Source organism: Mesorhizobium sp. WSM4871, from assembly GCF_055811295.1.
This window is the reverse complement of sequence record NZ_JBVVPU010000011.1, coordinates 1-114,755: the sequence shown is the minus strand read 5'-3', so window position 1 is coordinate 114,755 and position 114,755 is coordinate 1. Positions and strand designations below refer to the sequence as shown.

Here is a 114,755-nt window from a genome sequence, read left to right as displayed (position 1 = left end):
GCACCGGGGCGGTAAAGGTCCTTTTCTGCCGAAACGGCTGCTCGACATATTTCCAGGAGAAAGCAGCCAGCGCGACGCTTGCAACCGTCATCACAACGATCATCGACGGGTCGGGTTTTTGCAGTGAAAGATAGTGAGCGAACGAATTGATTGGCCAGTGAACGAGATACAGCGAATACGAGATGAGACCGATCCAGACCAGCGGCCGGGTTTCGAGTATGCGGGTAACGATCGTCGACGGGGTACCCTGGCCAGCGTAGATAAGCAGCGCTGTTCCAAGGCACGGATACAAGGCGTTGTAACCCGGGAACGGATCACTCTCCGAAATCGTCAGGAATCCGATGGCGAGTAAGCCAACCCCTGCCAGGCCGGCCAGTTCCATGCCAAGCCGGTTGCCCAGGGCCGGGGGCCGTTTCAGCATGAGCACGGCGCCCAGCATGAGTTCCCAGATTCGTGTCGGCAGCAGGTAGAAGCCCGCGGTCGGCGCCATCGATGTCGCCATGATCGCCAGCACGAAGCTGCCGAGAATGATCGGCAGGAGTATCGTCAGCCAGCGCTTCCCGAAATAGCGATAGATCAGGAACATAAGGATCGGAGCGAAGATGTAGTATTGCTCCTCGACCGAAAGCGACCAGGTATGCAGCATCGGTCGCAGTTGGGCATCGATGGAGAAGTAGTTCGTCGTTTTCCAGAAATAGATGTTCGACCAGAACGTCGAAGCCGCTATCACGCTGAGACTGAATTCATGCAGATCCGACGGCAGCAGAATGAACAGCGCCGCTATGCATGTGAGAAGCGTGACAAAGACCAGAGCCGGCAGAATGCGCCGGGCGCGACGCCAGTAGAAGCTGACGATCGAAAACTGGCCGCGTTCAAGGTCGTCCAGAAGGCTTCCGCTGATCAGGTAGCCGGAAATGACGAAGAAGATATCGACACCGGTAAAGCCGCCGGGAATTGCCGTGATTCCGAAGTGGAAGAGTACGACCGGCAGGACCGCAACGGCCCGCAGGCCATCGATATCGCGCCTGTACTTCATGTCCGCTCGCTGTGTTGGCTGATCACGGCGATACAGCGCAGTCCGTCCATAACCGGGCGATACGAGTGAGTCTGGCTGATCGACATCAACTGGGTACCCTCTGTCACCTGATTTTGCTGCACTGCAACATAGGTGTCAAGGTGGCGAGCAGGCAGTCATGCAAGCCGCCGTTCCGGCAGTCGTAAGCGGCCTGGATTCCGCGGCTGGCTTGATAGAGGGCCGACAAGTGCGTATTTCTGGGCTTGCACCGAATCGGCGCAACCTATTGTGGAGACGGGCCTTGTCCGCATTGAACCGTTTTCTCGGCGACACGCCGCTCCGGGTGCTCCTGAAGCTGCTGGTCGTGTCATTTCTCGTTGGCCTCGTCATGAACGCCTTCGGCTGGTCGCCGATGGATGTGCTCTACGGCATCCGGAAATTCTTCCTCGATCTGTGGAACCTGGGTTTCCACGCCGTCGACCGTTTCTTCGGCTATATCCTGCTGGGCGCGGCGATCGTCGTTCCGGCCTTCATCCTGCTCAGGATCGCCAACTATAAGAAATAGAGCATGATCCCGAACCAAAGGTCCGCGCAGCGAAAAGTGGAACCGGTTTTTGTTTCGCTGACCTGCGGTTCGGAAAGGATCATGCTCAAACGATAAGACTGTCAGGCGTAGCGCGAAGCCACCTCGAACAGGATGGCATGGCGCGCGGCGAGTGCCGCCACATCCGTCGCATAGCCACCGCCGATGACGCCGCACACCGGGATATCGAGCGTCCGGAAATGGCGGATCACCATGTCGTCGCGGGCGCGTAGGCCCTCGTTCGACAGCGACAGCCTGCCCAGCCGGTCCTCGGCATGGACATCGACCCCGGCATTGTAGAAGACAATGTCCCAGCGCGCGCTGGCGGACAATTCCGGCAGAAGGCTGTTCAGCCGTTCGAGATAGGCCGCATCGCCGGTGCCGTCGGGCAGGGCGACATCGAGGTGGGAGGCGATCTTGCGCACCGGGTAGTTGCGCTCGCCATGCATGGAAAAGGTGAATGCGCCGGGCTCGTCGCCCAGAATGTCGGCCGTGCCGTCGCCCTGATGCACGTCGAGATCGACGATCAGGATGTTTTGGGCGGCACCTTCGGCAAGCAGCACCAGCGAGGCGACCGCGACATCGTTGAAGGTGCAGAAGCCGGCGCCTTGCGCGCGCCGCGCGTGATGGCTGCCGCCGGCGGTGTTGCAGGCGATGCCGTTCAGCAATGCCAGCCGCGCGGCCAGCACCGTGCCGCCGGTTGCGAGTTGTGCCCTCAGCGAAACGCGCGGTCCGACCGGAAAACCGATCTCGCGCTCGATTTTTGCAGGCACTTCGCAGGCCAGCACCTGGTCGACATAGGCGGCGGCATGGGCAAGCTTCAGCCATGACCCCGGCGCTGCGTCCGGCACATTGAGCACGGCAGGCTCGGCCAGCCCACGCGCGCTCAGGGCTTCCATCAGCAGCGGATATTTGCTCATCGGGAACCGGTGATTGACGGCGAAGCCGGCATCATAGTCGGGGTGATGGACGATCTGCAGCGGCATGATGTAAGGCGGCCTGCGCCAGCTCTGGAATTCGGTTGGCCGCCGTTCGTTGGCGATTGCGCGGCATCGCGAAACTGGGGCACATCGGCTGTTCGATCAAGCCGCAATCAGCAAGGCAGCAATCCTTGGACAAGGGTGCCAACCAAGCCACCGTCAGGACCTTCGTCGTCACCAATCGCTCGGTGCTCGCTATCGCCGTGCCGATGACGCTTGCCTATCTGACAACGCCGCTGCTCGGCATCGTCGACACGGCGGTGATCGGCCAGTTCGGTGACGCCGCCCTTCTCGGTGGCCTGGCGGCGGGTGCGCTGATCTTCGATGTCGTCTTCACCACCTTCAATTTCCTGCGCTCCGGCACCACCGGCCTCGTTGCACAGGCTTTCGGGCGCGGTGATGAACTGGAAGAGCAGGCCGTGTTCTGGCGCGCCGTGCTGATTGCGATCGTCGCCGGCATCGTGCTTGCCGCGCTCGCGCCCTTGGTCGCCATGGCCGGGCAATGGTTCATGGCCGCCGACCCGCGCGTCAGCGAAGCGATGGCTGTCTACATCAGGATCAGATTGCTCGCCGCGCCCTTCTCGCTGATCAACTACGCCATCCTCGGCTATGTGCTGGGCCGCGGCGAGGGCGGGCTTGGACTGATGCTGCAACTGGTGCTCAACGGCATCAACATCGCGCTCTGCATTCTGCTTGGCCTGGAACTGGGCTGGGGCGTCGCCGGCGTTGCCTGGGCGACCGTCACCGGCGAATTCGTCGCCATGCTGCTTGGTCTCGCGATCGTCATCAGGCGCTTCCGCGCAGCCCCGGCTTTGCCGCGTCATCGCCTGCTCGACATGTCTGCCTTCCTGCGCATGCTGTCGCTCAACCGCGACATCATGATCCGCTCGTTCTCGCTGCTTGCTGCTTTCGCGCTGTTCACCCGCCAGGGCGCGCAATTTGGCACGGTGATGCTGGCCGCCAACGCCGTGCTGATGAATTTCTTCCTTATTGCCGGCTATTTCCTCGATGGTTTCGCCACGGCTGCCGAACAGCTCGCCGGCCGCGCCATCGGCGCTGGTGCCGCGACGCCCTTCCGCCAGGCCGTCAAGCTGACCCTGTTCTGGGGTTTTGGGCTGGCGGGCGCGGCGACGCTCGTGCTGCTGCTGGGTGGCGCCGATCTGGTCGCCCTGATCACGACTTCTGAGGACGTTCGCGCCGTTGCCGACATCTATCTGCCCTGGGCCGCCTTCACCGCGCTGAGCGGCGTGCTGGCGTTCCAGATGGACGGCGTCTTCATTGGCGCGACCTGGTCGCGCGACATGCGCAACATGATGCTGTTGTCCTTCCTCGTCTTCAGCGCCGCGCTGCTGACGCTGGCGCCGGCCTTCGGCAATCACGGCTTGTGGGCAGCGCTGCATGTCTTCCTGCTGGTACGCGGCTTCAGCCTGCTCGCCATTCTGCGGCTGCGGGTGCGGGCCGCGTTTTAGGCGGTGTCCTCGGCGCCATCGGATGCGCTTGCACTTCGGGTCGATTTCGTTACGTTTTCCAGCAGCCCGATCCACCAATTGTTCTGGGGGAAGCTTGTGCGAGGTTACCTGCCATATGTCCTGGGCGCGGCGCTGGGACTGCTCGTTGCGTTCACTGTTTCCGCAATTCTTGGCGTCGGCGGGACGCCCCAGTTGCTTCTTTTTGGATTGTTGCCTGCCATCCGCGGCGCCATCTGCGAGCGGACCGTCAGTCGCAATTGACACCAGGCTTTTTAGCGCAGTTTAGAGTTGCTTCGACGCCCAGAAGTCGAGCCGGCTGTCACGTAGATCGCGGATGGATTTGAGCCGCTCTTTTTCCACGAAACGGATCATTCCCGAAAGAATGCGGCCCGGCAGCGCAGGCCCGGCATAGATCATGCCGGTGTAGAGCTGGACGAGATCGGCGCCGGCCCGGATCTTTTCCAGTGCCGTCTCAGCGGTAGAGACACCGCCGACACCGATGATGGCGCGGTCCGGGCCAAGCAGTTTGCGCATCTTTGCCAGCACGATGGTCGAGCGCTCGAACAAGGGCTTTCCCGAGAGCCCGCCGGTCTCTCCGGCAACACCGGCGCTGCGCAGCGCCGGCCGCCAAATCGTGGTGTTGGAGACGATGACGCCGTCTATCTGCTTCTCCGTGACCTCGGCGGCAACGTCCTCCAGCTCGGCCCCGACCAGATCAGGCGCGATCTTGAGGAAGACGGGCGGCCGCACTGCTGCTGCCGAGCGCGCCGCGATGACGCGGGACAAAAGCTCGCCGAGCTGCTCGCGCGCTTGCATATTGCGCAGGCCAGGTGTGTTCGGCGAGGAGATGTTGACCGTCAGATAGCTGGCGTAAGGCGCAAACCTGGTGACGCCGCGCTCATAATCGCTGACGCGGTCGGCGCTGTCCTTGTTGGCGCCGATGTTGACGCCGACGATGCCGGCGCGACCCCTGCGGGCGGCAAGGCGTTTTTCGGCTGCCGCATGTCCCTCATTGTTGAAGCCCAGCCGGTTGATCACCGCTTCGTCCGCTGTCAGCCGGAAAATGCGCGGCTTCGGATTGCCCGCCTGTGGCAGCGGCGTGACGGTACCGACCTCGGCGAAGCCGAAACCGAGGCCGAGCAGCGCGTCCGGCACCTCGGCATTCTTGTCATAGCCGGCGGCCATGCCGAGCGGATTGGGAAAATCGATGCCGCAAAGGCTGATCTTCAGCCTGTCGTCGCGCACAGGGCGGCCGCCAACCGGCAGGCCGCATTTCAGCGCCGCGATCGAAAGCCCATGCGCGGCTTCCGGGTCGAATCCGAACAGCAGCTTCTGGCCGACGCGGTCGAACAGGCTCATTCGCCCTCCAGCGCCGGGAACTGGTGCAGGCCGTCGGCGCCGAGCGGCAATGGCTGCACCCTGACGACGGCCTTGAGGTCGAGCGGACCGTAGAGATGCGGGAACAGCGCGCCACCGCGCGAGACCTCGTACTTAAGCGCTTCACCCAGGCGCGACGCGTCGATGGCAATCAGCAGCAGCCCGGTCTGGCCGGCAAAGTGCTTTGCCGCCGTTTCCCTGGCCTGCCCGGCGCTGGAAAAATGTATGAAGCCGTCGACGACATCGACCGGCGCGCCGGTGAAGCTTCGGCTTCCTTCGGCCTCGCGCCAAAGCTCTTCAGGCACTATCTTGTAGATAATCTGAGACATGATTGCGCTATAGTCCGAACAGACCAGGCGGGGAAGGGCGCATCTTCCCCATTTCCGGCGCAAACATGTGATAGATTGCGCTGATTGGCCCATGGAGGACAACATGCGTCTGCAACACGTCTTGATCCCGGCAGCTCTCGTCTCGCTCGTCGCGGCATCGGCCTTTTCCGAGGAAACCGATCGCTACAAGCTGGAAAAGTCGGCCAATGGCTATGTCCGTATGGACACACAGACCGGCGCGATGTCGATCTGCGAGGAACGCACCGGCCAGCTCGTCTGCAAGCTGGCGGCCGACGAACGCGCCGCCTTCCAGGACGAAATCGACCGGCTGCAAGGCTCGGTGAAGGCGCTGGACGAGCGCGTGGCCAAGCTCGAGAATTCGCTGTCAGCCCGCCTCGAATCGCAGCTGCCCAGCGAGGAGGATTTCAACAAGACGATGAGCTATATGGAGCGCTTCCTGCGCGGCTTCATGGGCATCGTCAAGGATATGGACAAGGACAATGGCGACGACGGCGCCAAGCTCAATTCGCAAAAGACCTGAACGCAGTTAGTTCGGGGGAAAAGTCAGCGCGGGGTCTTTGCCGCTTGAAAACAGCTGACATCACCGCATAATTGTTCGACTGGTCCCGAAAAAGCGCAAAATCATCGATGGGATTGGGGGAGGAACATTTGCCGTCGGACTACACGTTCGTCATCGCCGACGATCATCCGCTGTTCCGCGGCGCCCTTCGGGAGGCGCTGGCCGGCATCGGCAATGTCGCGGCCATTCACGAGGCCGGCGATTTCGAAAGCGCCAAGGCGCTGGTCGTGGCCAATGAGGACGTCGATCTGGTGCTGCTCGACTTGTCGATGCCGGGTGCCAGCGGCCTTTCCGGCCTGATCTCGCTGCGCGGTATTCATCCGGCGGTGCCGTTGGTGGTGGTGTCGGCGCATGACGACCCGGTGACGATCCGCCGTGCGCTCGATCTCGGCGCCTCGGGCTTCATCTCCAAATCGGCCAGCATGGAGGAGATCCGCGGCGCCGTGCAGTCGGTGTTGGCCGGCGATATCGCGGCTCCCGTCGGCGTCGAACTCGGCGTCGAGCGCGATCCCGAAATCTCCGACCTGATCAAGCGCCTGCAGGCGCTGACTCCGCAGCAGACGCGCGTGCTCGGTATGCTGGCCGAAGGGCTGCTCAACAAGCAGATCGCCTACGTACTCGGCGTCTCGGAAGCAACGATCAAGGCGCATGTCTCGGCGATCCTGCAGAAGCTTGGCGTCGACAGCCGCACCCAGGCGGTGATCCAGCTCTCCAAGATCGGCAGCGACCCGCTGCAGGCGGCTGATTGACCGGCTAACTCTTACTCTGCCGCTGGCGCCAGCGGCCTGACCCTGGCCATCATCGAACGCAGCACCGCCGGTTTCAGCGGCTTGTTGACCACCGGCACGTCCAGTCTGGCGGCGGCGGCGCGAACCTCGCTGGAGCGGTCGGCGGTGACCAGCACAGCGGGCATGTCCGCGCCATGGATCGCGCGCAATCTCGCGACCACATCGAGGCCGGTCCTGCCGTCGAGATGATAGTCGGCAAGCACGATGTCGGGCCGCGGCAGCCCCGATCCCTCGAAATCCTCCGAGCCGGAAAAAAGCTCGACGTCGCAGCCCCAGCCTTCGAGCAGCAGCCGCATGCCATCGAGGATGCGGGCATCATTGTCGATGCAGAACACATGGAGCCCGGCAAGGGAAGCCGCGGCCCGGACTGGCGCCTTGGCCTCGACGGCGGGGCGCGGCGCCTCGACCTCCGCGACCGGCAGGATGACGGAAAAGCGCGTGCCCTTGCCCGGATTGGAGAAGATCCGGATCTCGAGGCGCAGAACGCGGGCGATGCGGTCGACGATCGAGAGGCCGAGACCAAGGCCTTCGGCCTCGCGCATGCCTTCGTCGAGCCGGGTGAATTCATGGAAGACCGTGTTCAATTTGTCGCCTGCGATGCCGATACCGGTATCGATCACCTGGATCTCGGCCAATTCGCCGCGCCGCCTGACGCCGACCAGTATGCGGCCATGGCGCGTATATTTGATGGCGTTGGACACCAGGTTCTGGATCAGGCGGCGCAACAGATTGCGGTCCGTCATCACGCCGAGCGACGACGGCATGATCGTCAGGCCGAGCTTTTTCTCCGCCGCCAGCGGCCGGAAGTCGTTGCCGATCTGGCGCAACATTCCGTCGAGGCTGAAGGCGGTATCGTCCGGCTTCATCGCACCGGCGTCGAGGCGGGAAATGTCGAGCACGGCGCCGAGGATGGTCTCGACCGATTCCAGCGAGGATTCGATGTTGACCGCGGCCTTGCCGGCCGCGCCTTTGCCGGCCTTTTCGATCAGAGACGAGCAATAAAGCCGGGCGGCGTTCAGGGGCTGCAGGATGTCGTGGCCGGCGGCGGCAAGAAAGCGCGTCTTGCCGAGATTGGCCTCTTCGGCCAGCATCTGCGCCTGCGCCAGTTCCTCGTTGACGCGGGTCAGTTCGGCGGTGCGGTCCTTGACACGCTGTTCGAGCGATTCATTGGCGCGCTTGAGCGCCAGATCCTGCTCGACGCGTCCGGAGATGTCGGCATAGGTGGCGACGATGCCGCCGTCGGGCATCGGATTGGAACGCAATTCGAGGATGCGTCCGCTGGTCTTCAGCTCCATCTGCCAGGGGCTGACGAAACTGGTCAGCCGGTTGAGCATCGCCACCCGCTGGTCCGCGGGGATGTCGCCGCGCTGGGCGAGGTGGTGCAATATGCGGTCGAGCGAGACGCCGACCTGGCCCATCTCGTCGGGCAGGTCGAACAGCGCCCGGTACTGGCGGTTCCAGCAGATCAGCCGGAAATCCCGGTCGAAGACGGTGATGCCCTGTTCCATCTGGTCGAGCGCTATCTGCAACAGGTCGCGATTGTGCTGCAGCGCTTCGGTGGCGTCGTCGAGCAGGCGGAAGGCGTCTTTGGATTCGCGGTCGTTGCGGCGCAAAAGCAGTGACAGGATCAACCGCGCCGACGACGAGCCGACCGCACTCGCCAACAGCTGCTCGGAGAAGCGGATGACGTCCATGCTCGCCTGCTCGTTGCCGTGCAGCGAGGTCCCACTGCTCTTTTCGAACGACTGGAAGGAGCGTTCGGTGCGTTCGACGCCGAGGTAGCGCGCGATGGTGTCCCTGAGATCGTTGACGGTGACGGTGGTGCGGAAGCGGCGCAGGCTGGGCATCGGGCCGGCATCGCGCGGCACGAAGATCGCCGCCTGGATGCGTTCCAGCGGCACCGACGCGCGCGACAGCGAGCCGAGCACGAAAAACAGCGTGTTGATCGACAGGCTCCACAAGACGCCGTGGTTCAGCGGCTCGGCGACGGTGCCGAACAGCGCCTGCGGCCGCAACGCTTCGAAACCGAGCAGGCCATGGACGACAATGCCGGTATCGGGTGCGACGAGCGATGGCAGCAGCAGCGTATAGAACCAGACGAGGATGCCGGCGACCATGCCGAGTGCGGCACCCCTGCCATTGGCGCCACGCCAGACCAGCCCGCCGATCAGCGCCGGCGCGAACTGCGCAATGGCCGCAAACGACATCAGGCCGATGGAAGAGAGCCGCGCGCTGTTGGTGCTCTCGCGGTAATAGAGGAAGGCGATGAACAGCATGATGAAGATCGCGCCGCGCCGCACATTGAGGATGAGCGTCGACCAGTCCTCGTTCTGCGAAGTCGTGGTTTTGAGCAGGCGGCGCACGAACAGCGGGATGACGAGGTCGTTGGAGATCATGATCGACAGCGCCACGCTTTCCACGATCACCATCGCGGTCGCCGCCGACAGGCCGCCTATGAAGGCTGCCATGGCCAGCACATCGTGGCCGTTGAGCAGCGGCAGCGACAACACGTAGAGATCGCTGCTGGTCCTCGTGCCGACCAGTGACAGGCCGGCCAGCGCGATCGGCAGCACGAACAGGTTGATCGCCACCAGATAAAGCGGAAACACCCATGTCGCGGTGCGCAGTTCGGCCTCGCTGCGGTTCTCGACGATGGTGACATAGAACTGGCGCGGCAGCATGATGATGGCGAAGCCGCTGAGGCCGGTCAGCACCAGCCAGGTGGCGAGCGAGGTGTTGTAGCTCATCGCGTGGCGCACCTGCTCGTTCTGCGCGAGCTTGTCGATCATATCGCCGGGGCCGCCAAAGATCAGGAAGGTCACCATCAGGCCGATCGCCAGGAAGGCGGCAAGCTTGACCACCGTTTCGACCGCAACCGCCAGCACCAGCCCGTCCTGATGCTCGGTGGCGTCGGCGTGGCGTGTGCCGAAAAGCACCGCAAACAGCGCCAAGAGCATGGCGACGACCAGCGAGATGTCGCTGACGAAGGGATCGAACGAGGGCGGCGACCCGGTATAGTGCTCGACCATCAGGCTGACCGAGCCGGAAATCGCCTTCAGTTGCAGCGCGATGTAAGGCACCGCGCCGATCGTTGCGATCAGCGTGGCGATCGCCGCGACCGCAAAGCTCTTGCCGTAGCGGGCGCCGAGGAAATCGGCGATCGAGGTGATCTTTTCGGTCTTGGCCAGCCTGACGATGCGTTGCAGCAGCGGAAAGCCGAACACGAAGACCAGCACCGGACCGGTATAGATGCCGAGGAATTCGAGGCCGCGTTCGGAGGAAAGGCCGACCGAGCCGAAAAACGTCCAGGATGTGCAATAGATCGCCAGGCTGAGCGCATAGATGAAGGGTCGGGCCCGGTCGGGCCTGGACATCGTCGAGCGCCGGTCGCCAAGGCTGGCGATGGCGAAGAGCAACGTCACATAGGCGATCGCGATGATGACGATGAACCAGCCCTGCACGGCTTGAGAATCCTCCCTCGCCGGTTTTCCTCCGGCCTATCGAGAGGCAATCACAGCTTGAGGGGCAAGTCCATCACCGCTTTCGGTGCATGGTATCTGCGGCTTCGGGCACAACCTGGCCGGTGGAAACCGGTCTTTTGCCTATGTTGCAACCGCAGGTTTTTGTTATGGTGCCCACAGGTCGGCGCCGGACGGATCGGGTGAAGGCGGCAGTTCGGCCGGTCATGGCAAGGAGGGTCGAATGCTGAAGGAATTCCAGGAATTCATTTCCAGGGGCAATGTGATGGACCTGGCGGTCGGCGTCATCATCGGCGCTGCTTTCGGCAAGATCGTCGATTCGCTGGTCAACGACATCATCATGCCGGTCATCGGCGCCATTTTGGGCGGTCTGGACTTCAACAACTATTTCTTCGGCCTCTCCTCTGCCGTCAACGCAACGTCGCTGGCTGATGCCAAGAAGCAGGGCGCCGTCTTCGCCTATGGCAGCTTCATCACCGTGGTGCTGAACTTCATCATCCTCGCCTTCATCATCTTCCTGATGGTCAAGGCGGTGAACAATCTGCGCAGGCAGCTGGAGAAGGAAAAACCAGCTACCCCGGCCGCGCCGCCGGCCGATGTCGCCCTGCTCACCGAAATTCGCGATCTGCTCGCCAGGAAATAGCGCCGCGCGGATTTCTGGACCAAAACCCTGGCTGCCCGCGGCCGGGGTTTTCTGTTTTCGGCTGCTGCAAAACACATTAGAGCGACGTGCATCCACTTGGATGCACAAAGTATGCTCTAACACTTGAATCCCCGCATCGTGCTTTCCGAAAATCGGTTCCGATTTTCGGGCCGATGCGTTAGCAGTCCAGAAGCGAAACCGGATCCATCCATGACCTTGATCGAGACCCTGCGCGCGGAAGCTCGCGCCGCGCCCGAAAGCGGCATCGTCGCCGTCATCAACTATGGCCGCCTGCGCGAGGGGATGATCCCGCTCTGGGCAGGCGAGGGTGATCTGCCGACGCCCGCATTCATTACCGATGCCGCGTCAAGGGCGCTGGCCGGAGGCGAGACATTCTACACTTGGCAAAAGGGCATCCCTGATCTCAGGCAGGCGCTTGCCCGCTATTATGCCAGGCATTTCGGCAAGACTTTCTCCGATGAAGAATTCATCGTCACCGGGTCCGGCATGCACGCCATCCAGCTGGCGCTCGACGCGCTCGCCGGCGCCGGCGACGAGGTCGTCTATCTGTCGCCGGCCTGGCCGAATTTCGAGGCTGCCGCGGCGATATCGGGCGCCGTTCCCGTCGCCGTTACGCTCGATCATTCCGGCAATGGCTGGTCTTGCGACGTCAAGAAAATCGCGGCGGCGATCACGCCACGCACAAAGGCGCTGTTCATCAACACGCCGTCCAACCCAACCGGCTGGACCGCCGATCATGAGACCTTGCGGGCGATCCTCGATCTCGCCCGCGCCAGGAACCTTTGGATCATCGCCGACGAGATCTATTCGCTGTTCCACTATGGTCACGGTCGTGCGCCGTCGTTCCTCGATATCGCCAGCGGGGAGGACCGCATCCTGTTCGTCAACAGTTTCTCCAAGAACTGGGCGATGACCGGCTGGCGCGTCGGCTGGATCAAGACGCATCCCGCGCTGCAGCAGGTGTTCGAGAACCTGATCCAGTATTCGACCTCCGGCGTCGCCCAGTTCATGCAGCGCGGCGCGGTCGCCGCCCTCGACGAGGGTGATGCCTTCATCGCCGAACAGGTCGAGCGGGCGCGGGCAGCGCGTGATCTGGTCTGCGACATCCTTGGTGCAACCGGCAAAGCCCGGTTCACCGTGCCGCAGGGCGCGTTCTATCTGTTCTTCACTGTCGACGGCATCACGGATTCACGTGCCGCTGCTTTCGACATCGTCGACAAGGCCAATGTCGGCCTGGCGCCCGGCACCGCCTTCGGCCCCGGTGGCGAAGCCTTCCTCAGGCTGTGCTTCCACCGCCGCCTCGATCAGCTCGAGGAGGCGGCGCACCGATTGGCAAGGTGGATGAAGACTGTCTGAGCTGCCTGAAGTTCGGGCAGGGTTTCTGGCGGGCCTCACCCGCCTGACTTGGGCACCAGCAAGGGGATGATGCGGTCGCTCTTGGCAACGGCCGGCCGGCCGGCCGAGGCATAGGGAATGCCGAGCGCGTCCCAGGTCTCGACCAACGCATCCTGCAGTTCCGCGATCAGCGCGTCGGAATGGAACGGCGTCGGCGTGATGCGCAGCCGCTCGGTGCCGCGCGGTACGGTCGGGTAGTTGATCGGCTGGATGTAGATGCCGTGGACACCAAGCAGGCGGTCGCTGGCCATCTTGCAGAGTTCGGCATCGCCGACCAGCACAGGCACGATGTGGGTGGGTGATTCCATCACAGGCAGGCCTGCGGCGGCAAGAATCTCCTTGGTCCGGGACGCCTGGCGCTGCTGCGCGTCACGCTCGGCCTGCGAGCGCTTCAGGTGCCGGATCGAGGTGGTGGCGGCGGCGGCGACAGCCGGCGGCAGCGCCGTGGTGAAGATGAAACCCGGTGCATAGGAGCGCACGGCATCGATCACAGCACTTGTGCCGGTGATATAGCCGCCGAGCGTGCCGAACGCCTTGGCGAGTGTCCCTTCGATGATGTCGATGCGGTCGGCCAGGCCTTCGCGCTCGGCGATGCCGCCGCCGCGCGGGCCGTACATGCCGACGGCATGGACCTCGTCGATATAGGTCATGGCATTGTAGCGCTCGGCGAGATCGACGATCTGCTCGATCGGCGCGATATCGCCATCCATCGAATAAACGCTTTCGAAGACGATCAGCTTGGCCCGTTCGCGACCGGCGGCCTGCAGCAGGCTTTCGAGATGCGCGACATCGTTGTGGCGGAAGATCTTCTTCTCCGCGCCCGAGCGCCGCACACCCTCGATCATCGAGGCGTGGTTCAGCTCGTCCGAAAGCACCAGGCAATTGGGCAGGAGCTTTGCGATGGTCGAGATCGACGCTTCGTTGGAGACGAAGCCGGAGGTGAACACCAGCGCGGCTTCCTTGTCGTGCAGGTCGGCAAGTTCCAGTTCGAGCGCGACCAGCGGATTGCTGGTGCCGGAAATGTTGCGGGTGCCGCCGGCGCCCGAACCCATCTTGCCGGCCGCGTTCTGGAATGCGGCGATGACATCGGGATGCTGGCCCATGCCGAGATAGTCGTTGGAACACCAGACGGTGATTTCCTGGGCGCGGCCGTTGGCGCGCCAGATGGCGCGGGGGAATTTCCCCACGATGCGCTCGAGGTCGGCGAAGACGCGATAGCGCCGCTCCGCATGGAGCTGGTCGATCGCTTCCTCGAAGAACCGCTGGTAGTTCATGTCGGCTTCCCAATTTTTGCGCGGGATCATAGTCACTGCCTCATTCGGCGTCCACCGGGCCTTTTTGGTCAAAATGCCACGCCCAAGCCTGTTCCTAACGACCATGGATCATGGCCTATTCCCTTGATGTGGATCAATTTTGTTTCGGTATCATGCCGCGGGCCGGAGCAACTGTTACCGACTTAACATTCAGGGTTTAGTGGCCATGCGGCAGGCTTTCCAGTAAGGCGCTTGTTGAGACAGTTTCCGATAAATCAGATGGTGTGAGGATACGGATGACGGTTTTGGTGACAGGCGGTGCCGGTTATATCGGCAGCCACATGGTCTGGGAGCTTCTGGATGCGGGCGAAAGCGTCGTCGTTCTCGACCGGCTTTCGACCGGTTTCGAATGGGCGGTGGCGCCCGAGGCGAAGCTGGTCGTCGGCGATGTCGCCGACAAGGAACTGGTCGGCTCCATCATCCGCGACAACCAGGTCGACGCGATCATCCATTTTGCCGGTTCGATCGTGGTTCCCGAATCGGTCGCCGACCCGCTTGGCTATTACGAGAACAACACCTGCAAGACGCGCACGCTGATCGAGACCGCGGTGCGCGAAGGCGTGCCCCATTTCATCTTTTCCTCGACCGCCGCCGTCTATGGCGGCGCCGGGCTGGAGCCCGTGCGCGAGGATGGCCGGCTGGCGCCGGAATCACCTTACGGCTTGTCCAAGCTGATGAGCGAATGGATGCTGCGCGACGCGGCGATCGCCTATGGCCTGCGCTATACGGCGCTGCGCTACTTCAATGTCGCAGGCGCCGATCCCAGGGGCCGCACCGGCCAGTCGACGCCGGGCGCCACGCACCTGATCAAGGTCGCCTGTGAGACGGCACTCGGCAAGCGCCCTTTCATGCAGGTGTTCGGCACCGACTATCCGACGCCGGACGGCACCTGCATGCGCGACTATATCCATGTCAGCGATCTGGCGGCGGCGCATCGGCTGGCGCTCGAGCGGCTGCGCGCCGGCGGCACCAGCCTCGTCGCCAATTGCGGCTACAGCCACGGCTATTCGGTGCTTGAAGTCATCGACAGCGTGCGGCGCGTTTTCGGCCATGATTTCGACGTGCGGATGGGCGAGCGCCGCCCCGGCGACGCAGCGGCTGTGGTCGCCAACTCGGAGTTGGCGCGCCGTGAACTCGGCTGGACGCCGCAGCGCGACGATCTCGACCTGATCGTCGCCGATGCGCTCGCCTGGGAACGCATCCTGACCGGCAAGAATTCGGCGCGGGCCTGATCCGCCGGTTCTCGGCGGTGGGCTCGAAAGCTCGCCGCGGACGCGCTATCAATGAACTTCGCGGCGGTGCGTGAAGGCGCTGCACCGCGTCGAGCCTTGGGGGATGGCATGAAGATCCTGGTGCTGGGGGCCGGCGTGGTCGGCACGGCGGCCGCCTATTATCTGGCCAGCGACGGCCACGACGTCACCGTCATCGAGCGCCATCAGGCGGCGGCGCGGGGGACCAGCCAATCGAATGCCGGGCTGGTATCGCCCGGCGACGCCACCGCCTGGGCTTCGCCTGCCGCGCTGAAGACGTTCCTGCGCGCGCTCTACAACCACGATCTCGGCATCAAGGTGCGGCTGCGCTTCGATCCCTATTTTTTCGCCTGGAGCCTGCGCTTCCTCAGGCAGTGCACGCAGGCGCGGCTGCGCGCAAACAGTCAGGTCAAGCTGCGCCTGGCGCTCTATTCCCGCGATTGCATCAACGCCATCTCTGCGGATACCGGTATTCATTATGACGAGCGCAAGAAGGGCATTCTCTATTTCTTCCGTTCGCAGCAGAGCCTCGATACCGGCACCGACAATTACCGCTATCTCGCCGAGCACGGCCTGCCGATCGAGATCGTCGGCCGCGACCGGCTGGTCGAGCTCGAACCCGGCCTTGCCGGAGCCAGGGAGAAGATCGCCGGCGGGGTCTATTCGCCGGTCGACCAGACCGGCGATTCCAGCCAGTTCACCCAGAATCTCGCTAATCATGCCGCCGAGAAACTCGGCGTGAAATTTCTCTACGACACGACGGTCGAAGGCCTCGACATCGAGGGCGACCGGGTGCAAGCGGTCATCACCTCGGCGGGCCCTGTCGCCTGCGATGCCGTGGTGATCTCGATGGGACCGGAAAGCGGCCTGCTCGGCCGCCGCTACGGCATCGACCTGCCGATCTATCCCGTGAAGGGCTACACCGCGACCGTCCCGCTGGACGACGAAAGCAAGGGACCGACCATGGGCGGCGCCGACGAGGACCAGTTGATCGCCTATTCCAGGCTCGGCAATCGTCTGAGGCTCGCCTCCACCGCCGAGTTCACCGGCTTCGACCGCACGCACAGACCGAGCGATTTCGCCGCCATGTTCAGGACCGGCGATGATCTGTTCCCAGGCGCCTTCGACGAGAAGAAGGCCGTGCTTTGGGCCGGCCTGCGGCCAATGATGCCGAACTCCGTGCCGGTCATCGGCCAGGCGCGCTACAAGAACCTCTATCTCGACACCGGCCACGGCCATGTCGGCTGGACCATGGCCTGCGGTTCGGGAAAGTTCCTGGCCGATATGGTCGCCGGCCGCAAGCCGGAGATCGATCCGCAAGGGCTGCTGTACAGGAACTAGGCAATGTCGGGACCGCAAGTCGCCATCGACCTTGGCCGCATCGAGCGCAACGCGCGCACGATCGTCGAGCGCTGCGCGCTGTCGGGCATCAAGGTCTTCGGCGTCACCAAGGGCACCTGCGGCATGCCGCAAGTGGCGCGCGCCATGCTGCGCGGAGGCGTCGCCGGCATCGCCGAATCGCGCTTCGAAAACATCCGAAGGCTGCGCGACAGCGGCATCAACGCGCCGATCATGCTGCTGCGCAGCCCGCCGATGGCGCGTGTCGAGGAGGTGGTGCGCACCGTCGACATCAGCCTGCAATCCGAGCTCGCCACCATCCGCGAGATATCGCGCATCGCCGAGCGCATGGGCCGGGTCCACGACATCATGCTGATGATCGACCTCGGCGACCTTAGGGAAGGCATCTGGCCGAACGATCTGGTGCCGACGGTCGAGCAGATCCTGGCGCTCAAGGGCGTGCGCATCGCCGGCATCGGCACCAATCTCGGCTGCTTCGGCGCCATCATGCCGACGGAGGAAAATCTCGGCCAGCTCGTCGCCCATGCCTACAAGACCGAGCGCCTGTCCGGCGCCAGGCTCGACTGGATCTCGGGCGGAGCTTCGTCGTCGCTGACATTGCTGCTTGAAGGCAGGCTGCCCGCCGGCATCAACAACCTGCGTGTCGGCGAGGCGATCCTGCAGGGCGGCGTCGAAACCTTTCGCGACACACCTTGGGACGAACTCGAGCCCGATGCTTGCCGGCTGACCAGCGACATCATCGAGGTCAAGCTGAAGCCATCGCGCCCGATCGGCCAGTCCGGCTACGACGCTTTCGGCAACCAGCCGGTGTTTCCCGACGAGGGCGACAGGCTGCGCGCCATCGCCAATATCGGCCGCGAGGACGTGCTGGTCGAGGGGCTGACGCCGATCGCCAAGGGCGTGCGCGTGCTCGGCGCTTCCAGCGACCATCTGCTGCTTGACGTGCATGACGCCGATCCGCCGCTCGCCGTTGGCGACCGCGTGGCCTTTCGCATGAGCTACGGCGCCATGCTGCTGGCGATGACCTCGGAATATGTCGAGAAGGCGCCGATGCACGATGTCGAGGATTTTTCCGACCGCAAGATGGTGTCGATATCGGCGGAGCCGGCGGCAGCCGGCATCCTCGCCCGGGAGGCGACCGGCGCCCGGCTGGAGGCGATGAATTTCGACGTCGTCGAACTGGCCGATGTCGAGCGGCCGCCGTCGGGTCTGATCCGGCTGACGGCTGGCAGTGATCGCCGCATAGCCCATAAGGCGCTGATGGCGACGGCGCGGGCGAGCCATTCGTTTGGTCTGATCTGGATCGATTCCATCGCGGCCCTGATGCCCGAGGACGAGGACGGCATCGATCTGCCGGAACGCTCGGTGCTGGCGCGCTCACTCGGACTCGATCACAAGCCCGGCGCACTGCAGCCGCAGTTGTCGCCGGAAAATGTCGTCATCGTCGGCCTGCGCCTTGCCGATCCGGCGGAAGTGCGGGTGCTGAAGGATTCTCGCGTTTCGGCCTTCACCATGACCGACATCGATGCCATGGGCATGCGCGACCTGATGCATGAGGCGATCCGCATCGCCACGTCAGGCACGCAGGGCTTCCATGTCAGCTATTCGCCTGATGTGACCGAATTCGCCGGCTGGGCGGCTGGGTCCGGCGGCCTCACCGTGCGCGAGACGCATCAGGCGATGGAAGCTATCGCGCTGTCCGGTAGGCTGCTGTCGATGGATGTATCCGGGCTGACGGCCGATCTCGAACCTCGGCTTGCCACGGAAATCGTCAACTTCGTCATGTCGGCCTTCGGCAAGCGAATCCTGTAGTTAACGCTCCTCGACTGCCGCGCGCCACGACCGCACATAATCCACCCAGGCTGGGTCGTCAGGCGGTTCGGTCCTTTCGCCCTTGCTCCCGACCGCGCCGTGATCCGAGGCCAGCAAGGCGGCGCCGATGCTGGTGCCGGTTGCAGCTTCCGATGCGATGACCGGTCGTGCCGTTGCCGCCGCGAGCATGCGGGTAAAGAGCCGGTTGCGGGCAAAGGGGCCCTCGACGATTGTCGGTCCACCGGCACCGATCAGGTCGAGGCAGGTCGCCGTCATCAGCGCGAGATAAAACGAGATGGCGGTGAAGCGCTGACCGCCGGTCATGTCTTCGGTGGCGAGCCACTGGGCGGTGTGACGCGGATAAGGCCCCGAGCCCTGCTGGGTCGACGGCAGCAGCAACGTCTTGCGTGCCAGCACGGCGGCGACATCGTCTTCGCTCCAGTCCTGCGGCTTGCCGTCGGTCAGCAGGGAGAACTCGCGCCCGCCCATGAAGCGGGCCGAAGGAACGGGATCGCCGAGCGCATTGACATTGACCAGCGTGTCGCACGCCGCATCGAGCACGACCTTGGCACCGCCGACCGCCATCGACACCACCCAGGTTCCGGTCGAGACGACCGAGAAGGGCGGTAGGTCGGCGATGAGATGCGGCAGCAGCGAGGCGTTGGAATCGTGCAGGCCGCAAAACACCGGCGTTTGCGGGTCGAGCCCGGTTTGCCTGGCGAGAGCGGGACGGATCGGGCCGAGGCGGTCTCTCGCCGGCCGCACCGGCGCCATCTGACGGCGCCAGTCCATCTTGTCGACCAGTGAAGAAAAATCGGCTTGCCAAGGGTTCCACAGATCGGTGTGGCAGCCGAGCGAGGTCACCTCGTTGGCGGCGACGCCGGTCAGCCGCAAGGCCCAGTATTGCGGGTACATCAGGATCGCGGCTCGGGCGAATTCGACCGGGAACAACTTCTGCTGCCAGAAGAGCTGCGCGCCGATGTTGAGGCCGGCCGGCAGGCGCGGCGTGCCCGTCTCGGCAAAGGGCGGACGCATCGCGTCATAATCTTGGGCGAGTGCGTCAGGACCGGCGAATTCATAATCGAGCACTGGCAGCGCCAAGCCACCTTCGGCGTCGACCAGCACCGCCGTCGCCCCATGCGTGGTGATCGATATGGCGTCGATGCGCTGCTCCTGGTGGATCGCTGCGAGGCTGTCGAGGATGAACGCCCAGAGGGCTTCGACATCATGATGCGGGTAAGGACCGTCAGCGGAAGCGGCATTGGCCACACGGCGCAGCGCCACTTCGCTTGATGTGGCGAGATCGACCAGCGCCACCTTGGCGTTGGTCTTGCCGATATCGATGACGGCGATGTGGCGAAGAGCAGTCATTCCATATGGAACATGGTTTCCAGCGGCACCGCCACCGGCTCGTTGTCGGCCTTGGTTTCCATGATATCAGCCATGTGCGCCCACCAGCGCTGCATCACCGGATGCTTCGGCAGATCGTCCATGCGATGACCATCGCTGCGCCACAGCACGCCGAAGAGAATGTTGGTATCTTCGTCGAGATGGATCGAATAATCGGAAACGCCGGCCTGTTTAAGTAGCTCGACAAGCGACGGCCAGATCTCGTCGTGGCGCTTCTTGTATTCGGCCTTCATGTCGGGATTGAGCTTCATCTTGAACGCGTATTTCTCAGCCATCAGCGTCCCCCGCGCAGCCGCCGCCAGAGGATCGGCAATGCGATGACGATGATCAGCAGCAGGCCGATGAAGATCGACATGACGATGCCGGGCACGTTGAGCAGCCCCAGGCCAAAAGTGACCAGCCCCATGATGAAGGCGGCAAGCACGACACCCAGTATGCTGCCGGCGCCGCCCAGAATGCTGACGCCGCCCAGCACCACCATGGTGATGGCTTCCAGCTCGTAGCCTTGCGCGATCGAAGGCCGCGTCGAGCCGAGCCGCGAGGTGATCAGCACCGAGGCGACGCCCGACATCAGCCCGGTCAGGCAAAACAGGATGAACTTGATGCGGTCGACGCGCACGCCGGAGAATTGCGCCGCGACCGGGTTGTTGCCGATGGCAAAGACGCGGCGGCCGAAGCTCGTCCGGTGCAGCACGAACCAGTAGATGATAGCGGCGACGGCGAACAACACCAGTTCGAACGACACCACCCACCAGACATAGCCCTGGCCGAAGAAGGCGAAGCTTGCGGGATAACCCTTGTAGGCCTGGTCGCCGAGAATGATGAAAGCAATGCCGCGAAACAGGCTCATCGTGCCGATGGTGACGACGATCGATGGCAGTCCGAGCCTTGTGACCAACAGGCCGTTGAAGGCGCCGCAGCCGAGCCCGACGAGGATGCCGATCGCCACCAGCACCGGCGTGCCGGCGCCAGCCTGCACCGCCATGCCCATCATGGTTGACGCCAGCGCGATGATGGCGGCGACCGACAGGTCGATCTCGCCGGAAATGATCAGCAGCGCCATGGCGAAGGCAATCAGCGCCTTTTCCGTGAAGTTGAAGGTCAAGTCAGACAACGACCACGGGTCGAGGAAATAGGGTGAGGCGAAGCTGTTGATGGCGAAAATCGCGATCGCGACCACGACCAGCAGCGCCTCCCACGAGAAGATCGCCGAAGAGAGCGGCTTGTCCAGCCGATCCGGTATGTGGCGCGGGGCAGGGGTGTCGGTCATGCCGTTTCGGCCTTCTTCAGGATGATACGGCCCTGCCGGCGTTCGCCGCGCGCATTGAGCACCACCGCCAGGATGATGGCACTGCCCGAGATCGCCATCTGCCAGAAGGGCGAGATGTTGATGACCGGCAGCGCATTGGAGATGATACCGAGGAACAGCGCGCCGAGCACCGCGCCGCCGACCGAGCCGATGCCGCCGGCAATCGAGATGCCGCCGATGACGCAGGCGGCGATGATGTTGAGCTCATAGCCGTTCGCGACCTCGACGGAAGCGATCACATAGCGCGAGATCCAGAGATAGCCGGCGAGCCCGCCGATCATGCCGGAGATGCAGAAGACGACGAACTTGGTGCGGCCGACATCGATGCCGGCATAGACCGACGCGGTCGGGTTGACGCCGATGGCGTAGATCGAGCGGCCGAGCGCCGTGCGCGTCATCAACAGGAAGAACAGCGCGATGACCAGCAGGGCGATCCATGACAGAACCGGAATGCCGAGGAAGGCTGCACGCTGAAAACCGATGAAATCAGGGCTCATCTGGTCGGCATTGACCCAGGCGCCGCCCGAGATGACGAAAGTCGCGCCGCGATAGATGGTGAGCGTGCCGAGCGTCACCACGATCGAGGGGATGTTCAGCCGCCACACCAGAAGCCCGTTGATGGCGCCGAGTACCAGCCCGACGAGCAGCGCGACGACGATCAGCAGCGGGATCGGGATGGCCGGAAGTGCTGCGTTCAGCATCGCCACCACCATGCCGGTGAAACAGAGGTTGGACGCCATCGACAGATCGATGGAGCGGGTCAGGATCACCGCCATCTGCCCCAGCGCCAGGATCATCAGGATCGAGGTGTCGTTGAACACCTGGCGCAGATTGGCCGGGTCGGCAAAACCCGGAAAGCGCGTCGAGATCAGCCCGATCAGCACGGCGATGGCCGCCAGCAGCCAGATTTCGCGATATTTGACGAGGGCCTTCATGCCGCGATCCCCGCAGCCGTCCTGACCAGCGTCTCGGCGTCGAGCTCCTTGTTGTCATAGACAGAGGCGATGCGGCCCTCGCGCATGACGACGACGCGGTCGGACATGCCGAGGATTTCGGGCAGTTCGGACGACACCATGATCACCGAAAGGCCTTGCGCGACAAGCTCGGCCATGAAGCCGTGCACGGCGGCCTTGGAGCCGATATCGATGCCCTTGGTCGGCTCGTCGAGGATGATCACTTTCGGTGCGGTCGCCAGCCATTTGGCGATGACGATCTTCTGCTGGTTGCCGCCCGACAGCGTGCCGACATCCTGGCTGAGCGAGGACGCACGCAGGTCGAGCCGCTCGGTGAAGGCGCGGGCCAGCGCGAACTCTTCCGCCAGCCGCAATATGCCCGATTTGGATGTGCGCGTGAGCGAGGGCAGCGAGACATTCTGGAAGATCGGCAAGCCGATCACCACGCCCTGCTTGCCGCGCTCCTCCGGTACATAGACGATGCCGGCCTCGATCGAATCCGCCGCCGATTTCGGTGCGATCGGTTTGCCTTCCAGCGTGATGGTGCCCTTGGCTGTACGAGTGATGCCCGATATCGCCTGCATCACCTCGCTGCGACCGGCGCCGACAAGGCCGTAAAAGCCGAGGATTTCGCCCCTGTGCAATTCGAAGCCGATGTCATCGAATTCGGTCGGATGCGACAGGCCGGAGACAGTCAGCACCGGCGCACCGATTGCTGCTTGGCGCTGCGGAAAGATGTGGTCGACGGAACGGCCGACCATCATGCGCACGATCTGGCTCTGGCCGGCATCCCTGATCAGGCCTTCGCCGATCATCTCGCCGTCGCGGAACACCGTGTAACGGTCGGCGATGCGATAGATCTCGTCGAACTTGTGGCTGATGAACAGGATCGCCTTGCCTTCGCTCTTGAGGAATTCGATCAGCAGGAAAAGTTCCTCGATCTCCTTCATCGACAGCGCTGCCGTCGGCTCGTCCATGATGACGATGCGGGCGTCGATCGACATGGCGCGGGCAACTGCCACGAGGTGCTTGTTGGCGATGCCGAGATCCTTCAGGCGCGTGTCGGCATCGATATGGCCGGCGCCCATCGTGTCCAGCATTTCCTTGGCGTTCTTGCGCATGGTGCGCCAGTCGATGGTCTTGAAGCGGGTGCGTGGTGCATGGCCGAGAAAGATGTTCTCGGCGACCGAAAGGTCGTCGAACAGCACGGTTTCCTGATGGATAGCGGTGATGCCATGGCCGAATGCGGCATGTGCGCTGGGCAAGGTCACGGCCTGCCCGTCGATGCTGATCGTGCCGGCGTCGGGCTGGTAGATGCCGGTCATGATCTTGACCAGCGTCGACTTGCCGGCGCCGTTCTCGCCGATCAGTGCGGTAACTTGTCCCGGATAAAGCGACAGGCTGACATCGTGCAGCGCGCGCACGCCGGGAAAGCTCTTGGAGATGCCGGACAGCGTCAGGCGTGGGGTGGAGGCCTGAGGCCTTTCCTTCACCGTGCCGTGCTGGGCTGTCGTGTCCATAATCGTATCAAGCCCTGAAACAAGGTCCGTTTAAAGCCGCGGCGGGATTTTGGTCCCGCCGCGCCAGTTCAGAAGGCGCCAGGATCAATAGATCTTGGAGAACTCTTCGATGTTCGACTTGTCGAACTTGAAGGGCGGAGCCATCGCGGCCGAGTTGGTGTCGTCGAGCGTGACCTTGCCGACGCGGCCGATCGACAGCGTCGCGCCCGGCTTGGCCTCTTCCTTCTTCACCGCCAGATCGTGGGCGAGGTAGACGGCCGAGTAGCCGAGATCGATCGGGTTCCACAGCGCCACCGCCTGCGAAGAGCCATTGTCGATGAACTTCTTGAACTCCGAGGGCAGCGCCAGGCCGGTGACGTTAACCTTGCCGATCAGGTTCTCGTCGGTCACTACCTGGGCGGCGGCAACGACGCCGACCGTGGTCGGTGCGATGATCGCCTTGAGGTTCGGGTAGGACTTCAACAGGCCCTTGGCTTCGTCCGTGCTCTTGGCCGAATCGTCATCGCCATAGACGGTGGCGACGAGATTGATCTTGGGGAACTTCTCCGGCAGGATTTTCTTGGCCGCGTCGATCCAGGCGTTCTGGTTGGTCGCGGTGGACGAGGCCGACAGGATGGCGACATCGCCGCCTTCCGGCAGATAGTCGGCGGCGAGCTTGATGATGGTCTCGCCGATCAGGCCGGTGTCGGACGGGTTGAGGTGAAGCTGGCGGCCTTCGGGTGCTACGCCCGAATCCCATGAAATCACGGTGATGCCGCGTTCCATCGCCTTCTTCAGTGCCGGCACCAGCGCATCGGCGTCATTGGCCGAGATGGCAATGGCGTTGACCTTCTGGGCGATCAGCGAATTGACCACTTCGATCTGCGCTTCGGCGGTTGCCTTGGTCGGGCCGGTGTAGATGATGTCGACATCGCCCAGTTCCTTGGCCGCCTCTTCGGCGCCCTTGTTGGCGGCGTCGAAGAAGCCGTTGCCGAGCGACTTCACCACCAGCGCGATCTTGACGTTCTCGGCATAGGCGGCATTCACGAACATGGCGGCCGAAAACGCCGCCGTAACCATCAATTTCCTAAGAAAGCTCATCGAATTTCCTCCCTTGAGCGTTTGCATTCCATCGTCGCTGCGGGTTGTCTCAGGCCTGCAGTGAAGATTCTTCCTTGTTGCTTGTGCGGGCGACGATCAGCGCCACCCCCGCGGTCTCCAGCATCTTGGCTTCGCGGTCCTCGATGCCGTCGTCGGTGATGACGGTGGCAATGCGCGTGAGACCACACAGGATCAGGCTCGACCGCTTGCGGAATTTCGAGGAATCGACCAGCACCACCAGTTCGTCGGCCTGGTCGATCAGCTTCTGCTCCGCCTGGATCAGGAGGGGATCGCCTTCCATCAAGCCGAGCGGTCCCAGCCCTTGCGCGCCCATGAACATGCGGCGCGCATAGAAATTGCGCGTCACGTCATTGTCGAAAGGCGACAGGATGATGTTCTGCTCGCGATAGATGGTGCCGCCCGACAGCATCACCGTGTTCTTCGAATGCTTGAGCAGATGCTCGGCGATCGGGAAGGAATTGGTGAAGATCGGCATGCGGCGGCCGGTCAGGAAATGCACCATCTGGAAGGTGGTTGTGCCGCCATTGATGATGATCGGCTCGCCGTCCTTGCAGAGTTCGACGGCTTCGCGTGCAATCGCCCGCTTCTGTGCGGCATTGAGAGTCTCGTTGACGGAAAAGGGCCGGCCGGCAAGGCCGATGAACTGCGGCGGCGAGATCGCTTCGGCGCCGCCACGCACGCGGCGCAGGCGCTTCTGGACGTGAAGCGCGGCGATGTCGCGCCGGATCGTCGCCTCGGAGGAGTCCGTCAGGTCGACCATTTCCTGCACCGTCACCACAGGCTTTTCCTGGACGGCGGACAGAATGATCCTGTGGCGCTCTTTCTCGTGCATGGTTCCTCCCTGCCCTATCATCTAGGCACCCAGAACGCGCAGTGTCAATCATTTCCGATCACATAATTTCATTGTGCAGCGCAATATGATCGATATTGATCGTTTGTGATTGACAACGCCATTGCTTCCGTGGACATTCGGCCAAAGCTGACCCGCTATGCGGTGGGGATCGACCGCATCGTTTTGCGCGTCTCACGGGAGGATATCCAATGCTCGACAAGCGCTCCGGCACGCGCCTCGCCAATCTGTGGGATGATGCGAAAGCCCTGGGGATGAGCGATCCGGAGTTGCTCGTCTATCGCTCCAACGTGCTCGGTTCAGACAAGCGCGTCACCAATTATGGCGGCGGCAACACCTCGTCCAAGATCTGGCAGAAGGATCCGCTGACCGGTGAGAGCGTGGAAGTGCTCTGGGTCAAGGGCTCGGGTGGCGACAGCGCCTCGATCAAGCTTGACGGCTTCGCCACGCTCTACATGGACAAGCTCAGGGCGCTGAAGGGCCTCTATCGCGGCCTCGACCATGAGGACGAGATGGTGGCCTATCTGCCGCACTGCACCTTCAACCTCAATCCGCGCGCGGCCTCGATCGACACGCCGCTGCACGCTTTCGTGCCAAAACCTTGCGTCGATCATATGCATCCCGACGCCATCATCGCCATTGCCGCTGCCGAGGATTCGCAGGCGCTGACCAAAGAGATCTTCGGCGACGCCATCGGCTGGCTGCCGTGGAAGCGGCCTGGCTTCGAACTCGGCCTGTGGCTGGAGAAGTTCTGCCTCGAAAACCCCGAGGCCAAGGGTGTCGTGCTGGCAAGCCATGGCCTGTTCACCTGGGGCGACACGCCGAAGGAGTGCTACGAGACGACGATCTCGGTGATCAACCAGGCGATTGCGTGGTTCGAGCGCCGGTCCGAAGGCGTCGCGATCTTCGGCGGCGAAGTTGTCAAATCGCTCGATGCCACGGCGCGTCGCACTGTCGCCGCCAAGTTGATGCCGAGGATCCGCGGCCTGATCTCGGAAAAGAGCCACAAACTCGGCCATTTCGACGATTCGCCCGCTGTGCTTGAATTCGTCAATTCCAGGGATCTGCGGCCGCTGGCTGCACTCGGCACCTCCTGCCCGGACCATTTCCTGCGCACCAAGATCCGGCCGCTGGTCATCGAGTTCGATCCGGCCAATCCAGATGTCGATGCCGTCATCGCGCGTCTTGCCGATGACGTGGCCGCCTATCGCCTCGGCTATCAGGCCTATTATGACAAGTGCAAGCATGCGGATTCGCCACCCGTGCGCGATCCCAATGCGGTGGTCTACCTGATGCCCGGCGTCGGCATGTTCACCTTTGCCGGCGACAAGGCGACGGCCCGCATATCGGGCGAATTCTATGTCAACGCCATCAACGTCATGCGCGGCGCCTCGACCGTGTCTTCCTATGTCGGCCTGCCCGATCAGGAGGCCTTCGACATCGAATACTGGCTGCTCGAGGAAGCAAAGCTGCAGCGGCTGCCGAGGCCGAAGGCACTGGCCGGCCAGATCGCGCTGGTCACCGGCGGCGCCGGCGGCATCGGCCGCGCCACCGCCAACCGGCTTCTGCGCGAAGGCGCCTGCGTTGTACTGGCCGACATCGACGAGACCGCGCTTGCCAGCGCCAATGACGAGCTTGCCAAGGCCTACGGCAAGGATTTCGTCCGGCCGGTGCTGATCAACGTCACCTCGGAGGACCAGGTCGTCTCGGGCTTTGCCGAGACTTCGGTCGAATTCGGTGGCATCGACATTCTGGTCTCCAATGCCGGCCTGGCCTCCGCGGCGCCGATCGAGGAGACGACGCTGGCGCTGTGGAACAAGAACATGGACATTTTGTCGACCGGCTATTTCCTGGTGTCGCGCGAAGCCTTCCGGCTGTTCCGCGCCCAGAAGATCGGCGGCAACATCGTCTTCGTCGCCTCCAAGAACGGCCTTGCCGCATCGCCCAACGCCGCCGCTTATTGCACGGCCAAGGCCGCCGAGATCCATCTGGCGCGGTGCCTGGCGCTGGAGGGCGCGGAAGCGCAGATAAGGGTCAATGTCGTCAATCCCGACGCCGTGCTGCGCGGCTCCAAGATCTGGACCGGCGAGTGGAAGGAACAGCGCGCCGCCGCCTACAAGATGTCGACCGACGATCTGGAGGAGCACTACCGTTCGCGTTCCATGCTGAAGCGCTCGGTATTCCCCGAGGACATCGCCGAGGCGATCTATTTCTTCGCCTCCGACATGTCGGCCAAGTCGACCGGCAACATCATCAATGTCGATGCGGGCAACGCCCAGAGCTTTACGCGATAGGCATTCCTTCTCCCCGTTCTACGGGGAGAAGGTGCCCGAAGGGCGGATGAGGGGCGGCGCCAGCCGAACGAATACCGGGAGGAATTGCAGTGTCCGAAACCATCATCTCCGCCGATGTCGTCGAGAAGGACAATGCGGCGCGCAAGGCCGACCTCGATCGTGACTACGCCTCGCTCGGTGAACGCCTCGACCGCCGCGGCGTCGCCATCGACGCCATCCGCGACAAGGTCGAGAAATTCGCGGTCGCCATCCCTTCCTGGGGCGTTGGCACGGGCGGTACCCGCTTTGCCCGCTTTCCCGGCGCCGGCGAGCCGCGCGACATCTTCGACAAGATCGAGGACTGCGCCGTGATCCAGCAATTGACGCGGGCAACCCCCACCGTCTCGCTGCACATCCCGTGGGACAAGGCCGATCCGAACCGGCTGAAGCAGGCGGCCTCCCGCTTCGGCCTCGGCTTCGACGCCATGAATTCCAACACCTTCTCCGATGCCAGGGACCAGCAGCTCTCCTACAAGTTCGGCTCGCTGTCGCATGCCGATGCCGCAACGCGCCGCCAGGCCGTCGAGCACAATCTCGAATGCATCGAGATCGGCAAGACGCTGGGCTCCAAGGCGCTGACGGTGTGGATCGGCGACGGCTCCAACTTTCCCGGCCAGGTCAACTTCGCCAAGGCGTTCGAGCGCTATCTCGATGCCATGCGCGAGATCTATGCGGGCCTACCGGACGACTGGAAGCTGTTCACCGAGCACAAGATGTACGAGCCGGCTTTCTATTCGACGGTCGTGCAGGACTGGGGCACCAACTACATGATCGCCGCCGAACTCGGCGACAAGGCATTCTGCCTGGTCGACCTCGGCCATCATGCGCCCAACGTCAACATCGAGATGATCGTGTCGCGGCTGATCCAGTTCAAGAAACTCGGCGGCTTCCATTTCAACGATTCCAAATATGGCGACGACGATCTCGACGCCGGCTCGATCGATCCTTACCGGCTGTTCCTGGTCTTCAACGAATTGGTCGACGCCGAGCTTTCTGGCGCCGAAGGTTTTGATCCGGCTCACATGCTCGATCAGAGCCACAACGTCACCGATCCGATCGAAAGCCTGATGCTGTCGGCGGTCGAGGTGCAGCGCGCCTATGCCCAGGCGCTGCTGGTCGACCGCAAAGCGCTGGAAGGATATCAGGACGCCAATGACGCGCTGATGGCGACGCAGGCGCTGAAAGTGGCCTACCGTACCGATGTCGAGCCGATCCTGGCCATGGCGCGGCTGAAGACAGGCGGTGCCATCGATCCGGTCGCCGCCTACCGGGCGGCCGGCTACCGCGCGAAGGTCGCGGCCGAACGGCCGGCGGTTGCGAGTGGCGGCGGTGGGATCGTTTGATGTCGGCCTGAAACAAAAAACCCGCCTGAGGCGGGTCGCGGCGCAAATCAGCACCATGGAGAAATTATTGCATAGTTGCCGGCACAAAGCAAGAACAAAATGGCTGGGAGAGCGCAACGCCGAGTGAGGTGCTGCCTACAGTTCGACGCAGCAGCGCCCGAAAGTCACGGCATGAACACAGTGCCTGCCGTGACATCCGCCGAAAAGTTCAACGATTGGTCCTCTCCATTTTCAGGCGAGCGGTTGGGGATAGCAATCTCTTCTCCCATTGGCGGTAGACTCGTCCCCTCCGACAGGGTCTTCTAGGCGAATCCCCACGCCCCGGAGTCCCGCCATGCATCTCACTCGCCGCACCCTGATCGCTGTCAGTCTTTCCCTCACCTTGGCCTTTGCACCAACGGTCGCGGCCTTCGCCGCCTCGCCGCAGCCGGCCAAGGGTGAGCACGGCATGGTCGTGACCGCCCAGCACCTGGCGTCGGAAATCGGCGTCGAGGTGCTGAAGAAGGGCGGCAACGCGGTCGATGCGGCAGTCGCCGTCGGCTATGCGCTGGCCGTGGTTTATCCCAACGCCGGCAATATTGGCGGTGGCGGCTTCATGACCGTCCGCCTGAAGGACGGCCGTTCGACCTTCCTCGATTTTCGCGAGCGGGCGCCGCTGGCCGCGACCAGGACCATGTATCTCGACAAGGACGGCAAGCCGGTGAAGGGCGCCAGCCTCAACGGCTATCTCGCGGTCGGCGTGCCGGGTTCCGTCGCCGGCTTTGAAATGGCGCGCGAGAAATACGGCACCTTGTCCAGGCAGGAACTGATGGCGCCAGCGATTGCCTATGCCAAAGACGGGTTCGTCCTCAGTCAGGGAGACGCCGCCTCTTTCCAGGGCGGCGCCGAACGATTGGCGAAGGATCCGGCGGCCGCAGCGATTTTCCTGAAGCCGGACGGCAAGCCCTATGCCATGGGCGAAAGGCTCATCCAGCCGGACCTTGCCGCCTCGCTCTCAGCCATTTCGCAGCAGGGACCTGACGCCTTCTATAAGGGCCAAATCGCCGACGCCATCGTCAAGGCGAGCGGCGCCAAGGGCGGCATCCTGGCCAAGGCCGACTTCGAGCAATATGCGGTGCGCGAACTCAAGCCGGTGACCTGCAACTACCGCGGCTACGAGATCATTTCCTCGCCGCCGCCGAGCTCGGGCGGCGTCATCATCTGCGAGATCCTCAACGTGCTGGAAGGCTATCCGCTGTCCTATCTCGGCGCCGGCTCGGCCGAGACGGTCCATGTCATGGTCGAGGCGATGCGCCATGCCTATGTCGACCGCAATTCGGCGCTCGGCGATCCCGATTTCGTCGACAACCCGGTCGCAAAACTGCTGGACAAGAACTACGCCAAGGACATCCGCGACAAGATCGATCCGTTCCGGGCCGGCGTATCGCAAGACCTGATGCCGAAAGGTTTTGGCGAGAGCAAGGAGACGACGCATTATTCGATCATCGATAATGACGGCAACGCCGTTGCGGTCACCTATACGCTGAACGGCTCCTTCGGCGCCGGCGTCGTTGCCGACGGCACCGGCATCCTGCTCAACAACGAGATGGACGATTTCACCCAAAAACCCGGTGTGCCCAACCTCTACGGGCTCGTCCAGGGCGAGGCCAACGCCATCCAGCCCAGGAAGACGCCGTTGTCGTCAATGAGCCCGACGGTGGTCGCCAAGGACGGCAAGCCGTTCATGGTCATCGGCAGCCCCGGCGGTTCGCGCATCATCACCATCACGCTGGAGGCGATCGTCAACGTCGTCGATCACGGCATGAACATCCAGGAAGCGGTCGACGCGCCGCGCATCCACCACCAGTGGCTGCCGGACACGGTCTATGTCGAACCCTTCGGACTGTCGCCGGATACCGAAAGACTGCTTGCCGGCATGGGTTATCATCTCGATATCAGCGATACGACCTGGGGCCAGGCGGCCGGCATTCTGGTCGGCGGCAAGAGCCTGGCGGAAATCGAAAAGGGCGGCGGCGCCCGCTACAACGGCGCCATCGACAGCCGCGCCGCGTCCGGCGAGGCCATAGGATACTGAATTTCTTGCAGCCGAATCAGAGGACCAGCGTCAGCGTGGACGCGACCAGCATCAGCGCCGCGATACCGACGAACAGGGCGTAGATGCGGGGCCGGTCGAGCAACAGCGCGTTGCCGGATATCCAGGCGGACGTTGCGCCGCCAAGTGCGAAAAGGAAGCCGTTGCGGTGGCCAAAGGCCATCGCCGCGGCCATCAGCCCGCCGATGATGAGGGCGCCGAATACGATGATGACGGCGACAGCGTACTTCTCGAAGTCGTTGCTGCCGACAGCCGGTCCCATTGTGTTCAACGTCGAAAACTCATCCGGGTCGAAGGGGTTGGTCGACCCATACTCGTCTTGGCCGGCAGGCTCTCGCATCATTCGCACTCCATATGGTGGCAACAAATCATCAAGCCTCGCCGAGCGCAACCGGGTCGCGCCGTGCTGAATGCGATCGGCACCGTCTTCAACACCTTCTGGCGGCGGCTTGCCACCGTTTTTTGATCCATGCTTCGATTGTCCCGTTACTCCAGGCGATTTGTCCCGCTGGAATCGCCGGTTTGAACTGCCGCAGAATGCAGTGCATTCGTGGAAGAAAAATGGTGCCAGAGGCGGATTTGAATCACCGCCGCCCCCATTTTCTCTGCATTAGCCATAGATAATACTTGACCTGCGTCATCTGTCGGCAGGGCGCGGGGTCAGCGACAGCGGGCGCAGCATGACGATCAGGCCGATGGATGGAAAGGCGGCGCCCTGGCGATATTGGCCGTGACAATTCGCAGGGTCGCACGAAAGCGGCCCGAAAGTTTGCGAGGTCGAACTTGCCGGCCGGGCCTACAGTCCTTCCGCGCCAAAAAGCCCGAAAAGCAGAATCCCATTCCCCAGCGCAAGCAGAATTCCAAATCGCTGGAGATGTCTGTTCTTCGGATCGGCTACGCGCGCCGACGTTCGACATCGGTACTCATTCGTCGACGGCAGCGGAACGTTCGTCACGGCATACAGAATTATCAGCACGCCAAGCCAGCTTAGAATAACCATCTGGACTCCCTCCAGATAAATACGCGGCAACTGAGCCAAACGTTTCGCGTGGGAAAAAATTTATCGGCACCACGCATATGGCAACTGACGACTCGCGACAGCCAGCGAAGTTTCGACGAAAGTCGTCGTATGGAAGACGCGATTGCCGTCAAGATTTGGGATTGGCTTTCCGCCACTCCTCGTATTCCCCGCGGGCATCGTCATGCAGCGGATAATAGCGTTGCAACGGCGCGCCCCCCATGAGCTTCGCTCGCGAGAACTCCTCCCAATCGTGATGTTTCTGTGATTCTTCGATCACCTTCGGGGCCATCGCGACGGGGAGCACCACCACCCCGTCGTCGTCGGCGACGATGATGTCGCCGGGAATTACCGTGACACCGCCGCAGGCAATCGGAACGTTGACGGCATTGGGATAGATGCTGGTCTGCACATGATAATTTGGCGTCCAGCCGCGCAGCCACAGGGGCAGATCGAGCTTTTCGACATTTGGCCGGTCGCGCATGCACCCGTCGATGACGATACCCGCGCCGCCCCTGCCCTTGAAATACGTCGACATCATATCGCCGAAGACGCCCGAGCTCATGTCGCCGCGCGCGTCGACCACGACCACATCGCCCTGTTGCGCGTGGTAGAGCACGTGCCGGTGCAGTTGCGTCTCCGGATCGGCGTATTCTCCCTCGGTGAAGAGGTCCGGCCGCTGCGGCAGGAACTGCAGCGTCAGCGCCGGCCCGACGATCGACTTGCCGTGGTTCTGCGCCACCGGACCGACCATGTGGGGATTGCGAAAGCCCATGTGGCCAAGCGTGCCGGCAACCGTCGCGGCGCCGATCTCCCTTAGTGCGTCGATCAGGTCTTTAGGTGGCCGCGTAATGTCGGGAGCATGTGTCATCGTGGACTCCGGTTGAAAAGGAACTACCAGTTCGTAACAGAACCGTCGCGGCGCTTGAGGTGAGGCGCTTCCCAAAAACGAAAACTCTCCGCCTGAACCGCCTCTTCGTTGACCTCGACGCCGAGCCCCGGCAGGTCGCTGACCGGATAATCGGGGCCGTCGAGCCGTGGCTGCACGGGGAAGAAGTCGGAATTGTCGAAGCCCAGCTTCCTTTCGGGCACCCTGGTCTCGAGCCAGGCGAAGTTCGGAACCGCGGCGGCGAGATGCACGGTCGCGGCCGTGCACACTGGACCAAGGGGATTGTGCGGCATCAGGTCGACATAGTGCGCCTCGCTCCAACCGGCGACTTTCATCGCCTCGGTGAACCCGCCGACATTGCAAATATCAAGCCGGTTGAACTGATGGATGCCACGCTCGATGTAGGGCAGGAACTGCCACTTGCTGGCGAATTCCTCGCCGATGGCAAAAGGAATGTCGGTCATCGTCCGCAGGGATTCGTAAGCCTCCGGCGTCTCGTCGCGTATCGGCTCCTCGAGGAAATCAAGCCCGCCGCGGCGAAGCTTGTTGCAGAAGCTTGCCGCCTCTGCCACCGACAGCCGGTGATGATAGTCGATGCCGAGGACGACGTCGTCGCCGAGCGCCTCGCGCGCCTTGTTCAGCATGTTCGCGGTGGCGCCGATCGACTCGCGCGGCTCGAAGATGTCCTTGCTGCTTTGCCCGACGGGGAAGAAGCGGATCGCCTGCCAACCCTGTGCGCGCAACTCGCGGGCTCGTTCGATGGCGGCATCGCCCTCGGCCTCGTCTCCGGTCGAGGCGAAGGTGGGGATGCGGTCGCGCTGCCTGCCGCCCAGCAGCTCATAGACCGGCACCCCCAGCGCCTTGCCCTTGATATCGTGCAGCGCGATGTCGATGGCGGAAATCGCCGCCTGCAGAACGCGCCCGCCTTCGAAATACTGGCTGCGATAGACCTCCTGCCAGATTCGCCCGATCTGCATCGGGTCGCGGCCGATGAGAAACTCGCGATAATGCTCGACCGCGCCGGACACGGCCTTCTCGCGGCCGCTCATGCCGCTCTCGCCCCAGCCGAAGATGCCCCGGTCGGTCTCGACCTTGACGAGCATCTGGTTGCGCGTTCCAACCCACACAGGGTAGGGCTTGATCGCGGTGATCTTCAGCTTCTCGGTCATCCAGCCACCGTTCCCACGAACCCGTCTTGTCTCAGTCTGCCTTGAGGGCCATTTCAGTCTCGCCGTCGAACAGGTGCGTACGCTCCTGGTCGAACTCGAGCCAGATCTGCTCGTCAGGTGCGACGGCGATGTTGGGGGACACGCTGATGTTGACGATGGCGCCGGAGAGGAACGCCTGCACGAAGGTAACGTCTCCGGTTGGTTCCACCGTATAGGCCTTGGCCGGAATGGCGCCGGGGACCGCGCTCTTGTGCAGCTTGATCGTCGAGTGTCGCGCACCGAGCACGACCTTCTTGGTCGTCGCTTTCTGGACCTTGCGCGCGTTGAGCTGCGACAGCTCGAGGACCCAGCCTTCCGCGCCGGTCAGCACGGTGCTGCCGTTTGCGGTCGATGCCTCCAGCGGAATGAGGCTCATCGCCGGGCTGCCGATGAAGCTGGCGACGAACATGTTCACCGGATGGGCAAAGACCTGCGCCGGGGAATCGTATTGCTGCAGGTAGCCGCCGTTCATCACCGCCATCTTGTCGGCCATGGTCACGGCTTCAAGCTGGTCGTGCGTCACATAGATGATCGTCGCCTTGAGATCCTGGTGGAAGCGCTTGATCTCCGAGCGCATCTGCACGCGCAGTTTGGCGTCGAGGTTGGAGAGCGGCTCGTCCATGAGGAAAACCGCCGGGTCTCGAACGAGGGCGCGGCCCAGGGCCACGCGCTGCTGCTGCCCGCCCGAAAGTTCGCGCGGCTTGCGCTCGAGCAGATGCGTCATGTCGAGCACCCGCGCCGCTTCCTTGACCTTCCTGTCGATCTCGTCCCTGGGCAGTTTGCGCATCTGCAACGGGAACGCCAGGTTCTTGTAGACCGATTTCTGCGGGTAGAGCGCGTAGTTCTGGAACACCATCGCGATGTCCCGGTCCTTGGGGTCGAGGTCGTTGACCAACCGTTCCCCGATAACGATATCGCCCGATGTGATCGGGCTCAGGCCCGCGACGAGATTGAGCGTGGTTGTCTTGCCGCAGCCTGAAGGACCGACGAGTGCAACGAACTCGCCGTCATTGACCGTCAGCGACACGTTGTTGACAGCTTTGAAGCTGCCATAGGTCTTGACGAGATCTTTGAGGACCACGTGGGCCATTGGCAACTCCCTAGAGCATGATGCCGAAAAGTGTGAAGCGGTTTTCGGACGACATCATGCTCTATCTCTCTGATTTAGAGCCGGATTCAGACTTCAGGTCGATTCGACCTGAAATCATCCGGCTCTAGTGCTTGACCGCGCCTTCTGTAAGGGCGCGTACGAAGTATCGTTGCAGGACGAGGAACAGCACCACGACGGGCACGCTCATCATGAAGCTGGCCGCCATCAGGCCCGGAAAGTCCGTCGTATTCTCCGAGAAGAAACGCTGGATGCCGACCGGCAGGGTCAACTGTTCGTTCTTGGAGAGGAAGGTGTAGGCGTAGATGTACTCGTTCCACGCGCCGATGAAGGAATAGATCGCTGTAGCGATGATCCCCGGCGTCGAAAGCGGCATCACGATCAAAATGAAGGCCTGAAACCGCGTTGCGCCATCGATGCGCGCCGCCTGCTCGAGCTGCACCGGGATGTTGTCGTAGAAGCCCTTGAGCAGCCAGATCGCCAGCGGCAGCCCGAAGGTGAGATAGGTGAGAACCAGCGAGCCATGCGTGTTTACCAGGCCGATCGCGCGCATCAGGATGAAGAGCGGCACGAGAAAGATCACTGCCGGGAACATGTTGCGCAGCAGCACGGCGAAGAACAGGAAGTTTCGGCCGGGGAAGCTGAAGCGCGAAAACGCATAGGCCGCGGGGACAGCCACGATCACCGAAAGGATCGTCGTGACGGTCGACACGAGAAGGCTGTTCCAGAAGAAGCGGAGGAAGTCCTGGCCGACGCTGTTTTGCGGATCGAGCAGCTTCTGGTAGCTGGCGAGGGTAGGCTCGTCCGGCCACCATTGCGGTGGGAATTGCGTCGCCGCAAACCCGGACTTGATCGAGGTGATCAGCATCCAGATCATCGGCAACGCGGTGTAAAGCAGCATGAACAGGAGAAAGACGCGTCCGGCCCATTGCCAGCCGTCGACGCTGCGGCGACGGGTCTGGCCTCGAGAGGCTGTCTCGGCAATCGTGCTCATGCGCTCCCCTCCTTCCGATCGTTGCCGCTGAGCGCACGGACGTAGAAGTAGCCCAACGTCATCAGGATGAGGAACAGGAGCACCGAATAGGCCGATGCGACGCCCCAGCGTTGCCGGCCGAAGGCGAGCTCATAAATGTGGGTTATCCAGATATGCGATGCGTTCGACGGTCCGCCTCCGGTCATGATCCAGGGGATGATGAAGGAATTGAAGTTGGCCACTGCGAGCAGCAGGATCGTCACCACGGAGACGTTGCGCAGGTGCGGGAAGGTGACGTGCCAGAAGCGCTGCCATGCATTGGCTCCGTCGACTCTCGCGGCGCGCAGCAACTGGTCGGGCACTGTCTGCAGGCCGGCCATCATCATGATCATGGCGAACGGGAACTCGCGCCAGATATTGACGACGATCAGGGAGGGCAGCACCGTGCTGACGTTGTCGATGAAATTCGGCGGCCGGTCGGCCAATCCGAGACCGACCAGCACCGCGCCGATGATCCCGAAGTCCGAATGGTAGATCCACTTCCAGATATAGGAAGCGGCGACCGCGCTGATGACCCAGGGAATGATCAGGATAGCGCGCAAGACACCACGGCCGATAAAGTCGCGGTGGAGCGCCAGCGCAGTGGCAAACCCCAGGACAAAGGCGATGAAAGTGGACCCCACTGTCCAGATCAGAGTGTTCCAGGTTACTTTCCAGAACACCGCGCTGGTGAGGATGGCCGTGTAGTTGTCGAAGCCGATGAAACTCTTGTCGCGGAGCTGCAGGCCGGGCGGCGTCTTGAAGAACGACAGCTCGACCGTGTAGTAGATCGGATAGGCGATGACGATGAGCATCACGACGATCGCAGGCAGCACGTACGCGTAGTCGGCGCGATGCTCCCAGATCTTCCGTAGCGCGCCGGACCAACCGGGTTGCAATCTTCGGCGAGCCTCGGCCTTGCCGGTCACGATAGTCACTGTGGCGTGCCCTTGTTGTTCGGAACGAACCGGCCGCGCTAACGGCGCAGCCGGTCAAGATCGCAGGTCAGATGTGGACTAGAGTCCGCCCATCAGGTCTTTCACCTTCTGGGCCGCGTCGTCCGCTGCCTGGTCGACGGTCATCGCTCCGGTCAGGGCATTCTGCAGCATGTCCGGGACAATGATGTTCATGATCTCTGGGGACTGCGGCAGCGCGGGGAACGGGATGCCGTATGGCAGCATCGAGGTCGTGACGTCGAGGAACTTGATGCTGTCCAGACGTTCCTTCATCCATTTGGTCTTGAAGCCGTTAAGATTGCCCGGGTTCGAGCCGGCGTACGCCATCTTCAGCGACCATTCAGGGCTCGTCCACATGCAGATGATCGCCTTTGCAGCCGGCTCGTCCACCTTGCCGCCCTCGACATATTCGGGCTTCAGGATGTGGATGTTCGAGCCGCCGAACACGACGGCGCGCTTGCCGTCGGGGCCTGTCGGAATGAGGCCGTAGCGCATGTTGTCGATGACGGTCTGCGCCTTCTCCTTGTCGGCGCCCGTCGCCTTCGCCTGCAGGTCGAGCATGACGTTGTAGTCGGACGGGTGCGAGATCATCATGCCGAGCTGGCCGGCGACGAACAGGGGCTGGTTATCGGCCTGCTGGTTGGTGAGCGCCGAAACCGGAACCGACTTGTCGCGAACATACATGTCATACGAGGCTTGCAGCGCCGCTTTGCTCTGCGGGCTATCGAGCTCGACCTGCTCATAGGTCGGGTTCGCCGTCGCTTCGTCGAAGACGCCGCCGCCATAGGCCCACAACTGCGGCATGAAGCGGTACGGCGTATTGCCGGCATTCTTGCGGGCCACGAGGCCGTAGCCGGCAATGCCGAGCTTGTCGTGGATCTGTTTGGAATACTTGATGACGTCGTCCCAGGTTGCCGGGGGCTTGTCCGGATCGAGCCCCGCACGCTTGAAGATGTCGGCGTTCCAGATGAACGCCATCGTCTCGTTGTTGGTCGGAATACCGTAGGTCACTCCGTCCCAGGTGACTGCCTTCATGGCGCCGGGCCAGAAATCCTCGGTCGAATACCCCACATCCTCGGGCTTGAGCGGCTGCAGATAACCCTTCGAGGCGAACTCGGTGCCACCGAGGATTTGCAGCCGGACCGCCATCGGCGCGGCATTGCCCAGAAGCGCCGTGCGGAATTTGTCGAGAAGATCGTTATAGGTGAGGGCTTGATCCTCGAGCTGGATGTTCGGGTACGTCTTGCGGAAGGTCTCGAAGAAATCCTTGTAGTACTCGCGCAGGAGGTCGGGGTCGCCCTCGAACACGCCCTGATACCAGAAAGTCAGTCGCCCCTTGTAGTCGAGCGGGGTGACCTTGGCGCAATCGGCCGCCGTGTCAAAATCCTGTGTGCCCGCGATGGAGCGCACATATTCCGGCGACCACTTGCTCAGGTCGACCGGCGCCGCACCCAGCGCCGGTGCGGACATCAACGAAGCCATTAAAGCAGTCGAGACAGTGCCGCGCAGGACGGCACCGCCGAGCGTAATCCTCGTCATAGGTATCCTCCAGGTTTCTCTCCCATGCCGCTCTGCATCGAGGCGAGCGGTTTTGCTCGTCGACCGCGGGACGCTTTCCATTCAATGTATCCCTTCGAGCACTTCGTACGTTTTCAGATCATAGTTTTCCTGTCAACGCGATAAATCGTACATTGTTTGTGGAAACCGTGCGTGGTATCGAACAAAGCGTGTATTAATTTGGGGAGCTGGCCTTGGCCGAAACGAGCGCTTTCAAAGCAGAGCCACCCGAGGGGATTGACCCCATCGGGGCCTCCAGCGAAGGCGCCTCGCTTTATGAGCTGATCAGGGAAGACATCATTGAGGGACGGCTCGCCGCCAACGAACGGCTTGTGGTCACCGATCTTGCCCGGCGTCATGGCACCTCGACCAACCCCGTGCGCGAGGCCCTGCAGCTGTTGCGCGGGGAGGGCTTTGTTACCTTTGTCGCCAATCGTGGGGCGCGTGTGCGACCCATAGATCAGGATTTTGTCCGGGACATCTACGAGATCGGCGTGCTGATCGAGCCAGCCCTGACGCGATGGTTTGTGAATATGGCTACCGGCGAGGACATCGCCGAACTCGAACGTCTCCAGGGCCTGATCGAAGAGAACAACTTCGCCGACATAGTCAGGCACAGTGAACTGGATACCGCCTTCCACACCGTGATGTACCAGCGCCACTACAACCGCCATGCCGCCGAGCTTTGGTGGAAGCATCGCGAAGTGCTGCGGGCCGTGAGCCGGCGGTTCAGTTTCACGCTCGCACGCCGCGCAGCGATCATGCGCGAGCACCGCGAACTCATCGCGCACGTAAAGGCGGGCAATGCCGACGAGGCAGCCGACCTTATCTCGCGCCATGTCGAGGGTTCCGGCCGGCACGTCCTCGAACAGATGCGCGCGCGCAACGCCGCTCGTGCCGGATAGCCAATCTGGAACATCGTTAGCCTGACCATTCAGAAGAGGTTGTTGAGATGAAAATCACGAGCATTCGGCCGTGGCTGATCAAGTCCGATGCTTCCTATTGGGGAGAGTATCTGTTCGTCGAAGTGACGACCGACGAGGGGGTGAGCGGCTGGGGAGAGATCACCACCACAACAAGGCTCGCCAACCGCGCTCTCTGCACGATCCTGCAGCAGATCGGTGTCGCCGTGACAGGCGAGGACCCAGCGCGTATCGAGCATCTCTGGCACAAGATTTTCCGCAGCTTCACCTACATGGGCAGCCGCGGCGCCGCCGTCGAATGCGTGAGCGCCATCGACATAGCCCTCTGGGACATCCGCGGCAAAGTCCTCGGCAAGCCGATTTACGAGCTGCTGGGCGGACCGGTACGCGATGAAATCGCGCTCTACACCCATCCCAACCAGCGCAAGTTTACCAGCAAGGAGGGCGTGATCGCCGAGATCAAGGATATCGTCGGGTCCGGACACACTGCGCTCAAGTTCGATCCTTTCCCCCACCAGGGCCAGACTGTCGACGGCCTGTCGCGCGAACAGCGGGACGGCTACCTCGACGGCAGCATGACCCGCAAGGACGAACGCGAAGCCGCCGAACTGACGGCGCTGATTCGCGAAACGGCGGGGCCCGACGTCGACATCCTCATCGATGCGCATGGCCGCTTCGACGTTCCCACCGCCATTCGCCTGTGTCGGAGCCTCGAGGAAGCCGGCCAGATCGACTGGTTTGAGGAGCCTTGCCCGCCGGAGAGCCTCAACGCCCTCAAGCAGGTGCGAGAAAAGGTCAGTGCCGCCATCTCGTGGGGCGAGCGCGGCCACACTAAATGGGATTTCGTGCCGGTACTCGAAAACAAGCTCGCCGACTACATCATGCCTGACGTCACCTGGACCGGCGGCATTACCGAGCTCAAGAAGATTTCCGCCTTATGCGAGGCCTATTACATCCCGGTCTCGCCGCATGACGCCGCGGGGCCGATCAACGTGGTTGCGGGAGCGCAGGTGATGATGACCGTTCCCAATTTCTACAAACTCGAAACGTCGGAGTGGAATCTGGGCAAATACGATCAGCTCATCGACAGACCGCTCGACGTTTCGAACGGCAGCCTCAAGCTGACGTCGAAGCCTGGTCTCGGCGTTGAGATGAATCGCGAGTACCTGCAAGCCCACGAGATCGAGCTGGGCTAGCAACGCTCTATGCCGGCCGAGCATGCTGGCGCCCAGCCCTGCCGACCAGAACGAGGATAAGTCATGCCAAAGATGAGTGGGGCCGACGAGACGCTCAATCGGGTGAACACGGACTCCAAACCGTCCGAACTTCGCATCACCGACATGCGGGTCGCCGAAATCGTCGGCGCGCCGTTCACCTCGGCGCTGCTCAAGATTTACACCAACCAGGGTATTGTCGGGCTTGGTGAGGTGCGCGACGGCGCCAGCGCCACCTACGCGCTGATGCTGAAAAGCCGGCTGCTCGGCGAGAACCCTTGCGACATCGATCGCCTGTTTCGCCGTATCAAGCAGTTCGGCGGGCACGGCCGGCAAGGCGGCGGCGTCTCTGCGGTGGAAATCGCATTGTGGGATCTCGCCGGCAAGGCCTATGGCGTGCCGATCTACCAGATGCTCGGCGGCAAGTTTCGCGACAAGGTGCGCGTCTATTGCGATACCGACGCCGAAAAACCGAGCGGCACCGAAACCGGAAAGCGCCTCAAGCAGCGCATGGACCGCGGTTTCACCTTCCTCAAGATGGATCTGGGTTTGATGCAGATCGCCCATGTCCCGGGCGCCGTGGCCGCGCCCGCCGGCGCGCTCGAAGGGTTTCACGCCAATCCACGCGGCCGTGGCGGCGCGCTCGAGGAACGCAAGGCGCGCAATCTCGCCTACGACGCGCAGAACGTGCAGCACCCGTTCACGGGCCTGCATTTCACCGAAAAGGGTATCGACCTGCTCGAGCAGTATATCCACGAGGTCCGCGAGGTGATCGGATACGAGATTCCGCTCGCCATCGACCATGTCGGCCACATCTCGCTGCAAGACGGCATACGCCTGTCGCGCCGCATCGAGAAATATGTTCCTGCCTGGCTCGAGGACGTGATCCCCTGGCAGTACACCGAGCAGTACCGGCAGTTGCAGCAGGCTACGTCCGTGCCCATCTGCACGGGTGAGGACATCTACCTCAAGGAAGGCTTCGAGCCGCTGCTCAAGAGCGGCGGCCTCTCCGTCATCCACCCGGACCTGCTCACCAGCGGCGGCATCCTCGAGACCAAGAAGATTGGCGACATGGCGCAGGACCATGGCGTCGCCATGGCGATCCATATGGCGGAAAGTCCAATCGCGGCAATGGCCGCGGCACATGTCGCCACCGCGACCGAAAACTTCATGGCGCTCGAATACCACTCCGCCGATGTCGACTGGTGGGACGATATCGTCACCGGCTTGCCCAAGCCGCTGGTGCAGGACGGCTTTATCGCTGTTCCGGACAAGCCGGGCCTGGGGATCGACGACGTCGTCGACGAGGTGATCTCGCGGCATCTGCAGCCGGGTGTCACGGGGATATGGCAATCCACCGAGCATTGGGACAATGAATATAGCTGGGACCGGACCTGGAGTTAGCTCAGACCTCCTTCCCTCATTCCCCCAGGCTCACGGGGCCAACGACCGACCATTCGTGTCGGCCTCTCCCAAGGGAGAGGCGAAGAAAGAAACGGACGAAACCATGATCTACGAACTGCGTATCTATGACTGCCTGCCGGGCAGGCTGCCGGCTTTGCTCAAGCGCTTTTCCGACCAAACGCTGGCCATCTGGGAGAGACATGGCATCCGCCAGGCCGGGTTTTTCACCACGGCGATCGGTGAAAACAGCAATCGCCTCACCTATTTCCTCGCCTGGGAATCGCTGGCCGAGCGTGAGGCGAAATGGGCGGCTTTCGTCACCGATCCGGCATGGCACAGGGCCCGGGACGAGTCTGAGCGCGACGGGCAGATCATTGCCAATATCAGCAGCCAGTTGCTCACGCCGACAGCCTTCTCGTCTGTGAAATAGGACTGCGCCATGAAGATCACCGACCTGCGCTGTGCCGTTATCGGCAAACACCCCATCGTCCGCATCGTTACCGACGAGGGTCTCTATGGCCTGGGCGAGGTCGAGTTCACCAAGACCTATCTCAAGCCCTTCGTGCTGCATTTCCGCGAGGCGCTGATCGGGGAGGATCCGACCGACGTCGAGCGGGTGATGCTGAAGATCCGCCAACGCGGCTCTTTCAAGCCCTATGGCGCGGCGGTCAGCGCCATCGAGCATGCGCTGTGGGACATTGCCGGCAAGGCGGCGGGCGTGCCGGCCTACAAGCTGCTCGGCGGCAAGGTGCGCGACAAGGTGCGCGTCTATAACGGCTCGATCCGCCAGAAACGCACGGGCGACCGGCCGGAGGACTACGCCGCCGACGTGAAATGGATGATGGAGCAGCCGCAGAACTTCTTCATGGTCAAGCAGGGAATCTCGTTCCACTCCAACATGAAGGACACCATCGAGGGCTTCCACTACGGCGTGACGCAGAAGAAGGCCGGCTATCACGGTGCGATGGATCAGGGCGTGATCAGCGAGCGCGGTTTCAATCACATGCTCGACTGCGTGGCCGCGATGAAGGAAGTGCTGGGCGACAAGGTCAGCCTGGCGCTCGACTGCGGCCCGGGCTGGATGCTGCCCGATGCGATCAAGTTCGCTCGCGCGGTCGAAAAGTACAATTTGATGTGGCTCGAGGACATGCTGACCGGCGACTATGTGCCGTGGGTCAATCCGCAGGCCTATCGGGAACTGACCACCTCCACCTCGACGCCGATCCATACCGGTGAGCAGATCTACCTGCGGCACAATTTCAAGGAACTGATCGAGACGCAGGCGGTGCGCGTCATCGGCCCCGATCCTGCCGATATCGGCGGCATCGCCGAGCTCAAATGGGTCGCCGAGCACGCCTATATGCACTCGATCCTGATGGCGCCGCACGGCACCGCGAACGGCCTGCTCGGCCTCGGCGCGCTGATCAATGTGTGCGCCACCTTGCCCGCCAATTACGTGGCGTTCGAGTATCCCAGCGCCTCGGACCCGTGGTGGAACGACATCGTCATTGGCCTGCCCAAGCAGGTGGTGAAGGATTCGATGATCGATCTGCTCGAAGCCCCCGGCCTCGGCCTCGACATCGACGCCCAAGGCGCCAGGAAGTATCTGCTGGAGGAGGACGCGGGGTTTTTCGACTGATAGGCATCGAGCGGGCTACCGATGCCGGCGCGCCGGACGCAAAGGCGATATTGCCGGCTTGCCGCACATGACTTCACTCGTCTATTTCGTCACTTTCCACGAAGACGTGGGTTTTCTGGCGCGGCCCCCAGTTCCGATCGGGTCAAGCGCATCGGCCTCACCCATTCGCGGCGCGCTTTTTCGGACAGTACCAATCCATGGCCAGGCCGATCGGGCGCATAGACATAACCGTCCCTGATTTCGATCGGCTGTTCCACGAGATGATCGAAGTTCTGGAACGAATATTCCAACCATTCGACTTCGGGAAGCGCCGCCGCCATATGCACGCCAACTTCCAGGAAAGTGTTGCCGATGCTGACCGGGATCCCGAGCTCTGCGGCCAGCCACCCGATGCGCATGACATCGGTTACCTGGCCGTGGACATTCAGGATGTCGGCTGCGTTAGCTTCCAGAAGAAGCCGCTTGCCCGGAAGATCCAAGTACTCGCCACTGTTGATCTGGGTCCATGTCACCGCATGCCTGAGCATTCTCAATCCTTCGTGGTCGTGACGCAGGATCGGATCCTCGACCCAGAGAAGATCGTGGCCGGCGTTGCGAATGGCCACCAATTTCACCAGCGCCTCCTTCGAGCTCCACGCCTCGTTCGGATCGATCATAATCTTCGAGCCTGCCGGCACGCAGGTCTTCAATAGCTCCAGGCGCCGCAGATCGCGGTCGAAATCCGGGTGGCCGACCTTGATCTTGAAAGCGGAATAGCCAAGCGAAGCCGCATGGGAGAACAACGCCACGAAGGCATCATCGTCGAGGTGGAAGTCGAGGCCACTGGCATAAGCTTTCACGCGGTTGCGGCGACTGCCAAGCAGGACATGAAGAGGCAGGCCGGCTTCCTTTGCCGCAAGATCCCAAAGCGCTACCTGAACCGCCTCATGAAAAGGAAGGGAATAGGCCCGCTGATTGCCGCCGCGCGGCCGGTTCACACGATGAACCAGCGCGATGGCTTTGTGTCCCTTCAGGGTCGGCCAAGCTTCACTTTCGAAAATGGTCTCAATTTCCGCCTGATCAGGCAGGGGATTGAAGAGCGTCTGGATGAAGCCCAGACCCACCTCGCCACTTTCCGAAACGAGTTCCAGCGCAGCGACGTTGACATCGTCCGCTCGGACCTGACTGTCCCCGATTACCCGGTCGCGGGCGAACTGAAAACGGGTTATACGAAAATGCGAAAGGCTCATCACAAGGGCTTTCTGATCGATTATAGCCGTAAACTGATCTATCAGTTTACGACTTAGTACCGGACCAACGGGGGGTGCCGCAAGTGGCAGGCAAAGCAAAAAACCACTCTCATCCTCCGGAGACGGTCCCCCGCATGAGCGATATCGCCTATGAGCGAATTCTGGAGGGTTTGTTCGACCGACGCGTTCCGGCCGGGGCATTCATCTCGCAAAACGAGCTGTCCGCCATCGTCGACGTGCCTGTCGCTCCGCTTCGCGACGCTCTGCGCGTCCTGGAGGCGGAAGGGATTCTCACCATTCACCCGCGCTCCGGAATCCAGTTCGTCAGACCTGGCATCGAGCTTACGCGCGCCACCTACCAATTCCGCTCCATCATAGAGCGCTCGGCAATCCGTGTCTTTGCCGAGCAAGGGGATGAGGCCGTCATGAATGCCTTGGAAATCCGGCATTCGCGGCTAATCCGGCGCGTAGAGCGAGATGGCGTCGGGAAGGAGCAACTGGAGGAGATGGATGCGCTGGAGGGAGAGTTGCACGGCGCAATCATCGGCGTATTGCGCAATCCCTTGATCGACAGCACGTACGGGCGGATGCACAATTACCTGCGCCTGCTGCGCCTAGACAGCAAAACCACCGCGCCTATCATGATCCGGACGCTCAAGGAGCACCTCGACATCCTTGAGGCTTGCAGCACCAGAAATGCCGACGCCGCCGAAGGAAAGCTGCTGGCACATTTCCAAGCGGCGGTGCAGCGGAACCTGGGTCTCGTCTGACAGCCCAGTTTCGATGCGTCGTTTGCCATTCGCGTTCAGGCGCGGTTGCGGCACTTCGGAAATGATGCTACCCATCTGATCGATCAGTTCACGGATCTGATATCTTGGAGGAGATCGCATGCAGGTGAACAAAAGGCAATTTCTCATGGGTGCGGCGGCCCTTGCGATGGCAGGGCACATCGGCCGTGCCCGTGCCGCGAGCGCCATCAGCTACTGGCATCATTTTACCAGCCAGTCGGAAATGGCCAGCCTGCTCAAGATCGTCGAGTTGTTTCAGGCGGCGAATGCGGATGTGGCGGTGACGCAGGAAAACATCCCGAACTCGGAATATATGGCCAAGGTGTCTTCGGCGGTGCTGGCTGGCGGGCGTCCGGATACCGCCATGGTGATCGCCGAGCGATTTGCCGACCTCACCGCGATGGAAGGGCTGATCGATCTTACCGACCGCGTAAACGGTTGGGCCGGCAAGTCGAATTTTCCCGACAACCGATGGGCCGGGCTTTCCAGCAACGGCGCCATCTATGCAGTCCCCGCCTTCGCCTTCGTCGACTGGATGTATTACCGCCCCGACTATTTCGAGGAAGCTGGACTGGCGGGGCCACCCCAGAATTTCGATGAATTCGTGCAGGCATCCCGCCAGCTGACCGATCCTTCGAAGGGCAGGTATGCCTTCGGAATGCGCGCCGGCGCCGGCGGTTTCAAATATGTCATCGATGTCATGGAGGCGTTCGGCTCGCCGATCGTCAAGGACGGGCAGCCAGCCATGGACAGGGCGGCGGCAATCGAGGCGATAACATTTTATTCCGATCTCTTCCTGAAGGAAAAGGTCGTGCCGCCGAGCGCGCCGAACGACAGCTACCGTCAGATCATGGAAGCCTTCCGCACCGGGCAGACGGCAATGGTATGGCATCACACGGGTTCGCTGAACGAAATCTCCGGCGCGATGAAGCAGGGCGAACAATTCTCGACCGCGCCCATGCCGGCTGGTCCGAAGGCGCATATCGCGCGCGTCGCCTACGCCGGCAACGGCATCATGAAGGAAGACAATATCGAGGCCGCCTGGCAGTGGGTGAGTTTCTGGGGTCAGACGGACGCCGCCATAGCCCTGCTCGAGGGGACCGGTTATTTCCCGGCCTCCACCGCTGCGTTGCAGGATCAGCGGATCACCGGCAATCCAATCTACGGTGCGGCGGTGGAAACGCTCAAGTTCGGACGCCTGCCGAACAATTTCGTCGGCGCCGCGGGCTGGTCCGAAAATGTCGTCAATCCGGCCTTCCAATCGGTACTGACGGGTCAGTCGACGCCGGAACAGGCCGTGGACCGGATGATCCAAGGCCTCGAGGCGGCGCTCCGCTGATCCCTGTCGGCTGCCCGGATGTGCGGCCGTGTTCAGAACGCAATGGGACGGTGCTTTCGCATCGCGGATTCATGACGATAAGCTCAAGCAGATATCTCCCTTTGCGGGCTCTCGGCGAACTGTCCGAGACCCGATATTGGATGTATTTGCTGCTCCTTCCCAGTCTCGCCCTTATCCTTCTGGTGATCGCCTATCCGACGCTTTATGGCATGGCTATCAGCTTTCGCGAGATGCGTCTGACGCGTCCCGGGTTGGATGGCTGGGTTGGCTTCAAACATTATGCAGGGATGTGGTCGGACCCGGTCTTCTGGATCGCCCTGAAGAACACAGCCGTGTGGGTTGCTGCCGCGGTCGTGCTGGAACTGGGGCTCGGCCTCCTCGCCGCGACAGCTCTCAACAGGGATTTGCCGGGCACGAAGGTCTTCGCCGTGCTCATCCTGCTTCCCTACTTCCTGCCCAACGTCGTAGCGGGTCATATGTGGGCGCTGCTGCTCGATCCGCGGCTCGGGGTCATCAACGATATTCTTGTCCGCCTTGGCGTTCTGCAGTCCTACAAGGCATGGTTTGCAGATCCCAATACCGCCCTTGCGGCAACCATTCTGGTCGAGGCCTGGCATGGGTTTCCATTCTTCGCGCTGCTGCTGCTTGCGGGTTTGAAAAGTATTCCCGAGGATCTCTATAAGGCAGCGGCGGTGGACGGCGCGAGCGTGGCGGCGCAGCTCAGGCTGATCACCTTGCCGATGCTCAAGACCGTCATCGCGGCGGCAGTGATCCTGCGCGTCATCGGTCTGGTCAATTCGCCCGATCTGCTCCTCATTCTCACCGGTGGCGGACCGGGAGATGCCACGCAGGTGCTGTCATTGTACGCCTTCCAGACCGCCTACAAGGAATTCAATTTCGGCTACGCATCCGCCCTGTCGGTGGTGATGTTCGTGCTTCTGATGATTTTCGCGGTCGGCTACATCCGCATCTCCAAGATCGCCAAAGGACACGGCGATGATTGAAAGCAAACGTCGCCGGCGGATAATCGCGAACATCGCCACCTATTTCGTGCTCGCGAGCCTGTCGGTGTTCTGCATCGGTCCAATGATCTGGATGTTTCTGACATCGCTCAAATATGAGGCCGACATCGTCACCCAGACGATGCAGTACGTCCCGAGCCGCGTTACCTTCGACAATTATGTCGCCATCTGGACGCAGTCTGGTTTTCCGCGGCTTATCGGCAACAGCCTTGTCGTAACCGGACTGACGGTGACGATCTGCGTCGTCACTGGCACGCTCGCCGCTTACGCATTTTCTCGCTTGGTGTTTCGCGGCCGGGATCAGCTCATGCTCGGCTATCTGGTCGTTCGCATGTTCCCTGCGGTCATGATGATCATTCCCCTTTATGTCGTTATGCGCGGCGTGGGCCTCGTGGACAGCCGTTTCGGCCTTGCGCTCGCCTATACGAGTTTCCTGCTGCCGCTGTTCGTGTGGATGCTCAAAGGGTTCTTCGATTCCGCACCCAAGGAGCTCGAAAGCGCGGCACGCATCGATGGTTCGACGAGGCTTGGCGCCATGGTCCGTATCGTCATGCCGCTCGCGCGCAACGGCCTGGTGGCGAGCTCGGTGTTCATTGCCATTGCTGCGTGGAACGAGTTCCTGTTCGCCCTGATGCTGACGACGGGGCAGGGGTCTCGCACCTGGCCCGTGGGGCTGCAACTGATGGTCGGCGAGTTCCAGCTTCCCTGGGGCGTTCTGGCCGCCGGCGGCATCCTCAGCATCGTCCCGGTTATCATTCTCTTCGCTGTCGTCCAGAGAACCATGGTTCAGGGGCTGACCGCAGGCGCCGTGAAAGGTTAGGAGTAGCTCACATGGCGACACTTTCCATCAAGGACGTGCGCAAAGCTTACGGCTCCGTACAGGTCCTTCACGGCGTCGACATCGAGCTAGAGGACGGAGGCTTTCTGGTTCTGCTCGGGCCGTCCGGATGCGGCAAGTCGACCTTGCTCAACATGATCGCTGGCCTCGACGATACGTCCGGCGGTGACATTCTGATCGGCGGACGCTCGGTCCTCGACCTTGCACCCAAGGACCGCAATATCGCGATGGTGTTCCAATCTTACGCACTTTACCCCACCATGTCGGTCGCGAGAAACATCGGTTTCGGGCTGGAAATGCGGGGCGTGGATGCCGACAAACGCAAGCGCGCCGTCGAAGACGCCGCGCGGCTGCTGCAAATCTCCCATTTGCTCGACCGGCGCCCCGCCAACCTCTCGGGCGGACAGCGGCAGCGCGTTGCGATGGGTCGAGCGATCGTGCGCGATCCGGAGCTGTTCCTCTTCGATGAACCGCTTTCCAATCTCGATGCCAAGCTTCGCGTGGAAATGCGCACGGAGATCAAGCGCCTGCACGAGCGTCTCGGCACGAGCATCGTCTATGTCACGCATGATCAGATCGAGGCGATGACACTGGGCACCAAGGTGGCCGTGATGAAGGGCGGCTACATCCAGCAATTGGCCGATCCGCGCACTATCTATGAACGGCCCGCCAACATGTTCGTGGCGAGTTTCATCGGATCCCCGGCAATGAACTTCCTTCCTGGACAAATGGTCCGGGACGCGGACGGTGTCCGTTTCGAAACGAGCGGGGTATCGATCGCGCTGTTGGCCAGCAATCCGACGGAAGTTCCCGAGCGTCCGGTGATCCTCGGCATGCGGCCTGAGGAACTGAAGGTGGTTGCGCGCGATCAAGCTTCGGTGACAGGCGTGATCGACGTGGTCGAACCTACCGGGCCCGAAACCATGGTGACAGTGCAGGTTGGCGACCGCTCGGTCACGGCGCGTGTGCCGCCGAGGTTTGCCGGCCAACGAAACGAGGCAATCTTCCTTACCGTCGATCCGGCGAGCATCAGCCTGTTCGATCCGGACACCGAGCAGCGCATCGATATTTAACCCAGGCGTTCATCCGGAATGGCTCAGGTTCCGGGATGTTCTCCTGCAGACTGGCCCGGCACCTGGGTGGATGCAATCAGTTTCGTCAGGCAATCACCCGCCTGGCTCTCAGGCACGCCGAGATCCCTGACACTGTCCATGTGGTTGCGGTTCGTGAGAGCAAGCGACGTTACCGGCGAACCCTGCTGCAGCAGGCTCTCCTTGAATCGATCTGCCTGCTGATGGAAGGGCGGCGTCTCATTGGCTCCGACCAGAACCGTCGCCTTGGTTCGAGGATCGTGCCGATAGGCAAGAGGTGTAAACATGGCGACTTCCTCATCGGTGATTCCAATCTCGTTGGCGAGAAAGGAGTTCTGGAGCGGTTTCAGATCATAGAGCCCGCCGAGCAGAAGGGCTGCCCGCACATTCGCGGGGGTGTTTTCGCTGTGGAACAGAAACGTTGCAAGATGTGCCCCTGCCGAATGACCGCTGACAGTCAGGTCCGCCGGGTTTCCGCCATGATGGGCGATGTTGGCCAGGACCCACCGCTTGGCGCGGCGCATCTGGTCGACGATTGTGGCCATCCTCACGGCAGGCATCAGAGCGTAGTCGACGATGACCGCGATCGCCCCGGCGCGGGTCACCGTGTCGGCGACGTAGGAATAGTCGCGTTTGGAGAACATCCTCCAGTAGCCGCCATGGATGAACATATGAACCGGCAGGCGGTCGCGGTCGCCTTCCGGAAAGAACAGGTCGACGGTTTCGGTGGTATCGGAACCGTAGGCGACGTTTGCGAGCATGGGGATTTTCGCCCTGGTTTCCGCGCTGCGGCGGACAATATCGGCGACGATCTCATCGAACTCGGCCACATGATCGCGAATGCGGAACGGATCTTTTTGCATGTCTTTCGGCTCAGATGGTCACGGCGATGTACTTCGCCTCCATGAACTCGGCAATGCCGTGCTTTTGACCACCTTCGCGGCCCAGTCCGCTCTGCTTGACCCCGCCGAAAGGCGCCGCAGGGTCCGACATCAGGCCGCGGTTCAACGCGATCATGCCGGACTCGATCTTCGAGGCCACGCGCATTCCCCTGGCAAGGTCACGGGTGTAGATGTAGGCGGCAAGGCCATATTCGGTGTCATTGGCCTTCGAGATCACTTCCGCCTCGCTGTCAAAGCGCATGATCGGAGCCACCGGACCGAATATCTCCTCGTGGGCCATGACGGCGTCAGCGGACACGTCGCGAAGCACTGTCGGCGGGTAGAAGTAGCCTTTGCCTTCGGCAATCGTCCCTCCGCACAGAACCTTGGCCCCACGGGCAACTGCGTCCTGGACGAGCCGATTGATGTTCTCCACGGCCTTCCTGGTGATCATCGGGCCGCATTCGGTTTCCGAGTGTGTGCCAGGGCCAACGTGGAGGGCAGCCATGCGTTTGCGCAATCCATCCGTGAAGGCATCATGGATGCCGGCCTGCACGTAAAGCCGGTTGGCGGCGGTGCAGGCTTCACCGGCGTTGCGCATCTTGGCAACCATAGCACCGTCGAGCGCTGCTTCCAGGTCGGCGTCGTCGAAGACGATGAACGGTGCATTGCCGCCAAGCTCCATGGAACAGGAGATGACGTGTTTTGCGGCCTCGGCCAGGAGCAGGCGGCCGATGCCGGTCGAGCCGGTGAATGACAGTTTTCGCACTCTTGGGTCGGCCAGCATGGCGGCCGTCACTGGCCCGGGGTTCGAGGTCGTCAGCACGTTGACGACGCCAGGCGGCACGCCGGCTTCCTCATAGAGCGCTGCAAGCGCATAGGCCGTCAGCGGCGTCTCGCTGGCGGGCTTCAGGACCACGGTGCAGCCTGCTGCGAGCGCCGGCGCGATCTTGCGTGTCGCCATGGCGGCAGGGAAATTCCATGGCGTGATAAGCACGCAGATGCCGATAGGCTGGTAATCAACGACGATACGGTTCGCGCCAGAGGGTGCGAGGCCGAACTCTCCGCTGATGCGCACCGCCTCCTCTGCGTTCCAGCGAAAAAACTCCGCCGCGTATGCGACTTCGCCGCGCGCATCGCGCAGCGCCTTGCCGTTCTCCATTGAGATAAGCGCCGCCAAGGTCTCCGCCCGTTCGGTCATCAGTTCGAAACACCGCCGCAGGATTTCCGAACGCCTGCGTGGCGGTGTCTCGCGCCAGCCGCCCGCTGCCCCTGCAGCCGCGTCGACGGCTAGGGCAGCATCCGCGAGCGTGGCATCGGGTACCGCTGCGATCACCGCCTCGGTCGATGGATCGATCACTTCGATCACCCGGCCATCCGACGAGGGCTGCCAACGGCCACCAATGTAGAGACCATGGGAAAATGTGGCGTAGTCGGACGTACTTTCATCCTCATCGAATATATCTGCGGAAATGTTCATTGGGCGAACTCCTGTCGCATCGTGGCAGCGGCCATGTCACCGTCATAAGCGGCTCTGACCAGTCGTCGCATCGCGGCGAGGTCGAATGGGCGGGGATTGTTCTTGATCAGCCGGTCGATGCCGAGCGCCTGCTCGGCCGTCCAGTCGATCCTGTCCTCGGGAAGGCCCAGTTCGGCCAATGTCGGCGTGATGCCGATGGCGCCGAACAGCCGGCTCACCTCCCGGATGGTGGCGTGGGCCAATGCATCGGCGCCGCCGCCGCTCTGCTGGGGCAGGCCGAGAGCGGCGCCGACTTCGGCAATCTCCGCGGCCGCGGCGGGGAGATTGTAGCTCATCACATAGGGCAAGGTGGTGGCGACGCCCAGACCATGCGGCGTGTGGGTCAGCGCGCCGACCGGATATTGCACTGCATGGGCAGCGGCCGTTCCCGCCGTGCCGAAGGCGCAGCCGGCGGCAAGAGCTCCCATCATGACGTCGGCTCGGGCAGTCTCGTCCGATCCGTCGCGATATGCCTTTTCGAGACTACGGCCCAGCAGCCTGATGGCCAGAAGGGCGAAATGGTCGGTCAGAGCGCTCTTGCCGACGAAGACATGCTGTTGCGGCAAAGTGTGATCGGTGCCGCGTTTGGCCGCCGTGAAGGCCTCGATTGCGTGCGTCAGCGCGTCGGCGCCGGCGATCGCTGTCAGTGAAGGAGGACATGTCGCCGTCAGGTCCGGGTCGCAAAGCGCCACGGCGGCGATAAGATGAGGGCTCGATATACCCACTTTCAATGTCCGCTCCGGATCGGAGATCACGGCGACGGGGGTTACCTCGGAGCCTGTCCCCGCCGTTGTCGGCACTGCGATCACGGGAAGGGTAGGGCCCGGTACCTTGAACTCGCCGTAGTAATCCTGGAGCTTGCCGCCATGGCTGAGCAGAAGCGCGGCGCACTTGGCCATGTCGAGGCAACTGCCCCCGCCGATGCCGATCACCATGTCCGGCCTGAAATCCTTCGCCTGCGCAATGCAGGCGGCGACACTGTCGCGTGGCACATCCGGCAGTGTTCGGTCGTAGACCAGCGTGTCTATGGCGGCGGCGCGCAAGCCAGCAAGAATCTCTGCAAACTCCGATGTCGTCGCGAAACGCTCATCGGTGCAGACAAATGCGCGCCGCCCGTACCTGGCGGCAACGGCAGGCAACGCATGGCGCTGGCCTTTGCCGAACAGAATTTCGCGCGGCAGGCGCGCCGCTGCAAACAAGGTCATGCACAGAATCCTTCAAAGCCCGATTGCGAGCCAGGAGAATTGGTTTCGTTCCAGAGACCGGCCTCGACGCTTCCACTCATTCTCACGCGATGCCCTTATAAAATCGTATAGGATATAGTATTGAATTGAGCGAAGCATCGTGTTAGTGGGTGCTTCTGTCAAGAGGCAAACAATGCAGAACCCGGACCTGACGGTTGACAATGAGGCCCGCCCGACCGGCCGTATCCAGCGCGCCAACAGCCTCGCCGGCGACGTTTATGAGGCAATCTTCGCGCAATTGATGTCGTTGCGGATTGCTCCGGGATCGCGCATCACCGTCGACAATCTCGTGAAGGAATTCGACGTCTCGCATACGCCCATCCGTGAAGCCCTTGGCCGATTGGAGGGCGAGGGCCTGGTGGTGAAGACCCACCTGATCGGCTATCGGGCCGCCCCTCAAATCACCCGCCGCCGCTTTGACGAGCTTTACGAACTGCGCCTGTTGCTTGAACCTGCTGCCGCGGCCAAAGCCACTGCAACACTGGATGACGAGCGCCTTGCCGTGCTGCAGGAGGCGGCTGGCGTCATGGCCCGGCGGGTGGGGAAAGACGAGCGCCTGCGTTATTCGAACTTCGCCCGCCAGGATGCGATCTTCCACGACAAGATCGTGGAGTTCGCCCGGAACGAACTCATTCGCGAAACGCTGAACCACCAGCATACCCACTTCCATATCTTCCGTCTGATGTATCACTCGCGGGTGACTGAAGAGGCGCTGGACGAGCACGAGGCGATTCTCGCTGCCTTGTCCGCGGGCGATCCGGCCGCCGCCGAAAAGGCAATGCGTGTGCACATCGAGAATTCGCGGGACCGGCTCCTGCCTGTGTTCGAGTAGCCATTGCGATGTCGCTTGTCCGGGACGCCGTCGAGCTCGACGCGCCGCTGATCACCCCAAGCCAACACAAGCCGAGAGGAAGACCCATGCCAGGCAAAAAGATCTTGATGCTGACCGGTGAGTTCACCGAGGAATATGAAATCTTCGTCTATCAGCAGGCGATGGAAGCGGTGGGCCATACCGTCCATGTCGTGTGCCCCGACAAGAGCGCCGGAGACATGATCAAGACATCGCTGCACGATTTTGAGGGCGATCAGACCTACACCGAAAAGCCCGGTCACAATGCGCTGATCAACAAGACCTTTTCCGATGCTGAGAAGCAGCTGAGCCAATACGACGCTGTCTACTGCGCCGGCGGTCGTGGCCCCGAATACATCCGCACCGACAAGCGGGTGCAGGCGATGGTGCGTCATTTTCACGAGGCCAAGAAGCCGATCTTCACGATCTGCCATGGCGTCCAGATTCTGATTGCGGTCGACGGCGTCGTCCGTGGCAAGAAGGTGGCGGCGCTCGCGGCTTGCGAGCCAGAGGTGACGCTTGCCGGCGGCACTTACATCGACCTATCCCCCACCGATGCCTATGTGGATGGGACGATGGTTTCGGCCAAAGGCTGGACGGCGCTTGCGGCCTTCATTCGCGAATGCCTGAAGGTGCTGGGAACGGAAATCCGCCACGCTTGAGCCTTTTTTGTCTCGACGCATTCCTGAGGGGATGCGTCGAGGCCCAAAACGGTGCGTCGATATCTATCATTCATCAAATCTGCGTTCGCCAATCATATTCTTGCTGGAATCCCAGAAGCTCACGCAGCTTGCGATTTGAGATTGGCCCCTCAAACTCCTCCATCGAGCGCGTAATCGGCATGCCTGGTGCATGCTTCCTAAGAAATTCTTCCGTCGGCGTGTCGGCAACGATGTTGTCGTTGACGGCGTTGAAGATCTGGAATCCCAAACCGTCCCTCTCTATGCACAGATGCACGATCTGGCCGAGATCGCGCGCGTCCATATATGTCCAGCCGTCGCGCCGCCGTTTTGAGGCGTCCGCCAGGAATTCCGGAAACCGGACGTAGTCCTGCGGTTCGACAACGCCGCCGATCCTGAGGGCGTAGATGTCGCTCCCTGTGCGCGAAGCGAAGGAGCGCGCGATCTTCTCGCCCAGGACTTTGGAAAGGCCATAGCTGTCGGTCGGATCGGTATCGTAGTCTTCCTCCACCGGAAACGATGCGAAGTCGCGTTCGCCTTCGGCAAAACACACGCCATAGACCGTTTCGCTGGACGCGGTGATGACCTTGCGGATGCCAAGCTTGGTGGCTGCCTCGATAACATTATAGGTGGATAGCACATTGGCGGCGAACATGGCGTTGTCCGGCCGCAGGAATATCCGCGGAAGGGCCGCGAAATGGACCACGGCGTCGACCGGGCCGCGGCCTTTTCCTCCGAAATATTCGTTGAACCCGAAATGCAACGTCAGCGCATTGTAGGTCTCGCCTGCGTCGGCAAGGTTGGTGATGATGGTGTCCACACCCGGCACATCAAGCGGCGTCAGGTCGAGGTTCAGGACCTGGTGTCCGCGTTCTAGCAGGTAGGGAATGACGTGGCGGCTGATCTTGCCGCTGCCACCAGTGAAGACGATCCGCTTGCCCATGGTTTCCTCCCAACGGCCTTGTTCGTCGAGCGGCAGAAGCTTCGCCAGAAGGCATCTCCGCCCACCGCACGCTATCCGGTCATCCGCTATTCAAAGATGCCGAAGCCAGGCACGGCGTATTTGTGTACGCCGTCCATGTTGAGCTCGACGCCGATGCCTGGCGTGTCGGGTACGACGATGTGGCCATCCTCAACGATCGATTTGGCGCCGTCCGGCAGGCGCACATAACTGTCCCACGCTTCCCGCTCTTCGAGGGCATGCCACTCCAGCACGAGGAAGTTTGGAACGCTCGCACAGACATGGCATGTCGCCATCGTGCCGAGCGGTGTCGATACAAGATGTGGTGCGAATGGCACATAATACATTTCAGCGAGATTCGCGATCTTGCGGCTTTCGGCAAGGCCGCCGCATTTCGGCACGTCGGGCATGATGACGTCGGCGCCATAATTCTGGAACAACTCGCGGAAACCCCAGCGCAGGTAGAGATTTTCGCCGACGCAGATCGGCGTCTTGGTTCGCATGCGGATCTGCTTCAGGGCCTCGACGTTCTCGGCTGGAATAGGCTCTTCCAGCCACAGAAGATTGAACTGCTCCATCTCCGCTGCAACCCGGCTGGCGCTTAGCACATCGTAGCGTGCGTGCAGGTCGATACAAAGATCGATGTCAGGACCAACCGCCTCGCGCACTGCCGCAACGCGCTCCACCATGAAGCGTAGCTCCGCGCCGTTGATGGTGTGGTTCACGGCATCGAACTTTGCTGGATGGTGCAGATTGTCGATGTCGAATTTCAGCGCCGTGAAGCCCTCGGCCACCATACGGCGGGCGCGCGCCGCGCACCCCTGTGGCGATCCCGATTCTTCATCGCCGTCGCCGCAATCGGCATAGAGCCTTATGCGGTCGCGGAACTTGCCGCCAAACATGCGGTAGAGCGGCTGGCCCGCGGCTTTCGCCGCTACGTCCCACAGCGCCATTTCAAGCCCGGTCAGCGCGATCAGAAAGATACCGGCCTGGGCGCCGGAGAACACATGGTCACGGCGGATCTTGTCCCAGCAATACTCGACGTTGCGCGGGTCCTGTCCGATGAGTTCCGACTTCAATTCCGAAATAAGGCCGACGATCGCGGCCGCGCCCGCGTCGGGATTTGCCTCCCCATAGCCGGAGATGCCGGCGTCCGTATCGATACGGATCAGGGTCGCCTTGCCGTGATAGGCGACGACCGCCGTCTTGATGTCCACGATCTTCATCGAACCCTCCCCTTGATGGCGCGCAACGCCTTCAAATTCACGGCATTCACGCTTGAATAAACTTGTCCAATAAGCATACAAGATGAGAGTCCGAAACGTAAACCCCCTTTGCAAAATTTTGCGCCGATGCCGCATTGCAATGAATGAAAACATTGAATTAATTAGCAAATCCGCATTCTCATGCAAACGACACAAATACGCCAGAGCCTACTTGTTAGACGAGTATATAAGCGTATAAATTGTATGCCAGCAGGGCGCCAGCCCATGTATGCCGCCAATCAGGAGGATGAGGATGCAACAGCGACAGTTGGGATCGTCGCCGGTCAAGGTATCGGAGATCGGTCTGGGGACTTGGGGTATGTCCGGCGCCTTTTGGGGCGCGGCCGACGATGAGGAATCGATCCGGGTGATCAGGCGCGCCCTGGAGCTTGGCATCACGCTGATCGACACGGCGGAAGCCTATGGGCATGGCCACGCCGAGGAAGTCGTCGGCAAGGCGTTGGCCGGCAACCGCGACAAGGCGGTCATTGCGACCAAGGTTGCCCCAAACCATCTCGAACCCGCGGCGATAGAGGCGGCGCTCGACGGTTCGCTGAAGCGGATGCAGACGGACTATGTCGACGTCTATTTCGTCCACTGGCCGAACTCGGATTTTCCGATCGGCCCGACTATGGAGATGATGGAGCGGTTGCGGTCGTCAGGCCGCATCAAGGCGGTCGGCGTTTCGAATTTCAGCACCGCCGACATGGACAGCGCTCGCCAGCATGGCGTCATCGACGTGCTCCAACCGCCTTACAACATGCTGTGGCGCGAGGTTGAGGCTGAGACTCTGCCCTATTGCCGCAAGCATAATATCGGCGTGATGCCCTATAGCGGTCTCGCCCAAGGCTTGCTCACGGGGCTGCTGTCGCTGGACACCAAATTCGTCGAAGGCGATGAGCGCCGCACCACCGTTCTGTTCCAGCCGGGCACCTACGAGCGCGCGGTTAACGCCGTCGACACCCTCAAGCCGATCGCGGCGCGCTACGGCAAGACGGTTCCGCAGCTCGCGATCCAGTGGCTTACCAGCAGGCCTGGCGTCAGCTCGCCGCTGGTCGGCGCGCGCACGGTCAAGGAACTGGAGGAAAACGTCGAGAGCGTCGGCTGGACGATTTCAGACGCGGATATCGCCGCCATGGACAAGATCACCGCACCGGTCTGGGCGGAGATCAAGGACAAGGGCGACATGTTCGGTTTCCGCGCGCGCCAGCGTCAGGAACAGCAAGCGAAAAGCGCCTGATATCGGCCGCGTCCTCCCGGCGCGCAGCGGCGCGGCCAGCCGGATTGCTGGCTGCGCCGCTCGGGAGCATCGGCTGGCGATTTCTTATGGAGGCAGGCCAACGGCGGTGGTGATCTTCAGATGCCGGCGCATCGCCTCTTCCGCCCGTTTTGCATCGCGCGCCAGGAGCGCCTCGTAGATCGCCCTGTGCATCTCAGTCGCCGAGGGCAGGGCGTGAGGCATCTGGTTGCTGATGCGTCTGCTCGCCATCTGCCACCACCGGGACGAGTACATGAAGCGGTCGAGGATCCTGTTCTGGGCCGCCCGGCAAATCTCCATGTGGAAATCCAGGTCGAGCTTCAGATAGGCGTCCGCATTGTCCTCGCTGGCCGACATCGCCGCAAGGAGAGTGCCAAGACGCTCGAGATTCTCCTTGGTCATGTGCTTGGCCGCGATGGCGGCGATGGCAGGCTCGATGATTATCCGCGTCGCGTGAGCCTCTGCCAATATCTCGCGCATCTGCTCGGGTGGCAGCCAGTCGATGAGCAATGGGCTGAGATAGTCCCATTCTTCGGCCGGACGCAGCACCACGCGCCGCCCCTGCGCAATCTCGATCATGTCGAGAGACGCCAGGATCTTCAGCGCTTCCCGCGCCACCGCGCGCGAAACCCCGAACTCCTGGAGGATCTGCTGTTCCGACGGTCCTTGGCCGCCGGTGACGCCGCTGCTGGCGATGCGACGTGCTAGCACGCCCGCCACCTGCCTGGGCAAAGTTTGAAGCTTGACCTCCATGGCATCCATCATTAACATCCACTTGTCCGATAAGCTTATAGGCTGATAGCTAGATATGCAGTCAACTTATCCCATAGTGCTCACTAGCCTATAACTCGGCCTGCGTGAAGGGAGGATCGAATGGCGGGTCCAACGTCGCGTCCCCGGCTTCGGTCGTCCGAGATCAGGATCGATATGCTTCGCAGACGCGCGAGGCGCGTTGGAACAAAGGTGCCTGATCGCCCGGCGGGCTCGCAAGGATCGTTCGGGGAGTAATCCAGGCAGTCTCGCTGCGGGAGGAGCAAGCCGCCGCGGATTTGCCAGAAAGGTTGGAAGTCATCGGCCGACCCTTGGAAGGGCCGACCAGTCGCAAACAAGGAGGAGATCCGTGATGTCCGCAAGCCTATCGAGACGCAAATTCCTGGCGGCGAGTGCCGCCGTGACGGCTGGTTCGCTCGCCGCGCCGTGGGTCGCCAGGGCGCAGGCGAACGAGATTACCGCGCTGCTGATCACCGGCGGCCCGCTTTACCCCAAATATTGGGAGAAGATTGTCCAGGATTTCACGGCGAAGACCGGCATCAAGGTCCGCTATGACCTGCTGGAATTCACGCCGCTGACATCGAAAGTCGTCACGCTGAGCGCCGCGCGATCGAGCCAATACGACGTCTACAGCACCCACACGGCGCAGATAGATTCCTATTTCAACCATTTTGCACCCCTGAACAGCTACTTCAGCGAGTCTGAATTGGCTGAGTTCTATCCGGTTGCGGTCAAGTATCTGAGCGACCCCAAGACCGGCAATCTGGCCGCCATTCCGCGCAACATGGATGCGCGTGTGCAGTACTATCGCAGCGACGTCTACCAGGAGAAAGGCCTGAAGCCGGCCGAGACCTGGGAAGACCTGGTTGACGTCGGCCTCAAACTTACCGGCGACGGCCACTATGGGCTGGTCGTGCCGGGGCAGGGTGACCCCGCCCAGCGCACGTTCAGCGATCTCCTGTGGCAAGCCGGTGGGGATTGGGTCGACCAGGCCAACAAACCGGCCTTCAATTCCGAAGCCGGGATCAAAGCCCTGACGTTTTATCGCGACCTGATCCAAAAGCACAAAATCGTGCCGCCGGATGCGGTCGGATATCAATGGAACGAAAACTCGACCGAACTCTCGTCGGGCACCGTCTATGCCAATTTCGACTGGCCGGGCGCTTTCGCAACCCTGTCCAATCCCGAGACCTCTCGCATCGTCGGCAAGTGGTCCACTGCGCCCTATATCAGGGACAAAGCGGCAATTTCCTGCGCCATCTCCCACGCCATGGCTCTCAATGGCCAGTCTGGACGCATGGAACCCGCCGTCGAATTCATCAAATATACGGTCGGTCCTGAGGCGCAGCGTCTGCAGTTCGAGCAGTTCACCAACTTTCCCAGCAGCCAGGTGATCGCCAAGGAGGTGATAGCAGCGGCGAAGGGCCCGCAGGCCACATGGCTGCAGCAACTCGAGACGACGATAGCGAACGGCAAGGAGTGGCCGAAGCTGGCCGGCTTCTCGAAAGTCTGCACCTTGATGTTCTCGGCCATTGAACAGGCGCTGACTGACCAGGTCTCGCCGAGCGACTCGCTCAACCAGGCGGCGACCGAGGCTGAGGAGATCATGCGCCGGGCCGGAGCATACGACTGAGGATGCCGCCCGTCGCGCAGCACCAGGTGTCGGGGCGTCGGCGACGTTCGCCGCTGCCCTACACCTGGCAGAGGGGGTACCTCCTGGCCAGCCCGGCGCTCCTCGTCATGGTCGCCATCCTTATCTATCCGCTCGGATACTCTTTCATCATGAGTTTCTTTCGCTGGGATCTGAGCGGCTCCGCGCCGTTTGCCGGGGTGGGCAACTACACCGACGAACTCTTCGGCCGCCAGTTCAACCAGGCTCTGCGAAATCAGACCATATTCAGCGTCGTTTCCATCACGATCGAAGTGGTGGCCGGAATGGCGATCGCCGTGCTCGTCAACGGTAAATTGCGCGGCATGCGGTTGGCGCGCACCTTGCTCCTGGTGCCGCCGATGATTGCGCCCGCCGTCGTGGGCCTGAATTTCCGTTGGCTGTTCAACACCCAGTACGGCCTGGTCGACGCGCTGCTGCGCATGTTCAACCTGCCCGAAATTCCATGGCTCAACCACCCGACCTGGGCGCTTGTCTCGGTGATCATCGCCGATGTCTGGCAGAACACGCCGCTGATGGTACTGCTGTTCCTTGCCGGCCTGCAATCCTTGCCGCAGGAGCCGCTCGAGGCTGCCACGGTGGACGGCGCCACGCCATGGCAGCGCTTCTGGCACATCGTGCTGCCGCTGATGCGTCCGGTCATCATGATCGCGCTGATGCTGCGCATCATCGACACCTTCCGGACCTTCGACGTCGTATGGCTGATGACGCAGGGCGGGCCGGGCGGCGCCACCAACCTGCTTACCGTCTACTCCTACCTGCTGGCGTTTCAGGCAGTGGATTTCGGGCATGCGGCGGCGGTTTCCTACATCGCCCTGGGGATGTCGCTGTTCGTGCTCGGGCTCCTCTACGGAATACCGTGGCTGATTGCGAAACGGAGAGCGATATGACCGACGCCGCAACCGTCGCCACACGCCCTAGGCCAAAGCGCCGGCGCCGCCGGTTCACGGCGGGGACCGCCGGCCAGTACCTGGCGCTCGCCCTGACCGTCGCCCTCACCGTCTTCCCGCTTGTGTGGCTGTTCCTGACCTCGATCCGCAGTTCGGCCGACATCTTCTCGGTTCCGGTGCACATCATCCCCGAGACCGCGACGCTAACGCAATACGTCTCCGTTTTCACGGAGTACGACACGATGGACTATGTCTGGAACACCGTGATCGTCTCGGTGGCGACGGTCATTCTCGTCCATTTGCTGGCCATTCCCTGCGCCTATGCCCTGTCGCGTTTCAGGATGCCGGGCGCCATGCTGATTTTCGGGCTGCTCTTGATCATGCGCATGATCCCGGTCATCGCGCTCGCCATCCCGCTTTTCGCCGTGTTTGCCGCTTTTGGCCTGCTCGACACCATCTGGGCGCTGATCCTGAGCCATACTGCGGCCAAACTGCCCGTCGCCATCTGGCTGCTGCTGGGCTTCATCCAGGACGTGCCGAAAGAGATCGAGGAGGCCGCCCAGTCGGACGGCGCCGGCACGGTGCGCACACTGGTCCAGATCGTGGCGCCATTGATTGCGCCTGGCATTGGGGCCAGCGCGGTCATCACTTTCCTCTTCACCTGGAATGACCTGCTGCTCGCGTTGACGCTGACTTCCAGCAAGGCAGCACAGACGCTGCCAGTCGGGCTTACCAATTTCGTTTCGCAGTTCGGCATCGACTGGGGAGCCATGTCGGCGGCCGGCGTCCTCATGGTCATCCCGACCTTGGTGTTTGTCTGGTTCGCTCAAGGCTTGCTGGTCAAGGGTCTGACGACCGGTGCGGTTCGCGGCTAAATTGAGAGATCATGAAAAACTTGATCGACGGGAGATGAAACGTGGAAGTAGGCCAAGCAGCGGCAATAAAGGACATTTCACGGCCACCGAGGCAACTGGTCGACGCGCTTGCGGCGATCGGTTCAGCGACCTTGGCCAGTGAGCTTTACCACAAGATGGGTATTCGCGATCCTCAGATCCGAGGGCCCCGGCCGCTAAGGCACGGCCGCACGGCCGCCGGGCCAGCCCTTACGCTCCAATGCATGCCTAAGCGCGAAGATCTCTACAACGAGACTGAGTACGAGGAGCCGGAGCGCCAGCTCCACCGGCACGTGTTGTACCCCACGCAGCCTGGCGACATGGTCGTCGTCGATGCGCGCGGTGACCTTGGCAGCGGTATCTTCGGTGAGATGATGTTGACCTTCTTCGCCGGGCGCGGCGGAGCCGGTGTGGTTGTCGACGGATGCATCCGCGATTCCGCCCAGGCGGCTGCCTTGGACATCGGCATCTGGGTGAGGGATGTTACGCCGAATTTCCATGCCCAGACAAACATCGTCCCCTTTGCCGTCAACGTTCCCATCGCCTGCTCGAACGTGCTCGTCATACCGGGAGATATTATCGTCGCCGACGATGATGGCGTGGTCGTGGTACCGGTCGCCCTTGCCCCTAAACTGGTTGAACTCGCCAGCGAACATGTCGAGTGGGAAGAGTTTTCGCGCTCACGCCTGGCCGCGGGGGGCGACCTGCGGAAATACTATCCATTGAGCCCCGAGGGCGAGGCCGAATACCAAGCCTGGCGGCATGCTCAACAGAAATGAGTCGTGCTGGGACGGGAGGACGACAGGTGTCTGCAATTGAGATAGAACAGCTCGGCAAGAGCTTCGGTGCCGTGGAAGTCTTGCGCGACATCAATATCGAAATCGCCAGCGGCGAATTCGTGGTGCTGGTCGGTCCGTCCGGTTGCGGCAAGTCAACGCTGCTGCGCATGATCGCAGGGCTGGAGGAACAGACGACCGGCGAGATCCGCATCGGCGGGCGTGTCGTCGACGAGATGCCGGCCAAGTCGCGCGACATAGCCATGGTCTTCCAGAGCTACGCGCTCTATCCGCATATGAGCGTAGCCGACAATATGAGCTTTGCGCTTCGACTGGCGAAGGTCCCCAGGGAAGAGATCGTCTCAAGGGTGAAGGCAGCTGCCGAGATCCTTGGCCTGCAGGATCTGCTTGGCCGCATGCCGCGCCAGTTGTCCGGCGGTCAGCGTCAGCGCGTTGCCATGGGCCGGGCGATCGTGCGCGATCCTGCCGCCTTCCTGTTTGACGAGCCACTCAGCAACCTCGATGCCAAGCTGCGTGTCAAGATGCGCGCCGAGATCAAGAAGCTTCACCAACGGCTGGGCCGAACGAGCATCTACGTCACTCACGACCAGACCGAGGCGATGACACTTGCCGACCGCATTGTGGTGCTGAACCGAGGCCGAGTCGAGCAGATCGGCACGCCTTCAGAGCTCTACGAGCAACCCGCCAACCTGTTCGTCGCTGGCTTTATCGGGTCTCCGGAAATGAACCTGATCAAGGGCCGAATCGACAACGGCGCATTCGTCGCCGAGCAGGGCCTCCGCTTACCCTTGCCGGAGGACGCCCGGATCGGAGACAGGGATGGAGCAGTCTACGGGATTCGTCCTCAGCACATTGCCGTTGGCGGTAACCACGCCCGGGCGAGGGTTCAGGTGGTCGAGCCGACCGGTGAAGCCCAGGAACTCACCTTAAGTGCGGGTGGCCTCGATCTCATGGTCGAGGTACGGGATCGGCCTCCCTTCAAACCTGATCAAGAGATTGGCTTGGAGATCACGGTAAATAAAGTGCACCTGTTCGATGCCCGAAACGGCACCAGGATTGTTTAGGGCCGGCGCTGACGGGCGCAGCACAGCCTATCCCATGCCCCACTCTCTCACCTTTTGAATATCGATGACACGCTCGGCACCGTCGGCGTTGAGGGCTTCCTATCGCGCTTAGCGTCCTGTTTGCCCGCCAAACACGTCACGTGATGCGTGTCGGGCAGTTGCAACATGGCCGACGGTGGGCGCTTCGACCTAAAACTGCGGGTTATGGTTCACTCAATGAATTGTCTTGGACCCCATTGATGTCATTTGCAAGCATTCGTTGCTCAAGTCTGCGCGCTTTAGCCTATGCAACAGAAACAAGGGGAACTACAATGACCACTGGACCACTTCGCCGCCTTTGCAGCTTTGCTGTGGTTGCATCCCTATATGCCACGCTGGCCACCGGAACGGCGGTCGCTTCCGACCAAATCGACCAGCTGCAAAAAAGCGAGGAACTGCACCAGGCGCTGCCGGAAAAGATTAGGACCTCCGGAGTCATCGTGGCGGCCACCGCTACTGACTCCCCTCCGTGGGAGTTCCTCGACGAGAAGGGCAATCTCGTTGGCGCGGACGTCGACCTATCGCGCGCACTAGGCAAGATTCTCGGCATCGAGGTCCGCAACGAGAAAACCGAATTCTCCAACATCATGCCAGGCATCCAGTCGGCCCGCTTCGATATCGGCATATCCTCCATCGGCGACTTCAAGGATCGACAGGAAACGGTTGACTTCGTCGACTACTATCGCGGCGGGATTTCGTTCCTGGTTCGCGTCGGCACCGCCAAGCCGGAGCGCCTAACCGATCTCTGTGGCAAGACCATCGGCGTCTTGAAGGGCACGAATTCCGAGAAGCGCGCGATCGCCAACAGCGAGACCTGCGTTCAGGAAGGGAAGCCGACCATGACGGTGAACTCCTATCCGACGCAGAACGATGCCGTGCTGGCGTTGACCTCATCACGCGTCGACTATGTGTCGGCTGACGCGTCCACCAACGCCTATTCCGCGCAGCAGGTCGGCGCCTCGCTCGAAAACGTGACCAGCGATCTTTATGGCGGTGCCTGGCTTGCTGGGATAGCCATCCCAAAGGATTCCGTGCTCTACCAGCCGGTCTTCGGCGCCATGGGCAAGATGGTTCAGTCTGGCGTTTATATGGAAATCCTGAGGAGATGGGGTGTTGCCGACGGCGCCTTAGCTGAACCGGGTAAGAACATGGGCGAAGAGCGCTAACTAAGGCTTTACGAACTTACAATCTTTGGAGGCAGTCGACCCACGCCGGGACGACTGCCGGACCTTTAACAAGATGGGATATTCAATGCGACCGGTTGCGCTCAGCCACACTCATCCAACCCAACCGGCCAACGCTCCGCGCCCGGAGCTGTCGCCTGCACTGGTTCAGGCAACACCTCTGGTGGTGGAAACCGGCAGGGGCTCCTTCCTGATTGACAACGAGGGAAACGAATATCTCGATTTCACGGCGGGCATCGGCGTCACGTCTACTGGCCACTGCCACCCGCGCATCGTGGAAGCGGCGCAGCGACAGGTCGCGCGTCTGATTCACGGGCAGTACGGCATTGTCCGGCACGACAAGCTGCTCGAACTCATCGACAAGCTGGCTGCCGTGATGCCGGCTGATCTGTGCAGCTTCTTTTTCGCCAATTCCGGCGCGGAGGCCGTTGAAGCGTCGGTCCGCCTAGCGCGCAACTACACAGGCCGCCAGAACATTATCGTCTTCCAAGGCTCCTTTCATGGCCGCACTCTGGGCGCGGCGTCGCTCACTACGTCCAACAAGCGCTTTCGCTCCACCGCGTCGGGTGCGATGGCGCCGGGTGTCGTGGTGGCGCCGTTCCCGACGCCGTTCCGCTACGGCTGGGACCTTGCTACCACCAACGCCTTCTGCATCCGTGAGTTGGATCACATCTTTGCCACGCTGTCGGATCCGGCCGAAACAGCGGCCATCATCGTCGAGCCGGTGCAGGGAGAGGCCGGCTACCAGCCTGGATCTGTCGAGTTTTTTGCCGCCCTGCGCGAACGCGCGGATCGTCATGGTATTCTGCTGGTTGCCGACGAGGTGCAGTCTGGGGTGGCGCGCACAGGCAAGTTTTGGGCGTGCGAGAACTTCGATTTGACACCAGACATCCTGGTGTTCGCGAAGGGGATCGCGAGCGGCTTTCCCTTGTCTGGCATCGCAGCCAGACCCGAGGTGATGGCGCGCGCTGCTCCTGGTTCGCAAGGCGGCACGTTTTCGGCGAACGCGGTGTCCTGCGCAGCCGCCGTCGCCACGCTTGGCGTGATTGCCGACGAAGGCCTGATAGAAAATGCCCGCGCGATGGGTGCTAGGCTGCGCGCTGGGTTGGACCAGATTGCAGCTGAACACCCCGCGCTCGGCGACGTGCGAGGCATCGGCCTGATGCAGGCGAGCGAATTCGTCCGCCCCGACGGCACCCCCGCGCCCGAATATGCCAGGGCAGCCGTCAAGGCAGGGCTCGACCGCCAGCTTGTGCTGCTGACCTGTGGCCCATATGCCAATATCGTACGTATGATGCCGAGCTTGGTTATCAACGAAACCGAGATCGATCTCGGGTTGACGCGCTGGAGGGCTGCCGTCCGTGAGGCCCTCGGCACAATTGAGGGCTAGGATGAGCGCCCCCAGCGACATCTCGCCCGCCCGCGCAAGCGACGAAGTCGTTCCGGCGCGCTACCATGGCCGCTGGTTCGCCGCCGCGATCAGCTTCGTGATCCTACTGATGCTGGCGCAGTCGGTGGTGAAAAATCCTGGCTACCGTTGGCACATCGTGTGGCAGTACCTTTTCGACGGCACTGTGCTGCGCGGCCTGCTGTGGACGCTTGGTCTTACCGTTGCGGCCATGGGGATCGGTGTGACCCTCGGCTTGATAGCGGCCTTGATGCGACAGTCGAGCAACCCGGTCCTCGCCTGCTTTGCAGCCGGTTACATCTGGCTGTTCCGCGGCACGCCGCTCTTGGTGCAGTTGATCTTCTGGTACAATCTCGGCGCGCTCTACCCGCAGATTGAGATCGGGGTGCCTTTTATGGAGCCGGTCTTTTCGGTGACCACCAACGACCTGATCACGCCGCTGACCGCTGCCCTGCTCGGGCTCGGTTTGAACGAAGGCGCCTATATGGCGGAGATCATCCGCGGCGGGCTGCTTTCGGTCGATCCAGGCCAGCGCGAGGCGGCATTTTCGCTCGGTATGACGCCGGCGCGGACCGTGCGCCGCATTATCCTGCCGCAAGCGCTGCGCGTGATCGTGCCGCCAACCGGCAATGAGATGATTGGCATGCTGAAGGCGACCTCGCTGGTTAGTATCCTGGCGATCTCAGACCTGCTGTACTCGGTGCAAGGGATTTATTCGCGCAACTTCCAAACCATCCCACTCCTGATCGTCGCCTGCTTCTGGTACCTGATCGCATCCAGCATCATGACCGCTGCGCAGAGCATGATCGAACGGCGTCTTGGACGCGGCCACGGCGCGCAGAACAATGACGGGCTGAGCGTCCTGCTAGCACCGTTCCGGCGCTTCGCCGGACGTCGCAACGACGCCCGCTCTTGAACGGCTGAGGCTTTCTGATGTCTGTCACCCCGATGGTGGAAATCACCGGCGTATCCAAGCGCTTCGGTCCGTTGAAAGTGCTCGACAATGTGGACCTGACAGTCCGCAGCGGCGAGGTCTGCTGCCTGATCGGGCCGTCCGGCGCGGGCAAGAGCACGCTCATCCGCTGCATCAACCATCTGGAACGGGTCGATGCCGGGCGCGTGTATGTCGACGGCAAGCTGGTTGGCTACCAGCTGAAGAATGGCCGGCTTCATGAGCTGAAGGCGCGCGAAGCCGCGCGCTCGCGCCCCGACACGGCCATGGTCTTCCAGCACTTTAACCTATTTCCGCATTTGACCGTACTCGGCAACATCATCGAAGCGCCCATCCAAGTGCGCAAGGAAGCGCCGGAAAGAGCGCGAGCGTATGCGATGGAGCTCCTGGAGCGCGTCGGTCTCCAAGGTAAGGAAAAAGCCTATCCGCGCGAGCTGTCCGGCGGGCAGAAGCAGCGCGTGGCGATTGCACGCGCCTTGGCGATGCGGCCAAAGCTGCTGCTCTTCGATGAGCCGACCTCCGCGCTAGATCCGGAGCTTGTCGGCGAAGTGCTCGACGTGATGAAGGCGCTGGCGCGCGATGGCCACACGATGATCGTGGTGACGCACGAGATGGGCTTCGCCCGTGAGGTCGCCGAACGCGTGGTGTTCATGGATGGCGGCTGCATCGTGGAGGAAGGCACCCCTCGGGACGTGCTCGACCGCCCGTCCAAGCCCCGCACCCAGGCTTTCCTGTCCAAGGTCCTGAAGTAGGAGGCCATGCCTCCACCCTTAGTCTCGCGGTTCCACGTCGGCGACATGGCCCCAGGAGCCCGGCAACAGTCCGTAGGCGCAGCGGCGGCTTCACCGGCGCCCATGGGAGCGCTGGTCCCAGCGATCGCGCAGCTCGTAGATCAGCACGGCATAGGGCAGGAACCAGGGCTTGCCCCGGTACAGCCACCGCGAGCGCATCGGCAGGCCTTCATAAGCGCTTGGGGCAGATTGGTCACCCAGTATGCGTCGGGCGATCGTGTGGCCGAGCCACGATGCGCGCGCAACGCCCGTGCCGTTGTAGCCGGCCGCAAAGAAGCAACCGTCGATCTCACCCAGGTGCGGCAGCCCGTCAAAGGTGAAGCCCGTTTGCCCGTGCCAGTAGTGGGTGACGCGGAGCTTGGCGGCTTCGGGGAACACCTGCGTCATCTGCTTGTGCAGGTGGGTGGCGTTGGCTTGTTCGACCTCCCTGTCGCCAAGCTTCAGCACGCGGCCGCCAAACAAGATGCGGGTGCCATCGGGTGAGGGCCGGTAGTAGGTCACCACCCGCTGGCTTCCGGCGAGCAGCCGCTGCTTGGGCATCAGTTTGCGCATCAGCGCCGGGTCCAGCGACTCGGTGGCGATCATCGCGCTGCGGATCGGGACGATGCGCTTCTGCAGCTCCGGCGTCACGCCCGTGGTGTAGCCGTTGGTAGCGAGCATCGTGTTTTGCGCCACCGTGACGGTTCCGCCGCTCGTACGGAGGCGGAACGTGCCGCCTTCCTTGGTGATCGCTGTCACCTTAATACCGGTGATGATCCTGGCACCGGCGCGCTCACACGCTTGTGCCAGTCCCTGCACGTACTTGCCCGGGTGCAGCGCTTCAGAGTCCGGGTTGAACATGCCGCCATGATAAAGCTCGGAACCGATATGCTTGCCTTGGTCGGAGCGCTGAACCAGTTCCATGTTGCACGGCATGTGCTGCGTAATCTGGTTAAGGGTCTTTCCCATGCGTTCATAGATCGCTGGCGTCATTGCGCCGCGGAAATGGCCGGGCCGAACAAGATTGCAATCGATCTGCTCGCGCGCCACCAAGTCGCGCACAAAGGCCGACGCGGTGAAGTGCTCCTGCACAACTGCCTTCGCCTTGTCTGCACTATAGGCAAGCGCGGTGTTGAAGGTGTGCCACTCGGGGCCGAGAAAGCCGCCGTTGCGGGAGCTCGCTCCCCATCCGGGCGCATGTTCCTCGAAGACGGTCACGGACGCGCCCGCACGGGCCAGCGTCAGGGCAGCCGACAGTCCAGTGAAGCCGCCGCCAACGATTGCCACATCGGTTTGCTCCGGCGCCCCCGCTGTTCTGCGGGCGGGTTCCGCCGCCTCCCACCAGTAAGGCTGGAACTTCGCGCCGGGGGCAAAAGGGAACTGGCTGTTTGGCATGGGGTGCGCCGATCTAAAAGAAAAAAGGCAGGCGGGGATTGGGGGGCGGGAACGTCGTAGCGCCGACCTCAGTGCGCAGCGGAAGCAGTGCCGTCCGGCGGTTTGAAGCGTGCAACATCGAAAGCGTCGAGCGGCGTGCAACAGCGACCGGTGGTCATCAGCTCGGCCATGGCATCGCCGACGCCCGGCCCAAGTTGGAAACCGTGTCCACTGAAGCCGAAGGAGTGGAACAGACCCGAGGTGGTTGCCGAGGCGCTTATCACGGGAAGCATATCGCTGACATAACCTTCGCAGCCCGACCAGGTGCGGATCACTGTGACGTTGACGATGTTCGGCAGCAGCCGGGCCAGCGCCTTGATCTGAATCGGCAGGCTGTCGGGGTCGGCGCGGGCGTAGCCGGGGTCGAGTTCAACGGGAAGCTGCTCGACGCCGCCGCCGAACACGATGTTGCCCCGCTCTACCTGGCGGAGGTAGGCATTAAGCGGCTTTTGCCGAGTCCAGATGCCGACCACTGGCGAGATCTTAAAGGGCAGCGGCTCGGTGACGCCCATCTGCGGCCCGCGGGCGGCCATCGGCACCTCTTCGCCGAATTGTCCGGCGATTTGCGAGCCCCAGGCGCCGGCAGCGTTCAGCAGGGTTTCGGCGGCGAAGTCTCCCTTGGCTGTGGATACCAGGAAGCCGGAGCTTAGCCGTTTAATGCTTGCAGCCCCCGCTTCTTCAACGATCGTTGCACCCAAGCGCTCCGCGGCCAGCGCGAAAGCCGGCGCAATCAGACGCGGGTTGGCACTGCCGTCATGCGGGGAAAATGAGGCGCCAATGATATCCAAGCCGAGCCCAGGAAAGCGGGAGCGTACCTCCCTTGCGCTGAGTTCTTCCAGCTGAAAACCCCACAGCCGCGCCGCTTGGCCGTAAGAGCGCATGTCATCCAAGCCTCCCTGGTCGTAGATCAACCGGACATGGCCGGTGGCGCGGAACTCAACATCTCGGCCTAATAGCGTTTCCAATTCGCTCCAGAGTGCGCGCGAGCGGTGCGCTAGCGGCAGTTGCGGGAGGTAGCGGCCCGACCGGCGGATGTTGCCGAACGAGGCGAGGGTGGCGGCCGAGCCAACACGGTTGCGCTCGACAAGGATCACGCGGACGCCGCGTCTGGCCAGGAAGTAGGCGGATGCCGTGCCCATCAACCCGCCGCCCAAGATAATGGTATCCATTTCGACTTCCTGACCATGGTGGCTCTTTTGAGCTTGTGCGCCCCATTCGGCTATGTCAAAGAACTGTTATATCGGTGAGTATAAGCTCACCCTATGGGATAAGATGAGAGCCAGGCAGCTCGAAGTGTTCATTGCATTGATGCGGGCGGGAACCGTGACCGCGGCAGCCCGAATGCTCAACATCTCGCAGCCCGCTCTTAGCCAGATCGTCTTGCACACCGAAGACGAGTTGGGCTTCACCCTTTTTGAGCGCGTGAAAGGCCGGTTGCGTCCGACGCCCGAAGCGCACGAGATCTTCCGCGACGCCGAGCGGTTGTCCGACGGTTTGGAAGGCTTGCGGCGCAAGACCACGGATCTGCGCCTGGGCAAGACAGGTTTGGTGCGGGTGGCCTCTTCGCCACCGCCCGCAATGACTATCGTTCCGAAAGCTTTCGCTTTGTTACGCAAGCAGCAACCGCAGATTCTACTGCGCGCACACATGGCGCCTCTGGTGTCCATCGTCGAGATGCTGCGCGCCGGCGACGCCAGCATCGGGGTTGCGATGGACGACCGCGTGCCACCGGATGTCAGCGCAGAATTGATCGGGTCGGTAGGGTTCGTATGCCTGCTGCCGGAAGGGCACACCCTGAGCGACAAAACCGCCATTCGCTTTGTCGACCTTGCGGGCGAAAATCTGATCTCCTACCGTGCCAACACGCGGCCGGCTGACGAGCTCACCCAGGCCGCTGGCAGACAGGGTGTGAAGCTACAACTGGCGCTGGAGATTGACGCATCCCTGTCGGCCGTCAGTTTCGTCCAGGAGGGACTTGGCGTCGGCTTGGTGGACGGTTTGCTGCCGTGGACGCAGTTTGCTGGCGTGGTTGTACGGCCGCTGGCCGAAAGCCCGCATTTTCCCCTAGCCCTGCTTACCTCTCGCAGCCGCACGCTTTCCCGGGCGGATGAGCACGCGCTGGAGCACATTCGCACGGCCGGTTCCGATCTGCTCAAAGCCGCTAATAGGCCCGCATAAGCGAGCCTTATACTATCCCTTCTTATCCGTCTTGGACCGATCCTCTTGTGCCATGGCAGCTTCCGCGCATTAGCTTGGAAGGATCGTTTATGGATAGCGCCATCATCGGCGACGCCCACGAAGCCGAAACGCTGGACTGGAAAATCGGCGTTGATATTGGCGGTACGTTCATCGATTTCTGCGCTCTGGAAACCCGTTCCGGCCGCGTCGCATCGCTGAAAGTGCTGACCACGCCCGCCGATCCGGGCGCCGAACTGATGACTGGCATCGAGCTTCTGGCGAAGAGCGAAGGGCTCGATCCAACGCAGATTTCGCGATTCGTCCACGGCACCACCATTGGCATCAACACCGTAATCCAGCGAAAGGGCGCGCGGCTTGCGCTGCTCACGAACGCGGGTTTCGAGGATGTAATCGAGCTTGCCCGCTTGCGCATGCCAGAAACCTATTCGCTGTTTTCCGCCCGTGCGGCTCCGCTGGTCACGCGCGACTTGATCTACGGCATTCCGGCGCGCATGCATTTCGATGGCACCGAAAGCGTGTCGCCCGATATGGCAACCGTCCGCCGCGCGGTCGAAGATGCGCAGGCACAAGGCGTGAAGGGGATCGTGGTTTCTTTCCTCCATGCCTGGCGCAACTCCGCGCAGGAAGCCGCGATCAAGAGCGAGATCGAGCAGATCGCGCCTGACCTGTTCGTGTTCACCTCGGCCGAAGTCTGGCCGGTAATCCGTGAATACGAGCGCACCTCCACCGCCATCCTGAACGCTTATGTGCATCCGCGCATCGCGGCCTACCTGACTGCGCTCGAGCAGCGGCTGGAAAGCCGTGGCGTGCCTGCCCGCCCGATGCTGACCAAGTCGAACGGTGGCCTGATGAACGCCGGTGAAGGCAAGCGTTCCTGCGTCAACATGCTTCTCTCCGGCACGGCCTCCGGCGTGATCGGCGCATCTTGGATAGCGCGCCGCGCCGGCGAGAACCGCATCCTAACGCTCGACATCGGCGGCACCTCGGCCGATTTCGCGCTGGTGATCGACGGCGAGCCGCAGTTCGGCACCGGCGAACTGATCGGCGAGTACCCACTGTTCATCCCATCGGTTTCTGTGAGCTCTATAGGCATCGGCGGCGGTTCGATCGTCAGCCTGGATGCGCAAGGTGTGCTGCGCGTAGGCCCGGAGTCCGCCGGCTCGACGCCCGGCCCGGCCTGCTACAACCGGGGCGGCACGCAGGCGACGGTGACGGACGCCATGGTCGTGTGCGGCTGGCTCGGCCACAGCCAGATGGCTTACGGTCAGTTGAAGATCGACGTCCAGCTCGCCAAGAAGGCCGTCGCCAAGCTGGCGGAGGCGCTGAACCGGCCGCTGCTGCAAACCGCCAAGGCGATCCTCGATATTGCGGTTTCCGAGATGCTGGTCGAGGTCGAGAAGCTGTCGGCGCGCTCGGGCGTCGACCTGCGCGAGTTCACTTTGATGCCTTTCGGCGGCGGCGGCCCCATGCTTGGCGCCTTCTTGGCGCGTGAGCTTGGCATGAAGCGCCTAATGGCACCGCGCTGGCCCGGCGTCGTGTCGGCGCTGGGCGGCTTGGTGGCCGACCTGCGCGGCGACTTCATCCGCACCATGTTCCTGCCGCTGGACAATCAAGCGCTTGCTCGCGTGGCCGAAGCCTTCAAGGCGATGAGCCGCGAAGGGCGAGACTGGCTCGCCGCCCAGAGGCATGAGGGTGCGGTGGAGATCCGGCTCGCCTGCGACATGCGCTATGCCGGGCAAAGCTACGAGCTCGAGGTTGCGCTGCAGCCGGACTGGCTGAAGGCTAGCGACACCAAGCTGATCGAAGACGCGTTTCACGCCACGCACCAGCGCATCTACGATTTCCACGATTCGGAAGGCGCGGTGGAAATCGTCAACGTGCGCGTGTCGGCGATTGGACCCGGTCCGGCTCTGACCCTGTCGGAAGCGGCAGGAAACGCCGGCACACAGGCCGCCGTGTTCGAATCAGTGCCCGTTTACACCGGTTCTGCGGTGGAATACGTGCCGCTCTACCTGCGCGGCGACCTGGAGGCGGGCGCCACCTTCGAGGGGCCGGCGATCGTTGCTCAAGAAGACACAACGTTGGCGATCCCGACCGGCACATCGGCAACGGTCGACCGCCAGCTCAACATCCATTTGACCTTCCCGGAGCTTGCCAGTGTTTGACAGGACGAACCTGCAGGTGCTGGCAAACCATGCCCGCGCCGCTGCAGAAAGCATGGCCTACACTCTACAGCGCACGGCGCACTCGGCCTTCGTCAAGGAAACCGAAGACTTCACTGTGATGCTGATGGATCGCCGCGGCGAGGTCTTCGCCGTGCCAATGGATCTCGGCGCCACATGGTACCCAGGTCTTTCCTACGAGCCGGCGATCGACATGATCTCCGACTACAGGCCGGGCGACGTCGCTTTCACAAATGATCCGTATTCCGGCTACGTCGCTACCCACGTGCCGGACACCCATCTGTGGAAGCCGATCTTCTTTGAAGGCGAAATCGTTGCCTGGGCGGGCGGGCACATCCACAATACCGACATGGGCGGCGCTGTGCCGGCCTCGCTCAGTCGCGCGCTGACCGAGATTCACCAGGAGGGCATCCGCTTCTCGCCGATGAAGCTTGTCAACGAAGGCGTTTATGACGAGCAGCTTTTGCGCATCATGATGCTCAATGTGCGCAAGCCGGACCTGAACCTCGGCGACATCAAGGCCTTGGTAGGGGCCCTGAACACGGGCGAGCGCCGGGTGCTCTCCATGGTGCGCAAGTTCGGACGCGACGCCTTTCTGGCGGGTGTCAGGCAGCTTCTGGACCAAGCAGAAGAGCAGTCGCGCGCCATGCTGCGGGCAATGCCCGACGGTGTCTGGCAGTTCGCGGACTATGCCGACGAGGATTCTGCCGAAGGCAACCCATGCCGCTTAAAGTTGAAACTCACCATTAGCGGCGACGAGGCAGTGCTTGACTTCACCGGATCCGATCCGCAGCTCGCTTCATCCTTAAACGTGCCGTCGGGCGGCGACCCGCGCCATACGGTGCTGCTGGTTGGCGTCTACTACGTCCTTTACACGCTAAACCCCAAGATCCTGCTGAACCGCGGCTTGACGCGACCCTTCACCTGCATCACTCCTAAGGGGACCGTACTGAACCCATTGTTCCCGGCGGCGGTTGGCATGCGCTCGCTGACCTGCGCGAGGCTCCGTTCGGTGATCTTCGGCGCGTTTTCCCAAGCGATGCCCGACCTTCTGCCGGCGGCACCTGCGGGCAACAACTGCATCGTCAATGTGATGACTACGGACGAGCGGACCAACCGCACCGTCATCGCGGCGGTGAACCCTGTTGTGGGTGGTGGGGGCGGCATGCCCCACCGCGATGGCACCAACGGTTCGGGCGCCGATGCGGCCTACCTTAAGAACACGCCCGTCGAGATTACCGAAACCGAGGTGCCGGTGGAGTTCGTGAAGTATGGATTGGCGCAAGACAGCGGTGGCGCGGGGCGCTGGCGCGGCGGCTTAGCGACTGAGATGGCGTTCCGTGTGTTCACCCCTGACTCCCGCGTGACTGTGCGCAACCGCGACCGCAGCTTCTTTCGTCCGTGGGGCGTGCTGGGCGGCAAAGCAGGCGGTCTATCGGCCATGTCGGTGAATCCGGGCACCGAAAGCGAGGTTCAGCTCGGCAATATCGATACTGCCGTGCTGCAGCCGGGCGATGTGTTGTTGATCCGCTCCGCTGGTGGCGGCGGTCGCGGGAACCCATCTGAGCGCGAGGCTTGGCGTGTGGCCGAGGATGTGAAGTGCGGCTACGTATCGGCCGAGGCGGCCGAGCGCGACTATGGCGTGGTGCTGCGCGACGGCGAGGTCGACGAGGAAGCCTCCGTCGAGCTGCGGCAAAGCCGACCGGCACCGACCGGCCACTTCGATTTCGGCCCGGAGCGCGACGGATACGAGAAGCAGTGGTCAGCGGCTGCTTACGAGCAGCTTCATGCGCTGCTCAACGACCTGCCCATCCACTGGCGCTTCTTTACAAAGACCGAGATATTCCGGCGCATGAATGGACGCTCCGGCGCGGACGGTGTGCTGGCCGCGTTCGATGCCGTTTGCCAGCGGTTCCCAACCTTGCCGCGAGTGCAATCCATGACAAGGCGCGCCGCCGAATGACAGCAGAAGCGGTAACCACGGGACGTCTGGTACGGCTGACGGAACACGGGCGCCGACTTGTGGAGTTCCGTCTCGATGGGAAGCCCTGCGTGGCGCGCGAAGGGGATTCTGTGCTGACCGCGATCTTGATGACAACCACTTATCTCCGTGCAGCCGAATTCGGCACCGAGCAGCGAGCAGGCTTGTGCTTGATGGGCGCTTGCCAGGATTGCTGGGTCTGGCAGGAGCATGGCCCCCGCCTGCGAGCCTGTTCCACGCCGATTGAGCCAGGCATGTCGCTGCGCACCGCAGCGTCGCAGGATTGGCCGTGAGCGATCAAACCGGACCATCCGTTGTGGTCGTTGGGGCCGGGCCGGCCGGCATCCGTGCGGCCGAAGCTCTAGCTGCCGCCGGCGTGCGTCCGATCGTGGTGGATGAGGCCGCCCGCGCTGGCGGACAGATCTATCGCCGGCCGCCCGAAGGCTTTCGCCGCTCGCCCGAACAGCTTTACGGCACCGAAGCCACCAAGGCTGTGGCTCTGCATGACTGCTTCGACCGCCTTGTGCGCGAAAACCGCATCGAGCATCTGGCACAATGCCCGGCAATCGCCATGAATCCCGGCCGCCTCTACGTTTTGCGAAACGGCTCGGTGCAGCCGGTGCCATTCGACAAGCTCATTTTGGCGACCGGCGCGCGTGATCGCGTGGCCCCCGTGCCCGGCTGGCAGAACGCTGGCGTCTACACGCTCGGTGCCGCCCAAATCGCCCTCAAGGCACAGGGCGTGGCGCTGGGGCGCCGCATCGTGCTGGCCGGTTCGGGGCCGCTGCTGACGCTGGTTGCGACGCAGCTTCTGAAGGCAGGCGCCGGCGTTGCGGCTGTTCTGGACACCTCGTCCATGCGGCAGCAGGTTCAAGGATTCGGCAGCCTCGCGGCACGGCCAATGATCGTGCTGCGTGGTGTGTTGATGCGTGCCAAGCTCAGCCGCATCTACCATGCCGGCGTGTCGATTGAGCGGTTCGAAGCCGATGCAACCGGCGTCACTGCTATTGAATGGCGCGACGCGGGAGGAAGCACGCGCCGCACTGCCTGCGACATGGTGGGCGTTGGCTGGCATCTTGCCTCCGAGACCAGCCTGGCCGATCTCGCCGGCTGTTCGTTCGAGTACAACGAAAGCTGGCGACAGTGGCTGCCGCGCAGCGATCTAATGGGGCGCGCCGCCAAAGGCGTGTACCTCGCGGGCGACGGCGCTCGCATCCTGGGCGCCGATGGGGCGGAGGTCTCCGGCCGGCTGGCCGCTGCCGCGTGCTTGGCCGACATGGGCTTGCCGCCTCCAAACATCCGGTCCGACCTGAAGCGCTTAGCTCGGCTGGAGCGGTTCTCTACGGGGCTTGCCCAGTCGTTTCCGTGGCCCAGGGCGAAGGTTCGTGAACTCGCGGACGATGCCGTCCTGTGCCGTTGTGAAGGCGTAACTGTTGGCGAATTGCGCGAAACGGTGGATTATGCCGGCACCGAAGCCAATCGCGTTAAGTCGCTGTCTCGCGTCGGCATGGGTCGGTGCCAAGGCCGCTACTGCCTGTTGGCGGCCGCAGAGCTGGTGGCGGCGCGTGCTGGGTGCGACGCCAAAGCCGTGGGGCGATTGCGCGGGCAGGCGCCGGTGCAGCCAATCCCGGCCGGCAGCTACGTCACAGGAGCCCCGTAGCGCTCAATCATTCTCGGCGCAGCCCTGTTGGGTCAAACCGAGGCACCAATCGCTTCGTCTTAATTCCGGAAGGAAAGTTCATGTCACTGTCCTTTGATCCCGCCAAGCTCACTTTGCCGACCGGCCATTATATAGGTGGCCAATATGTCGGCGGCTCTGCCGGGATCGAGGTGCTCGCCCCTTCGGACGGGCGCAGGCTGGGCGCCATTCCGGTGGCGAGCGCCGAGACCGTCGACGGCGCTGTACAATCGGCGAAGGAGGCATTGCAAGCTTCGCAGTGGGGCTCCGTCCGACCACGCGACCGGGTGCGCTCCTTGTACGCCTGGAGCGACCTGATCGAGGCTGAGGCCGAATTGCTGGCCATGTTCGAATCCGTGGGGTCTTCGCGGCCTATCGCGGAGTCGCGAGTTGGTGATGTCATGGTGGCTGCCGAGCAAATCCGGTTTTTTGCCGAATTTGCCGATAAGGAAGGCGGCCAAGTGGTGCCGACCGCCGACAGTCAGATGGGTTTCATCGACACCTCGCCCTATGGCGTAGTGGGCGCGATCACGCCTTGGAATTTCCCGTTGGTCATGGCGGTCTGGAAGTTGGCCCCCGCGCTGGCCGCGGGCAACGCCGTAGTGCTGAAGCCGTCCGAGATTACGCCTTACTCGGCCCTCTACCTCGCCGAGCTTTCGGTGCGGGCCGGTATGCCCGCTGGCCTGATCAACATCGTGCTCGGCGATGGCGTGACTACCGGCACTGCGCTGGTCACGCATCCGGAAGTCGCGAAGATCTCCTTCACGGGCTCCACGTTAGCGGGCCGCACGATCATGGAGAACATCGGTCGAACCGGCATCAAACCGCTTACTCTGGAGCTTGGCGGCAAGTCGCCGGTCATTGTCTTTGCCGATGCCGATCTAGATCTCGCCGCACGCTGCATCTCGCGTGGCATCCTTGGCAATGCCGGCCAGGTCTGCGTGGCGGGCTCACGTATTATCGCGGCCAAGGAAATCGCGCAGCAGCTGACGAACAAGGTGGCAGCGATTATGCGCGAAGTGCGCCCTGGCCCCACTTGGGACGATGCATCAACCTATTCGCCGATCATATCGGAAAAGCAACTCGACCGCATCGACACCATCGTTTCGCGGGCACGTGAAGCCGGCGCGGAAGTGGTTTGTGGCGGCGCGCGCATGGACAGGGAAGGGAGCTTTTACGAGCCGACCATCATCACCTGCGTCACTCAGGCTTCGCCGGCAGTCGCTGAGGAGATTTTCGGACCGGTGATCACTGTGGAGCAGTTTGGAAGTGAGGACGAGGCGATCGCCTTGTCTAAGCACCCGACCTACGGCCTATGCTCGGGCCTTTTCACTCGCGACCTGTCGCGCGCCATGCGGCTGGTCAAGAAAGTCGAGGCCGGCACCTTGTGGGTTAACCGATATGTCCGCTCGCGGGACCACATCTTGCCCACGGGTGGCTGGAAAGAATCTGGGCTGGGGAAGGATCTTGGCCGCGAAGCCTACAACGCGAACCGCCGTACCAAGGCCGTGCTGATTGACCTGTAGGTTGGTCGTCGGAGCTCCGCCCAAATCGTAGCGGTGCGGGTTGAGGCACGTGCCCTGCTGCTATGGCATGGCTGCGGCAGCAGCTTGTGGCAATCAGGGGCCTTGAAGTCAGAAAGACGTCTTCAAGCGAAACGATCTACCGAGAACGCCAATAGGTCGATGCCCAGCGGCTGCCCTTGGATGCATTTGGCGATCAGGTCGCCGCTTACCGCCGCGCCTGTCAGACCGAGGTGGCCGTGGCCGAAGCCCAGCCAGAGGCCCCCCCAGTGCCGAGTACCGCCAAGCACCGGAAGGGAATCAGGCAGGCAGGGGCGATGACCCATCCAGAAGGGGTCCTGCTGGTCAAGCCTGGCCTGCGGGTAGACCCCAGTCAGGTCATTGAGTAACAAGCGGGCGCGGCGCTCCGTCGGAGGCGCTTCGAGGCCCAAAAGTTCCACCGTGCCTGCAACCCGGAGGCGATCTTCCAGTGGCGTAATAAATACCTTTCGGTCGGCCGGAATGATCGGCCGGGCCGGTTTCACTCCCGCACCGCGGATGTCGATGTGATATCCGCGCTGCGATTGGAGCGGAACGTGGTAGCCGATATCTCGCAGAAGCTCTTTTGACCACATACCGGCCGCAAGAACTACGTGATCAGCCCGATGGATGAGCCCGTCAGCCTCGACACCGATAACGCGTCGTCCTTCTGTGGCCAGCGCAGAAACCGGTTTGGCAATAAAACGAACGTGGCGTTGGGCAAGCGCGTCGGCGATGGCACTCGCCACTTTGAAGGGGTCAATGGCCATTCCATGATCAGGAAGAAACATGCCAACTTGGTAGGCGGGAGCAATGCCTTCTTCGAGGTCTTCGATCTGCCCTCGCGACACGCGTTCTACGGCTATTCCGTGTCGACGACGTGTGTCCCAGTCTGGCTTGTCCTGGGAGAGATGCTTATCAGAGCGGTATAGATGCAGGTGACCGTTCTGGCGCAGCAGATGCAGCGCGCCGATGTCACCCAGAATCTCGCGGTATGCCTCAATCGCTGGCCGGTAGAGCGCAGCCAGCGCCTGGGACGCCGCCGCCATTTTGCCCGGCGTGGCCGAAGCCATGAAGCGAAATAGCCAGGGCGCGGCGGTCAACCAGTATCTCGGCGGCACATGGAGGGCCCCGGCGGGATTGACGAGCATGCCTGGTGCCGCCCGGATAGTCCGGGGGGTGGCCAGTGGAATGATCGAGCCTGGGCTGAACGCACCAGCATTGCCGGACGAGCATCCGCTGCCGGGTCGATTAGGCTCAAAAAGGCGGACGGCGGCTCCTCTGCGAGCAAGCTGCCAGGCTATGCACAGGCCGACAATGCCGGCTCCAACCACGATTACATCAGGAGTTTTCGCGGACGGCGCGCGTGTCGGCAACGTGCCGCCTCGGTGCAAGGTGATAAACGACATGAGGTCTTGTTCCGTGTTCCCGCTGAAAGGCCTGCCGGGTCGGATGGCTTTTTGGCCCGGCGTTTGAGCCGACGGTAAGTCTCAGGTTTGCTGCAAAGCCCCATAAGTTTTGGGAAGACCGAATCCATGCCGGAGCGGATCTTCTTCATCCACGATCACTGTTCCGCGCCCAGTGAAAAAGGCCGAGCCTGCGACCCGGACCACGACTGCGTGTGCGTCATCATCTGTCTTGCGAACGACCGAGCCTGTGAACGGAGCGGTGGTGGGACCGAAGAAGCGCCGTGCTGTTTTAAGTGGCACGAGTCCACGTGCATGATCACGCGCCATGCGCGAGATCACACCTCCGCCGGTTGGGCTACGGTCGATCTGCCGGTCCGCAAAAACGCATAGATGATAGGTGTCGGCCGGGGACGGGGCATCGTCCGTTAACAGCGTCCCGAATAGATATCCTGCTTCCTGCCGCCCAGGATGCTTGATTTCGACCTGTTGGCGCGCGGCATCGTTGATCCTGGTTACAGTTTCCGCCAACTTTGTGAACGGATCTCCGGTTAGCGAGAGGCCGACCGACGAGGCCGGCAAAATCGCGTAATAAGCCCCGCCGTAAGCGACATCCAGCGTAACATCGCCAATCCCGTCAACAGCAACCACGGCATCCCTATTGGTAAGAAAAGCCGGTACGCTTTCAAACGACGTTGAAACCACGCAACCGTTGCGCACCTCGCAACGCACGTCAATGAGACCGCAGGGTAGTTCGACCCCGAAGGTGCTTACAGGTTCCGCCATGGGTACACGGCCGCTTTCTAGCGCCCAGCGGCAGAATGCGATTAGACCGTGGCCTGACATCATCGAAAACCCAGTCGTGTGAATGAACAGCGCGGCGATAGCCGCACCGGGCAGCGTCGGTTCCACCGGAATCATGCCGAACATTTCCGCATGGCCTCGGGGCTCTAACATTAGGACCTGCCGGACGCAGTCGTGGTGCTTTTCGGCAAACGCCTTTTTCTCGAGGATCGTCGTACCTTCGATCCGTGGAAATCCCGCTGTTACGATACGGACGGGTTCACCTGACGTATGAAGGTCGGTGATCTCGAGTGTCGCCATGGTCTGTTCTCAACTCTCAGCTGGCACGGCTCAGGCAAGGTCGTACATGTGGAAGCTCTTCATGTACGCTGTGAAGTCATCCACCTCCTCGGCTCGTCTTTGCGCGGACCAGCCAAAGAAATCCTGCATTTCCCTTGATGCCGCGACCACGTCCTCGCGCTTTAGATATGGACCCCAACCGTAGGGCGTGCGGCGAATGAATACGTCTCGCAGCGACCGCGCATATTCGTCGCGGACCGCCTTGCGGACATCATCCATCGACGGCGTCCGCTTTCCTTCGATCACCACCTGCTTTGATAGCTTTGTGCGCGGCTTGTAGGAAACCGCCTGTTTGGGTCCCCTCGGTTTCACCCGGTCCGAAATGAAGTTGGTGACCTCAAACCCGGTGGAGCGATGCTGGTTGATCGTACACCAGGTGATGGCGAGGTACTTGCCGATGCCTTCCTTCTCAAGATCATGCAGGACGCCGGCTTCCGTGCCCACCCCGCCCGGAACGCCTTCCTTGTACGTCCGGGGTCGCAGGCCTGACCAGGCGAACAACACATCCGATCGTGACACGGAGACGTCGGTAAGCCGGCCGGAGATTTCCTTTAGAATTATATCGACCTCGTCCCAGGTCGGCGTCACCACATCCTTGTTGGCGTCGAATGACGTCTCCGTCGGACCGAGGTAGTGGTACTCGCCCCAAGGCATCACAAACAGGGCCGCGTCGCCGGTTTTGCGATCCACGATGCCGCGGTTTCGATAGTTTTCTGGCAGCCGCACCATGATATGGGTGCCCTTGGTGACCGCCACCTTCTGGCTCGGTCGCGCATTCATGCCAGGGTTAGTTAGGCGAAGGATCTCATCCACCCAGACGCCACCGGTATTGACGACGAACTTTGCGGTCACTTCATACTCGTCGCCGGTTTCGACGCTCCTGGCGCAAACATGCCACGGCGCCTTGCCGTCGCTCCGCGAGACGAGCGAGATCACCTCCGTATAGTTGCGTACGTCGGCGCCCATCCTGTTGGCATCCAAAACGGCATCGATGCAGATGCGGTCGGGCCACATGAATTGGTAATCGTTGAACTCCACAAAGTTACGGATGTCATTCGGTTGCTTGAAGCGCGGACCGCCAGGCAGCGGTGCCCCGCCGCTATAACGCTTGAAAGCAACCCGATTGCGTGCTGCCAGACCGCCTACTAGTATCGAGCCGAAGTCGATCTGCCAGCCGTAGATATTCAGGTCTTTGCGGAAGGGAAGTATCAGGGAAATTGGATTGAGGTAATCTCCAATCGTCTCCGCATAATCGAGATAATCCCTATAGATCTTCCTGGACGACTTCAGCGCGCGCAGGAAGGCCTTTGGCGACAGCACATGCTCCATCGCGCTCTTCGTTGGGGCCAGAAATCGGACACCCCAATGCAGAATGCGCGCAGAGCGCCCTGTCGAGCCGCTGGCGAAATCCGCCTTGTCGAACAGAACCACCTTGTAGCCTGCGGCTGCCAGATGCCTCGCACAGCTTGCACCTGCGATTCCGCCGCCGACGATCGCCACATCGTAGTCAGCGCCACGTCCAGCGTCCGTCATGCAATCCTCCTCTGGTGCCCTAACCTCGTCATGATGCGTTCTCTTGTGCTCGTGCGGCCCTAGCCTGGCCGCGGGCCAAGGTTTCGAGGGCGAGTGCCAGTGCCGTCAAGACGATCAGGGCTGCGCTAACCGCGGTGATTACCGGCTCAACCTCGAAGATCAGGCTATTCCAGATGCGAACGGGCAAGGTTTGCGCCCGCGGACCGGAAAGGAATAAGGAAATGATCAGTTCGTCGAATGAGCTCAGGAACGAGAAGATCAGCGAGGACACGATGCCCGGCAGCGCTAGTGGAATGGTGACCCGCGTCAGCCTGAACCAGAGGCTGGCACCGAGAACCACGGCAGCACGCTCGATACTCTGATCGATTGTCTTCAGAGATGACAGAATGATCATCGTGGAAATGGGTAGTGTCACTACGGAGTGGCAGATCGCCAGCCAGTACGTATTGCCGATCAAGCCGACGTCGGACGACACGTAGTAGAGTGCCACCGCAAGAATCACGGATGGCATCATGATCGGTGTCAGCAGCAGCCAAAAAACCTGCTTTCGGCCGGCGAAGTTGCGCACACGCAGCCCGTAGGCGGAAAGGAAGCCCGTGACGGTTGATACGACACTGGCAAAGGTGGCGATCTGGAGGCTCTGGAAAAACGAAGCCATCCAGCGGCTATCGGTGAACAGTGCGCGGAACCATCGCAACGAGTAGGAGTCAGGCGGGAACCGCAGGGAGCCCTGGTCCCCGAAGGACAACAGCAGCACGATCAGGATCGGGCACGCCAGAATAGCAACGGCAAACCAAACGTAGATCTGGAGGCCGCGCTTCATCGGCCGGTTTCCAAGAGGCTGTCGAGCCGGCTTACTCGTGCATAGACTGCGTAGAGCAGGATCGTCGACACGCACAGGATCAGCGACAGAATGGCAGCGGCGCGGAAGTTCAGTTCAACATCGACGCGCTGCACGATGAGCATCGAAATCATGACGTTGGTGGATCCACCCATCAAAGCTGGCGTCACGTAGAAGCCGAGGCACAGCATGAATACGAGCACTGACCCCGAAAAGATCGCGTGACTGCTGAGGGGCAGGTAAACACGGCGGAATACGTAAATGGGCGATCCACCCAGGGATAGACCGGCGCGGACGAATCTCGCGTCGATACTGCGCATGGTGGCGAACAGGGTCAGCACCATGTAGGGCAGCATCACATACGCCATGCCAATGACGATGGCGTATCGATTGTACATCATCGAGACCGGCGACGAGATGATGCCTGCGTACAGGAGAACGCTGTTGATCACCCCGTTCTTACCGAGAATGACCATCCACGAATAAGTCCTGACGATGACGCTGACAAAGTAAGGCACGATGATGCACAGCGAGACGATGGCCAGCGACGTCCGGTTGGCGACTGTCATGAAAAAGGCGATCGGATAGCCGATGATAAGGCAGAGTACGGTCACCGCGAACGCGATGGCGTTGGTAGTTCCCAGTGCACTCACCGTCGCCTGCGACGTCAGCACCGCGTACGCTTCATTAAAGGTTGCAGCGAGGGGCCTCTGAAGAAGCAGCAGCTCAACGAAGTAACCGATCAGGGGGTAGAGAAAGACGCTGACGAACAGCACAGCGCCGGGCGCAAGCAACAGTAGCTGCGTTTTTCGGGAGTCCATGGTCACTCGCTCAAAGCAGAGGAAACATCGGGATCCCAACTAACCAATACCTCCACGCCCGGACTGAAACGAGAGTTCGAAGGAGCGTTGCGGAGTTCAGCAGAAATCTCCAGGCCGGCCTTGGATACGAGTGTATAGTGAACTGTGCTGCCCTGAAAACGGACGTGCTTTACCGTGGCTTTGAGCGCGCTCTTACCGGAGCTGGGGCTCGCACCGGACACGTCAAGCAGGTCGATCTTCTCCGGGCGGATAAATAGGAACACCTTGCTGCCGACCGGGCTTTCGCCCGCGCAGCGTAGAACTTCGCCGCTCGCGGTGCGAATCGCACTTTTCTTGTTATTCGACGATTCGACCACACCCTCGATCAGATTTGCTTCACCCAAGAAGGTAGCGACGAAGCTGCAGGACGGCTTCTCGTAAACCTCGCGCGGCGCGCCGACCTGCATGATCTTCCCGTTCTTCATGATCGCGATCCGATCCGACATCGTCAGGGCTTCTTCCTGGTCATGGGTCACGTACACGGTGGTCATGTTCAGGCGAGACTGGATGTCCTTCAGTTCCGTTTGCATCGCTTTGCGAAGATGCCGATCAAGCGCGCCCAGAGGCTCGTCCATCAGGATCAGTTTGGGGTGAAAAACGATCGCGCGTGCAATCGCGACACGTTGTTGCTGCCCGCCGGACAGTTGCTCCGGGAAGCGGCGCTCCATCCCTTGCAGGCGAACCATCTCAATGGCCCAGGAGATGCGATTCCCGTGCAGCTCGGATGCCATGCCCCGCGCCTTGAGCGGAAAGGCGACGTTCTCGTAGACGTTCAAATGTGGGAACAGAGCATAGCTCTGAAACACCATTCCAAGACCACGTTTGTGCGGAGCAACGGGCGCCAGATCCTGTCCGTCCACACAAATCTGGCCTGCATCCGACTGCGTGAACCCTGCGATCATCATCAGGGCTGTCGTCTTGCCTGAACCCGACGGACCAAGGATGGAGAAGAACTCCCCCGGCTCCAGACTCACCTCGAAGTCCTTGACGACTGTCAGGGATCCGTAGCTCTTGGATAGCCCACGAATTTCTACGCCTGCTCCACCGGTCGTTTCCGACATGGCTCAGCTCACTTCGCTTCGAGTAGCCAGTTCGACCAAGCTTCGCTCACGGCATTGCGGTTTTGCGCCCACCAGAGATCGTTCATCAGGAAGCCCTTGGTGACGGTCCAGGGCTGGTTGGCTTCGGGGTCGATGAGCGTGCTCACCGTTGCCGAGAAAGCGCGCGAGTTGATCGGAATGCTCCTGAACGCGTGGTGCCATCGGGCCTGCACCTCGGGGCTGAGGCTGTAGTCGATAAAAAGATTGGCTTCCTTGGCACGCGGGCTGCCTTTCGGAACTGCGTTGGTTTGCAAGATGACTAGGTTGTCCGTCCAATCAATCGCGAGTGACGCCCCCTCGTCGATTGCAAGCTGTGCTCTGGTGTTCCAGATCGAGCCCAGCGCCGCCTCGCCGTCCGCCATCATCTGCGCCGACAACGATCCGGTGTCCCAGAACTTCGGAACGGTCTTCCGTATCTTCGTCATTGCCGCAAACGCGCGCGGAATGTCGATCGGGTAGATCTGATCACGCGGCACGCCGTCGGCCAACAACGCGAATTCAAGGTTCGGCGTGCCCACTGTCATGCTCGGCAATGTTCGCGACTGGGGAAACCGAGATGTATCCCAGAATTCGGACCAGTTGCGGGGCCGGTTGTCGCCCTTGAATACCTTGGTGTCATAGGTCATCACGAAGGCGCCCATGTTATTGGCGACATAGGTCTTCTTTCTTGCATCGGCTGCAATGTCGTTGGCGTTCGTGTACTTCCACGACGCGTAGTCCAGATCATCCAGCACCCCGAGGAGATGAAGCTGCGCCGCAGTGTCGCCGCCGATGTCAAAGCAGTCGATGTCGATGTTCCCCGACTGGGCCATGGCGACGAGTCGCGGCACCGTTGCGGCCACTGGAACGATCTCGATGCCGGTTTCTTTGCGGAACGGTTCGTAGACAGTCTCGCGCTTGACTTCGTCGTACTTCCCGCCCGAGGTGCGGATAACCAGCTGCGTCGACGCCCAGGCTTTTTGGCGCAAATAGAAGGGAGACGTTAAGGCGACCGCGGAGCCAGCCAGAAACTGTCGTTTGGTCATACCTGCGCACTTCGGAGGCCCGTTATAAAGCCTTACTGAGCCGCTCGATTTCTCATTCATTGTTTGCTTCTCCCATTTGACCACATGCCAAGTTTCCCGGTCTCTGTGCTTCCTGAGTGTAAGGATGTTTCCGAACGGACCTCCAATCGTTTTACGGATGTGACCCATAAGGCGCGCCTATAGGTGATGTGGCATCGCGCTCTACGATCGAATAGTTTGGGGGAAAGCCATTCAAAATCACAGCTAATACATATGCACTGGTGGCTGGTCCGTCCTTGCCTGTGACCCCGGGACCGGCGTCATGGGGACGCCCGACCACCCCTACACGAAGGCGCTGTTGCTCGCCGTCCCGCAGTGGATCCGCACTGGCTCAACAAAACCCTGGTCGCGGATCGCAGTGGTCGGGCTCGGGACTGCTGCGCTAACTGATTTCGATGGAACGCTACGACGCATCCTGCTCATCGCCAGCCTGACGGATACCGGAGTCAGTCTGCTCTTGACCCCACGGGCTCGATCCGAGCACGACTTGCGCGGCTGTCGACAAGAAAACTCTCGCCACCACTCGACTGCCCACCGAAGGCACGGCTGGTAGCGGCCTCGTGAGCGGCCAGGCGCGCGGGCGATTTATGGCCGACGCGCTAGACAGCGCTAGCTGTTTCATCCGGCTTTACTAATTCGACGTGGCTGACACCCAACGTGTGGGAGAGTTCGAAAAGGGTGATGACAGTAGGATTGCGTCGACGACGTTCCAGACTGCTTAGGTATTGCTGGCTGTAGCCCGACCGGGCTCTCACCTGCTCCTGCGTCAGGCCTTTCTCCCTCCGAAGTCGGCAAAGTTCCTTCCGACCGGTTGACGCATATTTTCCAAAGGAGAGGATATTTTCCTTCTCCAGGTAGCGGTACCGCAGTTGCCAGAGTTTGGAGCCGTTGTTCCGGATGAGATAAAGCCCGTCGCCATCAGCAAGACGATACGGCTTGTCTTTGGGCTTAGCGTTCTTGCAGGCGAAGTCGGAGAGAGACATGGGTAACGGACCTCCCGGGTAATGGGTAACGCCTAAATCGTTACCCACAAACCGATGCGTTGCAATGGTACGCGATGGGTCACCATAATCCGCCAAACTAGGCTAAGTCATTGATTTGCATTGATGGGTGAGACGTCGTGGGAAGCGATGGGAAATGGTGCCCAGAGGCGGAATCCAAGCAAAGCAAATTTGACTTTAATTTTCAAATGCCTGGGGTCGCGGACCGACGGCGTTAACCAACAGACATACCAATAAAATATTTCTGTGGATTGGTTCGGTTCCCGAACATTACAAACTGCCCCGGACCTCCTCTCAGAAACCGATCGCTGTTCTAATGAACCTTAGCCAAGACTGGATCGTCCTCTCGATCACGCCCATAGCGCCGTGATCGTCTGAGGCGATCAAACTCGGGTTTTCGCCGGAAACTGCGCAATGCGAGACTCAAAACAATAAGGCAGGTCAAGTCATCTGAATCACTTGAGTCTGTTCCCCGGACAAACCTGCCGGCGGCGGAGAGAGCGTCTTTCGAGCTGACCTCCACGGCCAGTGGCCGTCTTGCGGCAGCTCGCTTGCCCTTTCCACCGGAGCTTCGGGGAGGGGAGGGGGAGGGCGTTGCGCGGCGGATATTGGCAGCGTTGGTAACCGATTGCTGATGGGCAGCCCTCTGCCTATTGCCCAAATGTCCGGTACAAACCGTCACCTCAGTCTCCTCTTCGCGGCAAAGCAACAGCTCCGGAGCCCTGCACGTACAGCCACGGTCTGCATCGTTGGATACGGTGCCGACCATCTGGCAACCCAAACAAGCCCCGCACTGGGTCGATGCGCCGGGGCTTTGGCCTTGCGGCAGATATCCAATATGACGGCCCAACGCTTCCCGGTCCCATTGGTCGAGGCTTGCGCCGTCGATGCGAACCTTTCCGGCGGCCGGGGCCATGCGCCGACAGTAGCGCGCGAGAGCGTCGACTTGCCGGAACCCGATGCGCCGATGACGCCCAGCGCGCTTCCCGCCTGAATGGCAAACGCAAGGCCGGTCTCGGTCGGCTTGCTTTCGCCGGGCGGAAAGATTGTCACGCCCTCGACGCGCAGTTCGCGTTCAGGTGCAGGCATAGGCATGACAGGAGCAGTTTCGGGGATCTTTGCCAGGGGGTCCAACAGATCGCGTTTGAGATTCCATCCGTCTCCTCATGCTCCATTCTCCTGGGTCCCTTACAGACCCGGGTTCGAAGCATGCTAGATGGCACATCTGACGCTAGGGAGCGGCCGCGCTTGTCGATGCGGTCTATCCCAGCCGAGGGGCGCCGGGTCGATATGCCGATAGAACAGGCGCGCCTCGATTCGACTCGAGTCAGGCTTGGGCCAATCGGGCGCAATCGCCGCCTTGATCGACTATGAAAAGGGCGCAGGGAATGCCGAAATAGTAGGCCTGCAGATGCCGCAGGAAGTCGAGATGCCTGCTCCCCCGCAGAACGATGGCGTCGTAGTCGTCGCAGGCCGCGTCGTGCCGCGGCGTACCAACTTCGCTCGTGACTCCAAATCTGCGGAAGCCTCTCTGAATCACACTAACCTGTGACAGACCACCAATTATACGCCGTCGTTCACCTGAACTGCCCTGCGGTCACCGCTGCTCCTTCACGCTGAAAGTGCGGTAAATCGAGGTGCCCAACTGAGCCCCCATCAGTGCTCGACGAGGAAGAGTATGGTTGGGTTAGACGCCTGTTGGGCATGGGCCGCATATCCACCCCATGAATGCACTCAATCCAAACAATCAAATTTACCGATCCGTCAAGATGCTGCATAGCGCATTAATTGAAAGCGCATGTCCCGTGCTTTCGCGCTCACGTTTTCCGGATTGTTTTACATTTGTGCCACGCTAACCTTGACAGGGATCTATTATGCGCATTTGCGGTATCAAGCTAACGCACGACGGGGCGATCGCTGTCGTCGAGGACGGCCGATTGATCTTTTGCATCGAGCAGGAGAAACTCAATAATAACCCACGATACCAATCCATTGATCGTCTTGAAACGATTACTGCCGCCTTAGCGGAACATGGCCTCGATCCGCGCGATATTGACCGGTTCGTCATCGATGGCTGGGACGGTGAGATCGAATCGGAATTCCAGGTTGTCAGTGAGGGTGCCCCGGTCACTCTCCACGGGGCACCATATGTAGAGCGGGACGCTAATGGTCCCCTGACAGCCTATCACAGCTCGGGCCTCATGCTCGGCGGCGGGGCATTTCCTTATGAAAGCTATCCGCATGTCATTGGCCACGTAGCTTCCGCATACTGCACCAGCTCATTCGCCAAAGCAAAACAACCCGCCTTTTGCCTGATATGGGACGGCTTCATCTTCCCGCGGCTTTACTACGTGGAACCAAGCGGAGTCCGGTTTGTCAGATGCCTGTTTCCGATTATAGGCCATGCCTACGCCGCAGCGGGCCAACACTTCGGTCCCTATAGACAGGAAGTGCGGACCGGCTGGAATCTAGATATAGCCGGCAAGCTGATGGCCTATATCGCGCTAGGGGCTGTTCACGAAAATATCGTCTCTATATTTCAAGAGCTTTATAACGAACACTTCGCCGGCGACACAAAGATTGGCCTCGAATACAGGAGCAGCAGCCGCTGCGAAGACGCGCTACTCGCAGCTGTGCATGGTTTCTTCGATGTAAGCGCGTCGCGCCTAGTCGCCGAGAGACCCGAGGACATACTTGCTTCATTTCATGCCTTTCTCGAGCGCCTTCTTGTTCGCGAGATGACAATCGCGCTGCGGCAGTCGGTTCCCGGGACGCGAAACCTGTGCATCGCCGGGGGATGCGGGCTGAATATCAAATGGAACAGTGCACTTCGCGCGAGCGGTTTGTTCGATACAGTCTGGGTACCTCCGTTTCCAAACGACAGCGGGTCGGCGATCGGTGCTGCTTGCTGCGCCCTAGCCGCCGACAAAGGCTTCGTCCACCTCGATTGGTCGGTCTACAGCGGGCCAAACATGAACCATGGCTCCGTGCCCCCTGGATGGCATGCTGCTCCATGCAGCTTAAAAGAACTTGCCAACGTGCTCGCCGACGACAAGCCTGTCGTTTTCCTCTCAGGCCGTGCAGAGCTTGGTCCACGTGCGTTGGGAGGCAGAAGCATCCTGGCGGCCGCGACTTCGCCGCAAATGAAGAACCACCTCAACAACGTAAAAGGTCGAGAGCACTTCCGGCCGGTAGCGCCAATATGCTTGGAGGATCGTGCTCATGAGATATTCGAACCCGGCACGCCGGATCCTTACATGCTGTTCGATCATCGAACACGTTTGGAGTGGAAAGAGAAAATTCCGGCAATCGTTCATCTCGACGGCACTGCGCGATTACAGACAGTTTCTAGAAAATCTGATCACCCAATTGCAGAGCTCCTGGTCGAATATGAGCAACTCACTGGGATTCCGCTGCTCTGCAACACGAGTGCCAACCTTAACGGGCGTGGGTTCTTTCCGGATGCCGCGGCAGCCTGCGAGTGGGGACGGGTGGACCACGTTTGGTGCAATGGGCTGCTGTTGACCAACGTGAAAGGTACATGACCGGTTGGGCACCTGACCGTCCGCTTCCGCCTGAGGGTTACGTGCGTGTGGCCGAATGGCGAATGATCCCTATGAAGGTAGTTTTATGAGATTGTATGCGAAAATCTTTGCTGCAGCGGGAGCGTTGCTCGCTGCCTGGCCGGTCATGGCCAATAACGCGGTTGTGGGTGAACCGGTGTCCTACAATCCCGATTTCTCTTTCGTCGGCGGCGGCCTCATCATTGACATCGAGGCCAACGAGCTAGTCCGGCAGGAAATCTTCCTGGCGGGCTCCGTCGAATGCTTAGCATCTCGACAGCTTTGGCGGCTGGACCTCGTATCTTGCCGCTGGACGAGCCACAGGCCGGTTTAGACGCGACCGAAGACAGCCGAGGTCACCGGCAAGCGAGAAGCTTAGATATGCGATCCGTGATCCGTCTTTGTGACCGGACCACGGTCTTGCATTTCGGCTGCGTCCTCGCTGAGGGGACACAGGCAATGCGCTATCGACGAGTTGAACTTCGGCGCGAAGATCAGTGGCGTCACGCCGCCGACGTGGGCAGCAATGGCGTGGGCAAGACCAGCTTGATGAACACTATCTGCGGCTGGTGAAGCCATCGCAGGCGAGATCAGATTGGAGGGGGAGTGCATGGACGGCATGCCCCCTGATGAGGTCGTGCGCCGAGGTAATTCGCTTGTCCCCGAGGGCTGGGTACTGCTTCCGCACCTCTCGGTGCGCGAGTTGCCCGTGCCGCTATGGCGTTCATCGCCAACTCACGCGCCTCGGCCATCGGTGCGACGTAGTGGCCCCGACGCGAGTTCGCGGGAGCCTGGCCATCGGGTTAGACGAACCGTCGCGACGCCACCAGGCCCGCTCGCCTCATCGGGCCGGAGAGTTGACCCCGTCTGGGTGCCCGACGCCGATCATGAAGCCATGCGCGACCTGATCCGGCTGCGCAGCCGTCGTGCGACAAGTGGTGACGCGAGCGCGCCAACATCTTCAAGGATTTCTGCTCCGTCACGGGCGCTAGCATGAGCGCGGGAGGGCCTGGCGAAAGGCTTATCGGCGATGGCTTCGGCCCTCGACCATCCCGCTCAGCAGGTCGCATTTCAGGACTATGTCGATGCCGTCATGGATGCGGAACGGCGCCTGCAGCGCCCCGTTCGTTGACGCTTTGCAGGCGATGCGCGGCATCGCGGTGATTAATGCCCTGTGCCGGGCGCGGAGGTCGGTGAACTTCACACGCTTCTCAAACCCACGCCAGCTCATGGCCTATTTCGGCCTGGTCCCCGGAGAACAATCGAGTGCTGAGACCGTCTGGCGCGGCGGCATCACCGAGCCGGCAATACTCATGCCCGGCGCGCGCTGGTCGAAGGCGCCTGGGCTTACCGGATGGGAGCGCGCATCGGCCAGCATAAGGTCGACCGGATCGAGGCGCTGCCGAAAATCGTTCGCGATATCGGGTGGAAAGCGCAAGTTCGACTGTGCACCCGAAATCGTCGGCTGAGCGCGCGCGGCAAGAATGCGATCCGCGCCAAAGGCGGCGTGACCACTATTTGACAGACCGCCAGCAGAGGAGACCACAACACGGGATCAGCCTCGGCGCGATACGCGGCGCTGGAGGCGCGACAATGCCGGGGAGCCTCGTCTTCACTATCAGCCTCGACGCTCGCCACCTAGACAGAGGCAGCCCCAAACGAAACCAGGTCATGCGGCCCGACCCGCGGCCTCTTGCACCTCACATCCGCCGTACAAGTGCCTCATGCCCGCCGATCGGATCGGCGGGCATGAGAGTGGATTGATCGGATCAAAAAAGGTCCGATTTTGGGATTCCGTTTGCGGTGTAGCGTGTGAGTTTGATGCATCCCCATGGCATGTCCCTCAACGGCTCGGCCAGCGATCGTCGGCGCTTGCAAGTGATCGTCGCGGACCCTGGAAGCCTAGAAGGCGTGATGAGCGGCGATGGTCTGGGCACCTCGGCAATCATGGCCGAGACCGACAAGTCCAAGACCTGTGTCTGTCGCTCGCAGGAGCGGTTCATGCGCGAATGCTTCGATGGACTGCTCCGCGACCGGTCCCGTTCGCCCGGAAGGGCGCCGGTCCCGCCGAAGCACGTCGCCGAGATCGTCCGCCTGACGCAGGCGACGCCGCCGCATGAGGCGGCCCATTGGACGCTGCGCGCGATGTCCACGGTCGCCGGCATTGAAGCGTCGACGGTGCAGGGTATCTGACATTGTCGGACATCTGACATCGCCGAATGGGAAGTGCTTGCCACTTGAAAGGTTGCTAGGTGAACCATCCGTAGGCGAGCGACGAATATGATGGCGTTAGCGCGCGCCCGTAGTCGCTGTGTCGTCAGCGTACCCTTGCTCAAGTCGGTAGATCGCAGATCCCGTGATACGACTCCAAAACCAGCGATAGACGCGGTTCTGCGATCTTTTTTCGGAGCGTTGCAGGAATCGCTTGTCTTTTGGGCCATTCGAGCTCCAGCGCGAGATGCTTGGGGCGACAGGCGATCATGAGCCTTGCGCGCCGGGTTGCGATTGGACTGGGCTTTTGCAATTTCTCGCTTTTGCTGCCCCTAAAATCTCGGTATGAAGCGGGCGGACTGGCTTATGGCCTGCCCGCATCGAAATGTTTACAAGGAATACGACTATGGCGACCGGAACGGTGAAGTGGTTCAACAGCACCAAGGGATTTGGATTTATCCAGCCCGACAATGGCGGTCAGGATGTTTTCGTCCACATTTCTGCTGTCGAACGCGCAGGCCTCTCGACCCTCACCGACGGCCAGAAGATCAACTATGAGATCGAACAGGACCGCCGTACTGGCAAGTCCTCCGCTGGCAGTCTCAGCAAAGCTGGCTGAACTTTTCTGCGTCTGCCCGACAAGAGCCGGGCAGACGTGCCACTGACTCCGATAAGAGCGGGCAAGAACATGGATCCTACGCAGACCGGGGCAGCAGATTGTGGGAAGCTGTTAATTTCTACTCCAGCAGATTCTTCTGTAGAAGATGCCGACGGCAGCTGCGCGCATCAGAACGAATCTGGAGAGATGAGACCACGCTGCGACTTCTTGCGGATCCCGGTCCCTTCGCCGCTGAATGCTAATAGCTCGCGGCGCGTTCGCGTTCCGATCTGATGGACCTCGTCATCACCTACCATAGCCGACTACCGCGACAGTAATGATACTTCGTCCGATGAGGTCTCACGGACCCAAATGTCCACTGCGCTCCGGTTTTCGAAACCATCATCATATGACTCGCCAGAGCGAATTTCGAAACAGTCTTTGAGAAGCCATTGCTGTTGGAGTTGTCGCAAGAGTGGATCGGAGCGCTGCGCAGCTCACCTCTCGAGGGTCACTTCAGCAGCCCCTGCATACGACACCGTCCCGCACAACACTCCCCTGCACCGCAGCGATCTCCAGAAAATCGGGTGAAGGCGAAGAGGCGCTCGCCGGCCTCTTCCAGGCTTCGGCCACCGCCCAGCACTTGAGCCGCCATATGCGTAGGACCTGCGGCCGTCGCACGGGCAGCGTTATTGATATTCATCCGCTTCGTAGCTTCGACCGCAATCTAACCATCTTAGGATATGTTCCTTTCGAAAAGCTGGCGAGTCGAAGAGCCAATCACGACCGTCATTGGCGTCGCACCTGATTTCCTTCAGACATGCAAGGTGGTTCGATCCGGCACCGACCGTTAAGCGGGGGGCTGTTTGAGCCGATGCCGGACCGAACCGTCTGGGGCAACGCCGGCTTTCTCGCGGGAGATTGCGATAATGTCGGGGCTAAAAGGTGGCGATAATGTGTCACGGAATCACCGATTCCAACACGCGCTTCGAAAATGTGACTAGGCGGTTGGAAGCGGCACAGAGCAGCTGGCTTTGCTAGAGGTCTGCAGTTCGGCCGCGAAAGTGCTACTTTGGCTATGGTAGAAAGATTGATGCAGCGCGACAATCAAGGGTTCTTCCGCATATTTGGTGCAGATTGCGGGATTCACGGACGGTGCGAATAAGTTCATAGAGTCGGAATCGCAGTTGACGCCGTGATTTGCCCGCGCTCCATGCCTTCCGCTCGCTGATTTCGCCCGAGCTTTCGATTGTCCAAATTCTTCCGCAGGCTGACAGGGCGGTGCTCGTCGCTCGGCCGAAGGCAATGGAAACGTGCTTCCATGTTGCGGCCGCCGAACCGGCCGCGTCCACAGTCACTACATGCGCCGGTTGACCGATCTGCCGTGGCAGGGGCGGGTTGTCGAAATTCGGCTCCACGCACGACCGTTTCGATGCGCGAATTCACAATGCCCGCGCCGGTTCACCGAGAGGCTTCCTGAGACGGTTCAGCCGAAAGCCCGGCGCACGGTTCGGCTCGGCGAAAGCCATCTGGCGATCGGCTTCGCTGTGGGTGGCGAGCCGGGCTCGCGCCTGTCGGACAAGCTCGCCATGCCGGTGAGCGGCGACACGCTGTTGCGGATGGTCCGCGCGGCCGGGTATTCGAGCCGCCGCAAGCGCCGCGGGTGGTTGGCATCGACGACTGGGCCTGGCGCAAAGGACAGCGCTACGGAACGATCATCTGCGATTTGGCGCGCGACCGCGTGCTGGATCTATTGCCGGATCGAAATGCCGGCACGGTCGCATCACGGCTTAACGCCATCCTGGCATCGAGGTCATCGCGCGCGATCGTGCCGGCGTTTATGCCGAGGGCGCCCGTCGCGGTGCTCCCGATGCAACGCAGGTCGCCGACCGCTGGCATCTTCTCCAGAACCTGGGCGAAGCGTTGCGTCTGGCCGTCGGTCGCCATCGCAAGGCGGTCAGCGCCGCCGGAAAGGCCATGGCGTCCGAGATGGCCGGAAATGCCGAAGCCGAGCCGGAACCACCGGTAGAAACTTCCCCGAAACTTGATTGCCTGCGCCAGTCGAGGCGCAACCAGCGCAGCGAGTTCTATGCTGAAATCCTTCAGTTGCGGGAGGCCGGTCTATCGCCGCGACAGATCGCGCCCCGGATTGGCATGAACGTGAGAACTGTCGAACGCTGGCTTGCAGCGGGCGGTGAGCCCGAGCACCGGCGGCCACCTTCGCGCTCGGTTCTCATGGATTCTTTCCAAGAGTATCTCGAAGGGCGCTGGGAGGAAGGCCAGCGCAACGGGTTGCAGCTGTGGACCGACAGGGGGCCATCAGGTGCTCCGCGAGGAGGGCAAAGGTCAAGACTTCGTCGCGATTGTGAATGAAATCATGTCGGGGTCGCGGTCAGCCCGAGCAGGTGACTCGTCGCGATGGCGGTCGCCACGCCACTGCGCCGGCTTTGCCAGGAGCTGATTACGCTGGTGGCCCGAGCTATCAGCACCGGCACCGCGGAGACGCCGTGGCAGACATTCTACCGTTCGATCTCATCTGCTGAAGATATACGAAACTGAGGGAATTCTATCATGAGCGCCGAGTTTCCTTTCGCGGATGAAAGAAAGCTCGATTGACTCTCCCGCCCCATTCCGGTCTCGTGAATCAACGTGCGGTTGCGGCGTGCAGAAGTCAGTCGAAGATCGCGATTCATGAGAGGAAACCCATGCGCCAAGCATCGCCCCGATGTGCACTCGACCACGTCGCGGCGCCCCGACTTACGGTCACGGCGTTTTTCGCGCTTGCCGCGTTCCGCGGCGCGTGGAAGAGCGGACCGGGCAACATGGTGCTGTAAGTGGGTCCGGTGATGCCAGCCAGGCCGGCCACGTCGCCGAATGAGGCTGCTCCCTGGGCCGCCGCTACGGCCCCGCCCGTCGTCAGCGATCAGGCACCACTGGGCTGCCAGCGCGGCCTCTTAAAGGTGCGAGTATGTCAAATCGCGAGCGTGCTATCGGGGCCGTGGAGAGATGTGGCTCGCTGCAGGCAAAGGCGGCGCCTCCTGGGACTGACGCCGCGCCAGACTGGATACACGCTGAGGAAATACGGCATCAAGATCAAGCGTCCTTGAAAGGCCGACCGAGGCAAATATCAGTGACAAATCAAGCGTTGGTGGTTTGGCGGAGCCTTGGCCCGATGACGAGTGGATGCGGATCTGAGCGTCGGCCGGTTCGACCCGGGAGGACAGCCCGCCCGCCCTCACGGGGTCAATGTGCTGACAAAGGCGGTGTGAACGCACCGTCGGTCGTCCATGTGCTCTAGACCATCAGTTCATCCGGATTCCTCTGCGACTGAAACGGAGAAAAACATGTCCGACGCAAAACTGCAGAGTGTGCTTTCGTCTCTTTCGCGAGTGGCGAGACAGTTAGATGCTCTGCCATCCGATAGACCAGCGCCGGATGCAAGTTGGGTAAAACTAAACACGAATGAGAACCCATTCCCGCTTCCAGCAATCATAATGCAAAGTGCGATTTCAGCTTTAGAAAGGCAGTATCTATATCCGGAAGACGATAACATCAGCTTGAGGGAAGCAGCCGCCAACGCCTATAGCGTCGCCATGGATCAGGTAATCGCCGGCAACGGTTCGTCTGAACTGCTTGGACTTGTCTACCGAGCTTTCCTTGCTCCGGGGGATAGCGTGGCGATGATGTCGCCAGGTTTTTCGTTTAACCGCAAGCTTGCCACGTTGCAGGGTGCTCAATTTCTCGAAATCGAATTTAGCGAAGATAATTCCTTGCCGATGGAGCAATTGCTCTTCGGTCCTGCAAAGGACGCCAAGTTCATTCTGTTAGCCAATCCGAACAATCCGACTGGAACGTTCGTTCCGGTGGCCGATATCGAACGCCTGGTAGCGAAATCGGACCGCTTGATCGTGCTGGATGAGGCCTACGTCGACTTTGCACCAGAGAATGGTCTACGCCTCATCGATCGCTATTCGAACCTTCTGGTCTTAAGGACATTTTCGAAAAGCTATGCTGCCGCCGGCGTTCGCGTCGGTTTCGGTTTCGGTCACCCTGAAATTATCGGCAGGCTACGCAACATCCAGAACGTCTTCAACATGAATGTGATCGGGCAGGCGGTTGGTATCAGCGTCCTTGCGCACCGCGCCGCCTATGCAGACAACCACAGACACATCAGGCATGAACGACGGCGAGTGACGCTCGCGCTGTCGCAACTTGGATTTTCCGTAATCCCTTCCCACGCAAACTTCTTGCTTGCCCGCGTGCCAACGGGACAGGACGGCTCATGGTGGCAATCAGCCTTTGCAAGGCAAAAAGTACTTGTTGCCGTCTTTCCCGATAAAGGTTTGGAAAATTACATCCGCGTCAGCATCGGTACAAAAGAGCAAATGGATGCGTTTCTTCGTGACGCTAGTCGTATTAGTAGAATATTGAATATGTTAACGCCCCCGCGTTAGGTTGTTGAGGCCCTGCTTTAGCATTTCGCACGCATAATTCGAGCGATTACACAAGCGAAAAACCTTCAAATTGCTTGGAATACGCAAGCAACCGGAATTGTTGCGTCAAAAAATGGAGACAATATCATGGATAAGGCCTTTCCTTCAGGCCTAGCTGTCGGAATCTTCGATCATCTGGACGAGGACGGCCCCGATATCGCCCGACAGTACGAAGATCGCCTGATGTTAGCGGAGGCGTGCGATCACCTTGGGTTCTATGCATATCATCTCGCAGAGCACCATTGTACCCCACATGGGAGAGGTCCCTCACCGAATCTGTTCTTGTCGAGCGTAGCCCAGCGAACCCGGCGCCTTCGTGTCGGACCGTTGGTAATGTTGCTTGCCCTTTATCATCCGCTACGTGCGTTTGAAGAGATCTGTATGCTGGACCAATTGAGCGGTGGCAGGCTGGAACTTGGGATAGGGCGCGGCTCGCTCCCGATCGAATTGGGTTACTTCGGGATTGGCTCGGACGCGGCGCCAAACCACTATGCGGAAGCCAGCGAAATTCTTATCAATGCGCTGAAGGGCGGCACGCTATCGTATCAAGGTCGCCATTTTGAGTTGAACAGCGTTCCGCTGACGCTAAGAACTCATCAGCGTCCACATCCGCCGACTTGGATCGCCACCAATCGACCGGAATCGGCAGGCTGGGCCGCTGCGAATGGCATGAACATAGCGTGCGTGGGACCTTCCTCTTCCGTTCGAAGAATCACTGATGCCTTCCGCGCCGGTCGAGAGCACACCGGTGAGGCGGACGACCAAGCGCCATTTCTTGGATTGCTCCGAATGGTCGTGATTGGGCGTTCTGAAACAGATGCACGTTCACTCGCCGCACCTGCTTACGAACGGTGGCTCAAGAGCTTTAAATTTCTTTATGATCTCAATAGCATGCCAACTCCACCAAACCTGCCGCTGACCTTCGATGGAGCAATCGAGAAGGAATTGTGCGTAGTAGGAACGGCAGCATCTGCGGGACAAGCTCTTCTTGATCAGCTGGAAGCGGCAGGTGCAAACTACCTCCTTTGTCAACCGGCGTTTGGGAACCTGTCGTTAGATGCTTCCCTATATACCGCAACGGCGATTCAATCCGCAATTATGGCTCGAGTTGGCTAACCCCGGTTCGAACGTTCGCTCACCCAACAACGTGCCAAGCGGCATGCTGTCGCTAGCGACGACTAGGTGCGGGTTTCGGATGACCCATCAACCGGTTGGCACAGAGGCATGCGGCTTCCTCCTCAAAGCGGCGTGTTGTTCATAGGCGAAAGCGACCGTGTATGCCGCATTCTCACCCTGATAGGGCCTTCATGTCCTAGGAGTAGACCCACGATCGCCTGCCAGACTTGATCGGATCGTTGGATACGTTCGGGCCGATCAGCTTATCGGCCCGATATCCTTCGATCCGGCAAGCGCATCGAAAACATGTTGCTTGGCTTGGCGCACGCTCGCTTTCAGCGACGCTCCAAGAGCAAGCGAGGCGGCGACTGCGCTGGCCATCATGCAACCCGTTCCGCGCATCCCTCGCGGCAAGCGGGGCGCCTCAAACCGAACTGCAGGTTGGTTCGGCTGCAAAAGCACGTCGACGCAACGGGTTCCTTGTACATGGCCGCCCTTGACGAGTACGGCGGTCCTCACCGTCCTCGATAGCTCTTCAGCCTGACGACAAGCCCCTTCTTCGTCCGCGGCCGGTGACGAGCCGGTAAACGCAGCCAGCTCGACCAGGTTAGGCGTTACAAGCCGGCAGATCGGCATCAGATCGTGGCGCAGCATATTAATGGCATCGTCCGGCAGCAGATTGCGTCCCGAGGTAGAGGCCAGGACCGGGTCGAGTACCACAGGCACTTGGCGGTTGACCAAAACAGCGCCGACTGCCTCAACAGCCGCCGATGTCCCAATCATGCCTATCTTGACGGCCGCGACATCGTTGGCAGCGAACGCGGCGCGCATCTGAGCGGCGACAAGCTCCGACGGCACAAGCTTGACGTGCTCGACAGCCGAGTGCGTCTGGACTGTCACGGCGGTGATGGCAAGACAACTGCGCAGCCCGAAGGCGGAAACCGTTTCTATATCGCGGGCAATGCCAGCTCCACCGCTGGAGTCCGATCCGCCAACGACAAGGACATGCGGTTCCCGCCTCAGCGCCATCGCTCCGTCTTTTTGATCCATTCTCGCGTACGCGCCTCGGGGTCGGCATTCAGCGTGATATCGGTGACCACTGCCGCGCTATCGGCGTCCGCCGCGAAAACACCGTTGAGCCTGTCAGGGTTGAGACCGCCAATGGCGACCAATGGGATTGGCGCTACCCGATGCTTCCATTCTCTGATCCGTTCGAGTCCCTGCGGCGCCCATTTTATCTTCTTCAGGATGGTCGGGTAGATGGGCCCAAGCGCGATATAGTCCGGCCCGGCGGCCATCGCCGTTTCCAGCTCAATGTCATCATGTGTGCTCAGTCCGAGCCTCAAGCCGGCTGCGCGTATCGCCAAGAGGTCGGCGGTCTGCAAATCGTCCTGGCCGAGATGCACGAAGTCGCAGCCTTCCTCGATTGCCAGGCGCCAATGGTCGTTGACGATGAGCTGGCATTGTTGCTCGGCACACAGGGCCTTCGCCTTCCGGATTTCGGTGCGCAACCCGGCCTGATACACGGTCTTGATGCGCAGTTGCACAAGCCGGACTCCGAGTGGGACCAGCCGCTCGATCCAGGCTGCACTATCGACGATCAGATAGAACGGATCGAGCTTCATGAAAAAACTGCCCTGCCAATTGTCGGCGTCGATGGCGCGGCGACGTCGCGCGGTTCGAGCATTCCCGAGCTGTAAGCTTCACGACCGGCCTCGACAGCCTTGCCGAAAGCGCGCGCCATGCCGACCGGATCAGCCGCTCTGGCGACCGCGGTGTTCAGCAGCACGCCGTCAAAGCCGAGTTCCATGACGGTTGTCGCGTGCGACGGTCGTCCGAGCCCCGCATCCACAATCAGCGGGACGCCAGGGAAATGTCCGCGCATCGAGCGCAGTGCCATGATGTTGACCGGGCCGAGGGCGGAACCGATCGGTGCGCACCAAGGCATCAAAACCTTGCAGCCCGCATCCAGCAGCCGCTCGGCGACACCAAGGTCGTCGGTAGTATAGGGAAATACCGTAAAACCGTCTTCGCACAGGATGCGCGCGGCTTCGACCAGGCCGAACACGTCCGGTTGCAGCGTGTCCTGGTTGCCGATCACTTCGACCTTGATCCAGCTCGTGCCGAACACTTCGCGCGCCATGTTCGCGGTGGTGACCGCTTCCTTGACGGAGTGGCAGCCGGCAGTGTTCGGAAGGATTCTCGTGCCGAGCGCGCGGATCAACGACCAGAATTTTTCGCCGGCCCTCCCGCCTGCCATCTCACGCCGCAACGAGACTGTCACCACCGATGTGCCCGACGCCTTGACCGCATCGGCAAGGATGGCCGGTGAAGGATATTGAGCCGTGCCGAGAAGCAGCCGCGAGGGAAGCGACGTTCCGAGAAGCTCGAACATGCTAGCCTCCCTGCATGGGTGAGAGGATTTCGATCCGGTCGCCGTCGCTCAACCGGAACTCCGCCCGATTGGCCCGGTGCACGAGGTCGCTGTTGACGGCCGTCGCCAGCCATTCGCCTTCATAGTCGAGTGCGGCAAGCAGCTCGGCCAGCGTGGTGGCCGCAATCTCATGCGCTTCGCCGTTGACCATCAATTTCATGAGCAAGCTCCTTGGTTCCGTCTTGATTGAAAACCAGGTCGGCAGCCTGGCGCGCCATGGCGGGGGCGAGGAGAAAACCGTGGCGATAGAGCCCGTTGATTGCGACGGTGCTTCCGTGGGTCGCGACTCGCGGCAGGTTGTCTGGAAAGGCCGGACGAACACCGGCGCCGGTCTCGATGACGCCAGCCTCGCCGAATGCCGGATGGAGAGCGTAGGCCGCGCCCAAAAGCTCCATCATCGAACGCGCCGTCACCGGTCCCGTGGACCGGCTCTCGATCATCGTCGCGCCAACCATGAAACGGTGGCCGGTGCGCGGCACCGCGTAAAGCGGAAAGCGCGGGTGAAGCAGCCGGACCGGGCGCGACAGCGACACATCCGGCGTGCGCAGGATCAGCATCTCGCCACGAACGCCGCGCAGTCGGTCGTCTTCCGCCGCCATCCCCGTGCAGTCGATCCGACGATCGAAACCGGAAATGTGCCGGGCATCGACGCCGAAGCGGAATTCGACGCCCATCGCCGCCAGCCTGCCATGAAGTGCCGCCATCGCCTGGCGAGGGTCGAGATGGGCTTCGTCGGAGAAGAACAGTCCGCGGCGGAAGCGGCCGGCAAGGTCGGGCTCGAGCAACACGATTTCATCTTCATCGACACGCCGATGACCCGAGGTACGGCTGGCGAACCGGTCGAGCTCGCCCACATCGCGCGGCGCGGCCACGACCAGCGTTCCCGCCCGTGTCACCTGGCCAGGCGTTGCCGCCTCCCACCAGTCTCCGGCATTGCATCCGAGATCCAGCACTGGCTGCTCGGCGCTTTCACGCTCGCACCATGGCGCCAGCATGCCGCCGGCGAACCATGACGCATTGCCGCCGAGGGCATGTCCTGTCTCGGCAACTGTCACCGCCGCGCCGCGTGTGGCGAGCTCGAAGGCGGCGGTGAGGCCGGCGACGCCGGCCCCTTTGACCAGCACCCTCATGACGGCTCATGCGCCTCCGGCATGAGCGGTGCGCCGGTCTCGTCCGCCGGCACATAGAGATCGCCGCCTTCGCGATATTTCGCCGCCATCGCCGCCATGCCCTCTTTCTGTGCCTCGGCGCGAATGTCGTGGGAGATGCGCATGGAGCAGAATTTCGGCCCGCACATCGAGCAGAAATGCGCCAACTTGTGCGCCTCCTTGGGCAAGGTCTGGTCGTGGAAGGACCGCGCGGTTTCGGGATCGAGCGACAGGTTGAACTGGTCTTCCCAGCGGAACTCGAAGCGCGCGCGGGAAAGGGCGTCATCCCTGACTTTCGCCGCCGGATGCCCCTTCGCCAGGTCGGCGGCATGGGCCGCGATCTTGTAGGTGATCACGCCGGTCTTGACGTCATTGCGGTCCGGAAGGCCGAGATGCTCCTTCGGCGTGACGTAGCAGAGCATGGCCGTGCCGAACCAGCCGATCATGGCGGCGCCGATGCCGGAGGTGATGTGGTCATAGCCCGGCGCTATGTCCGTCGTCAGCGGCCCCAGCGTGTAGAACGGCGCCTCGCCGCAGACAGCGAGCTGCTTGTCCATGTTCTGCTTGATCTTGTGCATAGGCACGTGGCCAGGGCCTTCGATCATCACTTGGCAATCTTTGGCCCAGGCGATCTTCGTCAATTCACCGAGCGTTTCCAGTTCGGCGAATTGCGCCGCGTCGTTGGCGTCGGCGATGGAGCCCGGACGAAGACCGTCGCCGAGCGAAAAGGACACGTCATAGGCGCGGCAGATGTCACAGATTTCCGCGAAATGTTCGTAGAGGAAGCTCTCGCGGTGATGGTGCAGGCACCATTTGGCCATGATCGAGCCGCCGCGCGAGACGATGCCCGTGACTCGGTCAACGGTCAGCGGGATAAAGTGCAGCCGCACGCCGGCATGGATGGTGAAATAGTCGACGCCCTGTTCGGCCTGTTCGATCAGCGTGTCGCGGTACACCTCCCAGGTCAGGTCCTCGGCGATGCCGTTGACCTTTTCGAGCGCCTGATAGAGCGGCACCGTGCCGATCGGCACCGGCGAGTTGCGCACGATCCATTCGCGGATGTTGTGGATGTTGCGGCCGGTCGACAGGTCCATCACCGTATCGGCGCCCCAGCGGATCGCCCAGACCATCTTTTCCACTTCCTCGGCCATCGACGAGGTGACCGCCGAGTTGCCGATATTGGCGTTGATCTTCACCAGGAAATTGCGGCCGATGATCATCGGCTCGCTCTCGGGATGATTGATGTTGGCGGGAATGATCGCGCGCCCGCGCGCCACCTCCTCGCGCACGAATTCCGGCGTGACAAAGTCGGGGATCGCCGCGCCGAAGGCTTCGCCGTCGCGCTCGATCTTGCCGCGCAGGATCTCGCGGCCGAGATTCTCGCGGATGGCGACGAACTCCATTTCTGGCGTGATGATGCCGGCGCGCGCATAGGCAAGCTGGGTCACGGCCTTGCCCGATTTGGCCTTCAGCGGCCGGTTACGGATTGGAAACTCCGGCGTCAGGCGTTCGCCCGTGACAAATCCATTGTCTTCGGGTCGGACATGGCGCCCGTCATAGGCTTCGACATCGCCGCGCGACACGATCCATTCGCGGCGAAGCCGGGCAAGGCCGGTTTCGATGCTGGTTTCGACAGTCGGGTCGGTATAGGGGCCTGAGGGATCGTAGACGGTGACGGGCGGCTCGCCGGCCGTCGGATGGACGGAGATCTCGCGCATCGGCACCCTGATCTGCGGGTGGATGGCACCGGGCTTGTGGATTTTCCGCGAGGCGGGCAATGGTCCCGTCGAGACGGCGGGGGTGAAGGCATTCATCTTGAGGCTCCTTTGCTCATGCATTGGAGACCCAGTTCTGTGCCGGAAGGATGAAAAGACGCTTCTGTTGACCTGCCGAAACAGGACCTCGGGCGTAAACTCCCGTAAGCGCTTGCACCGTCCCTACGCCAGTATGAACTGGATCAGGTTCAACGGGTCACTGCGCCGCGAAAGCAAGCAGTATCTCAGCCCCTTGCCGGGACTCCCCTGGTGAATGCCTCAAGTTTGAACGGGCCGGCGCTATTTTGTCAAGCGCATTCGGCCCGCAGCGGTGATCGGGGCGACCAAACAAACCCAGCGGAAAAGCATGGTAGTATCGAGAGCAAGTCACGCTCCAGAGGAGCGGTGAAGCGCCCCCAATAAGGCGAGCCCTCATGCGGATTCGGTGCCTTTTCCAGCACGGTGTTTTCGGGGCTTTCCGGAACGACGCTGCTGCCGCCCAGTTGGGTGAGATTGCTATAGATGTCTGGCTTGCTCGTCGTCGGCAATCCTTCCCCTTCGGCTAGACGCCCCGTTTGTTTCCCCAGAGCAGAACATGAAGCTGCGGCAGCACACGCGCCTCGAACCACCTGTCACGGGTCACCTTTTCAACCAGCCATTCCATGCGCCTCATCACACCGGCAAAGTCGATGAAACCGTCTTCGTTGCCGGGACGCGGCGGCGTGTGATTGCCGGGCTGCAGATAGACGGGTAATTGGGGGTAGCGCGCCGCGGCGTCTTTGGCATAGGCATAGTCATCTTCGTCGAAGACGACAAGCTTGAGCGCCATCTGCGGCTTAGCCTGCGCCGCCTCTAAGCAGGCGTCGAACGCGGCCCAATCTGTCGTCATTTCACTTGAGGGCGGCTTGGGGCTGAGTACCAGCACGTCGAGATCCGCGAACCATTGCTTAGACACCGAACCTTGGCTTTCCAATGCAAAACGGTAGCCCTCACCATGCCCGCGGTCGATCAAGTGGCCAAGCGGCTGGATGGCCGGATTGCCGCCCGATAGCGATACCATCACGGGCTGACCGCCGGAAAGTGCAATGACCTTTTGCCAAACCGCCTCGGGAGTCATCATCTCCCAATCATGGCGGAAGCGACGGTCCACCGCATGCAGGCTGTCGCACCAGGAACAGCGATAATCGCACCCGCCGGTTCTTACGAACACCGTCGGCAAGCCGATCAGCACGCCTTCGCCCTGAATGGTCGGCCCAAAAATCTCGCTCACCCGGATTCCGGGATGCAACGCGCAAGTCATGGCCGGTATTCCGCCCAGGTTTTCGGCGTCTCGCTCACCCGCACGGCGGAGGTTTCGGGTAGCCGCACCTTGCACCAGTCGTAGAAGTGCCTGGCCAGGTATTCCGCTGTGGCATGGTCATGCCCCAGCACGTCGTTAAGATGCCGATGGTCGAAGGTCCCATCGATGTAGTGCTTGAACGCCGCCAGATCTTGGTAGTCGCGCACAAAGCCGTGTTCGTCCAGTTCGCCACCCGAAAGCTCCACTACAACGATGTAGTTGTGGCCGTGCAGACGTGCGCACTGATGACCTGGTGGCAAGGAGGTGAGCTGATGCGAGGCCGAGAAGTGGAACTCTTTGGTAATGCGGAACATTACGCGCTCCTTGTCTGGATAGCGTGGAGCCAGAAGTCTGCGTCCTCATAATCTGTCGGGTCGGTGATGCCGGCCAGATCGAATGCTTCGCGCCGTTCGACGCATGTCCCGCAGCGACCGCAATGACGTGCACCGCCCTTGTAGCAGGACCACGTCGCCTCGAACGGTGTGGCGTACTTTGCCCCCTCGCTGACGATGTCGGCCTTCGAGATATTCACATACGGAGCGTACAGGCAGATATCGGCGTAGCCTGCGAGCGCATGGTTCTGCATCGTCTGAAAGGCGTCGATAAAAGCGGGCCGGCAATCGGGATAGATGAAATGATCTCCGCCGTGGACGGCAGTGGCCACCGCATCGGCCTTCTGCGCGGCGGCAACCCCGAAGGCGATGGCCAGCATGATAGCGTTCCTATTCGGCACCACCGTGATCCTCATGGAGTCTTCGGCATAGTGCCCGTCGGGCACGTCCACATTGTCAGTCAGCGCCGAGCCGCTCAGGTTCCGGCCAACATCGCGGATATCGACGATCTGGTGCGGAACACCCAGCCGTTTGGCGCAGATGGCGGCAAAGCCGAGTTCCTTTTTGTGCCTCTGGCCGTAATCGAACGAAAGCAGGCCAATGAGTTTCTGCTCGGTCGCCACCTTGTGAGCGAGCGAAACAGAGTCCAATCCGCCGGAGCAGATGACGAGGGCATTCATGGTTTGAGTCCTTGTTTTGACCGGGTAAGGCTGCGACCGGAGATTTCTCTGCGTTCCCACTACCCCACCGAGCCGGTTTTGTGAATGAGGTGGACCCGATTGAGCGCATGTACCTTGTTGTCAGGGTCCCCAAGATGACTTTGCACGCGACTTGTCGCGCATGTTCGACCGCTGAGGCGCTGAGTCCGCCACTGCGTATGTATGCGTATAGACGATGCAGAAGTCACTGCCGTGGCGCAGCAGCATTCCCGACACACCTTTGGCTTGTCCGGTTTGCTCCAGAACTTGACGTCCCGAGTTCGGCGATAACGCAAGGGTCGACCGGCAGTCCAGTGAAAGGCTTCTGCCGCGCGCTGGTCTGCGCATAGATCGCCTCGATCCGCCGCGCCTCGTCATTGGTCAGAGCGGGGAAAGGCGGCGGTGCGAGCAAGGAGGTCACGCGGCACGTCCCCTATGATTGCCGCCGCGTGCGGCGACAGTTCAAGGCCGATGATCTTTCGAGTGTCTTTGCGGAATCCCAGAGGGCAGAACTCATGCGTGCCCAGGAGATTGTCCCTTATGCGGTAGCGCGAAGCGGTCTTCTCGGGTCCCGGACCACCGCAGCTCGGGATCGACAACCGGAACGTAGCGTCCGGCATCGGCGTCGGGCAGATCGAGACGCGCGCCCGTCAGCCATTCATAAGAAACCAGATGCGGCGGGCATAACTGCCGGTCGGGCTTTCAGGGACCAGCGCCTCGAGGCTACGGGCAACGCCATGGCGGTGGTGCGGGTTCTGTCGCCCTATGTCGGCCGGGTGATTGTCGCCAACCCGATGCAGGTGAAGGCGATCGCCCATGCCAGGATCAAGACCGACAAGATCGATGCCGGGGTTCTGGCGCAGCTCCATGCCAGCGGCTTTCTGCCGGAGGTCTGGGTTCCCGATGAGCGGACTGAGCGGCTTCGCCGCCTCGTCGCGCGGCGCAACCAGGTCGTGCGGCACCGCACGCGCGTGAAGAACGAGGTGCATGGCATCCTGCAGGCGCACCTCGTGCCGAAGTGCCCGCATGCCGATCTGTTCAACCGTCGGGGTCGCGCCTGGCTCGAGCAGCAGGTGCTCCCCGACGACGAGCGGGCTGCTATCGCCCGCCACATCCGCGAGATCGACCGCCTGGCCGAGCATCTGGCTGACCTCGATCGCGACATCGCCCGGGAAGCGGTTGATGATGTGCAAGTCCGGCGGCTTCAGACGATCACCGGCGTCAATGCAATCGTCGCGAGCGGTATCATGGCCGCCGTCGGCGACATCCGGCGGTTCCGCGAGCCGCAGAGGCTGGTGAGCTACTTCGGCCTCAATCCGCGTGTGCGCCAATCTGGTCTTGGCTTGGCGCAATATGGCCGGATCAGCAAACATGGGCGTTCCCATGCCCGCGCCACGCTGGTCGAGGCCGCCTGGGCGGCGGCGAAGGCGCCCGGACCGCTCAGGGCCTTCTTCCTGCGCATCCGCAACAAGCGTGGCCATCAGGTCGCAGCCGTGGCGGTCGCCCGCAAGCTCGCGGTGTTGATCTGGCATCTGCTGACAAAGGAGCAGGACTGCTTCTGGGCTCGCCCGGCGCTGGTGGCGGCAAAGCAGAGGCAGCTCGCTCTTAAGGCTGGCGCGCCGGGGGAGCGCGGTGTCGGTCGCCGCGGTTCGGCTTACGCCTACAACGTGAAGTAGTTGCGAAACAGCGAGAAAGCCGCGGCCGAGAATGCCGAGCGTGCCTACGAGCTGATGGTTGGGCATTGGCGGCCACGCGGGCCGAAGCGGCGCACGGACGCCACAAAGGAGGACCGACTATAAGGCTGCGTGGCGGCACTCTCATCCCCTGCACCACTCTTTGCCACGTGATCATCCATGCCGGACAAATATAGCATAGGGAATGTGCCGGCACGACCGCCGTCTCGGTCCGCTCCAGACTGGCGCCGTGCTCGACGCCGTCAAGGCGTGGCCTTGAAACCTCGCAGCCGCCGTGCCGCCACCGCACCGGCCAGCCTTGACGGCGTCTCGACACGCTCGCACGGGAAATCCTGTGGGCCGGGACGAAGAAACAGGCTCACCTGAAGCCGAACAAAGAAACGAACAGGAGTCGAAAAAGCCAAAAAGCCGAAATCAGGCTTGTCGATGTCATCCGTCGAGTGCAGCTTGACGCGGTGCTCCCTGGGGAAGCTCATGTAGGCGAGCACGTCGTGCTGGGCCTCGTCCATGATGGCGGCGAGATTCGGCACCTTCGGGCGGATCTGGTCGGCGACGGCGCGCCACTGCAGGCTTGCCGCCTCGGCCGTCTCCTGGACGAAGGCGGTGGCGATGAAGGCCGAGACGACGCGGCGGCCGCTCTTGCCGGCATGGGCGAGCACGTTGCGGGCGAAATGCACCTTATGCCGATGTCGGCATAAGGTGCCATTGGACTAACCCGCTCCGCGATTGCGGAGCGGCAAGGAGGGTGTGTGCCGACGGCGTGGTGTTGATCACGTCGTCTGTCGCGCTGGTCATGTGTCCACAACAAGCTCCGACTGCGTCAGCATGGAGTGGCTGCTTGCAGCCCATTCCATCCGACAAAGGAGCTTGTCATGACCCAACTTCGCCAGCGCATGAGCGAGGACATGGAGGTGCGCAACTTCGCGCTCAACACCCAGCTGTCGTATCTGCAACAGGTGTCGCTGTTCGCCCGCTATTTTAGCAAGTCGCCGGACTTGCTCGGGCGCGAGGACATTCGGACCTATCAGGTCTATTTGACCAACGAGAAGAAGCTGGCCCCCGGCTCGATCCACATCTCCATTGCGGCGCTGCGTTTTCTCTACAAAGTGACGCTCGGAAGGGACTGGGCGCTTGAAGAGGTCCTGCCGCTTCCCAAGAAGTCGCAAAAGCTGCCGATCATTCTCAGTCCCGAGGAATTTCAGCGGTTCCTCGGTTGCGTCCTCGACGTCAAACACCACGCCATCCTGACCACTTGCTATGCCGCCGGCTTGCGCATCTCGGAAGCGGTTCGGCTGAAGCCCGCGGGCATCGACAGCCAGAGAATGGTCATCCGCGTCGAGCAGGGCAAAGGCCAGAAGGACCGCTACGTGATGCTGTCGCCCAAGCTGCGAAGAAATCGATCAGGACGGGTCGTTCAGCGCAGCCAGCGCTTCTTGCCCCATTCCCAATGGGCGTCTTCGGCATTGACCTCAGCTAAAGTTTGAACAGAGGCCTTGGCTTCCCTACGACGCAACTCAAAAAAAGGTCGCCAGCGTGCTTCAATATGCTCGAGATTCGTGCTGTCCAGGCCATGATACAGATCTGCATCTTCGCATCCCCAACGAACCGATGGGCAAAGTGTCGTTCGATCCGTCTGAGCGGCCGGCGCGGACCGTCATGCGGAAGAAGCCTTCGAGCTCCGAAGAGCGCCGACGCGAACAAAACGAGCGCATAGCCGCTCGGATGGACTTGGTGAAGAGGATCGTCGGATGACGATGTTCGTTGAAGCCCGCGCTGCGCTCAGTGTGCGCGCCGCCTTCGATATGGCGGCCAAGATGCAATGTCCGGTGCTTGCGGTCGGTAAAGCCGAGCTCCGAAAGACTGTAGCACTCGGGTGGATAGCTGCCCAAACCGGAGCTGCCTGTTGTGAGGTTGCGTAGCATAGCAAGGCTATCAGGCCGATGCTGCAGATGCTGCACGACGCCTACGGCGTCCAAAAGGACAGCAAGTTCACATACGACCTTGCGACAGGATTGCATCAACTTTTTGGATGCCCGATACGGCGCGACGCGTGCGTTGCTGGTGGACGAATATCAGAACTTCACACCCGCCGTATTGCGAGAGCTGCTGCATCTTCAGGAGTACTGCGGTTTCGCTTTGCTGCTCGCTGGCAACACTCATCGTTTAGCGGGCACGAGGCGTGATACCCACGCTATGGATCAGCTCGAAAGCCGTATCGGCATGCGTTTCGAGATCGGGCAACCGACGCGGGAGGACTGCGTAAGGATCGGTGTCGAACAAAACGTTGATGGAGCCGACGCCTACGAAGCGATTGTCATCTATGGTGAGAACACCTCCCTTCGCGCGCTTTGCCACCTTCTCCAGAACTGCGCTGCCCTTACCAGCGGCATTGGGGGCATTCGTCTTCCCCGGAACGAGACCACGCTTTCGTGTGATGTCGTGCGGCAGCGATGCGTTAAGCTTTTGCACGAGCGCCGGCACGACCGGCTTGATTCCGGACAGCGACAGATAATTTCTGAACGGCACAACAGGGCCAGAATCTGCTGCAGCGGCTGTTCACAGGGCATGCCGGAGCCTGCTGCGCGAGCTGGGACCGTGAGAACAAGCACGAGCGCGGCGGACCAAAGAAAGCTTCTTGCACATGAATTAGCCCTTTCAAACTACTGAAGTTGCGGGAGCGTCAGTCGGGTGACGGCGTAACCGCCGCTGCCCTCTGACCGCTGGACCATGGTTCGTCCGGTTTGACGAACCGACTTTTCCAGACCGGTCGGCTGAGTAGCCAGGTCGCCTGCCGCCATCGAGACCGGCAACTGCTTGCTAGGCAGAAGGACGAAGCCGATGCCACACATCCATTTCGTAAATGTTTCTATCGAACAAATCGATTTCCCCAGTTGTCTGGTGAGGGATAGCAAGGTGTCAGGTGGGTGGGGCTGTATCAGAAGGAATGTTTGCGATGGAAACGTTTATCCAGGGAGGCCCGAAGGGCGAAACCGTCTTCGGCAGCGACGGCGACGATAAGATACTTGGTTCCGGTGGCGGTGACTGGCTCGAAGGTCGTGGCGGCGTTGACTATATCTCGGCCGGCTATGGTAGTGACCGATCCATGGGCGGTGAGGGCAATGACAAAATCTTGGGCGAACAGGGCTTCGACCATCTCTCCGGCGACAACGGCCGCTACAAACCGCGCATCGTCGGTGAGGACAATGACTTTATCGACGGCGGTCCCAACGACGATTTCCTCTACGTGGGTGACGGCAAGGACTATCTGACAGGCGGGGCCGATAAAGACACTTTCGTGTTCCAGTTCCACGATCCAGTTCCTGGGGTGGATAGTTCAGGGTCTGGGGAGCCTGTGGACCCTAAGCCTTGGATGTTGCCTGACTATCCTGAGTGGCCTGGGGAGGAGGATGATCCCCTGATAGGGGGGTGGGAGGAGGATGATCCCCTGATAGGGGACGAGCCTGGGGAGCCTGGGGGAGCCTTGGGAGTATCCGGTGTTCCTGACATCACTACCATCCAAGATTTCGATCCGAAGGAGGATACCTTCGCCTTCGACGCCGTGGGCCTCTACAATGATGGTTTTGGCGCAAACTTCATCAATAACGCCAGCCCAGAGTCTGGCCACCCGGTGAGCAGCTTCTACAGCGGTAAGGCCTCGGATGCGAATGGCGAGCACGTCGTGGTGATCACTGACAAATCTTTCACCTCTGCCTCTGACGCCGCGAATGCCATCTCCGGCGAAACCGTCGGCGACATCATCGTCTACCACTCCGACGG

The 114,755-nt window shown here is 61.5% G+C and carries 98 protein-coding genes, 8 pseudogenes and 1 riboswitch (1 of these 107 running past the window's edge); of the genes and pseudogenes, 54 read left to right on the top strand and 52 right to left on the bottom strand.

The features are described 5' to 3' along the window. Window positions 1-1,036, bottom strand: partial view of an acyltransferase family protein gene (locus AC0L2H_RS22520; protein WP_473592253.1) — the 5' portion only. 836 nt of this gene lie to the left of the window's left edge; the window shows 1,036 of its 1,872 coding nt (coding positions 1-1,036); its start codon is at window positions 1,034-1,036; its stop codon lies beyond the left edge, outside the window. Window positions 1,037-1,316: 280 nt separating this feature from the next. On the opposite strand from AC0L2H_RS22520, the gene AC0L2H_RS22515 reads away from it, so the two are divergent. Then, entirely contained in the window at window positions 1,317-1,580 is a 264-nt protein-coding gene (locus tag AC0L2H_RS22515) for a DUF6460 domain-containing protein (protein ID WP_473592252.1), read from the top strand. 101 nt (window positions 1,581-1,681) lie between these two features. Here the strand turns inward: AC0L2H_RS22515 and AC0L2H_RS22510 are convergent, their stop codons facing one another. Beyond that, entirely contained in the window at window positions 1,682-2,584 is a 903-nt protein-coding gene (locus AC0L2H_RS22510; protein WP_473592251.1) for a histone deacetylase family protein, read from the bottom strand. Between the two features lie 125 nt (window positions 2,585-2,709). Between AC0L2H_RS22510 and AC0L2H_RS22505 the strand changes: the two genes are divergently transcribed. Beyond that, the gene (locus tag AC0L2H_RS22505; protein WP_473592250.1) at window positions 2,710-4,047 is read left to right on the top strand and encodes an MATE family efflux transporter; all 1,338 of its coding nucleotides are present in this window, start codon (window positions 2,710-2,712) and stop codon (window positions 4,045-4,047) included. 282 nt (window positions 4,048-4,329) lie between these two features. On the opposite strand, the gene AC0L2H_RS22500 is transcribed toward AC0L2H_RS22505, so the two are convergent. Together AC0L2H_RS22500 and AC0L2H_RS22495 are read right to left on the bottom strand one after the other, a co-directional pair. Further along, window positions 4,330-5,406, bottom strand: a complete 1,077-nt coding sequence (locus tag AC0L2H_RS22500) for a quinone-dependent dihydroorotate dehydrogenase (RefSeq protein ID WP_473592249.1) — start codon at window positions 5,404-5,406, stop codon at window positions 4,330-4,332. Further along, the gene (locus tag AC0L2H_RS22495) at window positions 5,403-5,756 is read right to left on the bottom strand and encodes a DUF952 domain-containing protein (protein ID WP_473592396.1); all 354 of its coding nucleotides are present in this window, start codon (window positions 5,754-5,756) and stop codon (window positions 5,403-5,405) included. Before AC0L2H_RS22495 ends, AC0L2H_RS22500 begins: the two co-directional genes overlap by 4 nt. A gap of 100 nt (window positions 5,757-5,856) precedes the next feature. Between AC0L2H_RS22495 and AC0L2H_RS22490 the strand changes: the two genes are divergently transcribed. Both AC0L2H_RS22490 and AC0L2H_RS22485 read left to right on the top strand, forming a co-directional pair. Continuing rightward, window positions 5,857-6,294 carry a hypothetical protein gene (locus AC0L2H_RS22490; protein ID WP_473592248.1) on the top strand — a complete coding sequence of 146 codons (438 nt, stop codon included), beginning with the start codon at window positions 5,857-5,859 and terminating at the stop codon, window positions 6,292-6,294. 128 nt (window positions 6,295-6,422) lie between these two features. Next, on the top strand, window positions 6,423-7,082 hold the full coding sequence (locus AC0L2H_RS22485; protein WP_473592247.1) for a response regulator transcription factor: 660 nt from the start codon (window positions 6,423-6,425) through the stop codon (window positions 7,080-7,082). 11 nt (window positions 7,083-7,093) lie between these two features. On the opposite strand, the gene AC0L2H_RS22480 is transcribed toward AC0L2H_RS22485, so the two are convergent. Beyond that, on the bottom strand, window positions 7,094-10,582 hold the full coding sequence (locus tag AC0L2H_RS22480; RefSeq protein ID WP_473592246.1) for a PAS domain-containing hybrid sensor histidine kinase/response regulator: 3,489 nt from the start codon (window positions 10,580-10,582) through the stop codon (window positions 7,094-7,096). Between the two features lie 241 nt (window positions 10,583-10,823). On the opposite strand from AC0L2H_RS22480, the gene mscL reads away from it, so the two are divergent. Further along, window positions 10,824-11,243: a large conductance mechanosensitive channel protein MscL gene (mscL, locus tag AC0L2H_RS22475; RefSeq protein ID WP_473592245.1), complete on the top strand. Its 420-nt coding sequence runs from the start codon at window positions 10,824-10,826 to the stop codon at window positions 11,241-11,243. A 210-nt stretch (window positions 11,244-11,453) separates the two neighbouring features. Next, the gene (locus AC0L2H_RS22470) at window positions 11,454-12,620 is read left to right on the top strand and encodes a pyridoxal phosphate-dependent aminotransferase (RefSeq protein ID WP_473592244.1); all 1,167 of its coding nucleotides are present in this window, start codon (window positions 11,454-11,456) and stop codon (window positions 12,618-12,620) included. 35 nt (window positions 12,621-12,655) lie between these two features. Here the strand turns inward: AC0L2H_RS22470 and hemA are convergent, their stop codons facing one another. Further along, on the bottom strand, window positions 12,656-13,933 hold the full coding sequence (hemA, locus tag AC0L2H_RS22465) for a 5-aminolevulinate synthase (RefSeq protein WP_473592395.1): 1,278 nt from the start codon (window positions 13,931-13,933) through the stop codon (window positions 12,656-12,658). A gap of 275 nt (window positions 13,934-14,208) precedes the next feature. Here hemA and galE point away from each other — a divergent pair, with 275 nt between their 5' ends. The 3 genes from galE (at window position 14,209) to AC0L2H_RS22450 (ending at window position 18,393) form a co-directional block, all read left to right on the top strand. Next, window positions 14,209-15,204, top strand: a complete 996-nt coding sequence (galE, locus tag AC0L2H_RS22460) for a UDP-glucose 4-epimerase GalE (RefSeq protein ID WP_473592243.1) — start codon at window positions 14,209-14,211, stop codon at window positions 15,202-15,204. A gap of 108 nt (window positions 15,205-15,312) precedes the next feature. Next, a complete protein-coding gene (locus tag AC0L2H_RS22455) occupies window positions 15,313-16,563 on the top strand; it encodes a D-amino acid dehydrogenase (protein WP_473592242.1) in 1,251 nt (416 codons plus the stop codon). 3 nt (window positions 16,564-16,566) lie between these two features. Next, entirely contained in the window at window positions 16,567-18,393 is a 1,827-nt protein-coding gene (locus tag AC0L2H_RS22450) for an alanine racemase (protein WP_473592241.1), read from the top strand. On the opposite strand, the gene AC0L2H_RS22445 is transcribed toward AC0L2H_RS22450, so the two are convergent. The 7 genes from AC0L2H_RS22445 to AC0L2H_RS22415 all read right to left on the bottom strand — a co-directional run bounded on the left by AC0L2H_RS22445 (window position 18,394) and on the right by AC0L2H_RS22415 (window position 25,518). Continuing rightward, window positions 18,394-19,764, bottom strand: a complete 1,371-nt coding sequence (locus AC0L2H_RS22445; RefSeq protein ID WP_473592240.1) for an FGGY-family carbohydrate kinase — start codon at window positions 19,762-19,764, stop codon at window positions 18,394-18,396. After that, on the bottom strand, window positions 19,761-20,078 hold the full coding sequence (rhaM, locus tag AC0L2H_RS22440; protein ID WP_473592239.1) for an L-rhamnose mutarotase: 318 nt from the start codon (window positions 20,076-20,078) through the stop codon (window positions 19,761-19,763). The genes AC0L2H_RS22445 and rhaM overlap by 4 nt, the downstream gene beginning before the upstream one ends. After that, the gene (locus tag AC0L2H_RS22435; protein WP_473592238.1) at window positions 20,078-21,073 is read right to left on the bottom strand and encodes an ABC transporter permease; all 996 of its coding nucleotides are present in this window, start codon (window positions 21,071-21,073) and stop codon (window positions 20,078-20,080) included. The genes rhaM and AC0L2H_RS22435 overlap by 1 nt, the downstream gene beginning before the upstream one ends. After that, the gene (locus tag AC0L2H_RS22430) at window positions 21,070-22,047 is read right to left on the bottom strand and encodes an ABC transporter permease (RefSeq protein ID WP_473592237.1); all 978 of its coding nucleotides are present in this window, start codon (window positions 22,045-22,047) and stop codon (window positions 21,070-21,072) included. The genes AC0L2H_RS22435 and AC0L2H_RS22430 overlap by 4 nt, the downstream gene beginning before the upstream one ends. Then, window positions 22,044-23,585, bottom strand: a complete 1,542-nt coding sequence (locus tag AC0L2H_RS22425) for a sugar ABC transporter ATP-binding protein (RefSeq protein ID WP_473592236.1) — start codon at window positions 23,583-23,585, stop codon at window positions 22,044-22,046. The genes AC0L2H_RS22430 and AC0L2H_RS22425 overlap by 4 nt, the downstream gene beginning before the upstream one ends. 84 nt (window positions 23,586-23,669) lie before the next feature. Continuing rightward, on the bottom strand, window positions 23,670-24,665 hold the full coding sequence (rhaS, locus tag AC0L2H_RS22420) for a rhamnose ABC transporter substrate-binding protein (RefSeq protein ID WP_473592235.1): 996 nt from the start codon (window positions 24,663-24,665) through the stop codon (window positions 23,670-23,672). Between the two features lie 49 nt (window positions 24,666-24,714). Next, the gene (locus tag AC0L2H_RS22415; protein ID WP_473592234.1) at window positions 24,715-25,518 is read right to left on the bottom strand and encodes a DeoR/GlpR family DNA-binding transcription regulator; all 804 of its coding nucleotides are present in this window, start codon (window positions 25,516-25,518) and stop codon (window positions 24,715-24,717) included. 209 nt (window positions 25,519-25,727) lie between these two features. Between AC0L2H_RS22415 and AC0L2H_RS22410 the strand changes: the two genes are divergently transcribed. The 3 genes from AC0L2H_RS22410 to ggt all read left to right on the top strand — a co-directional run bounded on the left by AC0L2H_RS22410 (window position 25,728) and on the right by ggt (window position 31,286). Continuing rightward, entirely contained in the window at window positions 25,728-27,830 is a 2,103-nt protein-coding gene (locus AC0L2H_RS22410; RefSeq protein ID WP_473592233.1) for a bifunctional rhamnulose-1-phosphate aldolase/short-chain dehydrogenase, read from the top strand. 89 nt (window positions 27,831-27,919) lie between these two features. Then, window positions 27,920-29,212: an L-rhamnose catabolism isomerase gene (gene rhaI / locus AC0L2H_RS22405; protein ID WP_473592232.1), complete on the top strand. Its 1,293-nt coding sequence runs from the start codon at window positions 27,920-27,922 to the stop codon at window positions 29,210-29,212. A gap of 334 nt (window positions 29,213-29,546) precedes the next feature. Then, entirely contained in the window at window positions 29,547-31,286 is a 1,740-nt protein-coding gene (gene ggt / locus AC0L2H_RS22400; RefSeq protein ID WP_473592231.1) for a gamma-glutamyltransferase, read from the top strand. Window positions 31,287-31,302: 16 nt separating this feature from the next. On the opposite strand, the gene AC0L2H_RS22395 is transcribed toward ggt, so the two are convergent. The 7 genes from AC0L2H_RS22395 to AC0L2H_RS22365 form a co-directional block, all read right to left on the bottom strand. After that, window positions 31,303-31,647, bottom strand: a complete 345-nt coding sequence (locus AC0L2H_RS22395) for a hypothetical protein (RefSeq protein WP_167434510.1) — start codon at window positions 31,645-31,647, stop codon at window positions 31,303-31,305. An 805-nt stretch (window positions 31,648-32,452) separates the two neighbouring features. Continuing rightward, complete coding sequence (locus AC0L2H_RS22390) at window positions 32,453-33,193, bottom strand: ribonuclease activity regulator RraA (RefSeq protein ID WP_473592230.1); 741 nt, start codon at window positions 33,191-33,193, stop codon at window positions 32,453-32,455. A gap of 23 nt (window positions 33,194-33,216) precedes the next feature. Continuing rightward, on the bottom strand, window positions 33,217-34,380 hold the full coding sequence (locus AC0L2H_RS22385; RefSeq protein WP_473592229.1) for a mandelate racemase/muconate lactonizing enzyme family protein: 1,164 nt from the start codon (window positions 34,378-34,380) through the stop codon (window positions 33,217-33,219). Window positions 34,381-34,411: 31 nt separating this feature from the next. After that, window positions 34,412-35,509 (bottom strand): ABC transporter ATP-binding protein, encoded by a 1,098-nt coding sequence (locus tag AC0L2H_RS22380; RefSeq protein WP_473592228.1) that lies wholly within the window; start codon window positions 35,507-35,509, stop codon window positions 34,412-34,414. A 124-nt stretch (window positions 35,510-35,633) separates the two neighbouring features. Beyond that, on the bottom strand, window positions 35,634-36,521 hold the full coding sequence (locus AC0L2H_RS22375) for a carbohydrate ABC transporter permease (protein ID WP_473592227.1): 888 nt from the start codon (window positions 36,519-36,521) through the stop codon (window positions 35,634-35,636). Further along, complete coding sequence (locus tag AC0L2H_RS22370) at window positions 36,518-37,477, bottom strand: carbohydrate ABC transporter permease (protein ID WP_473592226.1); 960 nt, start codon at window positions 37,475-37,477, stop codon at window positions 36,518-36,520. The genes AC0L2H_RS22375 and AC0L2H_RS22370 overlap by 4 nt, the downstream gene beginning before the upstream one ends. A gap of 78 nt (window positions 37,478-37,555) precedes the next feature. After that, window positions 37,556-39,034, bottom strand: a complete 1,479-nt coding sequence (locus AC0L2H_RS22365; RefSeq protein WP_473592225.1) for an ABC transporter substrate-binding protein — start codon at window positions 39,032-39,034, stop codon at window positions 37,556-37,558. Window positions 39,035-39,246: 212 nt separating this feature from the next. Here AC0L2H_RS22365 and AC0L2H_RS22360 point away from each other — a divergent pair, with 212 nt between their 5' ends. From AC0L2H_RS22360 to AC0L2H_RS22340, 5 genes are all read left to right on the top strand, one after another. Next, complete coding sequence (locus AC0L2H_RS22360) at window positions 39,247-39,957, top strand: GntR family transcriptional regulator (RefSeq protein WP_097572907.1); 711 nt, start codon at window positions 39,247-39,249, stop codon at window positions 39,955-39,957. A 47-nt stretch (window positions 39,958-40,004) separates the two neighbouring features. After that, entirely contained in the window at window positions 40,005-41,171 is a 1,167-nt protein-coding gene (locus AC0L2H_RS22355) for a mandelate racemase/muconate lactonizing enzyme family protein (RefSeq protein ID WP_473592224.1), read from the top strand. A 63-nt stretch (window positions 41,172-41,234) separates the two neighbouring features. Then, the gene (locus AC0L2H_RS22350) at window positions 41,235-42,593 is read left to right on the top strand and encodes a mandelate racemase/muconate lactonizing enzyme family protein (protein ID WP_473592223.1); all 1,359 of its coding nucleotides are present in this window, start codon (window positions 41,235-41,237) and stop codon (window positions 42,591-42,593) included. A gap of 103 nt (window positions 42,594-42,696) precedes the next feature. Then, a complete protein-coding gene (locus AC0L2H_RS22345) occupies window positions 42,697-43,023 on the top strand; it encodes an NIPSNAP family protein (RefSeq protein ID WP_095486584.1) in 327 nt (108 codons plus the stop codon). A gap of 9 nt (window positions 43,024-43,032) precedes the next feature. After that, entirely contained in the window at window positions 43,033-44,232 is a 1,200-nt protein-coding gene (locus AC0L2H_RS22340) for a mandelate racemase/muconate lactonizing enzyme family protein (protein ID WP_473592222.1), read from the top strand. A gap of 89 nt (window positions 44,233-44,321) precedes the next feature. Here the strand turns inward: AC0L2H_RS22340 and AC0L2H_RS22335 are convergent, their stop codons facing one another. Further along, window positions 44,322-45,461: a mandelate racemase/muconate lactonizing enzyme family protein gene (locus AC0L2H_RS22335; RefSeq protein WP_473592221.1), complete on the bottom strand. Its 1,140-nt coding sequence runs from the start codon at window positions 45,459-45,461 to the stop codon at window positions 44,322-44,324. A 134-nt stretch (window positions 45,462-45,595) separates the two neighbouring features. Here AC0L2H_RS22335 and AC0L2H_RS22330 point away from each other — a divergent pair, with 134 nt between their 5' ends. From AC0L2H_RS22330 to AC0L2H_RS22310, 5 genes are all read left to right on the top strand, one after another. Next, window positions 45,596-46,231 carry a GntR family transcriptional regulator gene (locus tag AC0L2H_RS22330; RefSeq protein ID WP_473592220.1) on the top strand — a complete coding sequence of 212 codons (636 nt, stop codon included), beginning with the start codon at window positions 45,596-45,598 and terminating at the stop codon, window positions 46,229-46,231. 118 nt (window positions 46,232-46,349) lie between these two features. Next, on the top strand, window positions 46,350-47,588 hold the full coding sequence (locus tag AC0L2H_RS22325; protein ID WP_473592219.1) for an extracellular solute-binding protein: 1,239 nt from the start codon (window positions 46,350-46,352) through the stop codon (window positions 47,586-47,588). Window positions 47,589-47,728: 140 nt separating this feature from the next. Beyond that, window positions 47,729-48,592 carry a carbohydrate ABC transporter permease gene (locus AC0L2H_RS22320; RefSeq protein WP_473592218.1) on the top strand — a complete coding sequence of 288 codons (864 nt, stop codon included), beginning with the start codon at window positions 47,729-47,731 and terminating at the stop codon, window positions 48,590-48,592. Next, on the top strand, window positions 48,585-49,430 hold the full coding sequence (locus AC0L2H_RS22315; protein ID WP_473592217.1) for a carbohydrate ABC transporter permease: 846 nt from the start codon (window positions 48,585-48,587) through the stop codon (window positions 49,428-49,430). Before AC0L2H_RS22320 ends, AC0L2H_RS22315 begins: the two co-directional genes overlap by 8 nt. Before the next feature lie 11 nt (window positions 49,431-49,441). Then, entirely contained in the window at window positions 49,442-50,521 is a 1,080-nt protein-coding gene (locus AC0L2H_RS22310; protein ID WP_473592216.1) for an ABC transporter ATP-binding protein, read from the top strand. Between the two features lie 23 nt (window positions 50,522-50,544). On the opposite strand, the gene AC0L2H_RS22305 is transcribed toward AC0L2H_RS22310, so the two are convergent. The 3 genes from AC0L2H_RS22305 to AC0L2H_RS22295 are packed head-to-tail and all read right to left on the bottom strand — an operon-like array spanning window position 50,545 to window position 54,144. Beyond that, entirely contained in the window at window positions 50,545-51,402 is an 858-nt protein-coding gene (locus AC0L2H_RS22305) for an alpha/beta hydrolase (protein ID WP_473592215.1), read from the bottom strand. Window positions 51,403-51,412: 10 nt separating this feature from the next. Then, window positions 51,413-52,900, bottom strand: a complete 1,488-nt coding sequence (locus AC0L2H_RS22300) for an NAD-dependent succinate-semialdehyde dehydrogenase (RefSeq protein WP_473592214.1) — start codon at window positions 52,898-52,900, stop codon at window positions 51,413-51,415. Further along, entirely contained in the window at window positions 52,897-54,144 is a 1,248-nt protein-coding gene (locus tag AC0L2H_RS22295; protein WP_473592213.1) for an iron-containing alcohol dehydrogenase, read from the bottom strand. Before AC0L2H_RS22295 ends, AC0L2H_RS22300 begins: the two co-directional genes overlap by 4 nt. A gap of 172 nt (window positions 54,145-54,316) precedes the next feature. On the opposite strand from AC0L2H_RS22295, the gene AC0L2H_RS22290 reads away from it, so the two are divergent. Beyond that, on the top strand, window positions 54,317-55,015 hold the full coding sequence (locus AC0L2H_RS22290; protein ID WP_473592212.1) for a GntR family transcriptional regulator: 699 nt from the start codon (window positions 54,317-54,319) through the stop codon (window positions 55,013-55,015). Window positions 55,016-55,101: 86 nt separating this feature from the next. Then, window positions 55,102-55,695: a DJ-1/PfpI family protein gene (locus AC0L2H_RS22285; RefSeq protein ID WP_107652246.1), complete on the top strand. Its 594-nt coding sequence runs from the start codon at window positions 55,102-55,104 to the stop codon at window positions 55,693-55,695. 73 nt (window positions 55,696-55,768) lie between these two features. Here the strand turns inward: AC0L2H_RS22285 and AC0L2H_RS22280 are convergent, their stop codons facing one another. Continuing rightward, a complete protein-coding gene (locus tag AC0L2H_RS22280; protein WP_473592211.1) occupies window positions 55,769-56,656 on the bottom strand; it encodes an NAD-dependent epimerase/dehydratase family protein in 888 nt (295 codons plus the stop codon). 86 nt (window positions 56,657-56,742) lie between these two features. Continuing rightward, the gene (locus AC0L2H_RS22275; protein WP_473592210.1) at window positions 56,743-57,900 is read right to left on the bottom strand and encodes a mandelate racemase/muconate lactonizing enzyme family protein; all 1,158 of its coding nucleotides are present in this window, start codon (window positions 57,898-57,900) and stop codon (window positions 56,743-56,745) included. A gap of 292 nt (window positions 57,901-58,192) precedes the next feature. Here AC0L2H_RS22275 and AC0L2H_RS22270 point away from each other — a divergent pair, with 292 nt between their 5' ends. Continuing rightward, window positions 58,193-59,179, top strand: coding sequence for an aldo/keto reductase (locus tag AC0L2H_RS22270; RefSeq protein ID WP_473592209.1), 987 nt, complete (start codon window positions 58,193-58,195; stop codon window positions 59,177-59,179). 84 nt (window positions 59,180-59,263) lie between these two features. Here the strand turns inward: AC0L2H_RS22270 and AC0L2H_RS22265 are convergent, their stop codons facing one another. Next, window positions 59,264-59,968 carry a FadR/GntR family transcriptional regulator gene (locus tag AC0L2H_RS22265; protein WP_245437190.1) on the bottom strand — a complete coding sequence of 235 codons (705 nt, stop codon included), beginning with the start codon at window positions 59,966-59,968 and terminating at the stop codon, window positions 59,264-59,266. Window positions 59,969-60,320: 352 nt separating this feature from the next. Here AC0L2H_RS22265 and AC0L2H_RS22260 point away from each other — a divergent pair, with 352 nt between their 5' ends. From AC0L2H_RS22260 to AC0L2H_RS22220, 9 genes are all read left to right on the top strand, one after another. Beyond that, window positions 60,321-61,601: an extracellular solute-binding protein gene (locus tag AC0L2H_RS22260; protein WP_473592208.1), complete on the top strand. Its 1,281-nt coding sequence runs from the start codon at window positions 60,321-60,323 to the stop codon at window positions 61,599-61,601. 2 nt (window positions 61,602-61,603) lie between these two features. Further along, window positions 61,604-62,527, top strand: coding sequence for a carbohydrate ABC transporter permease (locus AC0L2H_RS22255; RefSeq protein ID WP_097576050.1), 924 nt, complete (start codon window positions 61,604-61,606; stop codon window positions 62,525-62,527). Continuing rightward, window positions 62,524-63,402 (top strand): carbohydrate ABC transporter permease, encoded by an 879-nt coding sequence (locus AC0L2H_RS22250; protein ID WP_097576049.1) that lies wholly within the window; start codon window positions 62,524-62,526, stop codon window positions 63,400-63,402. The genes AC0L2H_RS22255 and AC0L2H_RS22250 overlap by 4 nt, the downstream gene beginning before the upstream one ends. A gap of 65 nt (window positions 63,403-63,467) precedes the next feature. Continuing rightward, window positions 63,468-64,199 carry an RraA family protein gene (locus AC0L2H_RS22245; protein WP_473592394.1) on the top strand — a complete coding sequence of 244 codons (732 nt, stop codon included), beginning with the start codon at window positions 63,468-63,470 and terminating at the stop codon, window positions 64,197-64,199. Window positions 64,200-64,225: 26 nt separating this feature from the next. Further along, complete coding sequence (locus tag AC0L2H_RS22240; protein WP_473592207.1) at window positions 64,226-65,281, top strand: ABC transporter ATP-binding protein; 1,056 nt, start codon at window positions 64,226-64,228, stop codon at window positions 65,279-65,281. 239 nt (window positions 65,282-65,520) lie between these two features. Next, the gene (locus AC0L2H_RS22235; RefSeq protein ID WP_473592206.1) at window positions 65,521-66,486 is read left to right on the top strand and encodes an ABC transporter substrate-binding protein; all 966 of its coding nucleotides are present in this window, start codon (window positions 65,521-65,523) and stop codon (window positions 66,484-66,486) included. An 85-nt stretch (window positions 66,487-66,571) separates the two neighbouring features. Next, a complete protein-coding gene (locus tag AC0L2H_RS22230; protein WP_473592205.1) occupies window positions 66,572-67,894 on the top strand; it encodes an aspartate aminotransferase family protein in 1,323 nt (440 codons plus the stop codon). Window positions 67,895-68,003: 109 nt separating this feature from the next. Continuing rightward, window positions 68,004-68,828 carry an amino acid ABC transporter permease gene (locus AC0L2H_RS22225; protein ID WP_473592204.1) on the top strand — a complete coding sequence of 275 codons (825 nt, stop codon included), beginning with the start codon at window positions 68,004-68,006 and terminating at the stop codon, window positions 68,826-68,828. Between the two features lie 32 nt (window positions 68,829-68,860). Beyond that, on the top strand, window positions 68,861-69,616 hold the full coding sequence (locus AC0L2H_RS22220; RefSeq protein ID WP_473592203.1) for an amino acid ABC transporter ATP-binding protein: 756 nt from the start codon (window positions 68,861-68,863) through the stop codon (window positions 69,614-69,616). 90 nt (window positions 69,617-69,706) lie between these two features. On the opposite strand, the gene AC0L2H_RS22215 is transcribed toward AC0L2H_RS22220, so the two are convergent. Continuing rightward, a complete protein-coding gene (locus AC0L2H_RS22215; RefSeq protein WP_473592202.1) occupies window positions 69,707-71,029 on the bottom strand; it encodes an NAD(P)/FAD-dependent oxidoreductase in 1,323 nt (440 codons plus the stop codon). 68 nt (window positions 71,030-71,097) lie between these two features. Continuing rightward, window positions 71,098-72,237, bottom strand: coding sequence for an NAD(P)/FAD-dependent oxidoreductase (locus AC0L2H_RS22210; protein ID WP_473592201.1), 1,140 nt, complete (start codon window positions 72,235-72,237; stop codon window positions 71,098-71,100). 103 nt (window positions 72,238-72,340) lie between these two features. On the opposite strand from AC0L2H_RS22210, the gene AC0L2H_RS22205 reads away from it, so the two are divergent. From AC0L2H_RS22205 to AC0L2H_RS22180, 6 genes are all read left to right on the top strand, one after another. Then, entirely contained in the window at window positions 72,341-73,246 is a 906-nt protein-coding gene (locus AC0L2H_RS22205) for a LysR family transcriptional regulator (protein ID WP_473592200.1), read from the top strand. An 89-nt stretch (window positions 73,247-73,335) separates the two neighbouring features. Next, window positions 73,336-75,432, top strand: coding sequence for a hydantoinase/oxoprolinase family protein (locus tag AC0L2H_RS22200; RefSeq protein WP_473592199.1), 2,097 nt, complete (start codon window positions 73,336-73,338; stop codon window positions 75,430-75,432). Next, the gene (locus tag AC0L2H_RS22195) at window positions 75,425-77,413 is read left to right on the top strand and encodes a hydantoinase B/oxoprolinase family protein (protein ID WP_473592198.1); all 1,989 of its coding nucleotides are present in this window, start codon (window positions 75,425-75,427) and stop codon (window positions 77,411-77,413) included. Before AC0L2H_RS22200 ends, AC0L2H_RS22195 begins: the two co-directional genes overlap by 8 nt. After that, window positions 77,410-77,724: a (2Fe-2S)-binding protein gene (locus AC0L2H_RS22190; RefSeq protein ID WP_473592197.1), complete on the top strand. Its 315-nt coding sequence runs from the start codon at window positions 77,410-77,412 to the stop codon at window positions 77,722-77,724. The genes AC0L2H_RS22195 and AC0L2H_RS22190 overlap by 4 nt, the downstream gene beginning before the upstream one ends. After that, window positions 77,721-79,091, top strand: a complete 1,371-nt coding sequence (locus AC0L2H_RS22185; protein WP_473592196.1) for an FAD/NAD(P)-dependent oxidoreductase — start codon at window positions 77,721-77,723, stop codon at window positions 79,089-79,091. Before AC0L2H_RS22190 ends, AC0L2H_RS22185 begins: the two co-directional genes overlap by 4 nt. Window positions 79,092-79,171: 80 nt before the next feature. Then, a complete protein-coding gene (locus AC0L2H_RS22180; RefSeq protein ID WP_473592195.1) occupies window positions 79,172-80,635 on the top strand; it encodes an aldehyde dehydrogenase family protein in 1,464 nt (487 codons plus the stop codon). Window positions 80,636-80,757: 122 nt separating this feature from the next. Here the strand turns inward: AC0L2H_RS22180 and AC0L2H_RS22175 are convergent, their stop codons facing one another. The 10 genes and pseudogenes from AC0L2H_RS22175 to AC0L2H_RS22130 all read right to left on the bottom strand — a co-directional run. Further along, a complete protein-coding gene (locus AC0L2H_RS22175; RefSeq protein WP_473592194.1) occupies window positions 80,758-82,059 on the bottom strand; it encodes an NAD(P)/FAD-dependent oxidoreductase in 1,302 nt (433 codons plus the stop codon). An 81-nt stretch (window positions 82,060-82,140) separates the two neighbouring features. After that, complete coding sequence (locus tag AC0L2H_RS22170; protein WP_473592193.1) at window positions 82,141-83,160, bottom strand: proline racemase family protein; 1,020 nt, start codon at window positions 83,158-83,160, stop codon at window positions 82,141-82,143. Window positions 83,161-83,190: 30 nt separating this feature from the next. Then, window positions 83,191-84,732, bottom strand: coding sequence for an FAD-dependent oxidoreductase (locus AC0L2H_RS22165; RefSeq protein ID WP_473592192.1), 1,542 nt, complete (start codon window positions 84,730-84,732; stop codon window positions 83,191-83,193). Window positions 84,733-84,760: 28 nt separating this feature from the next. Continuing rightward, window positions 84,761-85,555: an ABC transporter permease gene (locus AC0L2H_RS22160; protein WP_473592191.1), complete on the bottom strand. Its 795-nt coding sequence runs from the start codon at window positions 85,553-85,555 to the stop codon at window positions 84,761-84,763. Then, a complete protein-coding gene (locus AC0L2H_RS22155) occupies window positions 85,552-86,394 on the bottom strand; it encodes an ABC transporter permease (protein WP_473592190.1) in 843 nt (280 codons plus the stop codon). Before AC0L2H_RS22155 ends, AC0L2H_RS22160 begins: the two co-directional genes overlap by 4 nt. Window positions 86,395-86,396: 2 nt before the next feature. Further along, window positions 86,397-87,494, bottom strand: a complete 1,098-nt coding sequence (locus AC0L2H_RS22150; protein ID WP_473592189.1) for an ABC transporter ATP-binding protein — start codon at window positions 87,492-87,494, stop codon at window positions 86,397-86,399. A gap of 8 nt (window positions 87,495-87,502) precedes the next feature. Beyond that, window positions 87,503-88,618, bottom strand: a complete 1,116-nt coding sequence (locus AC0L2H_RS22145; protein ID WP_473592188.1) for an ABC transporter substrate-binding protein — start codon at window positions 88,616-88,618, stop codon at window positions 87,503-87,505. A 578-nt stretch (window positions 88,619-89,196) separates the two neighbouring features. Further along, window positions 89,197-89,417, bottom strand: a pseudogene (locus AC0L2H_RS22140) (helix-turn-helix domain-containing protein). A gap of 49 nt (window positions 89,418-89,466) precedes the next feature. Beyond that, window positions 89,467-89,580 (bottom strand): annotated as a pseudogene (locus tag AC0L2H_RS22135) (integrase arm-type DNA-binding domain-containing protein); the annotation flags it as partial. An 835-nt stretch (window positions 89,581-90,415) separates the two neighbouring features. Then, window positions 90,416-90,753 (bottom strand): annotated as a pseudogene (locus AC0L2H_RS22130) (ATP-binding cassette domain-containing protein); the annotation flags it as partial. Between the two features lie 719 nt (window positions 90,754-91,472). Here AC0L2H_RS22130 and nodU point away from each other — a divergent pair. Together nodU and AC0L2H_RS22120 are read left to right on the top strand one after the other, a co-directional pair. After that, on the top strand, window positions 91,473-93,143 hold the full coding sequence (gene nodU, locus AC0L2H_RS22125) for a nodulation protein NodU (RefSeq protein ID WP_019863201.1): 1,671 nt from the start codon (window positions 91,473-91,475) through the stop codon (window positions 93,141-93,143). A 55-nt stretch (window positions 93,144-93,198) separates the two neighbouring features. Further along, window positions 93,199-93,495, top strand: a complete 297-nt coding sequence (locus AC0L2H_RS22120; protein WP_019863202.1) for a hypothetical protein — start codon at window positions 93,199-93,201, stop codon at window positions 93,493-93,495. 687 nt (window positions 93,496-94,182) lie between these two features. Here the strand turns inward: AC0L2H_RS22120 and AC0L2H_RS22115 are convergent. Then, window positions 94,183-94,365, bottom strand: coding sequence for a hypothetical protein (locus AC0L2H_RS22115; RefSeq protein ID WP_223217964.1), 183 nt, complete (start codon window positions 94,363-94,365; stop codon window positions 94,183-94,185). Here AC0L2H_RS22115 and AC0L2H_RS22110 point away from each other — a divergent pair. The 9 genes and pseudogenes from AC0L2H_RS22110 to AC0L2H_RS22070 form a co-directional block, all read left to right on the top strand. Then, a pseudogene (locus AC0L2H_RS22110) lies at window positions 94,355-94,399 on the top strand (hypothetical protein); the annotation flags it as partial. The gene AC0L2H_RS22115 and the pseudogene AC0L2H_RS22110 overlap by 11 nt on opposite strands. A gap of 116 nt (window positions 94,400-94,515) precedes the next feature. Beyond that, window positions 94,516-94,683 (top strand): hypothetical protein, encoded by a 168-nt coding sequence (locus tag AC0L2H_RS22105; protein ID WP_223217963.1) that lies wholly within the window; start codon window positions 94,516-94,518, stop codon window positions 94,681-94,683. 314 nt (window positions 94,684-94,997) lie between these two features. Continuing rightward, window positions 94,998-95,354 (top strand): helix-turn-helix domain-containing protein, encoded by a 357-nt coding sequence (locus AC0L2H_RS22100; protein ID WP_155249156.1) that lies wholly within the window; start codon window positions 94,998-95,000, stop codon window positions 95,352-95,354. A gap of 424 nt (window positions 95,355-95,778) precedes the next feature. Next, window positions 95,779-95,991 carry a cold-shock protein gene (locus AC0L2H_RS22095; RefSeq protein ID WP_019863204.1) on the top strand — a complete coding sequence of 71 codons (213 nt, stop codon included), beginning with the start codon at window positions 95,779-95,781 and terminating at the stop codon, window positions 95,989-95,991. A 1,292-nt stretch (window positions 95,992-97,283) separates the two neighbouring features. Next, a pseudogene (locus AC0L2H_RS22090) lies at window positions 97,284-97,400 on the top strand (transposase family protein); the annotation flags it as partial. Between the two features lie 233 nt (window positions 97,401-97,633). Then, window positions 97,634-97,999 carry a transposase gene (locus tag AC0L2H_RS22085; protein WP_208863826.1) on the top strand — a complete coding sequence of 122 codons (366 nt, stop codon included), beginning with the start codon at window positions 97,634-97,636 and terminating at the stop codon, window positions 97,997-97,999. Continuing rightward, the gene (locus tag AC0L2H_RS22080) at window positions 97,948-98,343 is read left to right on the top strand and encodes a helix-turn-helix domain-containing protein (protein WP_155765388.1); all 396 of its coding nucleotides are present in this window, start codon (window positions 97,948-97,950) and stop codon (window positions 98,341-98,343) included. Before AC0L2H_RS22085 ends, AC0L2H_RS22080 begins: the two co-directional genes overlap by 52 nt. Window positions 98,344-99,314: 971 nt before the next feature. Further along, on the top strand, window positions 99,315-100,424 hold the full coding sequence (gene hisC, locus AC0L2H_RS22075) for a histidinol-phosphate transaminase (RefSeq protein ID WP_027047754.1): 1,110 nt from the start codon (window positions 99,315-99,317) through the stop codon (window positions 100,422-100,424). A 126-nt stretch (window positions 100,425-100,550) separates the two neighbouring features. Next, window positions 100,551-101,579, top strand: a complete 1,029-nt coding sequence (locus AC0L2H_RS22070; RefSeq protein WP_080643865.1) for an LLM class flavin-dependent oxidoreductase — start codon at window positions 100,551-100,553, stop codon at window positions 101,577-101,579. Between the two features lie 258 nt (window positions 101,580-101,837). Here AC0L2H_RS22070 and AC0L2H_RS22065 read toward each other — a convergent pair whose 3' ends face one another. The 9 genes from AC0L2H_RS22065 to queC all read right to left on the bottom strand — a co-directional run bounded on the left by AC0L2H_RS22065 (window position 101,838) and on the right by queC (window position 109,266). Further along, window positions 101,838-102,608, bottom strand: coding sequence for a hydroxymethylpyrimidine/phosphomethylpyrimidine kinase (locus AC0L2H_RS22065; protein ID WP_019863208.1), 771 nt, complete (start codon window positions 102,606-102,608; stop codon window positions 101,838-101,840). Further along, window positions 102,599-103,204 carry a thiamine phosphate synthase gene (locus tag AC0L2H_RS22060; RefSeq protein WP_019863209.1) on the bottom strand — a complete coding sequence of 202 codons (606 nt, stop codon included), beginning with the start codon at window positions 103,202-103,204 and terminating at the stop codon, window positions 102,599-102,601. The genes AC0L2H_RS22065 and AC0L2H_RS22060 overlap by 10 nt, the downstream gene beginning before the upstream one ends. Next, entirely contained in the window at window positions 103,201-103,974 is a 774-nt protein-coding gene (locus AC0L2H_RS22055) for a thiazole synthase (RefSeq protein WP_019863211.1), read from the bottom strand. Before AC0L2H_RS22055 ends, AC0L2H_RS22060 begins: the two co-directional genes overlap by 4 nt. Window position 103,975: 1 nt before the next feature. Further along, window positions 103,976-104,173 carry a sulfur carrier protein ThiS gene (gene thiS / locus AC0L2H_RS22050; RefSeq protein WP_019863212.1) on the bottom strand — a complete coding sequence of 66 codons (198 nt, stop codon included), beginning with the start codon at window positions 104,171-104,173 and terminating at the stop codon, window positions 103,976-103,978. Next, complete coding sequence (gene thiO / locus AC0L2H_RS22045; protein ID WP_019863214.1) at window positions 104,142-105,143, bottom strand: glycine oxidase ThiO; 1,002 nt, start codon at window positions 105,141-105,143, stop codon at window positions 104,142-104,144. The genes thiS and thiO overlap by 32 nt, the downstream gene beginning before the upstream one ends. Then, on the bottom strand, window positions 105,140-106,975 hold the full coding sequence (thiC, locus tag AC0L2H_RS22040; protein ID WP_032921505.1) for a phosphomethylpyrimidine synthase ThiC: 1,836 nt from the start codon (window positions 106,973-106,975) through the stop codon (window positions 105,140-105,142). The genes thiO and thiC overlap by 4 nt, the downstream gene beginning before the upstream one ends. Before the next feature lie 102 nt (window positions 106,976-107,077). Continuing rightward, window positions 107,078-107,194: riboswitch (TPP riboswitch) on the bottom strand. 283 nt (window positions 107,195-107,477) lie between these two features. Further along, the gene (gene queE / locus AC0L2H_RS22035; protein WP_019863216.1) at window positions 107,478-108,215 is read right to left on the bottom strand and encodes a 7-carboxy-7-deazaguanine synthase QueE; all 738 of its coding nucleotides are present in this window, start codon (window positions 108,213-108,215) and stop codon (window positions 107,478-107,480) included. Continuing rightward, window positions 108,212-108,568 carry a 6-carboxytetrahydropterin synthase QueD gene (queD, locus tag AC0L2H_RS22030; protein WP_019863217.1) on the bottom strand — a complete coding sequence of 119 codons (357 nt, stop codon included), beginning with the start codon at window positions 108,566-108,568 and terminating at the stop codon, window positions 108,212-108,214. The genes queE and queD overlap by 4 nt, the downstream gene beginning before the upstream one ends. Further along, on the bottom strand, window positions 108,568-109,266 hold the full coding sequence (queC, locus tag AC0L2H_RS22025) for a 7-cyano-7-deazaguanine synthase QueC (protein WP_019863218.1): 699 nt from the start codon (window positions 109,264-109,266) through the stop codon (window positions 108,568-108,570). Before queC ends, queD begins: the two co-directional genes overlap by 1 nt. Before the next feature lie 734 nt (window positions 109,267-110,000). On the opposite strand from queC, the pseudogene AC0L2H_RS22020 reads away from it, so the two are divergent. Next, window positions 110,001-111,083, top strand: a pseudogene (locus tag AC0L2H_RS22020) (IS110 family RNA-guided transposase); the annotation flags it as partial. A gap of 314 nt (window positions 111,084-111,397) precedes the next feature. Here the strand turns inward: AC0L2H_RS22020 and AC0L2H_RS22015 are convergent. After that, window positions 111,398-111,664: pseudogene (locus AC0L2H_RS22015) on the bottom strand (transposase); the annotation flags it as partial. 186 nt (window positions 111,665-111,850) lie between these two features. Between AC0L2H_RS22015 and AC0L2H_RS22010 the strand changes: the two are divergent. Continuing rightward, window positions 111,851-112,366, top strand: a pseudogene (locus AC0L2H_RS22010) (tyrosine-type recombinase/integrase); the annotation flags it as partial. Between the two features lie 601 nt (window positions 112,367-112,967). Here the strand turns inward: AC0L2H_RS22010 and AC0L2H_RS22005 are convergent. After that, a complete protein-coding gene (locus tag AC0L2H_RS22005; protein ID WP_019863224.1) occupies window positions 112,968-113,138 on the bottom strand; it encodes a hypothetical protein in 171 nt (56 codons plus the stop codon). A gap of 3 nt (window positions 113,139-113,141) precedes the next feature. Beyond that, window positions 113,142-113,504, bottom strand: a complete 363-nt coding sequence (locus AC0L2H_RS22000) for a hypothetical protein (protein WP_019863225.1) — start codon at window positions 113,502-113,504, stop codon at window positions 113,142-113,144. A gap of 427 nt (window positions 113,505-113,931) precedes the next feature. Here AC0L2H_RS22000 and AC0L2H_RS21995 point away from each other — a divergent pair. Continuing rightward, window positions 113,932-114,755 (top strand): calcium-binding protein (locus AC0L2H_RS21995; protein WP_473592187.1); only part of this gene is annotated, 824 nt, incomplete at its 3' end.

Bases quoted from the DNA above. Each gene is read 5' to 3' on its own strand.
- AC0L2H_RS22265 (WP_245437190.1), bottom strand. From the start codon at position 59,968: ATGTTAATGATGGATGCCATGGAGGTCAAGCTTCAAACTTTGCCCAGG.
- AC0L2H_RS22415 (WP_473592234.1), bottom strand. From the start codon at position 25,518: ATGCACGAGAAAGAGCGCCACAGGATCATTCTGTCCGCCGTCCAGGAA.
- AC0L2H_RS22065 (WP_019863208.1), bottom strand. From the start codon at position 102,608: ATGGCGCTGAGGCGGGAACCGCATGTCCTTGTCGTTGGCGGATCGGAC.
- AC0L2H_RS22100 (WP_155249156.1), top strand. From the start codon at position 94,998: ATGTCCCTCAACGGCTCGGCCAGCGATCGTCGGCGCTTGCAAGTGATC.
- mscL (WP_473592245.1), top strand. From the start codon at position 10,824: ATGCTGAAGGAATTCCAGGAATTCATTTCCAGGGGCAATGTGATGGAC.
- AC0L2H_RS22155 (WP_473592190.1), bottom strand. From the start codon at position 86,394: ATGGACTCCCGAAAAACGCAGCTACTGTTGCTTGCGCCCGGCGCTGTG.
- AC0L2H_RS22160 (WP_473592191.1), bottom strand. From the start codon at position 85,555: ATGAAGCGCGGCCTCCAGATCTACGTTTGGTTTGCCGTTGCTATTCTG.
- AC0L2H_RS22055 (WP_019863211.1), bottom strand. From the start codon at position 103,974: ATGTTCGAGCTTCTCGGAACGTCGCTTCCCTCGCGGCTGCTTCTCGGC.
- AC0L2H_RS22180 (WP_473592195.1), top strand. From the start codon at position 79,172: ATGTCACTGTCCTTTGATCCCGCCAAGCTCACTTTGCCGACCGGCCAT.
- AC0L2H_RS22310 (WP_473592216.1), top strand. From the start codon at position 49,442: ATGGCGACACTTTCCATCAAGGACGTGCGCAAAGCTTACGGCTCCGTA.
- AC0L2H_RS22070 (WP_080643865.1), top strand. From the start codon at position 100,551: ATGGATAAGGCCTTTCCTTCAGGCCTAGCTGTCGGAATCTTCGATCAT.
- AC0L2H_RS22300 (WP_473592214.1), bottom strand. From the start codon at position 52,900: ATGAACATTTCCGCAGATATATTCGATGAGGATGAAAGTACGTCCGAC.
- AC0L2H_RS22205 (WP_473592200.1), top strand. From the start codon at position 72,341: ATGAGAGCCAGGCAGCTCGAAGTGTTCATTGCATTGATGCGGGCGGGA.
- AC0L2H_RS22395 (WP_167434510.1), bottom strand. From the start codon at position 31,647: ATGATGCGAGAGCCTGCCGGCCAAGACGAGTATGGGTCGACCAACCCC.
- queD (WP_019863217.1), bottom strand. From the start codon at position 108,568: ATGTTCCGCATTACCAAAGAGTTCCACTTCTCGGCCTCGCATCAGCTC.
- rhaS (WP_473592235.1), bottom strand. From the start codon at position 24,665: ATGAGCTTTCTTAGGAAATTGATGGTTACGGCGGCGTTTTCGGCCGCC.
- AC0L2H_RS22145 (WP_473592188.1), bottom strand. From the start codon at position 88,618: ATGAATGAGAAATCGAGCGGCTCAGTAAGGCTTTATAACGGGCCTCCG.
- AC0L2H_RS22190 (WP_473592197.1), top strand. From the start codon at position 77,410: ATGACAGCAGAAGCGGTAACCACGGGACGTCTGGTACGGCTGACGGAA.
- AC0L2H_RS22105 (WP_223217963.1), top strand. From the start codon at position 94,516: ATGGGAGCGCGCATCGGCCAGCATAAGGTCGACCGGATCGAGGCGCTG.
- AC0L2H_RS22005 (WP_019863224.1), bottom strand. From the start codon at position 113,138: ATGAGTGTTGCCAGCGAGCAGCAAAGCGAAACCGCAGTACTCCTGAAG.
- AC0L2H_RS22425 (WP_473592236.1), bottom strand. From the start codon at position 23,585: ATGGACACGACAGCCCAGCACGGCACGGTGAAGGAAAGGCCTCAGGCC.
- AC0L2H_RS22325 (WP_473592219.1), top strand. From the start codon at position 46,350: ATGCAGGTGAACAAAAGGCAATTTCTCATGGGTGCGGCGGCCCTTGCG.
- AC0L2H_RS22220 (WP_473592203.1), top strand. From the start codon at position 68,861: ATGGTGGAAATCACCGGCGTATCCAAGCGCTTCGGTCCGTTGAAAGTG.
- thiO (WP_019863214.1), bottom strand. From the start codon at position 105,143: ATGAGGGTGCTGGTCAAAGGGGCCGGCGTCGCCGGCCTCACCGCCGCC.
- AC0L2H_RS22165 (WP_473592192.1), bottom strand. From the start codon at position 84,732: ATGACGGACGCTGGACGTGGCGCTGACTACGATGTGGCGATCGTCGGC.
- AC0L2H_RS22120 (WP_019863202.1), top strand. From the start codon at position 93,199: ATGGCGAATGATCCCTATGAAGGTAGTTTTATGAGATTGTATGCGAAA.
- AC0L2H_RS22355 (WP_473592224.1), top strand. From the start codon at position 40,005: ATGAAAATCACGAGCATTCGGCCGTGGCTGATCAAGTCCGATGCTTCC.
- AC0L2H_RS22305 (WP_473592215.1), bottom strand. From the start codon at position 51,402: ATGCAAAAAGATCCGTTCCGCATTCGCGATCATGTGGCCGAGTTCGAT.
- AC0L2H_RS22295 (WP_473592213.1), bottom strand. From the start codon at position 54,144: ATGACCTTGTTTGCAGCGGCGCGCCTGCCGCGCGAAATTCTGTTCGGC.
- AC0L2H_RS22500 (WP_473592249.1), bottom strand. From the start codon at position 5,406: ATGAGCCTGTTCGACCGCGTCGGCCAGAAGCTGCTGTTCGGATTCGAC.
- AC0L2H_RS22270 (WP_473592209.1), top strand. From the start codon at position 58,193: ATGCAACAGCGACAGTTGGGATCGTCGCCGGTCAAGGTATCGGAGATC.
- AC0L2H_RS22060 (WP_019863209.1), bottom strand. From the start codon at position 103,204: ATGAAGCTCGATCCGTTCTATCTGATCGTCGATAGTGCAGCCTGGATC.
- nodU (WP_019863201.1), top strand. From the start codon at position 91,473: ATGCGCATTTGCGGTATCAAGCTAACGCACGACGGGGCGATCGCTGTC.
- AC0L2H_RS22095 (WP_019863204.1), top strand. From the start codon at position 95,779: ATGGCGACCGGAACGGTGAAGTGGTTCAACAGCACCAAGGGATTTGGA.
- AC0L2H_RS22380 (WP_473592228.1), bottom strand. From the start codon at position 35,509: ATGGCCCACGTGGTCCTCAAAGATCTCGTCAAGACCTATGGCAGCTTC.
- thiS (WP_019863212.1), bottom strand. From the start codon at position 104,173: ATGAAATTGATGGTCAACGGCGAAGCGCATGAGATTGCGGCCACCACG.
- thiC (WP_032921505.1), bottom strand. From the start codon at position 106,975: ATGAATGCCTTCACCCCCGCCGTCTCGACGGGACCATTGCCCGCCTCG.
- ggt (WP_473592231.1), top strand. From the start codon at position 29,547: ATGCATCTCACTCGCCGCACCCTGATCGCTGTCAGTCTTTCCCTCACC.
- AC0L2H_RS22330 (WP_473592220.1), top strand. From the start codon at position 45,596: ATGAGCGATATCGCCTATGAGCGAATTCTGGAGGGTTTGTTCGACCGA.
- hemA (WP_473592395.1), bottom strand. From the start codon at position 13,933: ATGAACTACCAGCGGTTCTTCGAGGAAGCGATCGACCAGCTCCATGCG.
- AC0L2H_RS22435 (WP_473592238.1), bottom strand. From the start codon at position 21,073: ATGACCGACACCCCTGCCCCGCGCCACATACCGGATCGGCTGGACAAG.
- AC0L2H_RS22225 (WP_473592204.1), top strand. From the start codon at position 68,004: ATGCTGGCGCAGTCGGTGGTGAAAAATCCTGGCTACCGTTGGCACATC.
- AC0L2H_RS22470 (WP_473592244.1), top strand. From the start codon at position 11,454: ATGACCTTGATCGAGACCCTGCGCGCGGAAGCTCGCGCCGCGCCCGAA.
- AC0L2H_RS22340 (WP_473592222.1), top strand. From the start codon at position 43,033: ATGAAGATCACCGACCTGCGCTGTGCCGTTATCGGCAAACACCCCATC.
- AC0L2H_RS22150 (WP_473592189.1), bottom strand. From the start codon at position 87,494: ATGTCGGAAACGACCGGTGGAGCAGGCGTAGAAATTCGTGGGCTATCC.
- AC0L2H_RS22430 (WP_473592237.1), bottom strand. From the start codon at position 22,047: ATGAAGGCCCTCGTCAAATATCGCGAAATCTGGCTGCTGGCGGCCATC.
- AC0L2H_RS22385 (WP_473592229.1), bottom strand. From the start codon at position 34,380: ATGACCGAGAAGCTGAAGATCACCGCGATCAAGCCCTACCCTGTGTGG.
- AC0L2H_RS22410 (WP_473592233.1), top strand. From the start codon at position 25,728: ATGCTCGACAAGCGCTCCGGCACGCGCCTCGCCAATCTGTGGGATGAT.
- AC0L2H_RS22365 (WP_473592225.1), bottom strand. From the start codon at position 39,034: ATGACGAGGATTACGCTCGGCGGTGCCGTCCTGCGCGGCACTGTCTCG.
- AC0L2H_RS22250 (WP_097576049.1), top strand. From the start codon at position 62,524: ATGACCGACGCCGCAACCGTCGCCACACGCCCTAGGCCAAAGCGCCGG.
- AC0L2H_RS22230 (WP_473592205.1), top strand. From the start codon at position 66,572: ATGCGACCGGTTGCGCTCAGCCACACTCATCCAACCCAACCGGCCAAC.
- AC0L2H_RS22280 (WP_473592211.1), bottom strand. From the start codon at position 56,656: ATGGGCAAGCGGATCGTCTTCACTGGTGGCAGCGGCAAGATCAGCCGC.
- queE (WP_019863216.1), bottom strand. From the start codon at position 108,215: ATGACTTGCGCGTTGCATCCCGGAATCCGGGTGAGCGAGATTTTTGGG.
- AC0L2H_RS22450 (WP_473592241.1), top strand. From the start codon at position 16,567: ATGTCGGGACCGCAAGTCGCCATCGACCTTGGCCGCATCGAGCGCAAC.
- AC0L2H_RS22235 (WP_473592206.1), top strand. From the start codon at position 65,521: ATGTCATTTGCAAGCATTCGTTGCTCAAGTCTGCGCGCTTTAGCCTAT.
- AC0L2H_RS22350 (WP_473592223.1), top strand. From the start codon at position 41,235: ATGCCAAAGATGAGTGGGGCCGACGAGACGCTCAATCGGGTGAACACG.
- AC0L2H_RS22455 (WP_473592242.1), top strand. From the start codon at position 15,313: ATGAAGATCCTGGTGCTGGGGGCCGGCGTGGTCGGCACGGCGGCCGCC.
- galE (WP_473592243.1), top strand. From the start codon at position 14,209: ATGACGGTTTTGGTGACAGGCGGTGCCGGTTATATCGGCAGCCACATG.
- AC0L2H_RS22510 (WP_473592251.1), bottom strand. From the start codon at position 2,584: ATGCCGCTGCAGATCGTCCATCACCCCGACTATGATGCCGGCTTCGCC.
- AC0L2H_RS22445 (WP_473592240.1), bottom strand. From the start codon at position 19,764: ATGACTGCTCTTCGCCACATCGCCGTCATCGATATCGGCAAGACCAAC.
- rhaM (WP_473592239.1), bottom strand. From the start codon at position 20,078: ATGGCTGAGAAATACGCGTTCAAGATGAAGCTCAATCCCGACATGAAG.
- AC0L2H_RS22345 (WP_095486584.1), top strand. From the start codon at position 42,697: ATGATCTACGAACTGCGTATCTATGACTGCCTGCCGGGCAGGCTGCCG.
- AC0L2H_RS22200 (WP_473592199.1), top strand. From the start codon at position 73,336: ATGGATAGCGCCATCATCGGCGACGCCCACGAAGCCGAAACGCTGGAC.
- AC0L2H_RS22175 (WP_473592194.1), bottom strand. From the start codon at position 82,059: ATGTCGTTTATCACCTTGCACCGAGGCGGCACGTTGCCGACACGCGCG.
- AC0L2H_RS22290 (WP_473592212.1), top strand. From the start codon at position 54,317: ATGCAGAACCCGGACCTGACGGTTGACAATGAGGCCCGCCCGACCGGC.
- AC0L2H_RS22335 (WP_473592221.1), bottom strand. From the start codon at position 45,461: ATGAGCCTTTCGCATTTTCGTATAACCCGTTTTCAGTTCGCCCGCGAC.
- AC0L2H_RS22260 (WP_473592208.1), top strand. From the start codon at position 60,321: ATGTCCGCAAGCCTATCGAGACGCAAATTCCTGGCGGCGAGTGCCGCC.
- AC0L2H_RS22255 (WP_097576050.1), top strand. From the start codon at position 61,604: ATGCCGCCCGTCGCGCAGCACCAGGTGTCGGGGCGTCGGCGACGTTCG.
- AC0L2H_RS22080 (WP_155765388.1), top strand. From the start codon at position 97,948: ATGGCGTCCGAGATGGCCGGAAATGCCGAAGCCGAGCCGGAACCACCG.
- AC0L2H_RS22390 (WP_473592230.1), bottom strand. From the start codon at position 33,193: ATGACACATGCTCCCGACATTACGCGGCCACCTAAAGACCTGATCGAC.
- AC0L2H_RS22375 (WP_473592227.1), bottom strand. From the start codon at position 36,521: ATGAGCACGATTGCCGAGACAGCCTCTCGAGGCCAGACCCGTCGCCGC.
- hisC (WP_027047754.1), top strand. From the start codon at position 99,315: ATGTCCGACGCAAAACTGCAGAGTGTGCTTTCGTCTCTTTCGCGAGTG.
- AC0L2H_RS22170 (WP_473592193.1), bottom strand. From the start codon at position 83,160: ATGGCGACACTCGAGATCACCGACCTTCATACGTCAGGTGAACCCGTC.
- AC0L2H_RS22215 (WP_473592202.1), bottom strand. From the start codon at position 71,029: ATGCCAAACAGCCAGTTCCCTTTTGCCCCCGGCGCGAAGTTCCAGCCT.
- queC (WP_019863218.1), bottom strand. From the start codon at position 109,266: ATGAATGCCCTCGTCATCTGCTCCGGCGGATTGGACTCTGTTTCGCTC.
- AC0L2H_RS22490 (WP_473592248.1), top strand. From the start codon at position 5,857: ATGCGTCTGCAACACGTCTTGATCCCGGCAGCTCTCGTCTCGCTCGTC.
- AC0L2H_RS22285 (WP_107652246.1), top strand. From the start codon at position 55,102: ATGCCAGGCAAAAAGATCTTGATGCTGACCGGTGAGTTCACCGAGGAA.
- AC0L2H_RS22210 (WP_473592201.1), bottom strand. From the start codon at position 72,237: ATGGATACCATTATCTTGGGCGGCGGGTTGATGGGCACGGCATCCGCC.
- AC0L2H_RS22320 (WP_473592218.1), top strand. From the start codon at position 47,729: ATGTATTTGCTGCTCCTTCCCAGTCTCGCCCTTATCCTTCTGGTGATC.
- AC0L2H_RS22315 (WP_473592217.1), top strand. From the start codon at position 48,585: ATGATTGAAAGCAAACGTCGCCGGCGGATAATCGCGAACATCGCCACC.
- AC0L2H_RS22275 (WP_473592210.1), bottom strand. From the start codon at position 57,900: ATGAAGATCGTGGACATCAAGACGGCGGTCGTCGCCTATCACGGCAAG.